Below are 86,992 nucleotides of genomic sequence, written 5' to 3' on the forward strand. Positions count from 1 at the left end.
GGAAAACTGATGCCACGCCATGAGCTCACCCGCGGGCTTGAAAACCCAGAGGGCTAACGGGCTGTGGCATCAGGTCAAACGCATTGACAGTTTACCCGTCTGTTGACGGGGAACTGAAGTGACTTTAAACATACAAGGGCACCAGACCGCAGCCCATCAGGCAAAATCCCATGCTATGCTGTTGGCCGAAAAAGAGACCAACACATCGCAGGGGAGAACATGGGTTCCACACGAAAAGGGATGCTAAACGTCCTGATTGCCGCCGTTTTATGGGGTAGCTCAGGGGTTTGCGCGCAGTACATCATGGAGAAAAGCCAGATCTCCTCGCCATATCTCACCATGATCCGCCTGCTGTTCACCGGCGTGATTCTGCTGACATTATCCTTCGTCCACGGCGACAAAATTTTCTCGGTCATCAAAAATCGCAAAGACGCCATCAGCCTGCTGATTTTCTCGCTTTTCGGCGCACTGGTCGTCCAGCTCACCTTCCTGGTGACGATTGAAAAATCCAACGCCGCCACCGCCACCGTGCTGCAATTTTTATCACCAACCATTATCGTGGCGTGGTTCGCGCTGGTACGTAAAAAGCGTCCTGGGATATTTGTCTTCGCGGCAATTATGACGTCGCTTATCGGCACGTTTCTGCTGGTCACGCACGGCGATCCGACATCGCTGACCATCTCTCCGGCCGCGCTCGCCTGGGGTATCGCTTCGGCCTTTGCCGCCGCGTTTTACACCACCTATCCTTCCACCCTGATTGCCCGTTACGGCACGCTGCCGATTGTTGGCTGGAGTATGCTGCTGGCGGGGCTGATGCTGACGCCGTTCTACGCCGGACGCGGAACCACATTTGTGATTGACGGTAGCTTGCTGCTGGCGTTTTTCTATCTGGTGGTGATTGGCACGGCGCTGACTTTCAGTCTGTATCTGAAAGGCGCGCAGATGATCGGCGGACCTAAAGCGAGCATTTTGAGCTGCGCCGAGCCGCTGAGCAGCGCGCTGCTTTCCGTGTTGCTATTAGGCGTGGCGTTTTCACTGCCGGACTGGCTGGGGACGTTCTTGATTGTTTCGTCGGTTGTGCTGATTTCGATGGATTCGAGACGGCGCATTAAGCACTAGTAATGGTAGCGGCACATCACGATGGTGAGAGCGCTATCCGTCACGCTATAGACCAGGCGGTCAGTATCGTTAATGCGGCGGGACCAGTAGCCTGACAGATTTCCTCGCAGAGGCTCTGGTTTGCCAAGCCCAGTAAAAGGTTGACGTTGCGCATCCTCAATCAGTTTATTGATTCTGCGTAGCGTTTTCCTGTCCTGCTCCTGCCACCACACATAATCATCCCAGCCGTTATCGGTCCAGGTGAGTAGCCTGTTCATCAATAATGTCCCGTTCCGTGGTTTGACCGCTGTTCACCTGAGCAATGGACTCCATCAGTCGCGTAGCGTTGGCTGGAGAACTCATCAGATGGATTGTTTCCATCATTGAGTTGTAGTGCTGAAGCGACATCACCACCGCGTCTCCACCGTTACGGCGGCTGATAATAGTGGTTTCAACGTTATCGTTGACGTCATCTAAGACATCTTTCAAGCGGCTTCGCGCTTCGGTAAAAGTGACAACCTGCATAATGCCTCCTGTACAAGTTACGGTACAAGTATAAGGAACTGGCGGTTATTAATCAACCAGACCTCAGATTGGGAAGGGGCTACTTCGCCTTCACTTTTCCCGCCACCAGCAGCGCGGTGAGCAACATCAGCGTGCCGGAAAGCACCAACGGTGACGTCAGCCCTAAATTATCCAACGCGTAACCTCCTACTGCCGCACCACAAGTATTCGCCAGCTGAATGACGGCCACCTGAATAGACCCGGCTTTTTCTGCCTGATCGGCAAGAGAACGGGTGATCCACGTTGACCAGCCAACTGGCACCAGCGCAAAGGCAAAACCCCAGATAATCGCAATCGCAGACGCCACCCACTTATCGCTCCCCCAGAAAATCAGCACGGCTGCGCTTATCGCCAGCACCAGCGGTGCCCCTGCCAGCGCCACTTTCAGCGAGAGTTTAAGAAACTGTGCCGACAGCGACGTACCGACAAAACTGGCGATACCAAAGCTCAACAGCACAAGGGTCAGGCCGTCGACATCAAAGCCAGAAAGCGTAGTGAAAATCGGACGGATATAGGTAAAGAACGCAAACTGCCCGGCAAAGGCCATAAAGATGGCGGTCATCCCCGCCAGCACGCCAGGGCGTTTGAGCAGGCTAAACATGTTTTCTTTATGATGCGCAGGCTCACCCGGCAGCGACGGCAACGCTTTCCACACCCAGAAAATACATAACACACCCATCACCGCAGCGCCGTTAAACACATTACGCCAACCAATAATTCCGCCGAGGAAACTGCCCAGCGGTGCGGCGATCACCAGCGCAATGGAGACCGCACCAAAGATAACGGACAGCGCTTTTGGCACTTTGCGCGCTGGCACCAGGCGCATCGTCAGCGATGCCGACATCGCCCAGAATCCGCCTAACCCTAACCCCAGGCAGGCTCGGCCCAACAGCAGCAGGGTAAAGCTATTGGCAAACGACACCAGTACGCAGGAAAGTGTTAACAACACCGCGAATAAAATGACCACTTTGCGGCGATCAATAGTCCCGATGACCTGGGTGATAAACAGGCTGGCGAACATCGCGACAAAAGCGGTGACGGTAACGGACTGACCGGCCACGCCTTCGGAAATCCCGAGATCCTGCGCCATCGGCGTGAGCAGGCTAACCGGCAAAAATTCCACGGTAATCAGGCAGGCGACGCAAAACGCCACGGAGAAAACCGCGGACCAGTTTGGGCGCGAGACCTCTTTGGCATGCGGTGTGGGCGTTGATTGGGTCTGTTCTGTCATGGCGTTACCTGGTGATAAACGTGCGGAAAAGTCGCACAGTTTACCACCAAAAGTGTGACCAATTTAACGTTTTGACAACTTTTGTGCTTTTCCTGGGCGGCGCGGCCATCCCATTTTGATGCCTGCGCATTGCCAGACAAGACGGATAGCGCTTTCGTGCAGCCGATGAAATCAGTGCAAAAAGAACACGCCCTCTTCCGGCAGGAACAATTGGTTATAGCGCAGCTGGAAAGCGTTCAGCTCATGCGCTTCAGGCTCCATGTCGCGCATAAACCCCAGCGCCAGGCGGATTTGCGCGTCGGTTATCGGCGCAGCCAGACGCGCTTTGCGCAGCAGTCGATGCCAGGTTTGCAGATTCTCATCGCTACCATCAACGATGCAAACCTGCCAGATCAGCAATACCTGCGCGGCATTTTGCAGATGGGCCTCATCCGGACGCTCAAGATAGCGGATAAACTCATTGCCTGCGGTTTTACCAAACTGATCAATCATGGATTCCAGCGGCACGGGCGTGATACCTAAACGTTCACTTAACCGTTTGATTGCGCGGCGCGAATCGGACGTCAGGATGCGAAATCCAACGATAAACACCACTGCGAGGGTGGCCAGCATTATCCAGACCATGCGTTCTCCTTAATTTTAGCTGCTCATGATATCGGGAAACGCGCGGGGTCAACAGCAGGCGAGATAATAATAGTGAACGGGAAAAAACTGGAAAGGTATCGAAAACAGATTCGGCAGGCTTGAAGCGCGGCGCTCCGGTCAAAAGGCATAAAAAAGCCCGGCGATCAGCCGGGCAAAGCATTACTGCATACTCAAGCCATTTTCAGTCGTTGGAGACGTTTCTCGCGGCGGATTTTGCGCTCTTCCAGGACGGCGACCATCGCCATCAGGCAGATACAGGCGATCGCGGCGGCGTCCAGCGCGGCAAAGGTGCCCGCCCAGCCAGTCAGACCGAAAATTGGGGTGCCGTCGGCAATCATACCGAGGCCTAATTTCGCGAAGCTGTCGCCGATCAGATAGGCGAAGGTGCCCTTAATCCCATCGGCAGCGCCGATCGCTTTTTTCGGCACAAATCCGACGGCCGCGACGCCAATCAACAGCTGCGGGCCAAACACCAGGAAGCCGAGCGCGAACAACGACGCCAGATACACATACTGATTGCTGGCGTGCTGATAAACACCGAGCGTGGCGATGATCAGTGCCAGCGCCACACACGCTACCAGCGCGCGGCGACCGTTCGCCAGATCCGACAGCCAACCCCACAGCAGCGTACCGACCAGCGCGCCCACTTCAAACAGGGTAAAGCCCTGAATCGCCACCTCTTTGGACAATTTCAGTTCCTGGAAGGCGTACACGGTGGACCACTGGTCGATACCGATGCGCACCACGTACAGGAAAATATTGGAGAAACACAGCAGCCAGATGACTTTGTTTTTCAGCACATACTCCACGAAGATCTGCCATTTGGTCATCGACTCATCTTCGGCTTCTTTGTCTTCTTCGCTCAGCTCTTCGTCAAACAGCTCTTCCGCTTTGCCCAGGCCATAGGATTCCGGGGAGTCGCTGCCGTAGCGCAGGCCGATAAAGCCGACAATCAGCGCGATAATCGACGGGAAGATAAACATACCGATGACGTGACCGTCGAACAGGACGTTTGCGCCAAACAGCGCCACGCCTGCTGCACCCGCCCCGCCCAGGTTGTGGGAGATATTCCACATGCCGAGGTAAGACCCACGCTTGCGGCGCGGCGTCCATTTAGTGATGGTCGAATAGCTGCACGACCCGCCGGTACTCTGGAAGAATCCGCTCAGGGCGTAGAAAGCGATCATCATAAACAGGCTGACTGACCCGGTGCCCATGCTGGCGCTAAAGCCGAGCATACAAATGGCAGAGAGGATCAGCATGAACGGCAGGAACTGCTTGGTATTTTTGCCGTCCGCGTAGTAGGAAACGACGGTTTTCCCCACGCCGTAGGTGATGGAAAAGCCCAGGCCGATCATCCCCAGCTGCGTCATGCTCAGCCCGTAGGTGGTGATCATGTCGTTCTGCGCGATGTTGAAGTTTTTGCGGATCAGATACATGGTCAGGTAGCCAATAAAGACCACCAGATAGGACTGCATGAACGGCTTAAACCACATCTTGCGCCGCACATCGAGCGGCAGATCCAGGGTCGGCTTGCGCACCTGGTTGAGGAAGGCCAGCATGGGTATCTCCTGAGCTGATTTTTAGTCCTGCGAATGGCTGGCATTGTAAAAATCAGCGGGGAAACTCGCCTGAGACAGCGTCCAGGCGAAACCGAGAAAATTTCTTAGTTTTGCCCCGGTTGGGGCGAAAAGGTGAGGCACATCACGCTTCGTTCAGCGCGCGCGGGGCTTGAGCATTCAAAAATGGCAACAACAGCAGGGCAGAAATCCCTGCTGCGATGGCGATAACCGCAAAGAAACCGCTCCAGTGCCAGACGTCGATCACTCGCGCCAGCGGCCAGCCGGAAAGCGACGCCCCCAAATAGGCAAACAGTCCGACGAATCCCGTTGCCGCGCCCGCCGCCTCTTTGTGCGAACACTCGGCTGCGGCCATGCCGATCAGCATTTGCGGGCCGAACACGAAGAAACCGGTGGTGAAGAAACACGCCGCCTGCATCACGTAGCTGGCGAACGGCATCAGCCATAGCGAACCAACGGAGAGCAAAATCCCGGCGGCAAAAATCAGGTTCATCGGGCCACGATTGCCGTTGAAGAGTTTGTCCGATCCCCAACCTGCCACCAGCGCGCCGATAAACCCGCCCAGCTCGAACATCGTCACTGCCGAGTTGGCCGTGACCAGGTCCACGCCCAGCGTCTCGGACATGTACAGATTGCCCCAGTCGTTGATCGCCGCACGCACCACGTAAACCAGCACATAGCACAGCGACAGCAGCCAGATGTACGGGTTTTTCAGCACGTATTTGGTGAGGATCTCTTTGCGGGTGAGTCCCGCACCTTCCTGCTGCTGAGCGATTTCCATTTCGTCGTGCCGCCAGTCGCCCACCTCCGGCAGACCGACGGTTTGCGGCCTGTCGCGCAGACGCCAGCACAAGAACAGCCCGGCGAAAATCGCCAGCCCGCCCGCAATCATCATCCCCGCGCGCCAGCCGTAGTGCAGCGCAGCGGCACCCACCACCATCGGGATCAACGCCCCGCCGACGTTATGCGCGGTGTTCCAGATCGCCCACCAGCCGCCGCGCTCGTTACGCGAATACCAGGTGGTCAGCAGACGGGCGCACACTGGCGCGCCCCATCCCTGGAAAAAGGCGTTCAGCGCCCATAGCAACGCAAACGCCCACAGCGACGTCGAAAAGCCGAACAGGATATTCACCACGCCGGTGGCAATCAGCCCAAGACCCATAAAATAGCGGGCGTTGGAGCGGTCGCTGACGATGCCGGAGAAAAACTTCGACAGCCCATAAGTGATGTAAAACAGCGTTGCCAGCAGGCCGATGTCGGTGCGCGTCATCACGCCGCTGGCAAGGATTTCCGGCGCGGCGGCGTTGAAGCTTTTACGGGTGAAGTAGAACAGCGCGTAGCCGAGCCAGATGGTCATCAAAATATGGCGTCGCCAGTAGCGATAGCGCGCGTCGATTTCCGCTTTATCGCCCATCGGCGCGGCGTTTGCAGGCGTTTTTAGGAAGGTAAACATCATCGGTCCTTAGGCAACGCGTCGCGGCAAACTGACGCTGACGCGCGTGCCGTGGGTACATGAAATCGCCAGCGTGCCGCCAAGCGCCGTGACGCGCTCGCGCATCCCCGCCAGGCCAAAGCCCTGCTGGCCGGAACCCGGCGGCAGGCCGCAGCCATCGTCTTCGATAAGCAGCATTAAGCGCTCATCCTGTTGCCAGCCCTTTAGCGTCACCGCGCTGGCGTTGGCGTGCTTGACGATATTATTCAGTCCTTCCTGACAAACGCGAAACAGCGTCACGCGCTGGCCTTCGCTCAGGGTTGATTCGTCAATGCGCCAGTCGAGATGGCTGACGATACCGCGGCTTTCCAGCTCCATCTCGCGCATCAGAGAACGCACCGCCAGCTCCAGCGACAGGTCGTCGAGCTGGCGCGGACGCAGCCGCCCAAGCAGACGCCGCACCGAATCGTACACCCCGAGCGAGAGCTGCTCGATATGCGCCCCGCTCTGGATCACGCCGCCGTTTTCCGGCGCCAGGCGCTGAACAATCCCCGCCTGAGTGCGGATGGCGGTGATCGTCTGGCCGATATCGTCGTGCAGTTCACGCGCCACTTCCTGCCGCACGCTCTCTTCGGTTTCGACCAGCCGTTCTGCCAGACGTCGGTTGCGCGCCAGCTCGTTTTGTAATGACTGATTGAGTTCACGCAGGCGCTGAATACCCGCGCCCAGCAGCAGCCCGGTCAGGCTTTGCGCCAGCAGCGAGAGCAATAAATCGACGGGATGATCGTGCCAGGTCTGGCTGGCAATCAGGGCGATCGCGTTCATCAGCGTGGCGATCAGCGCCCCCTGCCAGCCGTAGTGCCACGCCAGCGCAATAATCGGCAGCGCCAGACAAAACGGCGTAAAGCGCGAAAGTTCAGCAGGCAGCCCCAGCTGCAACCACAGGCTGACCACAAACAGCAGCAGATACCAGATCAGATGCCGAGCGCGCCAGTTCACCGGCTGGGAAACCAGCGCAGGTCCCAGCGGCTGCCAGACGGTGCTGGTGAGGTAGTGCCAGATCACGAGGCAAGTGGGCGCGAGCGTCAACCCACCGGTCAGGGTCAGCAGCAAAGCGTTGAGCATTTCTTGCTGGCCGATCCACGGCAGTGACTGTAACAGTGCGGCGGCAATCAGCGCCGCGCCCTGCCACAGCAAGGTGCGCCAGTCGCGCTGGTGGCGATAGCGTGAGATCAGCGCCACGGGCAGTAACGTCAATACGCCGCCGAGAATCAGCAAAGGCAGATGCGCAAGTGCCACTTCCTGTGCGAGCCAGAACAGCAGCAACCATTCCGCGCCCAGCAACACGGGCCAGTAGCCGCGCGGGCATTGCAGCATCAGCCCGAGGCGCAGGCCAAATGGGAAAAGCAACACTGCCAGTTCTGGCCGTTCGACCAGATGCAGGCTGATGCTCCACAGGCAAAACCAGGCAGCAGAGAAGATAAAGAAGCTGGCGACACCGGAGACCAGTCGCGAGAAAAAGGGATTCATTGCCAGCCGTCAAACATACGGCGCGCCAGCTCGACGTCGTTGCTGACGTCGAGTTTTTCCATCAGGTTGGCGCGGTGGACGTGAACCGTTTTAGGCGATAACCCCAGCTCGACGGCGATTTCTTTCACCGCCATTCCCTGCGCCAGTTTTTCTGCCACCTGTCGCTCGCGTTTCGTCAGCGGATCCTGACGCCCCGCCGCAAGCTTAATGGCGATCTCCGGTGTCAGATAACAGCCGCCCGCCGCCACGGTGCGCACCGCAGAAATCAGTTCATCCGGGCTACAGCGTTTAGACAGAAACCCGCGCGCTCCGGCGTTAAGCGCCTGTTCCACCAGCGCCGGACTGTCGTGCACCGAGAGCATAATGGTCGATAGGCCTTTCGGCAGTTGGCTGAGCAATTCCAGCCCGGAGAGATCCGGCATCGAAATATCGCAAATACACACCTGCACCCCGCGCCCCGGCAGGCCCGCCAGCGCTTCGCGGCCCGAACCAAATTCGGCGACGACCTGAAAATCCGGCTCCAGGCTCAGAAGCTGGGCAAAACCGGAGCGGACGATAAGGTGATCGTCGATAAGCGCGATGGTGGTCATGAGGTATTCCTGGCGGATAAAAAACGCGCTTACCTTAACGATAAGCGCGTGGGTGTTCAAGCTATGAGCGATTTATTCGAAGAAGACGGAAATCTTGTTAAACATCGTCGGGTCGGACTGGTTGCGCACCACTTTGGTCACATCTTCCAGTTTATCGATCTGGGCCATCATCTGTTCGAGGCGCTGATCGTCATTCACTAAGAGCCAGATGCGGCTCTGTTCGCTGCCCTGAATCGGCAAGCAGAGAATGCCTTCGACGTTAAATGCACGACGGGCAAACAGCCCGCAGACGTGGGTCATGACGCCAGGGTGGTTGCGGACGGTGAGTTCCAGAATGACGTTATCATGTTGCTTCTGCATGGTTTATTCCCCCACCATTTCAGTATTGGCCGCACCTGGTGGGACCATCGGATAGACTTTTTGCTGTGGATCGATACGCACGTGAATCAGCGCTGGTCCTGGGCGCGAAATCGCCGCCTGCAACGCCGCGTGCGGATCGGCTTCCGCGTTCAAATCGCAGGCGTGCAGACCAAAGCCTGCGGCGATCTGCATAAAGTTGATCATCCCCGGATAGGTCGCAGCAAACACGCCCTGCTTGTAGAACAGGCTCTGCTGCTGATGCACCAGACCCAGCGCTTCGTTGTTCATCAGAATGATTTTTACGTCTAACTGGTTTTCAGCCGCCGTCGCCATTTCCTGAATGTTCATCATCAGGCTACCGTCGCCGGAGAAGCAAATCACTTTGCGATCCGGATTGGCCAGCGCCGCGCCAACCGCCGCAGGCAGACCAAAGCCCATCGTCCCCAACCCGCCGGACGTCAACCACTGGCGCGGACGGTTCAGCGGATAAGCCTGCGCGGTCCACATCTGGTGCTGACCCACGTCGGTGGTGATGATGGCGCTGTCGTCAACGCAGGTGGCCACGGCGTTGATCAGCCCGTAATGGCTCAGCGGATCGCCTTCGGTCGGGATCGCGCTCGGGAACTCCCGTTGCAAATCGGCCACCAGCTGGCACCATTCTGTGTTTTCAGTGGCATGGGTTTGCGGAATTAACTGCGCCAGAACCTCGGCCACATCGCCCTGAATCGCCACGTGCGGCTGCTTAATTTTGCCCAGCTCAGAGCGATCGATGTCGACGTGAATGATTTTGGCGTTCGGGCAGAACTGCTCGGTTTTACCAATCGCCCGGTCATCAAAACGTGCACCGAGAACAATCAACAAATCAGACTCTTGCAGTATATAGTTAGTGCTGCGCGCGCCGTGCATCCCCAGCATGCCCAACGAGAGCGGGTGCGCTTTGGGCAGCATGCCCAGCGCCATTAAGGTCATGGTGGTTGGCAGATGGGCTTTTTCAGCAAATTCGCGAACGGCTTCAGACGCGTCAATGGCGCCACCACCTAAATAGAGCACCGGCCGTTTGGCCGCGTTAATCATCGCCGCCGCGTCACGTATGCTGTCGGCGCTAAATTCCGGCGCGGCCGCACGGTCACCCGGCTCCGGGAAAACGTCGATATCGATTTCAGCGGTTTGCACATCCTTAGGAATGTCTATCCACACCGGGCCTGGGCGGCCGGATTGTGCGATACGAAACGCATCGCTAATAACCTGCGGTAATTCAGCGATATCGCGAACTAAATAGTTATGTTTGGTGATGGGGATAGAGATGCCGTAGGTGTCGACTTCCTGGAACGCATCGGTGCCGATCATCGAAGAAGGGACCTGGCCGGTGATACAAATCAGCGGGATGGAGTCGAGACGCGCATCGGCGATGGCGGTGACCAGGTTGGTCGCGCCCGGCCCGCTACAGGCCATGCAGACTGCCGGTTTGCCCTGTGTGCGCGCCATACCTTGCGCGATAAAACCTGCGCCCTGTTCGTGACGTGCCAGTACATGGCGGATTTGCGTGCTTTGGCTTAACGCGTCATACAGCGGAAGAACGGTGCCGCCCGGAATGCCCGCAACGATGGTAATGCCCTGTCGTTCCAGTAAGTGAACGATTAACTGCGCGCCCGTAAAGCGCGTCTTTGAGGATGTTGTGCCCGAACTTGCCATGCTCCAGTCCTTTTCTTCTGAGCCAGCTTTCCGGGGGAGGGTCTAAACGAAAAACCCCGCCCGGTTTGCGCCGGCGGGGTTTTGGATTCGTGTGTTGATCCAGTCCCTACGGCGCATTGCCGACGACCACCACCACACGCACGACGACCACTGCGGCAGGTTGCGCAGTTTTTAGTAGGGTCGAAGTGAAGATGGATGAAGTCATTGGGGACCTGTGTTTGGAATCATTGATTGAATTTATACAAACACAGGTTTTCGGGCGTGACAATGGAAATATTTTCATCTGAGTAAAAATGCGTCAGAGATCACGTTTCAGTACGTTGCTCGCTCATTCCAGGAGTCACTATAGATGACATTGCCGTCGCAATGCTTCCAGGTGATTTTCTCGTAGCGTATGAGAACCATTTCAAGGTGTGTTCCGGTGTTTGCGCCGGGATACAGGTCTGGTGTGATTGAAGCTATTTTCACATTTTCCAGGAGGATATTAAAATATTCCTGTTCGAAACCCGCCTCATTAATCTGATACATCTTAAAGGTGGCTAACTGGAGCGTTCTTCCCGTGCTCAGCGCGCGAAAGAGAAGCGGAGTTACACGATCAAATTCTTTCTGGAACATGATGGGCATGTGTATACGCGTGCCCGTCAATTTCGCGGTATTCCCGTCGACTGGGATGTTGACATTATGAGTGAATGATTTGAGTTCAATTGCACCTTCACGCCCTAACACAACGCAAGGGCCAATCATGGGAGAACCATTTTCATCTGTTAAAAATAAATAAGCTGGGTTTGACATATAAAGTCATTTTTATAAAACTTAATCGTACTTATCAAAGCGGTCGAAAATTATCGGATGAACAATAATAAATACAATGATAGAAATGAATGTTAGTAATACCCAGTGGTTAGGCACCAACCACAGAAACAAAGAGGCGCACGCAAAAATATAAACAGGGAATAAAACATCCGCAAATAGAATTGATAACAGACTCTTAAACATGCCCCTTGTCCTTTAAGTCGTTATAAATTGCATCGAAATCCTTATAGAATCCCATTTGAACCTTATTAATGAATTCAGACAGGAAAGGCTCAAAAAAGTAGTAAAGCATCTCCAGTTGTGTGGCATACAGGGTCGCGTAATACTTAGGGTCCTGCGTTTTCAGGCGACGGGCAGCAAGAGCGCACTTCTGTTCCGTTCCAATCAATTGAAGCGCCATGACAACGTTAGGTACGCGGCGTGCAAGCCGCTCGACGACAATTTCAGACAGCAAGCCTGATTCGGAAAGGGATTTGGCCAGCCCCATGCTATCGCTAAACGCGCGGCCTTGCTGGTCGGTATGTTATTAACAAGCCCGGTTACTTTTGAATCCATCTTTCGAACGCGATTTTGTTCATTTCCATTTTCAGAATCGGTAATAACACTTTCAAAATAAAGATAGAGCATGTGTGCTATCACATCGCGATAACGGTAAAGCGAGAGAATGGAGAGATACATCCTCTTTTCTTCTGAGAGAAGCTCGTCACACACATCGTGATAGCTGGGGATTAAGCATGATGAGTACCAGCTCACACGTTCCATTCCTGAGTAAATATCAGAGCCGATCCCCTTTAATGCTCTCCATGTTCCTGCAACACCTTGCTGTCCATAAATAGCCAACTGCCTGTCGCTCTGGAACTTCATCTTTAAATAATCAGATGCTTGCATAATTTATCCACACAATGATTGCGGCTATAGAAATATACATTGAAAAGTCCAGAAATTCAAACCGGTAAAGTTGTCTTACATAAACATTCACATAAAAAAAAAGTTATCTCGATTTTATTTATTACGATTATGGGCGAAACAGGTTTATTACTTGAGGGGCATTAGCGGTTTATATTAGTTCACACATTTAGCACTGTTATCATTACAAAATGAGTCTAATATCTATTCATAAATAGAGTTGCTTAAGCGATCCTGGCTAGTTCACAGCGAAGCCAAATAGCAGAACCCTCCTTTATCCAGCAGTTTTTTATGGCCAGACCAGAAAACAAAAAACCCCGCCTAAGCGAGGTTTTTATCAGGGTTTTGCAGTTGGTCGCCGCAGAACACACTGTGTTACGTCAACGCAAAAAGTATACGCGATCGCAGACGAACGCGCAATTCAGGCACGGATTTTGACGTTTTTGAGTATGGATCGGCTTCACGTTTTTGTCCATAAAATACTGTTCATGCATACAGCATTTATCTATACTGAGGGTGTTCGCAGTGAGCGAGGGGGCCGCAGTTCTACCGGCGCAACGAAGTCCTGGCTGAAACGGGTGGTGCCGTCAGTGCCTTAACCCCCTGAAGTGAGCACACTGTGTTACGTCAATCCAGGTGCTGGCCACAGGCGGCGGAAAGGTTCGCCAGCATCGTGCTCCTTTTAACCAAAAGGAGACGCGTATGGGCGTCGTGGATATGGTCATACTTATCCTCAAACTCATTGTTGCTGTACTGCAACTGCTTGATGCTGTCCTGAAATACGTTCGGTAATTCAGGTTCAAGTCGCACCTGAGAGGGGCGGGCAACCGCCCCTCTTTAATCACGAGGGAATGCTATGTCGCGTTTGTTAATTGAACCTATTACGCCTGATGAACCGGGCTATATCGCTCTAAAGGCAGAAAGCCTCGCGCTACATTTCAACATGCTGCGCAGGCTCGAAGAGAACTGGCAGCGCGGCGAAAACCGCTTCAACGCGCCGGGTGAAAAGCTGCTGGGCGCCTTTCTTAACGGGAAGCTGGTCGGCGTGTGCGGAATTAACCGCGATCCCTTTAGCCAGCAGCCTCGGGCGGGGCGCATTCGTCATCTGTACATCAGCGAAAAGTGCCGCGGTCTGGGGATCGGCAAACAGCTGCTTGCCGTGGTGATGGCCGATGCCAGCATCTGGTTTGATTTCCTCAATACCCACGCGCCAGAGGCTGCGTACGGATTTTACCATCGTGCCGGGTTTAACCTGGTCGCCGATGAGCCGCGCATCACCCACCGCCTTTTTTGCGCGGTATAACGCGCCCGTTTACCGTAGCCTGCTGGCAACATAAGTTGCCGAGCATTGTTTATAAATCCTGCCTTTCCCCGCTCAATCATTCACCTTTGCAATGATTAATTTGTCGCGTCTGTGTGGTAGATTCCACGCGAATTTACGGCAAAATGCAGTCACTTATTCTTCATTTATCACTTTTGGCGAACGTATTGAGCGACATGAAAAAACAACGGAACGTTAATTTACTGTTGATGCTGGTGTTACTGGTGGCTGTCGGTCAGATGGCGCAAACCATTTATATTCCGGCCATTGCAGACATAGCAAAGGATCTCAGCGTGCGCGAAGGCGCGGTCCAGAGCGTGATGGCTGCCTATCTGCTCACCTATGGCGTATCGCAACTCTTCTACGGTCCGCTTTCCGACCGCGTCGGGCGTCGTCCGGTAATTCTGGTTGGGATGTCGATTTTCATGCTCGCCACAGCGATTGCCATGACGACACACAGCCTGCCCCTTCTGATTGCCGCCAGCGCGCTGCAAGGCATGGGAACCGGCGTGGGCGGCGTGATGGCCCGAACGCTGCCGCGCGATATGTATCAAGGCACGCAGCTGCGCCACGCTAACAGCCTGCTGAACATGGGCATTTTGGTCAGTCCGTTGCTGGCTCCGCTGATTGGCGGCGTGCTGGACAGCATCTGGTCATGGCGCGCCTGTTACGCTTTCCTGCTGATACTGTGCATCATCGTCACGTTCAGCATGGCGCGCTGGATGCCCGAGACGCGTCCGACTGGCGCGCCGCGCACAAAACTTATCGCCAACTATAAAACGCTTTTCGGTAACGGGGCGTTCAGCTGTTATCTGCTGATGTTAATTGGTGGTCTGGCGGGCATTGCGGTGTTCGAGGCCTGCTCCGGCGTGCTGTTGGGCGCGGGTTTGGGTCTGAGCAGTATGGTGGTAAGTATTCTGTTTATCCTGCCGATTCCGGCGGCATTTTTTGGCGCATGGTTCGCCGGTCGCCCGAATAAGCGCTTTTCGACGCTGATGTGGCAATCGGTGCTCAGCTGCTTGCTGGCCGGCGTGATGATGTGGATCCCCGGGTTGCTTGGCGTGATGACGGTCTGGACGCTGCTGATCCCCGCCGCGCTGTTCTTCTTTGGCGCAGGCATGCTGTTCCCGCTGGCCACCAGCGGCGCGATGGAGCCGTTTCCCTTCCTCGCTGGCACCGCGGGCGCGCTGGTGGGCGGCTTACAAAATATCGGTTCCGGCGCGCTGGCCTGGCTTTCAGCGATGATGCCACAGACCGGTCAGGCTAGCCTTGGCCTGCTGATGACACTGATGGGGCTACTGATTTTACTTTGCTGGCTACCGCTGGCGTCACGTGAGCCGCATCACGAGCAGATGGTTTAACCGCATGATGGTCCGGCATCTCGTCGGGCTTTTCGCAAACCGGTGTCATCATCACCTGCAATAACGGTTCTGGTGCCGACCGCCACGCCCCCTCTTCCCCGTCATAAAACTGAAAATCCGCGTTGATGGCGTAGGGAATTTTGGCCTGTTGAAGCTCGCAAGCCATAAAGCTGGCGAATGCCATCTGTTCCACCGACGGCGTCAGGCGGCTGGATTCACCCACGCCCCAACCGCCCACCCAACTGACGTGTCCGGTTTTTTGCTGCCAGCGCAGCGCCGCATTGATCCGGCTACGAATAGCCGATTTCTCTGCCGCCGTACCCGACGTCCACGGGTATTTGCCGTTATTTTTGAGCGGTCCCCACGGGAAGATATGCCATTCAGCCAGCACATAGTTTTGGCTGTGTGCGGGGAGTTTCAGGCTGGACAGGTCCTCCGGTGCCGCGCGTAAGCGCGGAGCGACAAAAATCATTCTTTGCGCATCGATGCCGTGAACGGTTTTGATCGTTTTTTCGTAGACGCGATTCAGGGAAGCCAGATTGTGATTCAGCTTATCCGCCGGCTCATAAATCAGGTCAAACCCCAGCAACGGCGAGCTTTTCTCGAAGTAGTGCGCCACGGCAATCCACCAGTTCACCACCTCTTTTTCGTTTTCCGCTTTCGGGTCATTTTTATATTCATCAGCCTGATAGGCGATAATCGGAATGACGCCGTAGTGATCGCAGGCCTCCACCAGTTTGCGAAGATGGATCAGACGCGCTTCCGTGGGTTCACCCGCCACGCGAATGCGGACATGGGTAAAACCTTTCGCACGAAAATCGCGGACCACCAGCGGATCAAACTCACGGATACCGCGCTCGGTGCGTGCCCAGTCAACGTCGATACCCACGCCGAGCTGCTGCGCATAGCGCGCAGCCGTCAGCGGGGGATCGGCAGCAAAACAGAAGCCTGCAGAGAAAATGAGCGCAGCAGCAATCAACGGTTTTAACACGGTTAACCTTGCGTAAAATCGAAAGCAATACTCTGTATTTAGCACGCTTTTTCGTGAATGGTGTAGAGTCAAAGCGAACTTATTCTGAGAAAAATGATGAATACAACTGCAATCAGCCCGCTCATCGCCCAGTTTCCTTTGGTCGACGATCTTATCGCCCTGAAAGAGACAACCTGGTTTAATCCGCGCACCGCTACGCTTGCCGAGGGTTTGCCGCATGTGGGTCTCACACAGACGGATGTTGACGATGCCCATGCGCGTCTGGCGCGTTTTGCACCGTATCTGGCAACAGCATTTCCAGAAACGGCTGAGAAAAACGGCATTATCGAATCTGACGTGGTGGCTATCCCTTCCATGCATAAGCGCCTGGAAAAGGCATCTGGTGAAAAAATCCCTGGCACGCTGCTGCTAAAAAAGGACAGCCACCTGCCCATTTCCGGCTCCATCAAAGCCCGTGGCGGGATTTACGAAGTGCTGACCCATGCCGAAAAACTGGCGCTTGGAGCCGGATTGCTGTCGTTAACCGACGATTACCGCGTTTTACTGGAACCGCGCTTTACGGGTTTTTTCAGCAACTACAGCATCGCCGTCGGGTCCACCGGTAATCTGGGCATGTCGATCGGGATCATGAGCGCGCGCATCGGCTTTAAGGTGACGGTGCATATGTCCGCCGACGCCCGCGAATGGAAAAAGGCGAAACTACGCAGCCATGGCGTAGAAGTGGTTGAGTATGAACAGGATTACGGCGTCGCCGTTGAGTAGGGGCGTAAAGCCGCCGAAAGCGATCCGAACTGTTTCTTTATCGATGACGAAAACTCGCGCACGCTGTTTTTAGGCTATGCGGTGGCGGGCGCGCGTTTGAAAGCGCAATTCGCAGCGCAGGGACGGGTCGTGGATGCGGAACATCCGCTGTTTGTCTATCTGCCGTGTGGCGTCGGCGGCGGTCCCGGTGGTGTCGCGTTCGGGCTGAAGCTGGCGTTTGGGGATAACGTTCACTGTTTCTTTGCCGAGCCAACGCATTCGCCTTGCATGCTGTTAGGCGTTTACACCGGCCTGCACGACGAAATTGCGGTGCAGGATCTGGGGATCGATAACGTAACGGCGGCGGACGGGCTGGCCGTGGGGCGTGCGTCGGGATTTGTGGGCCGCGCGATGGAGCGCCTGCTGGACGGATTCTACACCCTGTCAGATCAGAGTATGTACGACATGCTGAGCTGGCTGGCGCAGGAAGAAGGCATCCAGCTTGAGCCGTCAGCGCTGGCGGGTATGGCCGGGCCGATTCGCGTCTCAGCGAGCAAAAAATACGTGCTGGATAAAACAACACACCTGGTCTGGGCGACCGGCGGCGGCATGGTTCCGCAGGATGAGATGGCAAAATATCTTGCGAAGGGAAGATGATTTTTCTGTGGCTGGCGTATTTCTTTTCTGGAGAGCATCAGCCGCACAGGTTTAACGCCTGGGGTTTATGTTCCTAAAAACAGAAAGATTTGCTGTATGTGCGTGACCGCAAACAGTAATGCGAGAGAGAGCACTGCGAGAGCAATCAGGAATTTGTCACGCACGGCTTTCGGCTGCACGAAATCAGCGTGATTCACGTCCATCACATTGCGGCTGCGGGTGTAGCGCCACAAAATAACCCCGACCAAGGCCAGCACTACCATCGATATCCAGAACGGCAGCCCCGTACGATGCCAGTTGTGCTTGATCGCCAGCGCAATCAGCGCGCCGTAACCCAGCATTGTGCGCAGCCAGGCGAGTGAAGTGCGCTCCGGTTGCAGGCCGGGATCGGCCTCGCGCCGCGCTTTGCGGCTATCCACCATAAAACACCAGCGCCATTACCACGGCCGCTACCGACAGCAACATCACGCTGATGATAAACAGCCCGCGCGTATAGGGCAGGTCTTGCTTCAGGCGCATCGCTTTTTCATTGCGCAGCCAGCGCAGATACCCGTAGATCGCCAGGATGCCTGCGAACAGGCAGAGCAGTAACGCCAGCACTTCGCGAATCAGCGGGGTGGCGAAATCCGGGGCGAGCTGATCCAGCCCAACGCCCGCCGCCAGAAAGCCCAGCGCAGTGCGGATCCACGCCAAAAATGTACGTTCGTTTGCCAGCGAAAAGCGATAATCGGGCGCTTCGCCGAAGCGGGAAATTCTCATGAAAACTCCTTGTCGTGCCGCATGCTGGCCTCAGCATAGCGTAAATCGAGACGGACAAGGAGACCGGCATCAGGACGATGCCGGTGGTCAGGATTAATGCAGTTCTGGCCAGTAATCTTTATTAGCGTCGATCAGGTCATCAAGAATGGCTTTCGCCACAGAAGCGCTCGGCACGGTTTTCGACAGCGTAATCGCCTGCCACAGTTTGGTGTATGAGCGCTGTTCCCAGGCATCAACCACCAGTTTTTCGACGGCCACCTGCTGGCCCATCAGCCCTTTCTGGAAGTGCGGAATATCACCCACGGTTAACGGTTCCGGGCCATTTTTGCCCACCAGGCACGGAATTTCGACCATCGCGTCCGCATCAAAGTTATGGATAGCGCCGTTGTTTGGCACAATCAGCAGCATGCGTTCTTGTGTGTTGAAGGCGATAGCGGTCGCCAGATCAACGATGTACGACGCATGTTCGTCGATTTCCAGCTCACCGGCGGAGGATTTCCCGGCTTCGATAATCGCCCGGCAGGAGCTGAATACGTGCTTCTCACGGTGATCCATCACTTCATTCGCCCGGGTGCGTTCTGGATTGGAGTGTGCCACCACGTAGTCCGGGAAAAGGTAATATTTCAGATAAGTGTTTGGCATCGTGTCCGGGTCCAGCGCCTGAACGTCTTTCGCCTTGGCAAAGGTATCGTTCCAGCTCGCTTCGGTATGCACATCGTCAGACGGCGGCACATAGCCATGTTTCGCGACATATTCACGCAATTTCGGCATCAGATCGTTACCGTTTAAATCTTCAATCGACGTCCACCAGCCAAAGTGATTAAGACCGTAGTAACGCACACGCATCTCTTTGCGATCCTTCAGGCCGACAATCTGCGCCATGCGCCCTTCAATGCCGATCGGCATATCACAGATGTTGAGGATTTTGGCGTTAGGGCGCAGCCGACGGGTCGCTTCCGCCACAATCGCCGCTGGGTTGGAGTAGTTCAGCATCCACGCGTTCGGCGAGTATTGCTCCATATAATCCACCAGCTCAAGGACGCCACCAATAGAGCGCATACCGTAGGAGATCCCGCCAGGACCGCAGGTTTCCTGACCCAGCACGCCGTGACGCAGCGGGATTTTTTCGTCTTTTTCACGCATCGGATATTTGCCGACGCGGATATGCGCCATCACAAAATCAACGTCGGTAAACGCCGCTTTCGGGTCGGTGGTATAACTAAAATCGACCTCGGGTGCCTGTTCCTGAAGAATAATTTTGCACGCCTCGGCGATGGTTTCCTGACGTGCGCCGTCGTTGTCATAGAATTTCAGCGCGCGGAGCGGAAAGCGATCGCGGTTTGCTAACAGCATCAGAACGATACCCGGTGTAAACGTGCTGCCGCCGCCTGCGATAACAACTGAGAATTTTTTCATGATACAGCCTCTGTCATGGTGGAAGATTCAAGGGGGGAAGGCGTTTTCATCAGCGATTCAAGCTGATCGCGCACCTGCGGGACGTGCAGCCCGACAATCACCTGAATGCCGTTGCCGCGACGCACCACGCCGTGGGCGCCAAGGGATTTGAAGACGTCGTCACTTTGTGTGTTTGCCATATCGACCAGCGTGATACGTAGCCGGGTGGCGCAGTTATTGATGCTTTCGATGTTGCCCGCCCCGCCCAGTGCCTGCAGATAGCCCACTGCCTGGCCTGCGGAGGTATTCGCCGCAACGGTGGTTTGCTCACGTGCAGCCTTGTAGTCGGCCTTGCTGTAGAGTTTGATTTCACTCTCTTCGCGGCCCGGCGTTTTGAAGTTGAAGCGTTCAATCAGCGTTTTAAAGATGATGAAATAGAGCGCGGTGAAGCACAGGCCGATGCCTATCTGGGTGAACATCATCGAGGCATGGTTGTGGAACATCGGGATCCAGTTTTGTGGCAGGAACTGGTCAAGCAACCCGCCGCCCATGTTGCCCACCACGCCGAAGATGTACATCACCATCGCCATAGTGGCAGCCAGAACGGCGTGAACGGCAAACAGCAGCGGCGATATAAACAGGAAGGTGAATTCAAGCGGTTCGGTAATGCCCACCAGCATGGCGGTGAGCGTGGCGGGGATCAGCAGCCCGGCAACTTTGACGCGGTTTTCCTTTGCTGCGGTGTACCACAGCGCCAGCGCAATCCCGACAGAGCCAAACACCTTAGAGTTACCGTGCAAGGCAAAGCCGCCTTCCGGGAACAGGGTTTTCAGCGGTTCGGTGCTCTTGCTAAATTCCTGTAAGTGCTGCGCCCAGTACACCTGTATGCCGCCCTCTACCGCTGCCGGACCGAAAATAAACGGACCATAGACAAAGTGATGCAGTCCGGTTGGAATCAGAATGCGTTCCAGGAAGGTATAAACCCACACCCCAAGCGCCCCGGCTGAGCGTAAAAAGACCTGAAGGGATTCAATACCCATCTGAACTTTCGGCCAGCCGAGCAGCGTGAGCCACGCACACGGAATCATCACAAAGAAAGCGATGATCACCACAAACGAAGTACCCTGGAATATGCCAAGAAAGACGGGAAGCTGTTTATCGAAATAGCGGTTGTGAATCGCCGTCACCAGACCGGAAATAACAATCGCGCCAATAATGCTGGTATCGAGGGTTTTGATACCGGCGATCATCGCCAGCCCGCTTCCTGCAGTGGGTTCGGCCATAAAGTTCACGCCAAAGAAATGACCCCAGGTCATTCCCATCGCGTTAATAAAGTAGTTCCAGGTCAGGAAGCTAATCAGCACCGCCAGACAGGCTCGGCCCTGAGCCTGTTTAGCCAGACCAATCGGTAAGCCAACGGCGAAAATAAGCGGCATATTACGGAACACCGCCCAGCCGCCCTCTTCAATAATATGAATAATCTGTGCAAATAAATGATCGGGTGCAGTTAATGCCTCGCCCACAAAAAGCGGATTGCGCAGCATGATGGCAATACCGACGACAATGCCTGCGAAGGGAAATAACAGCACCGGGGTAAACATAGCGCCGCCAAAACGTTGTATTTGACTGAGCATATTAAATCCTCATTTAACAACCTGTAGGAGTAGAGGCCTTTATGGTTTTTTGCTGGCCTGAAATCAGAATAAGAATTTGCTCAGTCGTTAACATCGCGCGCCGCTGCGATTCGTGATCGTATTCATGGTTTTATTTTGCTCAGTGAGGTCTACTTTTTACTTAAAATCTGGACATGTTTGAGCGGAATGACCGGATAAATAGGGGCAGAGAGGTCTACAGGTGATCTACAAATCTATTGCTGACAGATTACGTTTGCGGCTGAATTCATCCGACTACAATATCGGCAGCCCCTTACCCGGTGAGAAAACGTTGGCGCAGGAGTTTGGCGTCGCGCGTATGACCATCCGCAAAGCCCTGGATCTGCTGGTGAGCTGGGGCCTGGTGGTACGTCGCCATGGCAGCGGCACCTTTGTGGCGCGAAAAGACGTCCATCATGAAACCACCAACCTGACGGGGTTAGTGGAGGTGCTGCGCCAGCAGGGAAAAGAGGTGCAGAGTAAGGTGTTGCAGTTTGAAGTGATGCTCGCGCCGCCTGCCATTGCCAGCCAATTGCGCATTCAGATTGATGAGCGGATCTATTTTTCGCGCCGGGTGCGTTACGTCGAGGGGAAACCGCTGATGCTGGAAGACAGTTTTATGCCCGTAAAACTGTTCCGTCATCTTTCGCTGGCGCATCTTGAAGGGTCGAAGTTTGATTATATTGAGAAAGAGTGCGGGATAACGATCAGCGGCAACATTGAGAGCCTGACACCGGTTTTAGCGGATAAACAACTTGCTAACTATATGAACTTACCTGAGCATACGCCGCTGCTGCGGATAACGTCTCTTTCCTACAGCGACAGCGGCGAGTTCCTCAATTATTCCGTGATGTTCCGCAATACCAGTGATTACCAGGTGGACTACCATCTGCGGCGCATCCATCCGGAGGCGCTATTAGCCCATCCCCCAGAACAGCACGGCCAGTAGCTGCGGGGTGATGATGCGCAGGAACATCACCAGCGGATAAACCGTGGCATAGGACAGCGCTGCCGCGCCACTGGTGGCGTGCAGGTTATTGGCAAAGGCCAGCGCAGGCGGATCGGTCATCGAACCGGCCAGCATGCCGCACAGCGTCAGGTAGTTCATGTTGGTGAAGATCCGCGCCAGAATCCCGATCGTCAGCAGTGGAACGGCGGTGATGAAAAAGCCGTAGCCAATCCAGCTGATGCCCTCGCCGTGGGCCAGCGTATCTATAAAATCACCGCCCGATTTTAGCCCGACAACGGAAAGAAACAGCACGATGCCCAGTTCGCGCAACGCCAGGTTCGCGCTCGGTGGCATAAACCAGTACAGCTTTCCGATGCAGCCGATACGCCCAAGAATCAGCGCCATGATCAGCGGCCCGCCCGCCAGGCCAAGCTTCAGCGCCACCGGAAAACCCGGCACATACAGCGGAATAGACCCGAGCAACACGCCAAGCCCAATGCCGATAAACACCGGCAGCATCTGTACCTGCTGCAATTTTTGCTGAGCGTTGCCCACCATATCCGCCACCGCGTCGATAGACGACGGACGCCCCACCAGATTAAGGATATCGCCAAACTGCAGGCTGGCATCCGGGCTGGCGACCAGTTCCACGCCCGCGCGATTTAGGCGGGAGATAACGACGTCGTAGCGCTCTTTTACCTGCAAATCGCGGATTTTCTTGCCCAAAACCTGTTCGTTCGTGACCACCACACGCTCCACACGCATGTCGGTTCCGCGGGTGGAAAGAGAGGTTTCAACCTCCTGGCCGATCACCAGCTGCGCGCTGTGTAAATCACCCGGTTGCCCGACCAGATGCAGTAAATCGCCGATTTGAATGACGGTTCCTGGCGACGGCACCATCAGCATATCGCCGCGTTTGAGGCGCGAGCAGATGATGTTGATACTGTTCAGAATCGGGACATCCTGAATCGCCATATTGCTGAGGTTAGGGTTTTCGACACGGATATTGATGGTTTTGATCAGCGCGTGGCCGTTGGTCATCGCAGATTCGTGCTTTTTGGCTTCATCGTCAACGTTGATGCGAAACAGAACGCGCACCAGCCACATGGTCAGCAGAATCCCGCAGATCCCGAACGGATAGGCCATCGCATAGCTCATCCCCATCTGGTCTACGACGTCAGGGGCGATGCCCAGATCGCGCAATATTTGTTGTCCAGCCCCCAGCGCTGGCGTGTTGGTGACCGCACCGGAGAAAATCCCCAGCACCACCGGCAGCGGTATCTCGAAGAGTTTATGCAGAATAGCGGTCACTACGCCGCCCATCACCACAATCCCGAGCGCAAAGAGGTTGAGCCGTAGGCCGGAGACGCGCAGAGAGGCGAAAAAACCCGGACCGACCTGGATGCCGATGGTGTACACAAAGAGGATCAGGCCGAATTCCTGAATGAAATGCAGCATCTCAGCACTGAGCGTGATGCCCAGTTGCTCGGCAAAATGGCCAATAAAAATCCCGCCGAACAGCACCCCGCCGATGCCAAGCCCAACACCACGAATTTTGATATTGCCAATCCACAGCCCTACCACCGCCACCAGGGCCAGCACGCTAACCGTTAATGCGATATCACTCATGATCGATTCCCTGAGCATAACCTGAGTTATTTTAAGGATTCTCTCAGAGCGTGAGGGGGTTGTATGGGCGATGGCGCACAAAAAAGCCCTGCCGAGGCAGGGCTTTATCTTTTCACCCTCTCCCTGTGGGAGAGGCCGGGGTGACGGCATCACCCCGTAGGGGATTAGCTGTTCAGTGCCGGACGGTCGCTGATGGCGATACGCTGCGGAGCCAACGCTTCGGGCACGTTACGGGTCAAATCGATATGTAACAGCCCGTTGGTAAAGGTCGCACCGGTGACTTCCATATGGTCGGCCAGCGTAAAGCTCAGGCTGAACGGCTGAATAACCAGACCCTGATGCAGCCATTTGGTCTCGGTTTCCGGTTTTTCAGGCGTCCCTTTCACCGTTAAACGCGTGCCTTCGAGCTGGATATCCAAGTCGTCCTGACGGAACCCGGCCAGCGCCAACGTGATGCGATAGTGGTTGTCATCGCTTTTTTCGATGTTGTACGGCGGGAAAGCCTGATGTTCAGCGGTGCTTTGCAGGGCGTTAGCCAGTTTGTCAAAACCGATCCACTGACGCAGAAGTGGGGATAAATCATGATTACGCATACTATTTTCTCCTTCTGAGAAGCGAGTGCAGCACTTTTTTTGTGCGCAGTTATACCTGCAAATCCGGATGGATTCGCATTTGCTCCCTTACGGCAAGCAATTCTGGGTGGGCCGCCAGCGCGACCCGCTTAATTAGTTAATCTCGATACGGCGCGGTTTTTTCTCTTCCGGAATCACACGTTCCAGATCGACAAACAGCAGACCGTTCACCAGGTTTGCACCTTTAACATGAATGTTTTCGGCGAGCTGGAATTTGCGCTCAAAGTTGCGCTCAGCGATACCCTGGTAAAGATAGGTGCGCTCTTTTTGCTCGGCCGTATGTGCGCCTTTCACCACCAGCAGGTTGTCCTGCGCGGTGATCTCCAGTTCGCTTTCAGCAAACCCGGCGACAGCAATGGCGATGCGGTAGTGGTTTTCGTCCACCAGTTCAACGTTATAAGGAGGGTAGCCGTTGCTCTGGCTTTGATTATTTTCTAAGTGGTTGAACAGACGGTCAAAACCAATAGCAGAACGGTAAAGCGGAGATAAGTCGAAATTACGCATAAATCAAAGCTCCTGAAATCAGCAAGTCATTTTTGCCTTCCACAATGGACAGGCCACTGAGCCACCAAACACCCCGCAGGCGTGTTCGTTCTTGGGCTACACACATAAAATGGGTCTGCTTGCGTTCTTTTCAAGACTCAACGTGTAAGATTTTTTTGCACTTTGCTGACACTCGCATAGACTTGGGGCTACAGCACAAAGGGTTAAACTGCGATGGCTGCCACAGAGCAGTGCTTTACAACTATTCATTTCGCACATGGCTCGCTATAAATTGATATCGCTATTCTATCGGGCCATTAACGTTGATTAACTGATGATGAAAAATGTTCTGATAAAGCTGACAGCGTGCAGCGTGATGGTTTTACTTTGCGGGTGTTCGAGCGTGATGTCTCACACCGGCGGTAAAGAAGGAACATATCCTGGCACGCGCGCCAGCGCTGCGATGATTTCGGATGACGAGACAAACTGGGGCACCAAATCCCTGGCAATCCTGGATCTGCCTTTTACGGCAGTGATGGACACGCTATTAGTCCCATGGGATCTGTTCCGCACCGACAGCTCCGTGCGCTCACGGGTCGAAGCCAGTGAGAAACAGAATCTGGCGACCAATGCTGTTATCCCGCCTGCGGCAATGCCTGCCCCGTAATTACTTTCCGGTTTCCGTTACCCAAAGTTGACGGAAACCGGCCGTCTCTTCCATCCACGCGATAAGCTGTCCGTTCGGTGAAAAAACGATGGCGTCGCCTGATGGCGGGTTGCCATGATCGGACGTCAAAAAGGTCACTTTTCCGGTGAGTGAATCCGCAAGCGCAATGCGATTTTCCAGCACAAATCCAAGCGCATAGCCCGACGGGTGCCAGTTAAACGCCGACTGAATATCGCTGGCGTTATGCGTCAGCTGGCGCGGCTCTCCGCCCTCTGGTGCGATCAGCCACAGTTGCACTACGCCGTCATCATCGCGCATCAGGAACGCAATCTCTTTGGCCTGAGGATGACTGCGCACCCAATGGCGCGGGACATTGACCAGGCCCGGAAAGCGATTCTGATGGGTAAAGGTTAAACGACGCTGCACCACGCCGGCGGGCGGCACGGGCATCTTTTCAGCCGTTCCTTCCAGCGGTTCACTGCCAGCACGTTTCCAGCCCTGTTCATCTTTTGGCAGACGGACAATAAACAGTTCGGGCACTTTTTCGCCGCTGTTACTCAGCGTATCACCGATAAACGCTATACGATCGTTACCCACCCACCCTTCTTCGTAAGCTCGATTGATCTCATCGCTGCCTGGCAGCGGCGTCGGCGTCGTGCGGCTCACCAGCACGCTCCAGAATGCGCCTGCATATTCTCGCGGATGATTGCCGCGCGGCGTCACCGGGCCAAACGGTGCGGCCACGCCCACGTTGCGTAAATCAAGTTTTGCATCGCGCTCGTGCAGCACATGGTCGTTATAGGTAAAGCTGACAAACTGTCCGTTGGGACTAAAAACATGAACATGGCTGCCGCCGCGCAACGCGCCAGGCGTGTAGGGCGCGGTGATATCCATCGCATCGAGATTTTCGACCTGCGCATTTTGCACCGTCACACCCCGGCGGTGATGAAAATCGTACTGCCAGTTCGCATCCGGATTTTCCGGGCCATGGATAAACACGTACTTATCATCGGTCGGATGAACGGTCACCACGCCCACATGCGCGCCATGACCGAAACGATAAATTACCTCGCACTCGCCCGTTTCGACATTCACACGTTCAATGGTTTCACCGGTAAACGACGCGCCGGACGGGCGCACGTCAAACACCAGCCATTGGCTGTCTGCGGTCCAGGTGTTGATATTCGTGAGTTGATGATGGCGGGGAGCGAAAGTGATTTGTTTCATGGGGATACCCTGATGCGCGGTTATCGCATCAGGGTAAAGCATCGCAAAGCATTAGCCTACACGTTTCACATCGCCAACCAGCAGGATGTAAGAGAGCGCGCCGATCAGCGCCACGGCGGCGATATACACCAGCGCCGGGCCAAAGCCGTAATCCTGCGCCAGATAGCCCACCACCAGTGGAACCGTGATCCCGCCGAGGCCGCCAACGAAGTTAAAAACGCCGCCCGTCAGGCCGATCAGGCGCATCGGTGCCAGCGACGACACCAGCGACCAGGTGATCGACGCAAAGCCGTTGCCGAAGAATGCAATCGCCATCAGGGTCATAATCCATACCGGATCGTTGGTGTAGTTTGCGCCCATAATGCAGGTCGAAATCAGCAGGCCGCAGATAATCGGCGTTTTACGCGCCACGCCCAGTGAATAGCCTTTTTTCACCAGCCTATCGGCCAGCCAGCCCGACAGCAGCACGCCGAAGAACGCGGCCAGGAACGGCACGGTGGTCATAAATCCGGCCTTCAGCGCGGTGATACCTTTTTCCTGCGTCAGATAGTTCGGGAACCAGGTCAGGAAGAACCACAGCGTTGACGTGACCGCGAACTGCCCGATGTATACGCCCACCAGCTTGCGGTTGAAGACCAGTTTCCAGTCCGCTTTGGTCATCGGCTGGCGCGCTTCTTTTTTGGCTGGCGCGTCGCCATCGATCAGACCGCCGCCGTCACGAATATAATCCAGCTCGGCTTTGGTGATGCTTTTGGTCAGGCGCGGTGGCTGATAAACCTTAATCCAGATGAACGACCAGATAATGCCGATGCCGCCGGTGATAATAAACACCCAGTGCCAGCTCAGCAGTTCCTGAATCCAGATCAGCAGCGGCGTCAGGAATGCCAGACCGACAAACTGACCCGACGTGTAAAAGCCCACGGCGGAAGCGCGTTCGTGCTCCGGGAACCAGCTGGTGACCATCCGGTTATTGGTTGGGAACGCCGGTGCTTCGAAAATCCCGGTGATGGCGCGCAGGCCGATCAGCGACATCAAACCCGTCGCAAAACCCTGGAACAGCGTCGCCACTGACCAGCCGAATATCGCAATAAAATAGGTGAGTCGTGAACCCACGCGGTCAAGGAACCAGCCGCCGGGAATTTGGCAGAGCGTATAAAGCCAGGCAAACGCGGAAAACACGTAGCCCATTTCCGATTTAGTGATGCCAAATTCTTCCTGAATATGGGCCGACGCAACGGCAAGGTTGGCGCGGTCGACGTAGCAAATCACCACGGTAATAAAGATCATAATCAGCGTCAGATAGCGACGACGCCCTGGTTTTGCAGTAATAACTGGAATATCCATCGTAATCTGTCTCCAGATTTTGGGCATAGCGAAGCCGCTCACCATGCCCTGTAGTTTCAGAGGGTGTAATTATTTTTTTATTTAAAAAAGTAGCCGGAATGCGCTAAATAATTCGTGCTGGGGGAAGGCGGCAAGCTTTTGCATCCCCGGGAGCATACAAAAGTATGTGACCGGGGTAAGAAAGTGCAGCCAACACATCACCAGCGCGAAGTATGACGCGCATTTACCACTCGGCGACGGAGCCGTCGGCGTGACGCCATAACGGATTACGCCAGTCCGGTGCATTCTTACTCAGCTCAATGACTTTGGCTTCGTCGATTTCGACGCCCAGGCCCGGCTTCGTCAACGGTTTAAAGAAACCGCCTTCCATGCTGAAGTCTTCTTTGTTTTTCACGAAATCGAGCAATTCCGCGCCCTTGTTATAGTGGATGCCCATGCTTTGTTCCTGGAACACCGCATTGCGCGAAACAAAGTCCACGTGCAGACAGGCTGCCAGAGCGATCGGCCCCAGCGGGCAGTGCGGCGCTAGCGCCACGTCGTAGGCTTCTGCCATTCCGGCGATTTTGTAGCATTCGGTGATACCGCCTGCGTGTGACAGATCCGGCTGCAGAATGGCCAGGCCTCCGGCTTCCAGCACGCGTTTGAATTCGAAGCGCGAGAACATACGTTCACCCGCGGCAATCGGGATATGGGTTTGCGCCGCCAGTTTCGGATAGTACTCGGCCTGTTCCGCCAGGACCGGTTCTTCAATAAACAGCGGGCGATATTGCTCAAGTTCTTTGATCAGCACTTTTGCCATCGGCGCGCTGACGCGGCCGTGGAAATCGAGACCAAATTCAATTTCATTGCCGAAGGCTTCGCGGATCTGCGCCACGGTATTTACCGCTTTGTCTACCGCACGCGAGTTATCAATCACGCCCATCTCTTCGCAGCCGTTCAGCTTGAAAGTATCAAAGCCGATGTTGCGCAGAGTTTTAATTCCGTCGATCACTTCCGCCGGACGGTCACCGCCGACCCAGCTGTAGGCTTTGATTTTGTCGCGAACCAACCCCCCCATCAGCTGCCACACCGGCGCGTTCAGTACTTTGCCTTTGATGTCCCACAGCGCCTGATCGATACCCGCGATAGCGCTCATCAGAATCGGGCCGCCGCGGTAAAAGCCTGCGCGGTACATGACTTGCCACAGGTCGTTAATGCGCGCCGGATCCTGACCAATTAAGTATTCTTTTAGCTCGTGTACCGCCGCTTCTACGGTGCGTGCGCGGCCTTCGATGACCGGCTCACCCCAGCCCACGACGCCTTCGTCAGTTTCGATTTTCAAAAACATCCAGCGCGGGGGTAAACGGTATGTGGTGATGTTGGTTATTTTCATTTCACTGCCTCTCGATACGCCTTAACAAATGCGGCTGCCTGCTCTGCGGTACGTTCCACGGACTGTCCGGCGCGATACAAATCGCTGCCAAGGCCTGCGCCCACACAACCGGCTTTCAACCATTGCGCCAGGTTTTCTGGCGTCACGCCGCCCACAGCGAAGACCGGGACATCCGCCGGAAGCACGGCTTTCAATGCTTTGATGTAGTCCGGGCCGAAGGCTGACGACGGGAAAATTTTCAGCGCCTGCGAGCCAGCGTCCAGCGCGGTAAACGCCTCTGTCGCTGTGGCACATCCTGGGCAGACGGTCATGCCGTAACCGACCGCGCGGCGGATCACCTCTGGATTGATATTCGGCGTAACGATGAGCTTGCAGCCCATTTTCGCAAGCTGGTCCACCTGGTCAGGTTTCAGAACCGTACCGGCGCCAATCAGCGCTTTATGGCCGTAAGCATCAACGACCGCAGGAATGCTTTTTTCCCATTGCGGAGAGTTCAGCGGAATTTCGACCGCGTCAAAACCAGCGTCGATAACCGCGCCAACGTGCGCCAGCGCCTCGTCCGGCGTGATGCCGCGTAAAATCGCGATAAGAGGAAGATTAGTTTGCCACTGCATGAGCGATGCTCCTTATGCCTGCCTGAAATGCCGTATCGCCTGCCACGGTTGCAACCTTGCGCCCAATGGCGCTGAACGCCTGCTGGTAGCGCGACGTTAACGATGAACCGGCGACGATCGTGATGGCCTGCTCGCTGGCGATGAAATCGCGCATGCTGGCGACTTCTGCGCCAATCAGCAGGCCGGACAGAAATTCGCTGACCTCTTCACGCGGGAGATTTCCCAGCACGTGCGACGCGCGAACTTCAAAAAGTTGTGGCAAAACGGCAGGCGAGGCGAGACCGCGCTCAAGCCCGGTAGTGAACGCGTCAGGAGCGTTTTTTTGTTCCGGTAAACCTGCGCCCACCAGCGAATGACGCAGCAGTAAATGGTGCAGTTCACCGGTCATCACGGTGCGGAAATCGTGGATTTGCTCGCCATCCGCCAGCACCCATTTACAGTGGGTACCGGGCATCACGTACACAGAAGAAGGAGAAAGGAAGCGCGCGCCGAGCAGTTGGGTCTCTTCGCCGCGCATCACGTTATGGTTATCGTCGCGAGACACGCATAAGCCTGGAATGATCCACATCTTGTCGCCAACGGACGTTAACTGCTCGCCAATGGCAGAGAAATGAGCAGGAACAGGCAGGTACGGGGCTACTTTCCAGCCGACGTTGCTGCCGACCATTCCGGCCATAACCACCGGTGTGGCGCTATCGCGCCAGCCTGATGTCACCTCCGCTAACACCGCTTCGGGGGATTTACCGTTCAGGCGCGTGACGCCTGCTTCGGATTGCCTGCTTTCCAGGCATCCGTCGTCCTGATAAAGCCAGGCGCGCAGATTGGTCGATCCCCAGTCAATAGCGATGTAGCGAGATGTCATGTGATTTCCTTTAGCCTTCGTGTTGAGCTGGCGATCATGGTGAGCGCCGCCTGCTCTGCCGCATCGCTGTCCTGATGTCTTATCGCATCGAACAACGCTTTATGTTCCTGGAGCGTCTTCGGCATGTTGGCCTCATCGCCCATCCAGGTTCGTTCAAATACTGCGCGCTGTAGCGAGCTGATCGCGACGCTAAGCTGCTGCAAAACCGGGTTATGAACGGACTGCAACACCGCCTCGTGATAGCGAATATCCGCTTCGTTAAAGGCATCCCGATCCTGATTATTGGCAATCATGTCGTTGAGCGCCGACTCAATTTGCGCCAGATCGCCCGAGGTCGCGCGTTCCGCCGCCCAGCGTGCGATGGCCGGTTCCACCAGATTTCGCACTTCGCTCATCGCGCCAATCAGACGCGGGTCGTAGTCGTTTTCCAGTACCCACTGCAGGACATCGGTGTCCAGGTAATTCCACTGGTTACGCGGGGCAACAAACGCGCCACGGTAACGTTTCATTTCGATCAGCCGCTTCGCCATCAGCGAACGAAATACTTCGCGAATGATATTGCGCGAGGTTTCAAACTCTTCGCAGAGTTCGGCTTCTGCGGGCAATGGCGAACCGGGTACGTATTTGCCGCTCACAATCTGGTTGCCCAGCGTAATAACGATGCGGTCGGTTTTATTCAGCGTCATGGAGAGTCCTTGTGCTCTATGTGTCCATCACTACTTTACCGCGACTGCTGATTTTCGCCTCACTTTTGCAGTACAAACGTGAGGCTGTTCGTCATTGCCATGCCGGTAATGTAGTACAACACATATAAGTTGTACTACAATCGAGATCACAAAAAGAACAATTCATTAATCTGAAGGCAAAAAAAGCCCCGGTCTATAACCGAGGCTGATAAGTCGAAACAGGCTTAATTCAGGACAAATTTCTCGATGGCGTAGGCAACGCCGTCTTCCAGGTTAGATTTAGTCACGAAATTGGCAACCTCTTTCACCGACGGGATCGCGTTTTCCATCGCCACACCCATCCCTGCGTATTCGATCATCGCGATGTCGTTTTCCTGATCGCCCAGGGTCATGATCTCTTCCGGCTTAATGCCCAGCGCGTCGGCCAGCGATTTCACGCCAGTGCCTTTATTGACGCGTTTATCGAGGATTTCGAGGAAGTACGGCGCACTTTTTAGCACGGTATATTTCTCTTTTACCTCCGCAGGAATGCGGGCAATCGCCTGATCCAGAATCGCGGGCTCGTCAATCATCATGACTTTCAGGAATTGCGTGCTCGGATCCATTTTCTCGGCTTCGCAGAACACCAGCGGAATGGTGGCGACAAAGGATTCATGCACGGTGTAGTAGCTGATATCGCGGTTGGCGGTGTACAGCGTATTGCGATCGAGTGCGTGGAAATGGGAACCGACTTCGCGGGACAATTTTTCGAGGTAAAGGTAATCGTCATAACTCAATGCCGTTTGCGCCACGGTGCTGCCATCAGCGGCTTTCTGAACCAGCGCGCCGTTATAGGTGATGCAGTAATCACCCGGTTCATTCATGTGCAGCTCTTTCAGATAGCTGTGAACGCCGGCGTAGGGACGGCCCGTGGTCAGCACCACATTCACGCCTTTTGCGCGCGCGGCGGCAATCGCCTTTTTAACAGCAGGAGAAATAGTGTGGTCCGGCAGCAGCAATGTGCCGTCCATGTCGATTGCAATGAGTTTAATGGCCATGAGATCCCCGATTTAAATGAGTCTGTCCTCATGCTAACGCGATTCCGCATGGAAAACAGTAAAAGAGTCGTGGAGAAAGGGGGATAGAGTTGAGGAAGGGGATTCCTCTTTTGTAGGGCATATTCCCCTCACCCCGAAGACGGAGTGAGGGGTTTTACAACTTAGATATCGATATTTGCGGCTTTCAAGGCGTTCTCTTCAATGAAGGCGCGGCGCGGTTCTACGGCATCGCCCATCAATGTTGTGAACAGCTGGTCGGCGGCAATCGCATCTTTCACGGTCACGCGCAGCATACGGCGGCTTTCCGGATCCATCGTCGTTTCCCACAGCTGATCCGGGTTCATTTCGCCCAGACCTTTATAACGCTGAATGTACAGACCACGACGGGACTCTTTCACCAGCCATTCCAGCGCCTGCTCAAAGCTGGTAACGGTCTGGCGGCGCTCGCCACGTTCGATGAAAGCGTCGTCTTCGATCAGACCGCGCAGCTTCTCACCCAGCGTGCAAAGACGACGGTATTCGCCACCGGTCACAAACTCGTGATCCAGCGGATAATCGGTGTCCACACCGTGAGTACGCACACGAACGATTGGCTCGAACTGATGCAACTCGGCATTTTCGCGGACATCAAACTTCCACATGCTGCCGTGCTGCTCGTTCTCGTTCAGATCGGTAATCAGCTGGTTAATCCAGCGAGTCACGGTCTGCTCATCGCTCAGATCGGCTTCGGTCAGCGTTGGCTGGTAAACCAGCGCCTTGAGAAGCGTGCGCGGGAAGCGGCGCTCCATACGGCCGATCATTTTCTGCGTCGCGTTGTACTCAGAAACCAGTTTTTCGAGAGGCTCACCCGCCAGCGCCGGAGCGAAAGCGTTGGCGTGCAGAGAAGCACCGTCCAGAGCGATAGAGATCTGGTACTGATCCATCGCTTCATCGTCTTTAATGTACTGTTCTTGTTTGCCTTTCTTCACTTTGTACAGCGGTGGCTGTGCAATGTAGATGTGGCCACGTTCAACGATTTCCGGCATCTGACGATAGAAGAAGGTCAGCAGCAGCGTACGGATGTGTGAACCATCGACGTCCGCATCGGTCATGATGATGATGCTGTGATAGCGCAGTTTATCCGGGTTGTACTCGTCACGACCGATACCACAGCCAAGCGCGGTGATAAGCGTAGCAACTTCCTGAGAGGAGAGCATTTTGTCGAAGCGCGCTTTCTCAACGTTGAGGATTTTCCCCTTCAACGGCAGAATCGCCTGGTTCTTACGGTTACGTCCCTGCTTAGCAGAGCCGCCCGCGGAGTCCCCTTCCACCAGGTACAGTTCGGAGCGAGCCGGATCGCGTTCCTGGCAATCTGCCAGTTTGCCCGGCAGACCCGCCAGATCCAGCGCACCTTTACGGCGAGTCATTTCACGGGCTTTACGCGCCGCTTCACGCGCACGAGCCGCATCGATAATTTTGCCGACCACGATTTTCGCGTCAGACGGGTTTTCCAGCAGGTATTCGCTCAGCAGTTCGTTCATCTGCTGTTCAACGGCGGTTTTCACCTCGGAAGAAACCAGTTTGTCTTTGGTCTGAGAGGAGAATTTCGGATCCGGGACTTTAACCGACACCACAGCAATCAGGCCTTCACGGGCATCATCACCGGTCGCGCTGACTTTCGCTTTTTTGCTGTAGCCTTCTTTATCCATGTAGGCGTTCAGCGTACGGGTCATCGCCGTACGGAAACCGACAAGGTGTGCACCGCCATCACGCTGCGGAATGTTGTTGGTAAAGCAGTAAATATTTTCCTGGAAACCATCGTTCCACTGCAGCGCAACTTCGACGCCGATACCGTCTTTTTCAGTGGAGAAATAGAAGATATTCGGGTGAATTGGCGTTTTGTTTTTGTTGAGATACTCAACAAATGCCTTGATGCCGCCTTCGTAGTGGAAATGGTCTTCTTTGCCATCACGCTTATCGCGCAGACGAATCGACACGCCGGAGTTCAGGAATGAGAGCTCGCGCAGGCGTTTCGCCAGAATTTCGTATTCAAATTCAACGACGTTAGAAAACGTCTCGTGGCTCGGCCAGAAACGTACGGTGGTTCCGGTTTTTTCCGTGTCGCCAGTGATCGCCAGCGGAGCCTGCGGCACGCCGTGCGAATAAACCTGGTGATGCGCTTTGCCTTCGCGGTAGATAACCAGTTCCAGCTTCTGCGACAGGGCGTTCACAACGGAAACGCCAACACCGTGCAGACCACCGGACACTTTGTACGAGTTATCATCGAACTTACCGCCCGCGTGCAGAACGGTCATGATGACTTCTGCAGCAGACACGCCCTCTTCCGGGTGAATACCGGTCGGGATACCACGGCCATCATCCTGTACGGAAACGGAGTTATCGCCGTGAATGGTGACGATAATATCTTTACAGTGACCCGCGAGTGCTTCGTCGATAGCGTTATCCACAACCTCGAATACCATGTGGTGCAGACCGGTGCCGTCATCGGTATCGCCGATATACATACCTGGGCGCTTACGCACCGCATCCAGCCCTTTCAGGACTTTGATACTGGAGGAGTCATAAGAATTCGACATCAACGTTTCTCGCTCATTTATTCTTGGGTTAATCCGTTATTTTACCCTTTTCCACGGTGAACATCTTCGAATTTTTGTCCGACATGTCCAGAACGTGTTCAGCGCTAATGGCGCTGACGAAAACCTGCGACTGCGTGGCTTTTAAGCGGCTGGCAAGCAGTCCGCGCCGTGCGTCGTCAAGTTCCGAGGCAAAATCATCTATCAGATACAGACAGCGCCGCCCGCTTTCACGGGTGAGGAACTCCCCTTGCGCCAAACGCAGCGCGCACATCAGGAGTTTGAGCTGCCCGCGCGACAAGGTATCTTCGACCGGTGCGCCGTCGGCACGAATGCGGAAGTCCGCTTTGTGTGGGCCGTGCGCGGTATAGGTCAGCATGCGGTCGCGTTCGAAGCTTCTCTCCAGCACTTCGGCATAATCCGTCTCTTTCTCCCAGCCACGCTGGAAGGAGAAGGTGAGAGAAAACTCGGGTAGAAATTGTTTGCAGGTATCCGCCATATCTTCGGCAATACCTGCGCTGTATTCGGCGCGCCAGCGGCTAATTTGCTCCGCAAGGGGGACCAGTTCCATATCCCACGGGCGCACCTGCGCGTAACGAGTGACCTGTCGCAGCGCGGCATTGCGCTGTTTGAGCAGTCGCTTGAGATTGCTCCAGGCGTTAAAGAAACCCGCTTCGTTGTGAAAACATCCCCAATCAAGGAATGCTCTTCTGTATTTGGGGCCGCCGTTGAGTAATGTAAATCCCTCAGGCGTAATCAACTGCATTGGCATCAATAAGGCCAGTTCAGCGACTTTGTGCCCGTCAGTGCCGTCGATGCGCACTTTGCTGTCGCCCTGCTTATCTTTCGTCAGACCAATCGAGGTTTCACGCTCGCTGCCCTGTAATCGCCCGTGCAGAATAAACGATTCCTGTTCATGACGGATGACGCGACCCACCTGCAAGCTGCGAAAGGCGCGGCCATGACCCAGCGTGTAAATAGCTTCCAGCACGCTGGTTTTACCGCTGCCGTTAGCGCCGACCAGAAAATTAAAGCCGGGAGATAAAGCGAGATCCGCATTTTCGATATTGCGGAAATCTTTGATGAGAAGGCGCGTCAGTGACATATATCAGTACATTGATCCAGAGATCCAGGGCGTAATCGGCGCAGCCAGTTTCAACGCGGACTGCGTGCAGACCCTGCAGCGTACACGGAGTACGTGACAGGGGCGAGCACAGCCCAGGTTGAAAATGGCAAGTAAGATAGCCCGATATTTTCCACTAGAGACGCATTGGCATGACGACGTAGGCTGCGCTTTGCGAGGCCGCATCTTCAATCTGCACGCTTGAAACAGAATCGGTCAGCAAAATGCGAACGTTCTCGCATTTCAGCGCATTCAGCACATCCAGCACATAACTGACGTTAAAGCCGATTTCCATTTCAGTCCCAGCGTAGGTGACGTCCAGAATCTCTTCTGCCTCTTCCTGCTCCGGGTTATTCGCGGTGATTTTGATCTGGTTTTCACTCACGTACAGACGCACGCCGCGGAATTTCTCGTTGGAGAGAATCGCCGCACGGGCAAAGGCCTGTTTGAGGATATCGCAGCCTGCTTCCAGCATTTTGTCCGGATTCTTCGGCAATACGCGTCGATAATCAGGGAAACGACCATCAACCAGCTTGGAGGTAAAGATAAAGTCGCCAACGTGCGCGCGAATATTATTGCTACCAATTTGCACGCGCAGTGGGTTTTCGCCGCCGTCGAGCATACGCATTAGTTCAATCACGCCTTTACGCGGGACGATGACGGAATGGTTGGGCAATGTCACGCCGATGGGCATCGAGCAGACCGCCAGACGGTGGCCGTCAGTCGCTACGGTACGCAGTTCTTCACCTTCGGTTTCGAACAGCATGCCGTTTAAATAGTAACGAACGTCCTGATGCGCCATCGAAAACTGGGTGGCTTCAATCAGACGTTTCATCGTTGCCTGCGGCAGGGTGAATTCAACTTCACTTTGCCAGTCGTCCAGATTCGGGAAATCAATCGCTGGCAGCGTTGAGAGCGAAAAACGACTGCGGCCAGAACGAACCAGAATACGGTCGCCTTCCAGCTGCACCGCGATTTCCGCACCCTCTGGCAATCCACGGCAAATATCAAAGAATTTACGCGCGGGGACAGTCGTTGCGCCTGCATCATGTGGCTGAGACAGCGTCACACGAGCAACCATTTCCATTTCAAGATCGGTACCCGTCAGCGACAGCGTACCATCAGCGACCTGCAACAGCAGATTGCCAAGAATAGGAAGCGTCGGGCGGCCACCTAATGGGCCACTCACCTGTTGCAGCGGTTTTAATAAATGTTCACGTTCAACGGTAAATTTCATAGCGTCACGATGATAGGGTTCTGATTAAATTGGAAAAATCTTCTTTTATGTCGTGGCTTTCTTCACGTAACTGCTCAATCTTGCGGCAGGCATGAAGGACGGTCGTATGGTCACGGCCACCAAACGCGTCGCCAATTTCCGGCAGACTGTGGTTGGTCAGCTCTTTTGCCAGTGCCATCGCCATCTGACGCGGACGCGCTACCGAGCGAGAACGACGCTTGGACAGCAAGTCTGCAATTTTGATTTTGTAATACTCGGCCACTGTCTTCTGGATATTGTCGATGGTGACCAGCTTTTCCTGAAGCGCCAGCAGATCGCGTAGCGCTTCACGCACGAAATCAATGGTAATCGCCCGGCCCGTAAAATTGGCGTTGGCGATCACACGGTTCAGTGCACCTTCCAGCTCACGAACGTTGGAGCGAAGTCGTTTAGCAATAAAGAACGCCACTTCACCCGGCAGGCGAATGTCATTTTCATCCGCTTTTTTCATCAGGATCGCAACGCGGGTTTCCAGCTCCGGTGGCTCGATCGCCACGGTCAGTCCCCAGCCAAAACGAGATTTTAGACGATCTTCAACGCCATTGATCTCTTTTGGATAACGATCCGAGGTCAAAATGATCTGCTGGTTGCCTTCAAGCAATGCGTTGAAGGTGTGGAAAAACTCTTCCTGGGATCGTTCTTTATTAGCAAAGAATTGGATGTCATCAATCAACAGGGCATCGACGGAACGGTAGTAGCGTTTAAACTCTTCGATCGCGTTGTTTTGCAGGGCTTTTACCATGTCCTGAACGAAGCGCTCGGAGTGCATATACACCACTTTCGCATTGGGCTTACGTGCCACAATGCCGTTACCCACCGCATGCAGCAAGTGCGTTTTACCTAAGCCAGTGCCGCCATAAAGGAACAGTGGGTTATAGGCACCGCCAGGGTTGTCCGCAACCTGTCGAGCCGCTGCACGCGCCAGCTGGTTTGATTTACCTTCTACAAAGTTATCAAACGTATGTTTGACGTTAACGTTGGAGCGGTAGGTCGGTTCAGCGGGGGCTGGAACGTTGTCCCAACCCGAACGTGCGGGCTGGATGATGCGTGGCGTGGGCACATGAATCTGCGCGGGAGCCGCAACATTCACGGTCTCTCTGACGGTCTGGGTGACGGGTTTCGTCCCCACCTCAAAACGCAGCTGCGGGGCATCTGCACCGCAAAAATCGTTAAGCAATCCATTGATGTTATTAAGGTATTTATCCCTTACCCAATCGAGCACGAAACGGTTTGGCGCATACAAAGCCAGCGTGTTATCGCTCAGTTCCGCCTGCAACGGGCGGATCCACATACTGAATTCTGTGGCTGGTAACTCATCCTGCAATCGGGCAAGACATTGCTGCCAAAGCGAAAGTGACACGGCGGACTCCACTCGAACAATAAAAGAAAGACACTGAATAATCGTGATTGTTGGCACACGTCGACAAGACCCTGTGCAAAAGGGTGACGTGCGAATTGCTATCTGCAATTTTACCTGACCAGACCCACTGGGATCCCGATCAGGACCGCGGATCATAGCCTAAACTGAGCCAGAGATCTTCTGTTTCTCACAGATTCTTCCCGATTTATCCACAGGAAGATCCGAAACCGGGTAAGTGTAATCGATCCTGGCTGGAGCACCCACGATTTGGTCCGCATATTGGAAAATTTAATGAGCAAAGACAATTTTCTGCTTAAATGATCTCATGAAGATCCAGGACGATCCTTGCGATTTGGTTGGGAGGTCGTATAATCCTCCACCCGGCGCGTGATGCTCAACTTCCTGCGTCGGACCGTTGTTCATTTTCCACACGAAAAGGTGCGGAAATACGCGGGAAATAAGGAAAGAGAATTGACTCCGGAGTGTACAATTATTACAATCCGGCCTCTTTAATCACCCACGCTGAGGCGTTAGTCGTTCGTTAATCGTTCGGGTATACGCGAAAGTCAGTGAATTTATTCAAGTTTAGGTAGAAATCGCCATGAAACGCACTTTTCAACCGTCTGTACTGAAGCGCAACCGTTCTCACGGCTTCCGTGCTCGTATGGCTACTAAAAATGGTCGTCAGGTTCTGGCACGTCGTCGTGCTAAAAGCCGTTCTCGTCTGACCGTTTCCAAGTAATAAAGCTAACCCCTGAGTGGTTAAGCTAGCATTTCCCAGGGAGTTACGTTTGTTAACTCCCACTCATTTCACATTCGTCTTCCAGCAGCCATATCGGGCTGGCACGCCGCAAATCACCATCCTCGGCCGCCAAAATTCGCTGGGGCATCCCCGCATCGGTCTCACAGTCGCCAAGAAAAACGTTAAGCGTGCGCATGAACGCAATCGGATTAAACGTCTGACGCGTGAAAGCTTCCGTTTACGTCAACACGAACTTCCGTCAATGGATTTCGTTGTGGTGGCGAAAAAGGGGGTTGCTGACCTCGATAACCGTGCTCTCTCGGAAGCGTTGGAAAAACTATGGCGCCGCCACTGTCGCCTGGCTCACGGGTCCTGATAGGCCTTATCAGGGTCTATCAGCGCCTGATCAGTCCGCTGTTGGGGCCGCATTGTCGTTTCACGCCAACGTGCTCTAGCTACGGAATTGAGGCATTGCGCAGGTTTGGAGTGATAAAAGGCAGTTGGTTGACGGTGAAACGCGTATTAAAATGCCACCCTTTACACCCTGGTGGTGACGACCCCGTCCCGCCCGGACCATTTGATACCAGAGAACACTAACGATGGATTCGCAACGCAATCTTTTAGTCATCGCTTTGTTGTTCGTGTCTTTCATGATCTGGCAAGCATGGGAACAGGATAAAAATCCTCAACCCCAGCAACAGCAGACCACGCAGACAACGACCACCGCAGCGGGTAGCGCCGCCGACCAGGGCGTACCGGCCAGTGGCCAGGGAAAACAGATTACGGTTAAAACCGATGTGCTTGAGCTGACAATCAACACCCGTGGTGGTGATATTGAGCAGGCGCTGCTGTTGACCTACCCGAAAGAGCTGAAGTCAAACGAACCGTTCCAGTTACTGGAAACGACGCCAGAGTTCCTCTATCAGGCACAGAGCGGCCTGACAGGTCGTGATGGCCCGGACAACCCGGCTAACGGTGCTCGTCCGCTGTATAACGTCGATAAAGATACGTTTGTGATGGCTGATGGCCAGAACGAACTCGCGATCCCGATGACTTACACTGACGCGGCTGGCAACACTTTCACCAAAACCTTCACCCTGAAACGTGGTGAGTATGCGGTGAGCGTGGGCTATAACGTGCAGAACACCAGTGCGAAACCACTGGAAGTCTCAACGTTTGGTCAGCTGAAGCAGTCCATCAATCTGCCGTCTCACCGTGACACCGGAAGCAGCAACTTTGCGCTGCATACCTTCCGTGGTGCGGCATACTCCACGCCAGATACCAAGTACGAGAAATACAAATTCGACACCATCGCGGATAACGAAAACCTGAACGTCAGTGCTAAAGGCGGCTGGGTTGCGATGTTGCAGCAGTATTTTGCGACAGCGTGGGTGCCGAACAACGACGGTGTGAACAACTTCTACACTGCGAATCTGGGCAATGGCATCGCCGCTATCGGCTATAAGTCACAGCCGGTTCTGGTTCAGCCGGGTCAAACCGGTACGCTGGGCAGCACCCTGTGGGTCGGTCCGGAAATCCAGAATAAGATGGCAGCCGTTGCACCGCACCTGGATCTGACCGTAGATTACGGTTGGTTGTGGTTCATCTCTCAGCCGCTGTTCAAACTGCTGAAATGGATTCATAGCTTCCTGGGCAACTGGGGCTTCTCCATCATCGTTATCACCTTTATCGTTCGTGGCATCATGTACCCGCTGACCAAAGCGCAGTACACCTCCATGGCGAAGATGCGTATGCTGCAGCCGAAGATTGCGGCGATGCGTGAGCGTCTGGGCGATGACAAACAGCGTCAAAGCCAGGAAATGATGGCCCTGTACAAAGCAGAGAAGGTAAACCCTCTGGGTGGTTGCTTCCCGCTGCTGATTCAGATGCCAATCTTCCTTGCGCTGTACTACATGCTGATGGGTTCCGTTGAATTGCGCCACGCGCCGTTCGCACTGTGGATCCATGACTTGTCTGCACAGGACCCGTACTACATCCTGCCGATCCTGATGGGTATCACGATGTTCTTCATTCAGAAGATGTCGCCGACCACTGTGACCGACCCGATGCAGCAGAAGATCATGACCTTTATGCCGGTCATCTTCACCGTGTTCTTCCTGTGGTTCCCGTCAGGTCTGGTGCTGTACTACATCGTCAGCAACCTGGTGACGATCCTGCAGCAACAGCTGATTTACCGTGGTCTGGAAAAACGTGGTTTACACAGCCGCGAAAAGAAAAAATCCTAATACGGTAAGATAACGCTAAAATAAGGGCGGTCATTTGACCGCCTTTTTTATTTGTATTTGACGAGAAAAAACCATGAGCCATAACGACACTATCGTCGCCCAGGCAACTCCACCGGGACGCGGTGGTGTAGGTATTTTGCGTATCTCCGGCCTGAAGGCGCGCGAGGTGGCTGAAGCCGTGCTGGGCAAACTGCCAAAGCCGCGCTACGCCGATTACCTCCCTTTTAAAGATGCTGACGGCACCGCGCTGGATCAGGGCATCGCGCTATGGTTCCCCGGCCCCAACTCCTTTACTGGTGAGGACGTGCTGGAGCTGCAGGGTCACGGCGGCCCCGTTATCCTCGACCTGCTTTTAAAACGCATTCTGACGCTACCGGGACTGCGCATCGCTAAACCGGGTGAGTTCTCCGAGCGTGCATTCCTGAACGATAAACTTGATCTGGCCCAGGCAGAAGCCATTGCCGACCTGATTGACGCCAGTTCAGAACAAGCAGCGCGTTCCGCTTTGAACTCGTTGCAGGGTGCGTTTTCCGCACGCGTGAATCACTTAGTGGAAGCACTTACTCACCTGCGAATCTACGTCGAAGCGGCTATCGACTTCCCGGACGAGGAGATTGACTTCCTTTCTGACGGTAAAATCGAAGCGCAGCTGAACACCGTGATGGCCGATCTGGATGCAGTCCGTGCCGAAGCCCGTCAGGGAAGTTTGCTCCGCGAAGGGATGAAAGTCGTGATTGCCGGGCGTCCAAACGCCGGCAAATCGAGCCTGCTGAACGCCCTTGCAGGCCGCGAAGCGGCGATCGTGACCGATATCGCGGGTACGACCCGCGACGTATTGCGCGAACACATTCATATCGACGGCATGCCGCTGCATATCATTGATACTGCTGGCCTGCGCGATGCCAGCGACGAAGTTGAACGTATCGGCATCGAACGTGCCTGGCAGGAAATTGAACAAGCCGACCGCGTGCTGTTTATGGTAGATGGCACCACCACCAGCGCAGTGGATCCGGCGGATATCTGGCCTGACTTTATTGCTCGCCTGCCCGCAAAACTACCGATTACCGTCGTGCGTAACAAAGCCGATATGACCGGTGAAACGCTGGGCCTGAGCGATGTGAACGGTCACTCACTGATTCGCCTGTCGGCTCGAACGGGTGAAGGCGTTGAAGACCTGCGCAACCATCTCAAGCAGAGCATGGGCTTTGAAACCAATATGGAGGGCGGCTTCCTGGCGCGACGTCGTCACCTTCAGGCGCTTGAAGCGGCGGCAAATCACCTCGATCAGGGCAAAGCACAACTGCTCGGCGCGTGGGCGGGTGAACTGCTGGCAGAAGAGCTGCGTCTGGCGCAGCAGAGTCTGAGCGAGATCACCGGCGAATTTACCTCAGACGATTTGCTGGGCCGCATTTTCTCCAGCTTCTGTATCGGTAAATAACCCTCATGATCCCCTGGTGATTTCCTGACAGGAAATCACCAGTGTCCAAATGGCAACTCGCGCTTTCACCGTAATCCCCCTATGCTTTGCGCCTGCCTGACATGGGGGATTTATGGCGCGTTTTCTGTTTTGTAGTTTTGCTTTAGTTCTACTTTATCCATCAGGCATCGATATGTATCTGGTTGGCCTTCCGCATATCGCGCAAGACCTGGGGGCCAGCGAAGCGCAACTGCATATCGCGTTTTCAGCCTATCTGGCGGGTATGGCATCGTCGATGCTATTTGCCGGGAAGATCGCCGACAAGGCCGGACGACAACCTGTCGCCATTACCGGTGCAGTGATCTTTGCCTTGGCTTCCGTACTCTGCTCAATGGCGCAGGACAGCACGCTGTTCCTCTCTGGCCGTTTTATCCAGGGCATCGGCGCGGGCGGTTGCTACGTGGTGGCATTTGCGATTTTACGCGATACCCTCAGCGCTCAGCGTCGCGCCAAAGTGCTTTCCATGCTGAACGGCATCACCTGTATTATTCCAGTGCTTGCGCCGGTTGTCGGCTATCTGATTATGCTCAAGCTGCCGTGGCAGAGCCTGTTCTGGACGATGGCCGCCATGGGCGCGTTGGTTTTTATTCTGTCGATCACCGTGCTGAAAGAGACGCACCCCGGCTCGCATCATTCCGGGCACTCCGCGACAGTTCAACCTGCTGAAAAACTGCTTAACCGCTTTTTCATCAGCCGTCTGTTAGTCACGACGATGAGCGTGGCCGTCATTCTCACCTTTGTAAACGTTTCCCCGGTGTTGCTAATGGAAACGATGGGTTTTGATCGCGGAGAATATTCCACGGTGATGGCGCTGACGGCGATGGTCAGCATGGCGGTGTCGTTTTCCACACCCTTTGCACTCAACGTCTTCAGCCAGCGTACGCTGATGCTTACTTCTCAGGTGTTGTTCCTTGCCGCAGGCGTGATCCTGGCCACCGCAAGCTCGCATGCCATCATGCTGGGAGGCATTACGCTGATTTGCGCCGGTTTCTCCGTGGGGTTTGGCGTGGCGATGAGCCAGGCGTTAGGGCCGTTCTCACTGCGGGCGGGCGTCGCCAGTTCCGCGCTGGGTATAGCGCAGGTGTGCGGGTCATCCCTGTGGATATGGCTCGCTGCGGTGATCGGCCTTAATGCCCTGAATATGCTGATCGGGATTCTGATTGGCTGTAGCATGCTGTGTATCCTGTTACTTTTGGCGATACAGCCCGCGGCGCATTATGAAGAAGCCCCTCAGCAGTCTCGATCTTAACCTGTTACTGTGCCTGCAGCTGTTGCTGCAGGAGCGCAGCGTCACCAAAGCGGCAAAGCGCATGAACGTCACGCCGTCGGCGGTCAGTAAATCGCTGGCGAAACTGCGCGACTGGTTTGACGACCCGCTATTTGTCAAAACGCCGCTGGGCCTGCTTCCTACACCGCTGACGGTCAGTCTCGAACAAGACCTCACGGACTGGATGCAGATTGGCAATCAGATCCTCGATAAATTCCATCACGACTCGCCGGGTGGACTGAAATTCGAACTGGCGGCGGAAACGCCGCTGATGCTCATCCGTTTTAATACCCTGCTGGAACAGGTGAATGAGCGCTATCCGCAGGCGACCGTGCGCATGCGGCACTGGGATTACGATTCGCTGGATGCCATTACGCGGGGGGAAGTCGATCTCGGCTTTACCGGACGCGAAACGCACCCACGCTCGCGCGAGCTCCTGAAACTGATGCCGTGGTTTATCGACTACGAAATCCTGTTTAGCGACCGTCCCTGCGTCTATTTGCGCGAAGATCACCCTGCGCTCCAGGAAGAGTGGAATCTGGAGACGTTTCTGCGCTACCCGCACATCAGCATCTTCTGGGAACGCAGCGACACCTGGGCACTGGACGAAGTGCTCAGAGAGATGGGACACGAGCGCAACATTGCTCTCAGTCTGCCGGGTTTTGAGCAGTCGATGTTTATGGCCGCACAACCTCACCACAACTACATTGCGACCGCACCGCACTATTGCCATCACTATAATCAGATCCACCAGCGCAATCTGGTCAGCCGTCCAATCCCCATTGACGAAGCGCTGTCTGAAAAACTCACCGTCCCCTTCACGCTGATCTGGCATAAACGGAACAGTCACAATCCCAAAATTGTCTGGTTAAAAGAGACGATCAAGGCGTTGTACTGCGATTCACTGCGCTAAGGATCTCTTTTTTGCCCCTGCAAATGTAAAGTTCGGTTCATTGGCTTCTCTTACCTCCATTTACCGATTAAAACAGATGCAAAGTTAAGCGATAATGGTGTAACCGTTTAACCTGTCACTGACCATTATCATGGAGCGAAAAATGGCAACGCATTTTGCAAGAGGGATACTGACAGAAGGACGACTTGCCTCCGTCAGGCTCTCTTCGGCCTGCCACAATCAGGCACGTACGCTACCGGAACATCGACGCACGAGATTCCTGGCCTCCCGTGCGCTACTCGCCGAGCTGATGTTTATGCTTTATGGCACGAGCGAACTCCCGGAAATGCTTACGCAGCCCGAAGGCCGCCCCGTTTTTGCGGATCCCGAACTCCCGAGTTTTTCGGTGGCGTATACAGGGAATATCGTGGGTGTGGCGCTGACGACGGAGGGAGATTGCGGGTTGGATATGGAACTTCAGCGCGTCACACATAGCTTCCACGGTCCCCACGCGCACGACGATTACCCGCTCTCCAGCAATGAAAAGCTGTGGGTGCGCAATCAAAACGAACCCAACGAAGCCAAAGCGCAGCTGATTACTCTCCGTCAGAGCATCCAAAAACTCTCCGGTTGCGCGGTCGATGATGCGAACTTGTTGCAGCTCCTGCCGGGCTCAGGGCGCCTGCGTTCCGCCAAAGCGGCACGCGTTGAAGCGCTTAGCGACGCGGAAGACGTTTTGATCTGGTCCATTGCCGTGACTCCTGCCATTGAGCGCCTGAGAATCTGGGAATTTGACAGTCGATACGGATGGCGTAGCCTGCCTGATGTTCCGGCTCGCGCTAACAAACCCGCAGCACGCCTGATAAGATTAATCAGCTTACCGACAGAAAAAGCGTTAACCCTCAATTGACCCGTCCTGGGCCATCATGGTGTAAAGGAGTAGTCATGTCTGATACGTTGAAAGTTGTTACGTTACTGGGAAGCCTGCGTAAAGGCTCATTTAATGGGATGGTTGCCCGCACGCTACCCAAACTTGCCCCTGCGGGAATGGACGTGTCGGCATTACCCTCCATTGGTGATATTCCACTGTATGACGCCGATATTCAGCAGGAAGAGGGTTTCCCGCACAGTGTGGAAGCGCTTGCAGAGCAAATCCGCCAGGCGGACGGCGTAGTGATTGTCACACCGGAATATAACTACTCGGTGCCAGGTGGGTTGAAGAATGCGATCGACTGGCTGTCACGCTTACCCAATCAGCCGCTTGCCGGTAAACCGGTGCTGATCCAGACCAGCTCAATGGGCGCGATTGGCGGCGCACGCTGTCAGTATCACCTGCGCCAAATCCTGGTGTTCCTGGATGCGATGGTGATGAACAAGCCGGAATTTATGGGCGGTGTGATTCAGAATAAAGTGGATACGCAAACGGGCGAAGTGGTCGATCAAAGCACGCTGGATCATCTGACCGGTCAGTTGACCGCGTTTGGGGATTATATTCAGCGGGTTAAAGCATAAGAGAAGTGCGAACCCTCTCCCACAGGGAGAGGGAACTTAGATCGTAGGTCAGGAAAGCAAAGCGCCACCTGACACCACTGGCAACTTAGTGTGCATCGATAAACACAATCTTCAGTACAAACAGCAACGCCACGACAACAACGCATGGGCTGAGCTCGCGCAAACGTCCTGTACCGATTTTCATCACGCAGTAAGAGATAAAGCCCAGCGCGATACCTTCGGTGATCGAGAAGCTGAACGGCATCATCACGGCGGTAATAAACGCCGGAACCGCTTCGGTTAAATCGTCCCACTTCACGCGCGACAGGCTAGAGGTCATCAGCACGCCCACGTAAATCAGCGCGCCTGCGGCTGCATACGGTGGCACCATGCCCGCCAGTGGCGAAAGGAAGATCACCAGCAGGAACAGAAGACCCACCACAACGGCCGTCAAACCGGTACGGCCACCGACGGAAACGCCGGACGACGACTCAATGTAAGCGGTAACGGACGAGGTACCGATAAATGAGCCCGCGACAGACGACACGCTATCCACAAACAGCGCCTGTTTCATGCGCGGGAATTTGCCGTTCTCATCTGCCAGACCGGCTTTGTCGGTCACGCCAATCAGCGTCCCGGAGGAGTCGAACAGGTTGACCAGCATGAAGGAGAAAATCACGCCCGCCAGGCCGAGGTTAAACGACCCCGCCAGATCAACGTGGCCAATCACGCTAGACACACTCGGTGGTGCAGAGACGATGCCATGATATTGCACGTCGCCCATCATCCAGCCCAGCAGCGTGGTCACCACGATAGACACCAGTACTGCCGCATGAATATTGCGGGAGGCCAGAATCGCGATGATAAAGAAGCCCAGCACGCCCAGCAGAACGCTGTGAGACGCCAGATTACCAATGCTCACCAGCGTTTCTGGGTTCGCGACGATAACGCCCGCGTTTTTCAGACCCATCATGCCGATGAATAAACCGATACCGCTGGTAATCCCCACGCGCAGGCTCACCGGGATATTGGCAATCATCCAGTAACGTACACGGAAAATGGTCAGCAGCAACAGGCCGACAGCGCCCCAGAAGATGGCGCCCATCCCCACTTGCCACGGCAGACCCATCGCCTGTACGACGACAAATGCGAAGAAGGCGTTAAGACCCATCGCCGGCGCCAACGCTACCGGGAGGTTAGCAAACACGCCCATCAGAATACTGCCGAGAGCAGCAATCAGACAGGTGGTGACGAAGACGGCGCTGGTATCCATGCCAGCAACGCCCAAAATTTGCGGGTTAACAAAAACGATATACACCATCGTCAGGAAGGTGGTGAAACCAGCGATCACTTCGGTGCGTGCCGTCGTGCCGTGCTCGCGCAATTTGAACACGCGCTCAAGCAAACCCTGACCAGACGTCTGGGTAGTGTGTTGTTGACTCATCATCAATTTCCGAACATAGGAGGGAAAATTCGTCGCTATCCTATACCAAAATGCGACAATAGGGGCGGTTACGGGATACTTTTTTTCATTGATTTTGCTTATACGGCAACGATTGCGTCTCGTGATTCTGCATTACGTAAACGTTAAACTTGTTAAAAGGGAAAAGCATGTCTGAGATTGAAGCGGTATTTTTCGACTGCGACGGTACGCTGGTCGACAGTGAGGTCATTTGTTCCCGCGCGTATGTCAGCATGTTCCAGGAATTTGGCATTACGCTCGATCTCGAAGAGATTTTTAAGCGCTTTAAGGGCGTGAAGCTTTACGAGATTATTGACATCATCAACGCCGAGCACGGCGTCAGTCTTGCGAAAGCGGACTTAGAGCCTGTTTACCGCGCCGAGGTCGCACGCCTCTTCGACTCGGAACTGGACGTCATCGCGGGCGCAAACGCGCTGCTGGATTCCATGGCGGTACCGATGTGCGTAGTGTCTAACGGCCCGGTCACCAAAATGCAGCACTCTCTCGGCAAACTGAAGATGTTGCATCACTTCCCGGAAAAACTGTTCAGCGGTTACGATATCCAGCGCTGGAAGCCCGATCCTGCGTTGATGTTCCATGCGGCGAAAGCGATGAATGTGAACGTGGAGAACTGTATTCTGGTGGACGATTCCAGCGCGGGCGCGCAGTCGGGGATTGATGCGGGAATGGAGGTGTTTTACTTCTGCGCCGATCCGCATAACAAGCCGATTGACCATCCGAAAGTCACGACGTTTACCGATTTAGCGCAACTGCCTGAATTGTGGAAAGCGCGTGGATGGAAGATTACCCGCTAAGTTTCCCTGACCCCAACCCTCTCCCAAAGGAGAGGGAGAAAAGCGAAACGCGCAGTGATTGAGGGAACGTCGCGAAACCTTCCCTCTCCCGGTGGGAGAGGGTTAGGTCAACATCACTCTTTCGGATCGCTACCTGCCAGCAGTTTGTCCAGCTCATCGCCGCCGACATGACGGAAATCTTGTCCCTTCACGAAGTAGAAGATGTATTCGCAAATGTTCTGACAACGATCGCCGATACGCTCGATAGAGCGGGCGCAGAACAGCGCGGTCAGGACGCTTGGAATGGTGCGCGGATCTTCCATCATGTAGGTCATCAACTGACGCACAATGCCTTCATATTCCTGGTCGACTTTCTTGTCTTCACGGTAGATACGCACCGCTTCATCCAGATCCATACGCGCAAAGGCATCCAGCACATCATGCAGCATTTGCACGGTGTGGCGGCCCAGCGACTCCAGACTGACCAGCAGCGGTTGGTGCTGGTGAGAGAATTTCTCCAGCGCCGTGCGGCAGATTTTATCGGCCACGTCGCCAATACGTTCCAGTTCAGCGATGGTTTTGATGATCGCCATCACCAGACGCAGGTCGCTCGCCGTCGGCTGACGTTTCGCAATAATGCGCACGCAGGCTTCGTCGATCGCGACTTCCATCATGTTGACGTTTTTGTCGCCTTCGACCACGCGCTTCGCCAGCTCGCTGTCCTGATTGTGCATCGCGGTAATCGCATCAGAAAGCTGCTGCTCCACCATGCCACCCATGGTCATGACCTGAGTGCGAATGCTTTCCAGCTCGGCGTTAAACTGACCGGAAATGTGTTTATTAAGGTTGAGATTGTCCATCATTCCTCCAGATGCCCAAAATATTTCTGGCTGCAACAGGGCGGCAACTGAGCAAACCCCCGAAAGCGTAGTTCTCTACGTGACCGGGGTAAGCAAAGGCCGCCAACGCGGGTACAGCCTAAAAGATGAAGGACATATCAGCCGTAACGACCGGTAATGTAGTCTTCTGTTTGTTTTTTGGCGGGCTTGGTGAACAGATCGTCCGTGTTGCTGAACTCAATCAATTCGCCCAGGTACATAAATGCCGTATGGTCTGAACACCGCGCAGCCTGCTGCATGTTATGGGTGACAATTACCACGGTGTAATCTTGCTTCAGCTCGGTGATCAACTCTTCAATACGACCCGTGGAGATAGGATCCAGTGCTGAACATGGCTCATCGAGCAGTAGCACTTCCGGGCGGATCGCGATACCGCGCGCGATACATAAACGCTGCTGCTGACCCCCTGAGAGAGAATATCCGCTCTGGTGTAACTTATCTTTGGTTTCGTTCCAGAGTGCGGCCTTGGTCAACGCCCACTGCACGCGCTCGTCCATATCGGCGCGAGACAGCTTTTCGAACAGGCGCACGCCAAAGGCAATGTTGTCGTAAATGGACATCGGGAACGGCGTCGGTTTCTGGAATACCATGCCCACTTTGGCACGCAGCAGCGCGATATCCTGGGTATTGGTCAGAATGTTGTCGCCATCCAGCAGAATTTCGCCTTCCGCACGCTGCTCCGGATAGAGTGAGTACATTTTGTTAAAGGTACGCAGCAGGGTGGATTTGCCACAGCCTGATGGACCGATAAATGCCGTCACCTGGTTTTTGGCAATATCCAGGTTGATGTTTTTCAGTGCATGGAATTTACCGTAGTAGAAGTTCAAATCACGAACCTGAATCTTACCCGGTGCAGTATCAACCATACTCATTGACTCATTTCCTCATTCGGCGCCGCGTGATGCCGCGCCGTAAAAATTAACCGTGTTTCTGTTTCGCGAAAATGACGCGCGCCAGAATGTTCAGCAACAGTACGCACAGGGTGATAATTAACACCCCTGCCCAGGCCAGTTGTTGCCACTCGGCAAACGGGCTCATCGCAAATTTAAAGATGGTGACCGGCAGGTTAGCGATGGGCTGCATCATGTCGGTGCTCCAGAACTGGTTCGAAAGCGCGGTAAACAGCAGCGGCGCGGTTTCGCCTGCGATACGCGCAATCGCCAGCAGGATACCGGTCATGATCCCGGAGACTGATGCTTTCAGCGTAATCGCGGAGATCATCTTCCATTTCGGTGTACCCAGCGCATAAGCCGCTTCACGCAGGCTGTCCGGCACCAGTTTCAGCATGTTCTCGGTCGTACGGATAACGATAGGCACTTGCAGCAGCGCCAGCGCAATCACGCCCGCCCAGCCAGAGAAATGCTCCATCTGCGCGACCACAATGGTGTAGACGAACAGGCCGACCACAATAGACGGCGCGGAAAGCAGAATATCGTTGATGAAACGAATCACCTCAGCGACCCAGGATTTACGGCCATATTCCGCCAGATAAATCCCCGCCATGATACCGAGAGGCGTTCCGACAACGGTCGCCCAGAAGATCAGCATGCCACTGCCTGCCAGGGCGTTTGCCAGCCCACCACCCGCAGTATTTGGCGGCGGCGTCATCTCGGTGAACAGCGCAATCGACATCCCGTCGATGCCGCGCGTGATCGTCGAGAACAGGATCCACACTAACCAGAACAGGCCAAACGCCATCGTCGCCATGGAAAGCGTCAGCGCAAGGCGATTTTTGAAGCGACGGCGCGCCTGCATTTTGCGGCGAGATTCTGCCAGCGCAGTAGTGCTTTGCATTTCGAGCGTAGCCATTAGCGTACCCCCTCATTTTTCGCCAGGCGCATGATCATCAGCTTGGAAATCGCCAGAACGATGAAGGTGATTACAAACAGAATCAGACCCAGTTCCATCAACGCCGCCACATGCAGACCTGATTCCGCTTCGGCAAATTCATTTGCCAGCGCGGAGGTAATGCTGTTACCCGGCATAAACAGCGAGGCGCTGTCGAGTTGGTAGGTGTTACCGATGATAAAGGTCACCGCCATGGTTTCACCCAGCGCACGACCCAGACCCAGCATGACGCCGCCGATGACACCATTTTTGGTGAACGGCAGGACGATACGCCAGATAACTTCCCAGGTGGTGCAGCCGATACCGTAGGCCGACTCTTTCATCATCACCGGCGTTTGTTCAAACACATCGCGCATCACCGCCGCAATGTACGGAATGATCATGATGGCGAGAATCACGCCCGCGGCCAGAATACCGATCCCGAACGCTGGGCCGGAGAACAGCGCGCCGACAAAAGGAATATTCGACAGGACATTGCCCACCGGTTCCTGGAAGTATTTCGCAAACAGCGGAGCAAAGATAAACAGGCCCCACATGCCGTAAACGATACTCGGAATCGCCGCCAGCAGTTCAATCGCGATGCCCAGCGGCCGCCTTAGCCAGTTAGGAGCCAGCTCCGTCAGGAACAGCGCGATACCAAAGCTCACCGGAACGGCAATCAACAGGGCGATAAACGAGGTGACCAGCGTGCCGTAAATCGGCACCAGCGCACCGTAAATATCGTTCGGCGCATCCCACTCTTTGGTCCACAGGAAGGCGAACCCGAATTTCTGGATGCTCGGCCAGGAGGAGAAAATCAGTGACACGATAATGCCGCCCAGCAGCAATAGCACAATCAGCGCAGCCAGTTTTACCAGCGCGCTGAAAATCTTGTCACCATTTTTACCCGGAGGGTTAAAAGCAGGCTTGGTTGCAGCCATAAATTACTCTTCTGTTAAATACGTTTTACGAAGTAAAGCGGGTGAAATTCACCCGCCATTTTCGTCAGTATGCCAAATCAATACAATGCTTTACCGCTGCTGTCTTTCACGTTTGTTTTCCATGCAGCACGAATCTGCTCAACCACGCTGTCCGGCAGGCTTGCGTAATCCAGGTCGTTAGCCTGTTTGCCACCGTTTTTGTACGCCCAGTCGAAGAACTTCAACACTTCAGCGCCCTGCTCAGGTTTCTTCTGATCTTTATGCACCAGGATGAACGTGGTGGACGTGATTGGCCACGCGCCGTCACCTTTCTGGTTAGTCAGATCCTGTGCGAAGGATTTGCTCCAGTCAGCGCCTTTCGCAGCGTTAGCGAAGTTTTCTTCGGTCGGGCTAACCGGTTTACCGTCAGCTGAGATCAGCTTGGTGTAAGCCAGGTTGTTTTGCTTGGCGTAAGCGTATTCAACGTAACCGATTGAACCCGGCAGACGCTGTACGAACGCGGCGATACCGTCGTTCCCTTTACCGCCCAGACCGGTCGGCCAGTTAACAGTAGAGCCAGAACCGATTTTGGATTTCCACTCTTCGTTCACTTTCGCCAGGTAGCTGGTGAAGACGAAGGACGTACCGGAACCGTCAGCACGACGAACCACAGCGATGTTCTGCGAAGGCAGTTTCACGCCTGGGTTCAGTTTGGTGATGGCTTCATCATCCCATTTTTTGATGTTGCCGAGGTAGATATCGCCAAGGGTTTTGCCATCCAGCACCAGTTCGCCAGATTTCAGACCCGGGATATTCACGGCCAGCACAACACCACCGATAACGGTTGGGAACTGGAACAGACCTTCCTGAGCCAGTTTGTCATCAGACAATGGCGCGTCAGATGCACCGAAATCGACGGTATTGGCCGTAATTTGTTTAACGCCACCGGAGGAGCCGATACCCTGATAGTTTACCTTGTTACCGGTCTCTTTCTGGTAGGTATCTGCCCATTTGGCATACACCGGCGCAGGGAAAGTTGCACCAGCGCCAGTCAGGCTTGCTTCTGCGAATACAGAGAACGCGCTCATAGATAAGGTCGCGGCGACAACAGTTGCGACAGTGGTACGCATAACTTTCATAATGTCTCCTGCAAGGATTTCGTAAATCGTTGTTTAGTGGCTACGATGAGCAAAATAGGACAATCAGGTGACAGATAAATGTACGAAATATGACAGTTTTATGACATGAAAAGTTTGACTTAAAATTCCACGAAATAATTTTTAATAAACAGTAAGTTAAATATCTTTATGACACTCTGTTTTCAGAAAAATTTTATTTGTGTGACACTGAAAAAGTAGCTGAAAATGACAGATTGTCATCAATATAAAGAGAGGAGAATTGATTAAAAACAAACCAGCAGGAAAGAGAAAAGCTCCACCCGAAGATGGAGCCTGAAGGGATTATTCTACGGTGACTGACTTCGCCAGGTTACGCGGTTGGTCAACGTCGGTGCCTTTAATCAGCGCGACGTGATAAGCCAACAGTTGCAGCGGAACGGTATAGAAGATAGGCGCAATCACCTCTTCGACATGCGGCATCTCGATGATGTGCATGTTGTCGTTGCTGACAAAACCGGCATCCTGATCGGCGAAGACGTACAGCTGGCCGCCACGGGCGCGCACTTCTTCGATGTTAGATTTCAGTTTTTCCAGCAGTTCGTTGTTCGGTGCAACGACGATAACCGGCATATCCGCGTCAATCAGCGCCAGTGGGCCATGTTTCAGCTCACCTGCCGCGTAGGCTTCGGCGTGAATATAGGAGATTTCTTTCAGCTTCAGTGCGCCTTCCAGCGCAATCGGATACTGATCGCCACGGCCCAGGAACAGCGCGTGGTGTTTGTCAGAGAAATCTTCCGCCAGTGCTTCAATGCGTTTGTCCTGAGACAGCATCTGCTCGATACGGCTCGGCAGCGCCTGCAAACCATGCACGATATCGTGCTCAATCGCCGCATCCTGGCCTTTCAGACGTGCCAGTTTCGCCACCAGCATCAGCAGAACGGTCAGCTGCGTGGTGAACGCTTTGGTTGACGCCACACCGATTTCCGTACCCGCTTTGGTCATCAGGGCCAGATCGGATTCACGCACCAGCGACGAGCCCGGCACGTTACAGATTGCCAGAGAACCGAGATATCCCAGCTCTTTAGACAAACGCAGTGCCGCCAGGGTATCCGCCGTTTCACCAGACTGGGAAAGGGTGATCATCAGGCTGTTGCGACGCACCGCTGATTTGCGGTAGCGGAATTCAGAGGCGATTTCCACATCGCACGGCACGCCAGCCAGCGCTTCAAACCAGTAACGCGAAACCATACCGGAGTTGTAAGACGTTCCGCAGGCAACAATCTGAATGTGCTCAACTTTCGCCAGCATCTCATTTGCGTTTGCACCCAGCTCGCTCAAATCTACTTCGCCGTGATTGATGCGCCCGATCAACGTGTTTTTGATCGCGTTCGGCTGCTCGTAAATCTCTTTCTGCATGTAGTGACGATAAGTACCTTTGTCACCCGCGTCGTACTGCAGATTGGATTCGATCTCCTGACGCTTCACCTGCGCGCCAGACTTATCGAAGACCGTGACGCTACGACGCGTCACTTCGGCGATATCACCCTCTTCGAGGAAGATAAAGCGACGAGTAACCGGCAGCAAAGCCAGCTGATCGGAGGCAATAAAGTTTTCGCCCATACCCATGCCGATAACCATCGGGCTACCGGAACGGGCAGCCAGCAGGGTGCTCGGATCGCGAGAATCCATGATCACCGTACCGTATGCACCGCGCAGCTGAGGGATCGCACGCAGCACCGCCTCACGCAGCGTACCGCCTTGCGCCAGTTCCCAGTGAACCAGGTGCGCAATAACTTCGGTATCAGTTTCAGAAACAAAAGTGTAACCCCGCGCTTTGAGTTCGTCGCGCAGCGGTTCGTGGTTTTCGATAATGCCGTTATGCACCACAACGATGTGTTCAGACACATGCGGGTGCGCGTTGCCTTCTGAAGGTTCGCCGTGGGTCGCCCAGCGCGTATGCGCAATACCGGTGCCGCCATGCAGCGGCTTTTCTTCCGCGGCTTGCGCCAGCATTTGCACTTTACCGAGGCGGCGCAGGCGGGTCATGTGCCCTTCTGCGTCGACCACTGCCAGACCGGCAGAGTCGTAACCACGGTATTCCAGACGACGTAATCCTTCGATAAGGATTTCAGCAATATCACGCTGCGCAACTGCGCCAACAATTCCACACATAGTTAGATTTCCTGATAATGGCGTTATGCCATGCGTTGCCGCTGATCTGTATTTACCCTTTTGGGTAATGCCCTTCCGGGCGCCCCGAGCCTTGTAGAGAGTGGGGCTATATTTTGGTTACTGCATTTGGGCGGGGGATTATGTTATCCCCTCATCCCGACCCTCTCCCCAAAGGGGCGAGGGAGAAAACACAGCACCGAACGATCCTCTTTGCGAGGACGGTTCAGGTGAGGTCAGTTACTTTTTCTTCACCGGACGTTGCCAGCCTTGCTTGTTAACTTGCGGCACGCGGCTAAGCACGAGCTCATTTTCCGCCACATCACGTGTCACGGTTGTTCCCGCCGCAATCGTAACGCCTTTGCCGATCGTGACCGGAGCCACCAGTTGGCTGTCAGAACCGACGAAGACATCATCGCCGATGATGGTTTTGAATTTATTGGCACCATCGTAGTTACAGGTAATCGTGCCCGCACCGATATTCACGTTATCGCCAATTTCCGCATCGCCGAGATAGGTCAGATGACCGGCTTTCGAGCCTTTACCCAGACGGGCTTTTTTCATCTCGACAAAGTTGCCAACGTGGGCACCTTCCAGCAGTTCAGCGCCTGGACGCAGACGTGCGAAAGGACCAATGGTACAGGCCGCTTCCAGACGTGCGTCCTCCACCACGCTGTACGGGCTAATCTCACAATCGTCACCAATGACGCTGTTTTTGATCACACACCCGGTACCGATTTTAACGCGATGGCCCAGCGTCACCTGACCTTCAATAATAACGTTAGTGTCAATTTCAACATCACGCCCGTGAGCAAGCGTACCGCGCAGGTCGAAACGCGCCGGATCGCGCAGCATCAGGCCCGCCAGTAGCAGTTTTTCCGCCTGCTCAGCCTGATAAATACGCTCCAGACGGGAAAGCTGAAGACGGTTGTTTACGCCGTCTGTTTCGCTGATGCGCGTCGGATGAACGGCTGTAATTTCATGACCTTCGTGATGCGCCATCGCGATGATATCGGTGATGTAGTATTCACCCTGCGCGTTGTTGTTGTTCAGTTTTGACAGCCAGCGCTTCAGATCCGCGCCGTTGGCAATCAGAATGCCGGTGTTAATTTCCTGAATCTGGCGCTGCTCGTCGGAAGCGTCTTTATGCTCGACAATGCCCGTCACCTTGCCGTTTTCACGGGTGATACGGCCATAGCCCGTCGGGTCGTCCAGTTTTACAGTCAGTAAACCGATGCCACCCTGCGGTTTGGCTTCACGCAGGCGCGTTAAGGTTTCAACAGCAATCAGCGGTACGTCGCCGTAAAGCATCAGGATGTCTTCATCGTTTGCAAAGAACGGCGCGGCCTGCTGCATGGCATGGCCGGTACCCAACTGTTCAGCCTGAAGCACCCAGTTGAGTTTGTCATCGCCCAGCGTCTTTTTAAGCAAATCGCCACCGTGGCCATAGACCAGATGAACATTGCTCGCGCCCAATTCATTTGCAGCATCAATGACATGCTGCACCATCGGCTTTCCTGCCAACGTGTGCAACACCTTAGGAAGATCGGAATACATGCGGGTGCCTTTGCCTGCGGCAAGGATGACCACGCTCATTGTATTGTTCAACATACGCGTCCTGACTGTAATTTGAGTGAGAAGTAGAACCCTTTGACGTTGAAAATTCTACATATTTTGCAGCATAAAATGGGCTGCTGGTAAAACGCTCAACATCCGGCATTAATGGCTATTGGAAGATACTTTTAAGGGCAGAGTAAATCACTTTTCCTCTGGAAAATAGCTTTCTTACGGGAAGTCGCGAGCGCCAACAACAGCTTAGTTATTTTTTCGCCTCATGAATAAAGATCGCCTCAAAGCAAAACAACGTTTTAATTATCCAATATTGTGACAACCAAAAAAGAAACGACGTTTCATCTTGATGATAATGGCGCTCAAATATCAATCAGGAGAATAAGATGAATTATAAAATACCTCTGGCCCTAATGATGTGTAGCTCCTTTGTCGTCAACGCAGCAGAACAGCCGCATGTCTGGAAAGCCATCGCGTTTGGCCAATCGACAGACGTGAATTTCTCGTCAAACGTGTTGCCCGAGAAAATCGGTGTTAATGACGTCACAATTGATGGAAAAAAACTGACGCCGCAAGATGCGGTCGATCTCTCAATACCCATCACGATTGAAAGCCGGGGAGGCAAAATCGCCAATTCGCACGACGGATTGACGTTCTTCTATACCGAGCTTCCAACCCGCGAGAATTTTATTTTAGAAGCGACCGTCAGAGTTGATCAGTTCGGTCCGGAGAATGGGGCGAAGCCAGCGGCTCAGGAAGGCGCAGGTTTGTTAGTGCGTGATGTGATAGGCGTGCCGCGTCAGCAACCGCTGAAAGAGGGCTACGAAGAGTTTCCTGCAGCGTCGAATCTGGTGATGAACGCCATTATGACGCAGGATAAAAAGGACCATCAGCGGGTAAAAATGCAGGCTATCACGCGTGAGGGCATTTCCCGTCCGTGGGGCAACGCAGGCGCGGCGATAAAAAAACAGAGCTATAAAGAAGAAGTGGATTTAAGTCAGATGCCTGAATTTCGACTTAAGCTGCAAAGAACGAACGAGGGGTTTGTCACCGCGTGGGCGCCCGCAGGGAGTGAGGCGTGGGTCAGCCAAAGCGTTCCCCGTGCCAATTTGATTTCAGTACAAAATCAGGATCACTATTACGTGGGTTTCTTTGCTTCCCGTAACGCAAAAATCACCGTGACCAATGCGGCTCTGACAACATCTGCGGCAGAAACGGTTGCCAGCAAGCCCTGGCAGCCAAAAGCATTACCGCCCGTTGTCCAGATAGCCTCGCCTGGCAAGAGCGCCTCTGAGCATTACCTGGTACAAGCCCGCGCCAATTACGATGGCGTGTTCCGTCTTCGCCAAAACGAAGTGGTGATCGGCAATGATAAATCCGTTAAAGCGGGTGAAATGTATTCTGTGCCTGCGAAACTGAATGATAACAACGCCTTTGACTTAACCTTTACGCCTGTCAGCGGTGAACCTGTTCAGCAGAAATTTACCGTCGAAAAAGTGGCAGGTATCACAGCAACAACACTGCACGTTTCACCTGAAGGGAAAACGGAGGGTCAGGGAACGGTCGCTTCACCGATGGATTTCACGACTGCCATTGGCCTGCTGGCGCCTGGCGGGAAAATTATTATGGCGAAAGGCGATTATCCACGCAGCGAAATCCCGGTTTCGGCCAGCGGTAGCGCGGACAAAATCAAAACGCTGCAAGCCGATGGGAAAGTGGTGATTCAGGGGTTATTGGTTGATGCCAGCTATTGGCACATCAACGGAATCGACGTTACCGGGAAAAGCCTGCGTATTCAGGGTAGCCATAATCTGATTGAGGGTGTGACGGCTTATCGTAATGACGATACCGGCATTCAGATTTCATCTCCGGATAATGTGGGCCGACCTCTGTGGGCAAGCTATAACCAGGTGATCAATTCCGAATCCTATGCCAATGAAGATCCTGGAAAAATTAACGCCGATGGATTTGCGGTGAAGATGCGCGTCGGTGAGGGTAATCGCCTGGAGAACTGCAATTCTCATGACAATATCGACGACGGCTTTGATCTGTTCAATAAGATTGAAGACGGTGCTAATGGCGTTGTGGTGATTGAGAATTCCATTGCACGTAACAACACCAGCAACGGTTTTAAACTCGGCGGTGAAGGGCAACCCGTAGCGCATGAGGTGCGTAACAGTAAGGCGGTGGGCAATCATCTGGATGGGTTTACCGATAACTTCAACCCAGGCCAACTGATTGTCGAAAATAATATGGCGGTGGACAACCAGCGCTTTAACTTTCTCTTCCGACCAAGCCCATACGGCGATCCCTCTACACAGGGCATTTTCTCCGGTAATAAGTCAGTACGTACGCAACCTGGACGCTATGACGACGCCGTCGCAGGCAATGTTGATGAGACGAATTACTTTATGCAGAAAGGGAAAAGCGTGAATAGTGAAGGGAAGATATTGGACGAGAAAGCCACGGTGGCTGAGCTGAAAATGTAGCAGATGGCGCTTGCTTATCGAACCACTGTAAGCACAGCGCCACATTGCATATCAGCGGTATTACAGATTGAAAGTCCCGAAAGAGATATTCATGCTGCTGAAAAGGGCGATGATTTTGTTGATCAGTTTCATGTTGGCATCCTGTTTTTAATCTGAATTAATTATGTGATACACATCACAAAAACAAGTCTACACTTCAAAATTTTACCGATCAACATTTTTGTGAGTTATATCACAAAATAATAAAACGCCTTTTCAGTTTTAATTATCCTGAAACGCAAACATAAAAAAGCCAGTCTGGAACCAGACTGGCTTTTGTACTTTTTCAAGCCGGTGTTACATCGCTTTTTTAGTCAACTCGATAACGCGTAATTTCGCGATCGCTTTGGCCAGTTCAGCAGACGCCTGTGCGTAATCCACGTCGCCATGAGAGCTTTTAATATGCTCTTCTGCTTTACGCTTCGCTTCCAGAGCTCGCGCTTCGTCGAGATCCTGGCCACGAATAGCGGTATCAGCAAGAACGGTCACACTGCCAGGCTGCACTTCAAGAATGCCGCCGGACAGATAGATAAACTCTTCATGACCGAACTGTTTTACGATGCGGATCATACCAGGCTTAATGGCGGTGAGCAGCGGCGCGTGTCCTGGGAAAATACCCAGTTCACCTTCACTACCCGTTACCTGGATTTTCTCGACCAGACCAGAGAACATTTGTTGCTCTGCGCTGACGACGTCCAGGTGGTAAGTCATTGCCATATCACCCTCCGATTAAGGCGTTAAAGTTTTTTGGCTTTTTCCACGGCTTCGTCGATGGAACCAACCATGTAGAACGCCTGCTCCGGCAGGTGATCGTATTCGCCTTCCATGATGCCTTTAAAGCCACGGATGGTGTCTTTCAGGGAAACGTATTTACCCGGAGAACCGGTGAATACTTCCGCAACGAAGAACGGCTGGGACAGGAAGCGCTGGATCTTACGTGCGCGAGCTACCACCAGTTTATCTTCTTCAGACAGCTCATCCATACCCAGGATGGCGATGATGTCTTTTAGTTCCTGGTAACGTTGCAGCAGGGACTGTACGCCACGCGCGGTGTCGTAATGTTCCTGACCAACGACCAGTGGATCCAGCTGACGGCTGGTGGAGTCCAGCGGGTCAACGGCTGGGTAGATACCCAGAGACGCGATCTGACGGCTCAGTACCACGGTCGCATCTAAGTGAGCAAAGGTGGTGGCTGGAGATGGGTCAGTCAGGTCATCCGCAGGTACGTATACCGCCTGAACGGAGGTGATCGAACCGGTTTTGGTAGAAGTGATACGCTCCTGCAGAACGCCCATCTCTTCCGCCAGCGTCGGCTGGTAACCTACTGCTGAAGGCATACGACCCAGCAGTGCAGATACTTCAGTACCGGCCAGGGTGTAACGGTAGATGTTATCTACGAACAGCAGCACGTCACGACCTTCATCACGGAACTTCTCAGCCATAGTCAGACCGGTCAGCGCAACGCGCAGACGGTTTCCTGGTGGCTCGTTCATCTGGCCATAAACCAGGGATACTTTATCCAGAACGTTGGAGTCGGTCATTTCGTGGTAGAAGTCGTTACCCTCACGAGTACGCTCACCCACGCCTGCAAACACGGAGTAACCGGAGTGCTCGATCGCGATGTTACGGATCAGCTCCATCATGTTTACGGTTTTACCCACGCCCGCACCACCAAACAGACCGACTTTACCGCCCTTAGCGAACGGACACATCAGGTCGATAACTTTGATGCCGGTTTCCAGCAGTTCCTGAGAGCTAGACAGCTCTTCATAGGAAGGTGCTGCACGGTGGATTGCCCAACGGTCTTCTTCACCGATGTCGCCTTTCATGTCGATTGGTTGACCCAATACGTTCATGATACGACCCAGTGTTGCTTTACCTACTGGGACTTCGATTGGGTGCTCGAGATCTTTAACGGCCAGACCACGACGCAGACCGTCGGAAGAACCCATTGCGATGGTACGCACGATACCACCACCGAGCTGCTGCTGAACTTCCAGCACCAGACTCTCGTTACCATTCTGTACCTCAAGAGCATCGTACACGCGCGGTACGGCATCCTGAGGGAATTCGACGTCAACCACGGCGCCGATTACCTGGACAATTTTTCCAGTAGCCATCTTGAATCCTCTACGAATTAACCTGGTTATACCGCGGATGCACCACCGACGATTTCGGTGAGTTCCTGAGTAATGCTGGCCTGACGAGCTTTGTTGTATACCAACTGCAGCTCTTTAATCAGGCTGCCGCCATTGTCGGTCGCGGCTTTCATCGCCACCATACGTGCGGCCTGCTCGCTGGCCAGGTTTTCTACCACACCCTGATAAACCTGAGATTCAACGTAACGACGCAGCAGGGTATCCAGCAGCGGTTTCGGATCGGGTTCATACAGGTAATCCCAGGCTTTCTGCTTCAGCTCTTGATCTTCTGATGCCGGTAAAGGCAGCAGTTGAGTGAGGGTCGGAACCTGAGACATGGTGTTAATAAATTTGTTGCTGACAACGTAAAGTCTGTCCAGACGGCCTTCATCATAGGCCTGCAACATCACTTTTACCGGGCCAATCAGCTCGGACAGGGATGGGTTATCACCCATGCCCGTCACCTGAGCGACGATATTGCCGCCTACGGAATTAAAGAAAGAGACGCCCTTAGAGCCGATCATCGCGATATCGCTTTGAACGCCTTTATCGGACCAGACTTTCATATCCGCCAGCAGTTTTTTGAACAGGTTAATGTTCAAGCCACCGCACAGACCACGGTCGGTAGACACCACCAGGTAGCCCACGCGTTTAACGTCGCGTTCTTCCAGGTAAGGATGCTTATATTCCAGATTACCGTTTGCAAGGTGACCAATCACTTTGCGCATGGTATCTGCATAAGGACGGCTGGACGCCATGCGATCCTGCGATTTACGCATTTTGGAAGCGGCGACCATCTCCATCGCTTTAGTGATCTTCTGCGTGTTCTGGACGCTTGCGATCTTACTACGTATCTCTTTTGCGCCGGCCATGAGCTTCTCCTCAATGCCTTGCGGTCTGTCCTAAGACAGACCGCCGGACGTTACCAGGACTGGGTTGCTTTGAAGGAATCGAGGATGCTTTTCAGCTTGCCTTCGATTTCGTCGTTATAGCCACCGGACTGGTTGATCTCTTGCATCAGCGGAGCGTGATCACGGTCAACGTAAGCCAACAGAGCGGCTTCGAAGCTACCGATTTTCGCCAGTTCCACATCTTCGAGGTAACCGCGTTCAGCCGCGAACAGCACCAGACCCTGTTGTGCAACAGACATTGGGGCATACTGTTTCTGCTTCAGGAGTTCGGTCACTTTCTGACCGTGGCTCAGCTGTTTACGGGTTGCTTCATCCAGATCGGAAGCGAACTGCGAGAACGCCGCCAGTTCACGATACTGAGCCAGCGCGGTACGAATACCACCGGACAGTTTCTTGATGATCTTGGTCTGAGCAGCACCACCAACACGGGATACGGAGATACCTGGGTTAACTGCAGGACGAATACCGGAGTTAAACAGGTTGGTTTCCAGGAAGATCTGACCATCGGTAATCGAAATTACGTTGGTTGGAACGAACGCAGAAACGTCACCCGCCTGGGTTTCGATAATCGGCAGAGCAGTCAGAGAACCGGTTTTACCTTTCACTTCACCTTTGGTGAAGTTCTCAACGTATTCCGCGTTTACGCGGGATGCGCGCTCAAGCAGACGGGAGTGGAGATAAAACACGTCACCCGGGAATGCTTCACGTCCTGGTGGACGGCGCAGCAGCAGGGAAACCTGACGGTAAGCAACAGCCTGTTTAGACAGGTCATCGTATACGATCAACGCATCTTCACCGCGGTCACGGAAGTATTCGCCCATTGCGCAACCCGCATAAGGTGCCAGGTATTGCAGTGCAGCGGATTCAGAAGCGGTCGCAACCACAACGATGGTGTTAGACAGCGCGCCGTGCTCTTCCAGTTTACGAACCACGTTAGAAATGGTGGACGCTTTCTGGCCGATGGCCACATACACACATTTGATACCGGAGTCGCGCTGGTTGATGATCGCATCGATTGCCATCGCGGTTTTACCGGTCTGACGGTCACCGATGATCAATTCACGCTGACCACGACCGATTGGGATCATGGCATCAACGGATTTATAACCAGTCTGCACTGGCTGATCAACGGACTGACGTTCGATAACGCCTGGTGCGATAACTTCGATTGGCGAGAAGCCATCGTTATCAACCGGGCCTTTACCGTCGATTGGTGCACCCAGGGTGTTCACCACGCGACCCAGCAGGCCACGGCCGACTGGTACTTCCAGAATACGACCAGTACATTTGACTTTCATGCCTTCGGCAAGGTCAGCGTACGGGCCCATCACAACTGCACCTACAGAGTCGCGCTCCAGGTTCAGTGCGATTGCGTAACGGTTACCCGGAAGGGAAATCATCTCACCCTGCATACAATCGGCCAAGCCGTGGATGCGGATAACACCGTCACTTACAGAAACAATAGTACCTTCGTTATGAGCTTCACTCACAACACTAAACTGAGCAATGCGCTGCTTGATCAGTTCGCTGATTTCGGTGGAATTCAGTTGCATGCTCCAGTCCCCTTAAGACTGCAAGACGTCTGCAAGGCGTTCAAGACGGCCGCGTACGCTGCCGTCAATGACCATATCACCCGCTCGGATGATTACGCCCGCCATAACAGACTTATCGATTTTGCAATTCAGCTTAACTTTGCGTGACAGACGTTTTTCCATTGCGGCGGTGATCTTCGCAAGCTGTTCATCACTCAGTTCGTTCGCCGAGGTCACTTCAACTTCGGCGGTAGCTTCACTGAGAGCACGTAAGTGCTCGAACTGCTCAAGAACATCCGGGAGCACGCGTAAACGACCATTTTCAGCCATAACCTTAATCAGGTTCTGGCCGCTGGCGTCCAGCTGCTCGCCACAAACGGCGATAAACGACGCAGCAAGCGTTTCTGGTGCTAACGCACCTGAAAGCATCTCAGCCATTTGCTCGTTTTTCGTTACCTCAGCGGCAAACGCCAGCATATCCTGCCAGCGGTCGACATTTTGGTGTTCGACAGCAAAGTCAAAAGCTGCTTTGGCGTAGGGGCGAGCTACCGTAACAAATTCAGACATCAGCCCCTCCCTCCTTACAGTTCAGCGACAAGTTTGTCCACGATGTCGCTGTTAGCAGCTTCATCCACGGAACGTTCGATGATCTTCTCGGCGCCAGCAACAGCCAGAATCGCAACCTGCTTACGCAGTTCTTCACGTGCACGTTTACGCTCAGCATCAATTTCAGCCTGCGCCTGTGCAACGATCTTAGTGCGTTCCTGTTCTGCTTCAGCTTTTGCTTCGTCCAGGATCTGTGAACGGCGTTTGTTAGCCTGTTCAATGATGACCTGAGCTTCAGCTTTCGCTTTTTTCAGCTGGTCTGTCGCGTTGGCCTGTGCAAGGTCCAAATCTTTCTTAGCGCGCTCTGCAGAAGCCAAACCGTCAGCAATTTCTTTTTGACGTTTTTCGATGGCAGCCATTAAAGGCGGCCATACGTACTTCATACAGAACCAGACAAAGAGAATAAACGCGATGGCCTGGCCGAGGATTGTTGCGTTCATGTTCACAGCACAATACCTCTTAAATTTCTGTGGCTTAGGTTTTTAGAACTACTACTACGCGACAGCAAACATCACGTACAGACCCAGACCTACAGCGATCATTGGGATTGCATCCACCAGACCCATAACGATAAAGAACTGAGTACGCAGCAGAGGAATCAGATCCGGTTGACGCGCTGCGCCTTCCAGGAATTTGCCCCCGAGGATGCCGATACCGATCGCAGCACCGATAGCCGCCAGACCCATCATCACAGCGGCAGCCATGTACAGCAGATCCATATTCAGGTTTTCCATGACAGTCTCCAGTTTGTTTCAAATAAAAACGTAGTAGTGTTGGTAAAAAATCAGTGCTCTTCAGACGCCATCGACAGATAGACGATCGTCAGAACCATGAAGATAAAGGCTTGCAGCGTAATGATCAGGATGTGGAAAATGGCCCATGGCACATTCAGAATCCACTGTGACCACCACGGCAGAAGACCCGCGATCAGAATGAAAATCAGCTCACCCGCATACATGTTGCCGAACAGTCGCAGACCGAGAGAAACCGGTTTGGACAGCAGGCTCACGCCTTCCAGGATCAGGTTGACCGGAATAAACGCCCAGTGGTTGAACGGCTGCAAGGTAAGCTCTTTCACGAAGCCGCTTACGCCTTTCATTTTGATGCTGTAGAAAAGAATCAGGATGAATACGCCCAGCGCCATGGACAGGGTAATGTTCACGTCAGCAGACGGAACCACACGCAGTGCAGGCAGGCCGAAGACATGCTCACCGATGTATGGCAGCAAGTCGATAGGCAGAAGGTCCATCAGGTTCATCAGGAAGACCCAGACGAAGACAGTCAACGCCAGTGGAGCAATCAGCTTGCTCTTACCGTGATACATGTCTTTAACGCTGCCATGAACAAAGCCGATGACTAATTCAATTGCCGTCTGGAATTTCCCTGGAACGCCGCTGGTCGCTTTTTTAGCAACGCTACGGAACATGGCCAGGAACAACAGACCCAACACCACCGAGAAGAACATGGAGTCAATGTTGAGCGTCCAGAAGGTGGCCGGGGGGTTATGCGGATCCACCAGCGAGAATGTACGCAGATCCATCTGAAGGTTCGTCAGATGGTGACCTATGTAATCCTGCGGCGTCATATTTTCTGAAGCCATGATGCCTTTTACCCTTTGTTGTTGATTACAGCTGGCGCCAGAACTTGTACCACCAGCACCAAAACCCACGTCACGATCAGCGGCAAAAATACCACTTTGAAAACAGCCAGCGCCATCACCAGTAAGGCAAAGGTCAGCAACACCTTACACACTTCGCCAAGAGCGAAGGACCAGGCCACGCGGCCTTTGGCGGGTGTATGCGCCTGATGACGCCAGGCAAAAATCATAAAGAACATGTTTGGCAAAATAACTGCCAGGCCTCCACAAACAGCGGAGATGCCCCAGAAGGGGTCTTTCAGGCTGAACAGCAGTCCACTTGCTATCACGGCCAAAAACTGTATGAACAGAAGTTTACGTGCAACGTTTCTACTCAAGAGCGACACAGACATCACGTTAAACTCCTGCTCCCTTCGAGGTACGTCGCGTGTCGTATAAAACGTTCTTTAAGGCTCAGAGTCAAGCAGCAAAAAGCGGACAAATTATACGGTGCGCCCCCGTGAATTCAAACAATAAGTAGCGAAAAGGTGAATAAATGTTTAAAAATTTTTCACTACCGCTATTTTTCAACTTTTCATCAAAGAGTGAGCCGGGATACAAAACAGCAAACTGCTCTGAAACGTTGATGATAAAGCGTGCACGAGATCACAAAACACACATTTACGATAAGATCATATTAATCAAATCCATAAATCGAATTATTTCATCTTTATGATATTAAAGGTTAATTAACGCAACTTTTCTCAAAACAACCCTATCTACAATAAAAACCATTCATTGACATTTTTAATAAAAATTTAACATGAATGTGTTGTTACCGATTCCGACTTTTAGCAGGCTGATATTTTCATGCTTGACTATCTTTTGGGTGAACAACGCTGCTGAAGTTAACCTCAAGAAAATCACTGGTAACAATCACGTTAAATCAGCCTCTAAGGAAATCTTTTTTCCATGCTGTTTTTTAACACACTAAGAACAGCACAAATTCCACATTTTTATACATCTTTTAAAAATGATTTGGTTTAATCACCACCAAATGACGTTCACCCTCGAGTTGCGGAACCTGAAGTTTAGCAATGGACTCGACGCTATAACCCTCAGGTAACTGGGCGATTTCATCTTCAGGCACCAGACCTTTGAGCGCATAAAAACGGCCGTCCTGCGCCGGTAAATGCTTGCACCAACTCACCATATCGTTGAGGGAAGCGAATGCACGGCTGATCACGCCATCAAATGGCGGTTCGGAGGGAAACGCTTCTACCCTGCTCTGCACCGGCTCGATGTTTTCAAGCTTCAGCTCATGCTGCACTTGACGCAGGAAACGTACTCGCTTGCCAAGGCTGTCTAACAACGTGAAGTGGCATTCAGGGCGCACAATTGACAGCGGAATACCGGGTAATCCCGGGCCCGTACCGACGTCAATAAAGCGCTCGCCGCGCAGATGAGGCGCAACCACAATGCTATCGAGAATATGACGAATCAGCATCTCGTTAGGATCGCGAACTGACGTAAGGTTATACGCTTTATTCCATTTGTTCAGCATATCGACATACGCCACCAGCTGGTTTTTCTGGTGATCGGTGAGCGAAATGCCGGCCTGTTCCAGCAGACGAGAAAGTTTGTTGAGCACGGTGAATACCTGTAGAGAGGATTGTTGGCCCGGCCAACGCAATGTGGCCGGGCAACGATTATCATAGACTTAAGCGCTGCGGCGCAGCATACCTTGTTTTTTCAGCCAGACCAGCAGAATGGAAATGGCTGCAGGTGTTACACCAGAAATACGCGATGCCTGACCGATCGAGACGGGTTTGTGATCGTTTAGTTTGGCGATAACTTCGTTAGACAACCCCGTCACCTGACGGTAATCCAACATTTCTGGCAGCAGCGTGTTTTCGTTGCGCTGCTGTTTTTCGATCTCATCCTGCTGACGTGCGATATAACCTTCGTATTTGACCTGAATTTCCACCTGCTCAGCCGCTTCAGCATCGTCAAGGCCCGGTGCAAATGGCGTCATCTGCACCAGCTGTTCGTAAGTCATGCCGGGGCGACGTAACAGATCTTCACCGCTGGCTTCACGCGACAGCGGCGCTGTTAAGTGAGCATTCACTTCGGCAGCGGAATCGGCTAACGGATTCACCCAGGTAGATCTCAGGCGCTGACGTTCGGTTTCGATACGTTCCAGCTTTTCGTTGAAACGAGCCCAACGTTCGTCATCAACAAGACCCAACTCACGCCCCATTTCGGTGAGACGCAAATCGGCATTATCTTCGCGAAGCATCAAACGATATTCCGCACGCGAGGTAAACATGCGGTACGGTTCTTTTGTGCCCATGGTGCTGAGATCGTCAACAAGAACACCAAGGTAAGCCTGATCGCGACGCGGCGCCCAGCCCTCTTTTTCATCTGATAACCGTGCGGCGTTCAAGCCCGCCAGCAGCCCTTGGGCAGCGGCTTCTTCGTAACCCGTGGTGCCGTTAATTTGACCGGCAAAGAACAGACCCTGAATAAATTTGCTTTCCAGCGTCGGTTTCAGATCGCGAGGGTCGAAGAAATCGTACTCGATCGCGTAGCCAGGGCGCACAATTTTTGCGTTTTCCATACCCTGCATCGAACGAACGATTTGGATCTGCACATCAAACGGCAGGCTGGTGGAGATGCCGTTCGGATAAATTTCATTGGATGTCAGGCCTTCTGGCTCCAGGAAAATCTGGTGCTGGTTACGATCTGCAAAGCGCATCACCTTGTCTTCGATCGACGGGCAATAACGTGGGCCGATCCCCTCGATCACCCCGGCATACATCGGGCTGCGATCGAGGTTATTGCGGATCACATCATGGGTTTTCTCGTTGGTATGCGTGATGTAACACGGTACCTGTTGAGGATGCTGAGCAGCATTGCCCATGAACGAGAAGACAGGAATAGGCGTGTCACCATGCTGTTGAGCCAGCACGCTGAAATCGATAGTACGCGCGTCGATGCGCGGCGGTGTACCGGTCTTCAGGCGATTAACGCGCAGCGGCAGCTCACGCAAACGACGGGACAGTGAAATGGATGGCGGATCGCCAGCACGGCCACCGCTGTAATTATCCAGACCGATATGAATTTTACCGTCGAGGAAAGTCCCCACCGTTAACACAACCGCTTTGGCGCGGAATTTGAGTCCCATTTGGGTCACTGCGCCGACAACGCGATCGTTTTCGACGATCAGATCTTCAACCGCCTGCTGGAAGATCATCAGGTTAGGTTGATTCTCCAGCGCAGTACGTACTGCCTGCCGGTACAATACACGGTCTGCCTGAGCACGGGTGGCGCGGACTGCCGGGCCTTTACTCGCGTTTAGTATCCTAAACTGGATACCAGCATGATCGATCGCCTTCGCCATCAAGCCGCCGAGGGCATCGACTTCTTTTACCAGGTGTCCTTTCCCAATGCCGCCAATCGCCGGATTGCAGGACATTTGTCCCAGCGTGTCGATATTGTGTGTCAAAAGCAGGGTCTGTTGACCCATACGCGCTGCGGCCATGGCGGCCTCAGTGCCTGCATGACCCCCGCCAATGATGATGACGTCAAAAGGATCCTGATAAAACATGCTTTCCTGCCTTGCGTAAAGCGGTTTGAAAATGGATTTAAGCCCGGGCCGTGGATTCTACTCAAGTTTAGTCTTTCGAGAAAGCATTGGGATCTTGGCTATTAAAAAGAAGATCTTCTTATTTAGAGATCTGTTTTACTATGATCTCTTATTAGGATCGCACGTTTCTGTGGATAAGCGGGATCTCATTAGGAAGATCATCACGTTAGAAAGGATCGTTTGCTGTGAATGATCGGTGATCCTGGACAGTATAAGCTGGGGTTAGATCGTGACCTTATCCACAGCTCAAAAAGGAAGCAATAGTTATACTTTGGATAACTACCGCTTAATCCAAGCTTTTAACCAGACTTATCCACATCTGATCGCGTGATCTTTAATCATTTTTGAGTAAATTTTTCCATTCACTCAACCATTCTTCGGCTGGATCCTCTGGAATATCGTGATCGAGGACGTTGATCTTCAGTGTTTCGCCGATCTGTTTTGCACCGCAGGACGTGATCGCGGCTTCAACTTTCTCTATTGCACCGCAAAAAGTGTCATATTCGCGGCTGCCGATACCCACTGCACCAAAACGCACGGCGGTCAGGCTCGGTTGCTGCTCAAGTAGCTCATCATAGAGAGGTTGGAGATTGTCCGGGATGTCGCCAGCGCCATGCGTTGACGTGATCAGCAACCAAATTCCATCAGTAGGAAGATCTTCCAGTAACGGGCCGTGCAGTGTTTCGGTCGAAAACCCAGCATCTTCAAGCTTTTCGGCCAAATGTTCTGCAACGTATTCCGCGCCGCCAAGAGTACTGCCACTGATAAGAGTTATATCTGCCATGATCGCTCGCTCATATAAAGAGGGGATCATTGTACGCTGTGAGTGAGCTGGGATCTACCTGTGGAAAATGTGGTGATTAAAACGCCCTGTTACGGGCGGATGGTGCGCATGATCGGGTTCTGCAGGGAGATCAGTGTCTCGGTGGACTGAATTTCATCAATTGTTTGGATCTTGTTGATAAGTACCTGTTGCAGGGCGTCAATCGATCGGCACATGACCTTAATAAAGATGCTGTAGTGCCCTGTGGTGTAATAGGCTTCTGTCACCTCTTCCAGGCTCTCAAGTCTTGCCAGCGCTGACGGATAATCTTTCGCACTTTTCAGAATAATGCCAATGAAGCAGCACACGTCATATCCCAACTGCTTAGGGCTGACGTCAATTCGCGCTCCGGTAATGATCCCGGCCTGCTTCATCTTCTCTACCCGAACGTGAATTGTGCCCGGGCTCACGCCAAATTGTTTTGCCAGTTCGGCGTAAGCGGTACGTGCATTCGCCATTAATGCTTCAAGGATGCCGCGGTCCAGATTATCGATCTGATAATTTTCCATCATTTTTTCTTATGAAGAATGAGTAATCACTCTATTCTAGCCTTTTATTTTATCGAATCAAAAGTGAACGTGGCTTTTTGTTGTTGGATTATTGAATTGAGGCCCTGTTTTGTTGCTTAATCAATATCAACAGGACGCAGGAGTATAAAAATGAAAACCGCTTACATCGTAAAACAACGCCAGATCAGCTTCGTTAAATCCCATTTTTCACGTCAGCTTGAAGAGAAGTTGGGCCTGATTGAAGTTCAGGCACCGATCCTCAGCCGCGTAGGTGATGGGACGCAAGATAACCTGTCTGGTTGCGAAAAAGCGGTACAGGTCAAAGTGAAAACATTGCCAGACGCCCAGTTCGAAGTGGTTCACTCACTGGCGAAATGGAAGCGTCAAACGTTAGGACAACACGACTTCAGCGCGGGCGAAGGGCTTTACACGCACATGAAAGCCCTGCGCCCCGATGAAGACCGTCTAACAGCCATTCATTCTGTCTACGTTGACCAGTGGGACTGGGAGCGCGTCATGGGTGATGGCGAACGCCATATCGGTACGCTGAAATCTACCGTAGAAGCGATTTATGCGGGGATCAAAACGACGGAAACGGCCGTCAGTAAAGAATTCGGTCTGGCACCGTTCCTGCCAGACACGATCCACTTTATTCACAGTCAGGATCTGCTGAGCCGTTTCCCGGATCTGGATGCAAAAGGCCGTGAGCGTGCGATCGCTAAAGAGCTGGGCGCGGTATTCCTGATTGGTATTGGGGGGAAACTGTCTGACGGCAAACGTCATGACGTGCGTGCGCCGGATTATGATGACTGGAGCACCGCCGGTGAAAGCGAACGCGCGGGGTTGAACGGTGACATTCTGGTCTGGAACCCGATTCTGGAAGACGCGTTTGAGCTTTCTTCAATGGGGATCCGCGTGGATGCTGACGCGCTTAAACGCCAGCTTGCGGTGACGGGTGATGAAGATCGCCTGAAACTCGAGTGGCACCAGGCGCTGCTGCGCGGCGAGATGCCGCAGACTATCGGCGGCGGGATTGGTCAGTCTCGTTTAACGATGCTGCTGCTGCAACTTTCCCATATCGGCCAGGTTCAGTGCGGTGTATGGCCACAGCAGGTTCGTGCGAGCGTGGATTCTCTTCTTTAATTAGCGTTTCCAGCGTCGGATAAGACGGCTGCGTAACCCGGTATCAAAGCGCCAGATATGATCGAAAATGCGCATGATGCCGGGTTTTCCATGTGCAGACATCGCCACGGCATGAAAGCGATGTTGTTGATCCCGCTGCAAAGACTTCACTTTTGCCACCACGTCGTCCGGTAATCGCTGGGCAATAAAATCAGAAATCACTACCGCATCGGCGTCATACCAGTCCCCACCCTGCATCCGTTCGATGATGGAACGAAAACAGCTGGCGATATCCGTCCCGCCGCGAAAGCGCTGACTCAAAAAGCGGATCGCCTGTTCGATGCCCTGTTCAGCCGTTAACTCATAGCCCACGACCTCACTGGAAAACAGCATAATAAAGCAGCGACGTCGGTCTGCGAGGGCAACGCGCATCAGTGCCAGACAAAACGCTTTGGCGCATTGCTCGTTGAAACCGCCCATTGAGCCCGAGGTATCAACGCAGACAATAAAGGGGCCGCGTGGCTGTTCGTCAAAATCCTGATGAATGACCGGGCGCTGGCTGATTTTCTCATGCCAGGATTCACCCTGCAGGCGATAGGTGAGCAGCTGTTTCTCCACCAGCCGACGGTAAAATTCATATTCCAGTTCGGTGATGCCCAGCGTCGCCAGTTCGGTCGGCAACAGGCGTAAAATATCATCACTTTGCTGTAACCCGTCCACCTGCTCCGGTACGGTGGCGGGCTCGCGCACCAGCGTGCGGAAGGTTTCCATTGGGGCGTCTTTTTTCGGCACTGACTTGGCTTCTCGCGAACGACCAAGCTGCTCTGCGATCTGCATCAATTCGGGTTGTTGCGCCAGAAAATCGCCGTATTTCACAATCAACTGATAATCACCGCGTTTGATTTGTCCGGCGCTCATATCCCACAGACGTCCGGCAGAATTTTCATTTTCCACCAGCACCTGTTCCAGTTGCCCGGTCAGCGTCATGCGTTCCTGAACTTCACTAAGCAGTTGTTCACGTTCCTCTTCCAGAAGCTGCTGGTTGAGTGACGTGGTTTGTACCACCAGGCTCAGCCGCCAACGCTGCAGAAACAGGGTATGCAACGCCGGGGTGAATGTCGCGTTGTCCGTAACCAGCTTGCGGGCCTGAGCCGCATAAGGAGAGTGCACCTTATCGAGTAGCGTCAAAATTTGCGGCAGTTGAACCATGAACTGGGGTGTCGATAACCGCTGGCATTGCTGATAGCACTCCACCTCTTTCGTCAGTTCAGGCGGGACTTCAGTCTCTTTGAGACGTCTGCGTAGGCTATCGCGCCAGCGCGGCAGGTCGTCGGTAACGGCCTTTTTGATACGGGGAAATTTTTCAAAGAAAGCGGCCAGCTGCGGAGAAGCGAGTAGGGTGAGCACGACCTCTTCGATCAACCCCTCTTCTCCGACGGCCAGCATCACATTCAGCGTATCCAGCGTTAGCATTGACGCGCCTGTTTAATCTGCGCGCTGACATCCTGCAGGCTGGCTTCGATACGGCCCAACCAGTCGCTGTGCACAAAGAGGCATTTTTGCTGCTCACTGAAGCGCGTATGTTGCTGGTGCCACTCGGTATCCAGCGCTTCCAACTGCTGTTTGATCTCTTCCGGCACGTTCTCGGCAACGTTGCCAGGCAGGGCAAGGCGTGATCCTTGCAGACTGACATCGCGGATCACCAGATGCTGGCTGGTATCCACTTCCAGATTCAGGATCTGCGCAAAGCCGATCCCGTTTAGCTTTCCGCGGATCTCGCCGCTTTTGTCCAGCCACTGCGCCAGCGCTTCGCGCTCCAGGGTGATGTGCACCACCTGCATATCGTGGAGCTTCAGCGGCTGCTGGAGCAGAAGCGTCAGCGAGGTTTCAGTCAGTTCCGTGGGGAGTTCATAGTGAGGTTTACGCGAGAACATCCCGCCGAGGCGACTGACTTTAAGTGCAGTTTTATCACTTTGCTGCTGCTGAAGCTGGATGCGTCGCTGAGTGATGGCTCCCAGCTGGTTAAGCATGGTCTGCTGTCCCCATGCGTGCCCGGTCATCAAAACATCCAACTGCTGTTGCATGAGATTCATGCCTTCTGCATCGTGCCACAGGCAGTCTTTTAGCAGGATTAGGTCGATCGGGGCGACGGCGTCTCTCCCACTGAATAATGCGCTCGACTGCAACAGGCGAATGGCTTTTTTCCAACGACGGTCTGACACATAGGGTGCTGACGGCAGTAAATCCAGCTGCTGGCGCAGCATGAAGATCAGCTCAAACACCGAATCGGGCAGCTTTATCTTGCCGATATCCTGCTGCCACTGCTGATACTCTTCGTCAGTCACCTGTAGCGAAGGCGAAACCGGATTTTCATTTTCATCCTGCTGACTCACGAGCATCGAGCGGAAATTGGATTTGTCCTGCACTTTGTCCAGCCACAGGCGAATCAACATGCGGTCATACAATGCCTCAAGGCTGTTATCTGCTTCCGGCAGTTCATTAGATGCGGCCACCAGCAAACGCATCGGGATTTTTTCTTCGTACGCGCCGTTGCGAAAGCGGCGTTCGTTGATGGCGGTGAGCAGCGTATTCAGGATGGCGGGACCAGCTTTCCAGATCTCATCCAGAAAAACGATTTCTGCTTCGGGGAGATAGCCAGCCGTTAAACGCTGATAGCGCCCTTCATCTTTGAGAGCCTGAATCGACAGCGGGCCAAACACCTCTTCTGGCGTGGAGAAACGGGTCATCAAATATTCAAAGGCGCGTGCATTTTGAAAGGCGAACTTCAGGCGGCGGGCGATCAGACTTTTTGCTATGCCGGGGGGGCCGAGTAAAAAGACGCTTTCACCGCTCAGCGCAGCCAACAAACACAAGCGAATCGCATGGCTACGCTCGAAAAGGCCTTTTTCCAGTGCGCTGCTGAGGCGGGAAATTCTTTCTGCTAATAAATGTGAGTGAGCCATAATAGTTTTGCGTCCTTTCGCTGTCGTTGCAGCTATTTGATGCGAGTATAGACGTTTCGGCATGGGCTGGTAATAGACTGAAGTACGGCGCTATTTTCTTTGCGCTAAATTAAAGCGGTTGCATTTAGGGATACGATCTTGCGATTAATCGTGCATACTGTGCGCCTTTTTGTGGGCCAAGGGACTCAGCACACATTTGTTCTACAACGAAAAGACTAGTCTATGAGCACTGATAATAAGCAATCATTACGCGCTATAACGCTTGCGGCTATTGGGGTTGTCTATGGTGACATTGGCACCAGCCCGCTTTACACGCTTCGCGAATGTCTGTCCGGGCAGTTTGGTTTTGGTGTCGAACGTGACGCCGTGTTTGGCTTTTTGTCACTCATCTTCTGGCTGCTGATTCTGGTAGTCTCGCTTAAATATCTCTCGTTTGTCATGCGCGCGGATAACGCCGGTGAAGGCGGGATCCTGACGTTGATGTCCCTGGCGGGGCGTAACACGTCGGCAGGAATGACCTCTTTCCTGGTGATCATCGGATTGATTGGTGGCAGCTTCTTCTATGGGGAAGTGGTGATCACCCCTGCGATTTCGGTGCTTTCGGCGATCGAGGGGCTGGAGATTATCGCGCCGCAGCTCGATACCTGGGTGGTTCCGCTCGCCATTATTGTCCTGACCCTGCTTTTTGCGATTCAGAAACATGGCACAGGGCTGGTGGGTAAGCTGTTTGCCCCGATTATGCTGGCCTGGTTCCTGATCCTGGCGGCACTGGGTTTGCGCGGAATTATGGGCAACCCAGAAGTGCTACAGGCCCTTAACCCTATCTGGGCGGTCCATTTCTTCCTGGAATACAAAACCGTTTCGTTTGTTGCCCTTGGCGCGGTCGTGCTTTCTATTACCGGCGTCGAAGCGCTGTATGCGGATATGGGTCACTTTGGGAAGCTGCCGATTCGCCTCGCATGGTTTACCGTCGTCTTGCCGTCTCTGGTGTTGAATTATTTCGGTCAGGGGGCGCTGTTGCTGAAAAACCCTGAGGCAATAAAAAACCCGTTCTTCCTGCTGGCACCGGACTGGGCGCTGGTGCCGATGTTGATTATCGCCACGTTGGCGACCGTTATCGCGTCCCAGGCTGTGATCTCTGGCGTGTTCTCGTTGACGCGTCAGGCGGTTCGCCTCGGGTATTTGTCGCCGATGCGCATTATTCATACCTCTGAGATGGAATCCGGTCAGATCTACATCCCGTTCATTAACTGGCTGCTTTACGTTGCCGTGGTGATTGTGATTGTCAGCTTTGAACACTCCAGCAATCTGGCGGCGGCGTACGGTATTGCCGTCACGGGGACGATGGTGCTTACGTCGATTCTATCGACCACCGTAGCGTATCGGAACTGGCACTGGAATAAGTTCCTGGTGGCGCTGATTCTTGTGGGGCTGTTGTTTATTGATTTGCCACTGTTCTCGGCAAACCTGGATAAAATCGTCTCGGGTGGCTGGCTGCCGTTGACGCTGGGTCTGGTGATGTTCATCGTGATGACAACGTGGAAAAGCGAGCGATTCCGCCTGCTGCGTCGCATGCACGAGCACGGTAATTCTCTTGAGGCGATGATCGCCTCGCTGGAGAAATCACCGCCGGTACGCGTGCCTGGCACCGCGGTATACATGTCACGAGCGCAAAAAGTTATTCCGTTTGCGCTGATGCATAACCTCAAGCACAACAAAGTGCTGCACGAACGCGTGATTTTGCTGACGCTGCGTACTGAAGATGCGCCGTACGTGCATAACGTTCGTCGCGTACAGATAGAACAATTATCCCCGACGTTCTGGCGCGTGGTAGCAAGCTACGGTTGGCGCGAAACGCCGAACGTGGAAGAGGTCTTCCACCGCTGCGGTCTCGAAGGGCTGAGCTGTCGCATGATGGAAACCTCGTTCTTTATGTCGCACGAGTCGCTGATTGTCGGCAAACGTCCGTGGTATCTGCGCCTGCGGGGCAAGCTGTATCTTATTCTGCAACGTAACGCCCTGCGTGCGCCGGATCAGTTTGAGATTCCGCCTAACCGTGTGATTGAATTAGGAACGCAGGTCGAAATTTAAATCGCCGCATGAATGCCGGGAAGCGCAACGCTCACCCGGCATTTTTCTTTATGTTTTTCCCTTCAGATTTTACTTAGCGAAACGTTTCGACGTCGATCACAATTCTGTTACGTCATGATGGTTTTCTGAACACTCTTACGGCTACACTTATTTCAGCGAAACGTTTCGCTAGTGGAGCAAGAAAATGAAGAAAGGCACGGTACTCAATTCTGAAATCTCATCGGTTATTTCCCGTCTTGGGCATACCGATACGCTGGTGGTTTGCGATGCAGGCTTACCGGTTCCGCACGGCACAACACGTATTGATATGGCATTAACGCAGGGTGTTCCCTCGTTTATGCAGGTACTTGATGTGGTGACGGCGGAGATGCAGGTTGAGACAGCCATTCTCGCGACGGAAATTAAACAACATAATCCGCAACTCCACGAAACGTTGCTCGGCCACATAGAGCAACTGCAACAACACCAGGGAAACACCATTGAAATTCGTTACACAACGCATGAACAGTTCAAACAACAAACCGCAGACAGTCAGGCGGTGATTCGCAGCGGGGAGTGTTCCCCGTATGCGAATATCATTCTCTGTGCTGGCGTCACGTTCTGAGGCCATCATGGACGCATTATTGCAACTCAAAGGGATCGATAAATCGTTCCCGGGCGTAAAAGCCCTCTCTGGCGCGGCGTTGAACGTTTACGCCGGTCGCGTGATGGCGCTGGTAGGTGAAAACGGCGCTGGCAAATCCACCATGATGAAAGTGCTGACCGGCATCTATCAACGCGATGCGGGTTCGCTGGTGTGGCTGGGAAAAGAAACCACCTTCACCGGACCGAAATCCTCACAGGAAGCCGGAATCGGTATTATCCACCAGGAATTAAACCTGATCCCGCAGCTCACCATTGCCGAAAATATCTTCCTTGGCCGTGAATTCGTGGGCCGCTTTGGCAACATCGACTGGAAGCTGATGTACGCTGAAGCCGACAAACTGCTGGCGAAACTGAATCTGCGCTTCAAGAGCGACCGTCTGGTGGGCGATCTTTCGATCGGCGACCAGCAGATGGTGGAAATCGCGAAAGTCCTGAGCTTCGAGTCAAAAGTCATCGTCATGGATGAACCGACCGATGCACTTACTGATACCGAAACCGAATCCTTATTCCGCGTCATCCGCGAGTTGAAATCGCAGGGACGTGGCATTGTTTATATCTCTCACCGCATGAAAGAGATTTTCGAGATTTGCGATGACGTCACCGTGTTCCGCGACGGGCAGTTTATTGCCGAGCGCGAGGTGGACTCTCTGACCGAAGATTCGCTGATCGAAATGATGGTGGGGCGCAAGCTCGAAGATCAGTATCCGCGACTGGATAAAGCGCCGGGTGACGTCCGCCTGAAGGTGGATAATCTGTGCGGTCCAGGCGTCGACAATGTCTCCTTTACGCTGCGCCAGGGTGAAATCCTGGGTGTGGCGGGCCTGATGGGCGCGGGTCGTACCGAATTAATGAAAGTGCTGTACGGCGCGCTGCCGCGTACCAGTGGTTACGTCACGCTCAACGGTCATGAAGTCGTCACCCGTTCTCCGCAGGATGGGCTCGCAAACGGCATCGTTTATATCTCTGAAGACCGTAAACGCGATGGCCTGGTGCTGGGCATGTCGGTTAAAGAGAACATGTCTCTGACCGCGCTGCGCTATTTCAGCCGTAACGGCGGTGGCTTAAAACATAAAGACGAACAGCAGGCGGTGAGCGATTTTATCCGCCTGTTCAATGTGAAAACGCCTTCGATGGAACAGGCTATCGGCCTGCTTTCCGGCGGTAATCAGCAGAAAGTGGCGATTGCACGAGGTCTGATGACGCGTCCAAAAGTGCTGATCCTCGATGAGCCCACTCGCGGCGTGGACGTCGGCGCCAAGAAAGAGATTTATCAGCTGATCAACCAGTTTAAGGCTGACGGGCTGAGCATCATTCTGGTCTCTTCCGAGATGCCAGAAGTATTAGGCATGAGCGATCGCATTATCGTCATGCATGAAGGGCATCTCGGCGGTGAATTCACTCGCGAGCAGGCCACCCAGGAAGTTCTGATGGCTGCCGCTGTGGGCAAGCTTAATCGCGTGAATCAGGAGTAACAAGATGACTACCCAGGCTGTTTCTGGTCGCCGCTATTTCACTAAGGCATGGCTGTTGGAACAAAAATCGCTGATTGCCCTGCTGGTGCTGATCGCGGTGGTTTCGACCATGAGCCCAAACTTTTTTACCGTTAATAACCTGTTCAATATTCTTCAGCAGACGTCTGTAAACGCCATTATGGCCGTCGGGATGACGCTGGTGATTTTGACGTCGGGTATCGACCTGTCCGTCGGTTCTCTGCTGGCGCTCACCGGCGCGGTCGCGGCTTCAATTGTAGGGATTGAAGTGAATGCGCTGGTGGCGATTGCGGCTGCTCTGGCATTGGGCGCAGCAATTGGTGCTGTCACCGGGATGATTGTGGCAAAAGGCCGGGTGCAGGCATTTATTGCGACTTTGGTGATGATGCTGCTGCTGCGTGGCGTCACGATGGTCTATACCAACGGCAGTCCCGTGAATACCGGATTTACTGACAATGCCGATCTGTTTGGCTGGTTTGGTATTGGTCGCCCGCTGGGGGTTCCAACGCCGGTATGGATCATGGGCATCGTCTTCCTGGCCGCATGGTACATGCTGCATCACACTCGTCTCGGTCGTTATATTTATGCACTCGGCGGTAACGAAGCGGCAACGCGCCTGTCAGGCATCAGCGTTAACAAAGTGAAGATTATCGTTTATTCCCTTTGCGGCTTGCTGGCGTCGCTGGCGGGCATCATCGAAGTGGCTCGTCTCTCCTCGGCACAACCAACGGCGGGTACGGGTTATGAGCTGGATGCGATTGCGGCGGTTGTGCTGGGCGGTACCAGCCTTGCAGGCGGTAAAGGTCGCATTGTTGGGACATTGATCGGCGCGCTGATCCTTGGTTTCCTGAATAATGGTTTGAATTTGTTAGGTGTTTCTTCCTATTACCAGATGATCGTTAAAGCAGTGGTGATTTTGCTGGCGGTTCTGGTAGACAACAAAAAACAGTAACTGACGACACACTACAGGACATCACTGATATGAATATGAAAAAACTGGCTATTCTGGTTTCTGCTGTGGCGCTGAGCGCTACCGTAAGTGCTAACGCAATGGCGAAAGACACCATCGCGCTGGTGGTCTCTACGCTCAACAACCCGTTCTTCGTTTCGCTGAAGGATGGTGCACAGAAAGAAGCCGATAAGCTGGGCTACAACCTGGTTGTGCTGGATTCTCAGAACAACCCGGCGAAAGAGTTGGCTAACGTTCAGGACTTAACCGTTCGCGGCACCAAAATTCTGTTGATCAACCCAACGGATTCCGACGCAGTAGGTAACGCCGTTAAGATGGCAAACCAGGCGAACATCCCGGTTATCACCCTTGACCGCGTTGCTGCTAAAGGCGAAGTGGTAAGCCACATTGCTTCTGATAACGTGCTGGGCGGCAAAATCGCCGGTAACTACATCGCGAAGAAAGCCGGTGAAGGCGCAAAAGTTATCGAGCTGCAGGGTATCGCAGGGACTTCCGCAGCGCGTGAGCGTGGCGAAGGCTTCCAGCAGGCCGTTGCTGCACACAAATTTAACGTACTGGCGAGCCAGCCTGCTGACTTCGACCGTACGAAGGGTCTGAACGTAATGCAGAACCTGCTGACCGCGCATCCTGACGTGCAGGCCGTATTCGCACAGAACGATGAAATGGCACTGGGCGCGCTGCGTGCACTGCAAACTGCCGGTAAAACAGATGTGATGGTGGTCGGTTTTGACGGCACGCCAGACGGCGAAAAAGCAGTAAACGATGGCAAACTGGCGGCGACCATTGCGCAGTTACCTGAGCAGATTGGCGCAACGGGCGTTGATATTGCAGATAAAGTGCTGAAAGGTGAAAAGGTTCAGGCTAAATATCCAGTTGACCTGAAGCTGGTCATCAAGCAGTAATAGGCGATTCAGGTCGTCGATAACGGCCTGAGGGACTCAAAATAAAGAAAAGTGTGGCACACGCCACCGGGTCAAACCGGTGGCGCTTTTAGATGGACACCTCATACATGAAAACCGCAGGCAATCTCGTCGTCCTTGGCAGTATCAATGCCGATCACATTCTTAACCTTGAATCTTTCCCCACTCCGGGTGAAACCGTCACGGGTAATCAGTATCAGGTGGCTTTCGGTGGTAAGGGTGCAAACCAGGCCGTAGCGGCCGGTCGCAGTGGTGCGAATATTGCCTTTATTGCCTGTACCGGTGATGACGATACTGGCGAACGTGTTCGCAAGCAGCTGGAAAGCGACAACATCGATATTGCGCCAGTGAGCGTAGTGGCTGGGGAATCAACCGGTGTGGCGTTAATTTTCGTCAACGCAGAAGGTGAGAATGTTATCGGTATTCACGCGGGGGCAAACGCGGCGCTAAACATTGAACGCGTTGAAGCGCAGCGTGAAATTATTGCCCGTGCTGAAGCCTTGCTGATGCAGTTGGAGTCTCCGGTAGAAAGCGTGCTGGCGGCTGCAAAAATTGCGCATGAAAATCATACCACTGTCGTACTTAACCCCGCGCCAGCGCGTGTATTATCAGACGAACTGTTGGCGCTGGTGGACATCATTACGCCAAACGAAACCGAAGCTGAAAAGCTGACGGGTATTCGTGTGGAAAACGATGACGACGCCGCGCGAGCCGCTAAGGCATTGCATGAGAAAGGCATCGACACCGTGATTATCACGCTCGGTAGCCGTGGCGTGTGGGCTAGCGTTAACGGTAAAGGCCGTCGCGTGCCCGGCTTTAAGGTTAAAGCCGTTGACACTATTGCGGCGGGAGACACCTTTAATGGTGCGCTGGTCACGGCGTTGCTGGAAGGTAAGCCGATGGATGATGCCATTCGCTTCGCCCATGCCGCGGCCGCGATTGCGGTGACGCGTAAAGGTGCTCAGCCTTCCGTTCCATGGCGCAAAGAGATTGATGAATTTTTGATTCAGCAGAGGTAACGCTTGGCCACAATGAAAGATGTCGCCCGCATGGCGGGCGTTTCTACCTCGACGGTCTCCCACGTAATCAATAACGATCGCTTCGTCAGCGACGCGATTAAGGCGAAAGTCGAAGCCGCGGTTAAAGATCTCAATTATGCGCCTTCAGCGTTAGCGCGTAGTCTTAAGCTCAATCAGACCCACACGATCGGCATGCTTATCACTGCCAGTACCAACCCTTTCTATTCTGAGTTGGTGCGCGGCGTGGAGCGTAGCTGCTTTGAACGCGGTTACAGCCTGGTGCTGTGTAACACGGAAGGCGATGAGCAACGCATGAACCGTAACCTTGAAACGCTCATGCAAAAACGCGTTGATGGGTTGCTGTTGCTGTGTACCGAAACGCACCAGCCCTCGAAAGAGATTATGCAGCGCTATCCTTCAGTCCCAACCGTGATGATGGACTGGGCACCGTTCGACGGAACCAGCGATCTCATCCAGGACAACTCGCTCCTCGGTGGCGACATGGCGACACAACATTTGATTGATAAAGGGTATCGTCGCATCGCCTGTATCACGGGACCACTTGATAAGACGCCAGCACGTTTACGTCTCGAAGGGTATCTGACCGCCATGGAGCGTGCCAGTTTATCCGTACCTGAAGGGTATCGCATCACGGGCGATTTTGAGTTCAATGGTGGTTTCGAAGCGATGCAAAAATTGCTGGCGCAGGAACAGCGTCCGCAAGCGGTATTTATTGGTAACGATGCGATGGCATTTGGTGCCTATCAGGCGTTATATCAGGTGGGATTAAGCGTTCCCCATGATATGGCAATCATTGGCTACGATGATATTGAACTGGCGCGTTATATGACTCCCCCGCTGACCACTATTCATCAACCGAAAGATGAACTGGGGGAGCTGGCCATTGATGTGTTGATTCATCGAATGGCACAGCCCACATTGCAGCAGCAGCGCTTGCAGCTTACTCCTGTTCTGATGGAACGCGGTTCGGTTTCGTCGGGTGGCGATCTTTAATCAGGTTGCGGCCATCTTTCGGTTTCAATAATAAAAACACCAGAGCGGAAACCACGGTAATGACGCCCATCGTAATAAAGGTGTAGTGGAACTGTTCGACGGTGTTTGTGCCTTCTATACCTTCATAAACGCGAAGTACCGCTGCGCTCACGGCCACGCCTAAACTGATCGACAGCTGTTGAGTAACGGCCAGGACACTGTTACCGCCGCTGGCATTTTCATCGGTCAGGTCAGCAAGACTGATGGTGTTCATTGAGGTGAACTGAATAGACATCGCCATTCCCAATATAAAGAGCGGCAGGATCAGCATCCATGCAGGCAGTGCCGATGACTGTAACGAGAACTGCGCAATCATCGCGCCGATAAAGACCGTAATTCCAACCAGCGTTTTCCGATAACCCAGCCCACGTAATATTTTCGTCACCATCGATTTCGCCAGAATAGATCCGACGGCGGTCGGTGCCATCATTATCCCCGCAATCAGCGCCGGATAGCCAAACCCAACCTGTAACATCAACGGCATTAAAAAGGGTACACAGCCTGTGCCAAGACGTGAGGCGATATTCCCCGCGATTCCGACGGAGAAAGTACGCGTTTTAAAAAGCTGTAATGAGATTAGTGGCGTTGGATGGCGGCGCGCATGACGTATATAAAGAAGGAAAAGCAGAACGCTGCCGACGATAATCGACAATGCTATCCAGGTCGCGACGATTTTCTCGCCGAATAACTCCATTCCAATGGAGAACAATACCAGGCTCACACCGAATAGGAAAAAACCGCCCATGTCGAAACTGCGCTTGGGCGTGGTGAAATTTGGCATGTATTTGCGGGCATAGCACAGCCCGGCGATACCAATCGGAATGTTGATCAGGAAAATCCAGTGCCAGCTCGCCCATGTCACCAGTACGCCACCCAACACCGGGCCGAGAATCGGGCCGACCAGACCGGGCATGGTAACGAAATTCAGTACGGGCAAGAGTTCGCTGCGCGGATACGCGCGTAATAACGCGAGTCGTGCGACCGGCATCATCATCGCGCCGCCTATACCCTGAAGCACACGAAAGCTTACTAGCTCCGTTAATGAGGTTGAAAGTGCGCACGCCAGTGAGCCGAGCGTAAATAGCGTGACGGCGAACATAAATATCCGACGTGTACCAAAACGGTCGGCCAGCCAGCCGCTGACAGGGATCAGCATCGCGACGGTCAACGTGTAGCTAATGATGGCGGACTGCATGGCCAGCGGAGAGCGGTTGAGACTTTGGGCGATGGCCGGCAGGGCCGTATTCAGAATGGTGGCATCCAGTGCCTGCATAAAGAAAGCCATTGCGGCAATCCATGGCAATCCCGCCATGCTGCGTGATTTTTTCTCGTTCATCTATTACCTGCTACTGATTTGGGGCAGCCAACAAAGCCTGGCAAGCATGTAATGCGCGTTGTCCATCGCTATCCTGGATAGCATCAACAATGGCCTGGTGCAGATCGAGCTTCACCACTTCATCCTGGGTAATAGAAGCAAAGTAGGTGTGGTACACAGAATGGAACAGGGACGCAAATGAGGTCAGGAAGGGATTTCCACTCATTAAATAGATATGCTCATGCCACGTCATGTCGACTTCAATCCAACGCTGGCGGTTAAAATACTGCTTCAGGAAGGTCATCTCTTCCATTAAGGTGTTCAACTGCGCTTTTTGTTCGGCGCTTCCCAACAGTGCGGCGAGTAAACACGCCTGAGGCTCAAGACTGCTGCGCATCACCAGGAAATGGTCAACAACCTGATGGAAGTTATCCTCAGTCATCCACCAGGAAAGCAACTCCTGATCGAGGAAGTTCCAGTTACTTTGGGGCATAACCCGAGTACCAATACGAGGACGTGGAAGCACCATTCCTTTTGCCGTTAATGTTTTTACTGCTTCACGAACGGCGGTGCGGCTCACCCCAAACTGTTCACCAAGTTCCATTTCTCCGGGCAGAATGCTTCCTGGAGCGTATTTTCCCGCCAGAATTCGTTGCGCTAGCTTTTCTGCCAACACATAAGATAGGTTTTTTTGTGCCGCCAGCTGTTGTGCGCTTAAGGGCATAGCTCTTATTCCTTAATTGTTCTTGCTAGTAAGTATGCCACCTGGAGTGTGATTGTGGCTGCAAAAACAACAAATAGAACAATTTATGGCTTGTTATTAACGGTTTTGGTGAAAAAAAACACGGTTGGAAATTAATTTTAAATTTCCTCTTGTCACCTCAGAATAACTCCCTATAATGCGCCTCCACTGACACGGAACAACGGAACACAAGCCGCCGGGTCAGCGGGGTTCAGCGATGAACACCGGCAGAGAAAAGCGAAAATAAACGCTTGACTCTGAATGAGGAAAACGTATTATACGGGACCTCGCAACGGTGAGCGAAAGCCGCGTTGCACTGCTCTTTAACAATTTATCAGACAATCTGTGTGGGCACTCAAAGTGAC

83 protein-coding genes, 1 pseudogene and 1 other annotated feature are annotated in these 86,992 nt (G+C 53.5%); of the genes and pseudogenes, 26 read left to right on the forward strand and 58 right to left on the reverse strand.

Going from position 1 to position 86,992, the window contains the following annotated elements; translation table 11 throughout:
- Window positions 1–219 precede the first annotated feature (219 nt).
- Window positions 220–1,119: an EamA family transporter gene (locus ACKI5T_RS02050; protein ID WP_407435218.1), complete on the forward strand. Its 900-nt coding sequence runs from the start codon at window positions 220–222 to the stop codon at window positions 1,117–1,119.
- Here the strand turns inward: ACKI5T_RS02050 and ACKI5T_RS02055 are convergent.
- The 14 genes from ACKI5T_RS02055 to ACKI5T_RS02120 form a co-directional block, all read right to left on the reverse strand.
- Entirely contained in the window at window positions 1,116–1,379 is a 264-nt protein-coding gene (locus ACKI5T_RS02055; RefSeq protein ID WP_407435220.1) for a Txe/YoeB family addiction module toxin, read from the reverse strand. The genes ACKI5T_RS02050 and ACKI5T_RS02055 overlap by 4 nt on opposite strands.
- Window positions 1,348–1,623 carry a type II toxin-antitoxin system Phd/YefM family antitoxin gene (locus ACKI5T_RS02060; RefSeq protein WP_407435222.1) on the reverse strand — a complete coding sequence of 92 codons (276 nt, stop codon included), beginning with the start codon at window positions 1,621–1,623 and terminating at the stop codon, window positions 1,348–1,350. Before ACKI5T_RS02060 ends, ACKI5T_RS02055 begins: the two co-directional genes overlap by 32 nt.
- Window positions 1,624–1,702: 79 nt before the next feature.
- Entirely contained in the window at window positions 1,703–2,893 is a 1,191-nt protein-coding gene (gene nepI, locus ACKI5T_RS02065) for a purine ribonucleoside efflux pump NepI (protein WP_407435224.1), read from the reverse strand.
- A gap of 171 nt (window positions 2,894–3,064) precedes the next feature.
- Window positions 3,065–3,517, reverse strand: coding sequence for a DUF1198 domain-containing protein (locus ACKI5T_RS02070; RefSeq protein WP_407435226.1), 453 nt, complete (start codon window positions 3,515–3,517; stop codon window positions 3,065–3,067).
- 191 nt (window positions 3,518–3,708) lie between these two features.
- Window positions 3,709–5,100, reverse strand: a complete 1,392-nt coding sequence (gene uhpT, locus ACKI5T_RS02075; protein WP_407435227.1) for a hexose-6-phosphate:phosphate antiporter — start codon at window positions 5,098–5,100, stop codon at window positions 3,709–3,711.
- Between the two features lie 142 nt (window positions 5,101–5,242).
- Window positions 5,243–6,571 carry an MFS transporter gene (locus tag ACKI5T_RS02080; RefSeq protein WP_407435308.1) on the reverse strand — a complete coding sequence of 443 codons (1,329 nt, stop codon included), beginning with the start codon at window positions 6,569–6,571 and terminating at the stop codon, window positions 5,243–5,245.
- A 9-nt stretch (window positions 6,572–6,580) separates the two neighbouring features.
- Window positions 6,581–8,080, reverse strand: coding sequence for a signal transduction histidine-protein kinase/phosphatase UhpB (gene uhpB / locus ACKI5T_RS02085; RefSeq protein ID WP_407435229.1), 1,500 nt, complete (start codon window positions 8,078–8,080; stop codon window positions 6,581–6,583).
- Entirely contained in the window at window positions 8,077–8,670 is a 594-nt protein-coding gene (uhpA, locus tag ACKI5T_RS02090) for a transcriptional regulator UhpA (RefSeq protein WP_011915295.1), read from the reverse strand. Before uhpA ends, uhpB begins: the two co-directional genes overlap by 4 nt.
- 72 nt (window positions 8,671–8,742) lie before the next feature.
- Complete coding sequence (gene ilvN / locus ACKI5T_RS02095) at window positions 8,743–9,030, reverse strand: acetolactate synthase small subunit (RefSeq protein ID WP_011915294.1); 288 nt, start codon at window positions 9,028–9,030, stop codon at window positions 8,743–8,745.
- Between the two features lie 3 nt (window positions 9,031–9,033).
- Window positions 9,034–10,722, reverse strand: coding sequence for an acetolactate synthase large subunit (gene ilvB, locus ACKI5T_RS02100; protein WP_407435231.1), 1,689 nt, complete (start codon window positions 10,720–10,722; stop codon window positions 9,034–9,036).
- A gap of 106 nt (window positions 10,723–10,828) precedes the next feature.
- Window positions 10,829–10,927: an ilvB operon leader peptide IvbL gene (gene ivbL / locus ACKI5T_RS02105; RefSeq protein ID WP_057979964.1), complete on the reverse strand. Its 99-nt coding sequence runs from the start codon at window positions 10,925–10,927 to the stop codon at window positions 10,829–10,831.
- A 107-nt stretch (window positions 10,928–11,034) separates the two neighbouring features.
- Window positions 11,035–11,514: an Hcp family type VI secretion system effector gene (locus ACKI5T_RS02110; protein ID WP_407435232.1), complete on the reverse strand. Its 480-nt coding sequence runs from the start codon at window positions 11,512–11,514 to the stop codon at window positions 11,035–11,037.
- A 196-nt stretch (window positions 11,515–11,710) separates the two neighbouring features.
- Entirely contained in the window at window positions 11,711–11,935 is a 225-nt protein-coding gene (locus ACKI5T_RS02115; RefSeq protein WP_407435234.1) for a hypothetical protein, read from the reverse strand.
- Complete coding sequence (locus ACKI5T_RS02120) at window positions 11,920–12,423, reverse strand: hypothetical protein (RefSeq protein WP_407435236.1); 504 nt, start codon at window positions 12,421–12,423, stop codon at window positions 11,920–11,922. The genes ACKI5T_RS02115 and ACKI5T_RS02120 overlap by 16 nt, the downstream gene beginning before the upstream one ends.
- 720 nt (window positions 12,424–13,143) lie before the next feature.
- Between ACKI5T_RS02120 and tisB the strand changes: the two genes are divergently transcribed.
- From tisB to emrD, 3 genes are all read left to right on the forward strand, one after another.
- Window positions 13,144–13,233, forward strand: a complete 90-nt coding sequence (gene tisB, locus ACKI5T_RS02125) for a type I toxin-antitoxin system toxin TisB (protein ID WP_119936442.1) — start codon at window positions 13,144–13,146, stop codon at window positions 13,231–13,233.
- 64 nt (window positions 13,234–13,297) lie between these two features.
- Window positions 13,298–13,744: a GNAT family N-acetyltransferase gene (locus ACKI5T_RS02130; RefSeq protein WP_011915292.1), complete on the forward strand. Its 447-nt coding sequence runs from the start codon at window positions 13,298–13,300 to the stop codon at window positions 13,742–13,744.
- A 194-nt stretch (window positions 13,745–13,938) separates the two neighbouring features.
- Window positions 13,939–15,123 carry a multidrug efflux MFS transporter EmrD gene (gene emrD, locus ACKI5T_RS02135; RefSeq protein ID WP_407435238.1) on the forward strand — a complete coding sequence of 395 codons (1,185 nt, stop codon included), beginning with the start codon at window positions 13,939–13,941 and terminating at the stop codon, window positions 15,121–15,123.
- Here emrD and ACKI5T_RS02140 read toward each other — a convergent pair.
- Entirely contained in the window at window positions 15,026–16,114 is a 1,089-nt protein-coding gene (locus tag ACKI5T_RS02140; RefSeq protein WP_407435240.1) for a cellulase family glycosylhydrolase, read from the reverse strand. The two genes, emrD and ACKI5T_RS02140, sit on opposite strands and share 98 nt — an antisense overlap.
- A gap of 93 nt (window positions 16,115–16,207) precedes the next feature.
- Here ACKI5T_RS02140 and dsdA point away from each other — a divergent pair.
- Window positions 16,208–17,512: pseudogene (gene dsdA / locus ACKI5T_RS02145) on the forward strand (D-serine ammonia-lyase).
- Between the two features lie 65 nt (window positions 17,513–17,577).
- Here the strand turns inward: dsdA and ACKI5T_RS02150 are convergent.
- The 4 genes from ACKI5T_RS02150 to ACKI5T_RS02165 all read right to left on the reverse strand — a co-directional run bounded on the left by ACKI5T_RS02150 (window position 17,578) and on the right by ACKI5T_RS02165 (window position 21,300).
- On the reverse strand, window positions 17,578–17,934 hold the full coding sequence (locus ACKI5T_RS02150; RefSeq protein ID WP_407435241.1) for a DUF202 domain-containing protein: 357 nt from the start codon (window positions 17,932–17,934) through the stop codon (window positions 17,578–17,580).
- Window positions 17,924–18,271, reverse strand: coding sequence for a YidH family protein (locus ACKI5T_RS02155; protein WP_011915287.1), 348 nt, complete (start codon window positions 18,269–18,271; stop codon window positions 17,924–17,926). Before ACKI5T_RS02155 ends, ACKI5T_RS02150 begins: the two co-directional genes overlap by 11 nt.
- A gap of 93 nt (window positions 18,272–18,364) precedes the next feature.
- Window positions 18,365–19,687, reverse strand: coding sequence for a 6-phospho-alpha-glucosidase (locus ACKI5T_RS02160; protein WP_059180650.1), 1,323 nt, complete (start codon window positions 19,685–19,687; stop codon window positions 18,365–18,367).
- Window positions 19,684–21,300: an alpha-glucoside-specific PTS transporter subunit IIBC gene (locus ACKI5T_RS02165; protein ID WP_407435244.1), complete on the reverse strand. Its 1,617-nt coding sequence runs from the start codon at window positions 21,298–21,300 to the stop codon at window positions 19,684–19,686. Before ACKI5T_RS02165 ends, ACKI5T_RS02160 begins: the two co-directional genes overlap by 4 nt.
- 220 nt (window positions 21,301–21,520) lie before the next feature.
- On the opposite strand from ACKI5T_RS02165, the gene ACKI5T_RS02170 reads away from it, so the two are divergent.
- Window positions 21,521–22,267: a GntR family transcriptional regulator gene (locus ACKI5T_RS02170; protein ID WP_407435246.1), complete on the forward strand. Its 747-nt coding sequence runs from the start codon at window positions 21,521–21,523 to the stop codon at window positions 22,265–22,267.
- On the opposite strand, the gene ACKI5T_RS02175 is transcribed toward ACKI5T_RS02170, so the two are convergent.
- From ACKI5T_RS02175 to ibpA, 3 genes are all read right to left on the reverse strand, one after another.
- Window positions 22,235–23,896 (reverse strand): putative transporter, encoded by a 1,662-nt coding sequence (locus ACKI5T_RS02175; protein ID WP_407435247.1) that lies wholly within the window; start codon window positions 23,894–23,896, stop codon window positions 22,235–22,237. The two genes, ACKI5T_RS02170 and ACKI5T_RS02175, sit on opposite strands and share 33 nt — an antisense overlap.
- 164 nt (window positions 23,897–24,060) lie before the next feature.
- Entirely contained in the window at window positions 24,061–24,489 is a 429-nt protein-coding gene (ibpB, locus tag ACKI5T_RS02180) for a small heat shock chaperone IbpB (protein ID WP_011915282.1), read from the reverse strand.
- Between the two features lie 132 nt (window positions 24,490–24,621).
- A complete protein-coding gene (ibpA, locus tag ACKI5T_RS02185) occupies window positions 24,622–25,032 on the reverse strand; it encodes a small heat shock chaperone IbpA (RefSeq protein WP_059180655.1) in 411 nt (136 codons plus the stop codon).
- Window positions 25,026–25,098: a sequence feature (ROSE (Repression Of Heat Shock gene Expression) occurs in the 5'-region of heat shock genes and acts as an RNA thermometer to modulate expression.), on the reverse strand. It overlaps the preceding gene by 7 nt.
- A gap of 247 nt (window positions 25,099–25,345) precedes the next feature.
- On the opposite strand from ibpA, the gene ACKI5T_RS02190 reads away from it, so the two are divergent.
- The gene (locus tag ACKI5T_RS02190; RefSeq protein ID WP_186753229.1) at window positions 25,346–25,678 is read left to right on the forward strand and encodes a YceK/YidQ family lipoprotein; all 333 of its coding nucleotides are present in this window, start codon (window positions 25,346–25,348) and stop codon (window positions 25,676–25,678) included.
- Here ACKI5T_RS02190 and ACKI5T_RS02195 read toward each other — a convergent pair whose 3' ends face one another.
- The 11 genes from ACKI5T_RS02195 to dnaA form a co-directional block, all read right to left on the reverse strand.
- Window positions 25,679–26,905 (reverse strand): DUF3748 domain-containing protein, encoded by a 1,227-nt coding sequence (locus ACKI5T_RS02195; protein WP_407435250.1) that lies wholly within the window; start codon window positions 26,903–26,905, stop codon window positions 25,679–25,681.
- A 51-nt stretch (window positions 26,906–26,956) separates the two neighbouring features.
- Window positions 26,957–28,294, reverse strand: coding sequence for an MFS transporter (locus ACKI5T_RS02200; RefSeq protein WP_407435251.1), 1,338 nt, complete (start codon window positions 28,292–28,294; stop codon window positions 26,957–26,959).
- A 178-nt stretch (window positions 28,295–28,472) separates the two neighbouring features.
- Window positions 28,473–29,621 carry a galactonate dehydratase gene (gene dgoD, locus ACKI5T_RS02205; RefSeq protein WP_407435253.1) on the reverse strand — a complete coding sequence of 383 codons (1,149 nt, stop codon included), beginning with the start codon at window positions 29,619–29,621 and terminating at the stop codon, window positions 28,473–28,475.
- Window positions 29,618–30,235 (reverse strand): 2-dehydro-3-deoxy-6-phosphogalactonate aldolase, encoded by a 618-nt coding sequence (locus ACKI5T_RS02210; protein WP_011915276.1) that lies wholly within the window; start codon window positions 30,233–30,235, stop codon window positions 29,618–29,620. The genes dgoD and ACKI5T_RS02210 overlap by 4 nt, the downstream gene beginning before the upstream one ends.
- The gene (locus ACKI5T_RS02215) at window positions 30,219–31,097 is read right to left on the reverse strand and encodes a 2-dehydro-3-deoxygalactonokinase (RefSeq protein ID WP_407435255.1); all 879 of its coding nucleotides are present in this window, start codon (window positions 31,095–31,097) and stop codon (window positions 30,219–30,221) included. The genes ACKI5T_RS02210 and ACKI5T_RS02215 overlap by 17 nt, the downstream gene beginning before the upstream one ends.
- Window positions 31,094–31,783, reverse strand: a complete 690-nt coding sequence (gene dgoR / locus ACKI5T_RS02220) for a D-galactonate utilization transcriptional regulator DgoR (RefSeq protein ID WP_011915274.1) — start codon at window positions 31,781–31,783, stop codon at window positions 31,094–31,096. The genes ACKI5T_RS02215 and dgoR overlap by 4 nt, the downstream gene beginning before the upstream one ends.
- A gap of 224 nt (window positions 31,784–32,007) precedes the next feature.
- Complete coding sequence (gene yidA / locus ACKI5T_RS02225) at window positions 32,008–32,820, reverse strand: sugar-phosphatase (protein WP_011915273.1); 813 nt, start codon at window positions 32,818–32,820, stop codon at window positions 32,008–32,010.
- Window positions 32,821–32,981: 161 nt separating this feature from the next.
- Window positions 32,982–35,396: a DNA topoisomerase (ATP-hydrolyzing) subunit B gene (gyrB, locus tag ACKI5T_RS02230; RefSeq protein WP_407435257.1), complete on the reverse strand. Its 2,415-nt coding sequence runs from the start codon at window positions 35,394–35,396 to the stop codon at window positions 32,982–32,984.
- 28 nt (window positions 35,397–35,424) lie between these two features.
- Window positions 35,425–36,498 (reverse strand): DNA replication/repair protein RecF, encoded by a 1,074-nt coding sequence (gene recF / locus ACKI5T_RS02235; protein ID WP_011915271.1) that lies wholly within the window; start codon window positions 36,496–36,498, stop codon window positions 35,425–35,427.
- 154 nt (window positions 36,499–36,652) lie between these two features.
- On the reverse strand, window positions 36,653–37,753 hold the full coding sequence (gene dnaN, locus ACKI5T_RS02240; protein WP_407435259.1) for a DNA polymerase III subunit beta: 1,101 nt from the start codon (window positions 37,751–37,753) through the stop codon (window positions 36,653–36,655).
- A 4-nt stretch (window positions 37,754–37,757) separates the two neighbouring features.
- The gene (dnaA, locus tag ACKI5T_RS02245; protein ID WP_041689172.1) at window positions 37,758–39,152 is read right to left on the reverse strand and encodes a chromosomal replication initiator protein DnaA; all 1,395 of its coding nucleotides are present in this window, start codon (window positions 39,150–39,152) and stop codon (window positions 37,758–37,760) included.
- Between the two features lie 601 nt (window positions 39,153–39,753).
- Between dnaA and rpmH the strand changes: the two genes are divergently transcribed.
- The 9 genes from rpmH to ACKI5T_RS02290 all read left to right on the forward strand — a co-directional run bounded on the left by rpmH (window position 39,754) and on the right by ACKI5T_RS02290 (window position 47,288).
- Window positions 39,754–39,894, forward strand: a complete 141-nt coding sequence (gene rpmH / locus ACKI5T_RS02250; RefSeq protein WP_002220736.1) for a 50S ribosomal protein L34 — start codon at window positions 39,754–39,756, stop codon at window positions 39,892–39,894.
- A 16-nt stretch (window positions 39,895–39,910) separates the two neighbouring features.
- The gene (gene rnpA / locus ACKI5T_RS02255) at window positions 39,911–40,270 is read left to right on the forward strand and encodes a ribonuclease P protein component (RefSeq protein WP_041689569.1); all 360 of its coding nucleotides are present in this window, start codon (window positions 39,911–39,913) and stop codon (window positions 40,268–40,270) included.
- Window positions 40,234–40,491 carry a membrane protein insertion efficiency factor YidD gene (gene yidD, locus ACKI5T_RS02260; protein WP_015585463.1) on the forward strand — a complete coding sequence of 86 codons (258 nt, stop codon included), beginning with the start codon at window positions 40,234–40,236 and terminating at the stop codon, window positions 40,489–40,491. The genes rnpA and yidD overlap by 37 nt, the downstream gene beginning before the upstream one ends.
- 2 nt (window positions 40,492–40,493) lie before the next feature.
- Window positions 40,494–42,140, forward strand: a complete 1,647-nt coding sequence (yidC, locus tag ACKI5T_RS02265) for a membrane protein insertase YidC (protein WP_015961104.1) — start codon at window positions 40,494–40,496, stop codon at window positions 42,138–42,140.
- A 73-nt stretch (window positions 42,141–42,213) separates the two neighbouring features.
- A complete protein-coding gene (mnmE, locus tag ACKI5T_RS02270) occupies window positions 42,214–43,578 on the forward strand; it encodes a tRNA uridine-5-carboxymethylaminomethyl(34) synthesis GTPase MnmE (protein ID WP_407435262.1) in 1,365 nt (454 codons plus the stop codon).
- Between the two features lie 112 nt (window positions 43,579–43,690).
- Window positions 43,691–44,866 carry an MFS transporter gene (locus ACKI5T_RS02275; RefSeq protein WP_407435264.1) on the forward strand — a complete coding sequence of 392 codons (1,176 nt, stop codon included), beginning with the start codon at window positions 43,691–43,693 and terminating at the stop codon, window positions 44,864–44,866.
- Window positions 44,835–45,797 (forward strand): HTH-type transcriptional regulator YidZ, encoded by a 963-nt coding sequence (gene yidZ / locus ACKI5T_RS02280; RefSeq protein ID WP_407435266.1) that lies wholly within the window; start codon window positions 44,835–44,837, stop codon window positions 45,795–45,797. Before ACKI5T_RS02275 ends, yidZ begins: the two co-directional genes overlap by 32 nt.
- A gap of 142 nt (window positions 45,798–45,939) precedes the next feature.
- Window positions 45,940–46,686, forward strand: a complete 747-nt coding sequence (locus ACKI5T_RS02285) for a 4'-phosphopantetheinyl transferase family protein (RefSeq protein ID WP_407435268.1) — start codon at window positions 45,940–45,942, stop codon at window positions 46,684–46,686.
- Between the two features lie 35 nt (window positions 46,687–46,721).
- A complete protein-coding gene (locus ACKI5T_RS02290) occupies window positions 46,722–47,288 on the forward strand; it encodes an NADPH-dependent FMN reductase (RefSeq protein WP_407435270.1) in 567 nt (188 codons plus the stop codon).
- Window positions 47,289–47,373: 85 nt separating this feature from the next.
- Here ACKI5T_RS02290 and ACKI5T_RS02295 read toward each other — a convergent pair whose 3' ends face one another.
- Window positions 47,374–48,711: an NCS2 family permease gene (locus tag ACKI5T_RS02295; protein ID WP_150099632.1), complete on the reverse strand. Its 1,338-nt coding sequence runs from the start codon at window positions 48,709–48,711 to the stop codon at window positions 47,374–47,376.
- Between the two features lie 167 nt (window positions 48,712–48,878).
- Here ACKI5T_RS02295 and yieH point away from each other — a divergent pair, with 167 nt between their 5' ends.
- Window positions 48,879–49,544, forward strand: a complete 666-nt coding sequence (gene yieH, locus ACKI5T_RS02300; RefSeq protein ID WP_015961097.1) for a 6-phosphogluconate phosphatase — start codon at window positions 48,879–48,881, stop codon at window positions 49,542–49,544.
- A 113-nt stretch (window positions 49,545–49,657) separates the two neighbouring features.
- Here the strand turns inward: yieH and phoU are convergent, their stop codons facing one another.
- From phoU to glmU, 7 genes are all read right to left on the reverse strand, one after another.
- Entirely contained in the window at window positions 49,658–50,383 is a 726-nt protein-coding gene (gene phoU, locus ACKI5T_RS02305) for a phosphate signaling complex protein PhoU (RefSeq protein ID WP_015961096.1), read from the reverse strand.
- A gap of 137 nt (window positions 50,384–50,520) precedes the next feature.
- A complete protein-coding gene (gene pstB / locus ACKI5T_RS02310) occupies window positions 50,521–51,294 on the reverse strand; it encodes a phosphate ABC transporter ATP-binding protein PstB (protein WP_015961095.1) in 774 nt (257 codons plus the stop codon).
- A 46-nt stretch (window positions 51,295–51,340) separates the two neighbouring features.
- On the reverse strand, window positions 51,341–52,231 hold the full coding sequence (pstA, locus tag ACKI5T_RS02315; protein ID WP_407435273.1) for a phosphate ABC transporter permease PstA: 891 nt from the start codon (window positions 52,229–52,231) through the stop codon (window positions 51,341–51,343).
- Window positions 52,231–53,190: a phosphate ABC transporter permease PstC gene (gene pstC, locus ACKI5T_RS02320; protein WP_015961093.1), complete on the reverse strand. Its 960-nt coding sequence runs from the start codon at window positions 53,188–53,190 to the stop codon at window positions 52,231–52,233. Before pstC ends, pstA begins: the two co-directional genes overlap by 1 nt.
- A gap of 77 nt (window positions 53,191–53,267) precedes the next feature.
- Window positions 53,268–54,308 carry a phosphate ABC transporter substrate-binding protein PstS gene (gene pstS, locus ACKI5T_RS02325; RefSeq protein ID WP_407435275.1) on the reverse strand — a complete coding sequence of 347 codons (1,041 nt, stop codon included), beginning with the start codon at window positions 54,306–54,308 and terminating at the stop codon, window positions 53,268–53,270.
- Window positions 54,309–54,629: 321 nt separating this feature from the next.
- Window positions 54,630–56,459, reverse strand: coding sequence for a glutamine--fructose-6-phosphate transaminase (isomerizing) (glmS, locus tag ACKI5T_RS02330; protein WP_407435277.1), 1,830 nt, complete (start codon window positions 56,457–56,459; stop codon window positions 54,630–54,632).
- Window positions 56,460–56,696: 237 nt separating this feature from the next.
- The gene (gene glmU, locus ACKI5T_RS02335) at window positions 56,697–58,067 is read right to left on the reverse strand and encodes a bifunctional UDP-N-acetylglucosamine diphosphorylase/glucosamine-1-phosphate N-acetyltransferase GlmU (RefSeq protein WP_407435279.1); all 1,371 of its coding nucleotides are present in this window, start codon (window positions 58,065–58,067) and stop codon (window positions 56,697–56,699) included.
- A gap of 344 nt (window positions 58,068–58,411) precedes the next feature.
- Between glmU and ACKI5T_RS02340 the strand changes: the two genes are divergently transcribed.
- A complete protein-coding gene (locus ACKI5T_RS02340; protein ID WP_407435281.1) occupies window positions 58,412–60,514 on the forward strand; it encodes a right-handed parallel beta-helix repeat-containing protein in 2,103 nt (700 codons plus the stop codon).
- Between the two features lie 336 nt (window positions 60,515–60,850).
- Here the strand turns inward: ACKI5T_RS02340 and ACKI5T_RS02345 are convergent, their stop codons facing one another.
- From ACKI5T_RS02345 to asnC, 13 genes are all read right to left on the reverse strand, one after another.
- Window positions 60,851–61,270: a F0F1 ATP synthase subunit epsilon gene (locus tag ACKI5T_RS02345; RefSeq protein WP_003023809.1), complete on the reverse strand. Its 420-nt coding sequence runs from the start codon at window positions 61,268–61,270 to the stop codon at window positions 60,851–60,853.
- Between the two features lie 20 nt (window positions 61,271–61,290).
- Entirely contained in the window at window positions 61,291–62,673 is a 1,383-nt protein-coding gene (gene atpD / locus ACKI5T_RS02350; RefSeq protein ID WP_015961088.1) for a F0F1 ATP synthase subunit beta, read from the reverse strand.
- 26 nt (window positions 62,674–62,699) lie between these two features.
- Window positions 62,700–63,563 (reverse strand): F0F1 ATP synthase subunit gamma, encoded by an 864-nt coding sequence (atpG, locus tag ACKI5T_RS02355; RefSeq protein ID WP_015961087.1) that lies wholly within the window; start codon window positions 63,561–63,563, stop codon window positions 62,700–62,702.
- A 50-nt stretch (window positions 63,564–63,613) separates the two neighbouring features.
- A complete protein-coding gene (atpA, locus tag ACKI5T_RS02360; RefSeq protein ID WP_015961086.1) occupies window positions 63,614–65,155 on the reverse strand; it encodes a F0F1 ATP synthase subunit alpha in 1,542 nt (513 codons plus the stop codon).
- Window positions 65,156–65,167: 12 nt separating this feature from the next.
- Window positions 65,168–65,701 (reverse strand): F0F1 ATP synthase subunit delta, encoded by a 534-nt coding sequence (gene atpH / locus ACKI5T_RS02365; RefSeq protein ID WP_407435284.1) that lies wholly within the window; start codon window positions 65,699–65,701, stop codon window positions 65,168–65,170.
- Between the two features lie 14 nt (window positions 65,702–65,715).
- Window positions 65,716–66,186, reverse strand: coding sequence for a F0F1 ATP synthase subunit B (gene atpF / locus ACKI5T_RS02370; RefSeq protein ID WP_015961084.1), 471 nt, complete (start codon window positions 66,184–66,186; stop codon window positions 65,716–65,718).
- Between the two features lie 48 nt (window positions 66,187–66,234).
- Window positions 66,235–66,474 (reverse strand): F0F1 ATP synthase subunit C, encoded by a 240-nt coding sequence (gene atpE, locus ACKI5T_RS02375; protein ID WP_000429386.1) that lies wholly within the window; start codon window positions 66,472–66,474, stop codon window positions 66,235–66,237.
- A 50-nt stretch (window positions 66,475–66,524) separates the two neighbouring features.
- Entirely contained in the window at window positions 66,525–67,340 is an 816-nt protein-coding gene (gene atpB / locus ACKI5T_RS02380) for a F0F1 ATP synthase subunit A (protein ID WP_015961083.1), read from the reverse strand.
- A gap of 8 nt (window positions 67,341–67,348) precedes the next feature.
- Window positions 67,349–67,729: a F0F1 ATP synthase subunit I gene (gene atpI, locus ACKI5T_RS02385; RefSeq protein WP_407435287.1), complete on the reverse strand. Its 381-nt coding sequence runs from the start codon at window positions 67,727–67,729 to the stop codon at window positions 67,349–67,351.
- A 614-nt stretch (window positions 67,730–68,343) separates the two neighbouring features.
- Window positions 68,344–68,967, reverse strand: a complete 624-nt coding sequence (rsmG, locus tag ACKI5T_RS02390; protein ID WP_407435289.1) for a 16S rRNA (guanine(527)-N(7))-methyltransferase RsmG — start codon at window positions 68,965–68,967, stop codon at window positions 68,344–68,346.
- A gap of 69 nt (window positions 68,968–69,036) precedes the next feature.
- A complete protein-coding gene (mnmG, locus tag ACKI5T_RS02395) occupies window positions 69,037–70,926 on the reverse strand; it encodes a tRNA uridine-5-carboxymethylaminomethyl(34) synthesis enzyme MnmG (protein ID WP_407435291.1) in 1,890 nt (629 codons plus the stop codon).
- Window positions 70,927–71,299: 373 nt separating this feature from the next.
- On the reverse strand, window positions 71,300–71,749 hold the full coding sequence (gene mioC, locus ACKI5T_RS02400; protein WP_133632206.1) for an FMN-binding protein MioC: 450 nt from the start codon (window positions 71,747–71,749) through the stop codon (window positions 71,300–71,302).
- A gap of 89 nt (window positions 71,750–71,838) precedes the next feature.
- Complete coding sequence (gene asnC / locus ACKI5T_RS02405; protein ID WP_041689565.1) at window positions 71,839–72,297, reverse strand: transcriptional regulator AsnC; 459 nt, start codon at window positions 72,295–72,297, stop codon at window positions 71,839–71,841.
- 150 nt (window positions 72,298–72,447) lie between these two features.
- Here asnC and asnA point away from each other — a divergent pair, with 150 nt between their 5' ends.
- Window positions 72,448–73,440 (forward strand): aspartate--ammonia ligase, encoded by a 993-nt coding sequence (asnA, locus tag ACKI5T_RS02410; RefSeq protein ID WP_407435293.1) that lies wholly within the window; start codon window positions 72,448–72,450, stop codon window positions 73,438–73,440.
- Here asnA and viaA read toward each other — a convergent pair whose 3' ends face one another.
- Complete coding sequence (gene viaA, locus ACKI5T_RS02415; protein ID WP_407435295.1) at window positions 73,441–74,892, reverse strand: ATPase RavA stimulator ViaA; 1,452 nt, start codon at window positions 74,890–74,892, stop codon at window positions 73,441–73,443. It lies immediately after the preceding gene.
- Window positions 74,886–76,382, reverse strand: a complete 1,497-nt coding sequence (gene ravA, locus ACKI5T_RS02420; RefSeq protein WP_407435297.1) for an ATPase RavA — start codon at window positions 76,380–76,382, stop codon at window positions 74,886–74,888. The genes viaA and ravA overlap by 7 nt, the downstream gene beginning before the upstream one ends.
- 222 nt (window positions 76,383–76,604) lie before the next feature.
- On the opposite strand from ravA, the gene kup reads away from it, so the two are divergent.
- The 7 genes from kup to rbsR all read left to right on the forward strand — a co-directional run bounded on the left by kup (window position 76,605) and on the right by rbsR (window position 84,531).
- Complete coding sequence (gene kup, locus ACKI5T_RS02425) at window positions 76,605–78,473, forward strand: low affinity potassium transporter Kup (protein ID WP_407435299.1); 1,869 nt, start codon at window positions 76,605–76,607, stop codon at window positions 78,471–78,473.
- Between the two features lie 184 nt (window positions 78,474–78,657).
- Window positions 78,658–79,077, forward strand: coding sequence for a D-ribose pyranase (rbsD, locus tag ACKI5T_RS02430; RefSeq protein WP_407435301.1), 420 nt, complete (start codon window positions 78,658–78,660; stop codon window positions 79,075–79,077).
- A gap of 7 nt (window positions 79,078–79,084) precedes the next feature.
- Window positions 79,085–80,590, forward strand: coding sequence for a ribose ABC transporter ATP-binding protein RbsA (gene rbsA / locus ACKI5T_RS02435; protein WP_407435311.1), 1,506 nt, complete (start codon window positions 79,085–79,087; stop codon window positions 80,588–80,590).
- 4 nt (window positions 80,591–80,594) lie between these two features.
- Complete coding sequence (rbsC, locus tag ACKI5T_RS02440) at window positions 80,595–81,560, forward strand: ribose ABC transporter permease (protein ID WP_015961071.1); 966 nt, start codon at window positions 80,595–80,597, stop codon at window positions 81,558–81,560.
- A gap of 29 nt (window positions 81,561–81,589) precedes the next feature.
- Window positions 81,590–82,480 (forward strand): ribose ABC transporter substrate-binding protein RbsB, encoded by an 891-nt coding sequence (gene rbsB / locus ACKI5T_RS02445; protein WP_015961070.1) that lies wholly within the window; start codon window positions 81,590–81,592, stop codon window positions 82,478–82,480.
- Window positions 82,481–82,587: 107 nt separating this feature from the next.
- Complete coding sequence (gene rbsK / locus ACKI5T_RS02450) at window positions 82,588–83,517, forward strand: ribokinase (RefSeq protein WP_407435313.1); 930 nt, start codon at window positions 82,588–82,590, stop codon at window positions 83,515–83,517.
- 3 nt (window positions 83,518–83,520) lie between these two features.
- Entirely contained in the window at window positions 83,521–84,531 is a 1,011-nt protein-coding gene (gene rbsR, locus ACKI5T_RS02455; protein ID WP_407435304.1) for a ribose operon transcriptional repressor RbsR, read from the forward strand.
- Here rbsR and mdtD read toward each other — a convergent pair.
- Both mdtD and ACKI5T_RS02465 read right to left on the reverse strand, forming a co-directional pair.
- Window positions 84,479–85,906: a multidrug transporter subunit MdtD gene (gene mdtD, locus ACKI5T_RS02460; RefSeq protein ID WP_133632214.1), complete on the reverse strand. Its 1,428-nt coding sequence runs from the start codon at window positions 85,904–85,906 to the stop codon at window positions 84,479–84,481. The two genes, rbsR and mdtD, sit on opposite strands and share 53 nt — an antisense overlap.
- A 10-nt stretch (window positions 85,907–85,916) precedes the next feature.
- A complete protein-coding gene (locus ACKI5T_RS02465) occupies window positions 85,917–86,609 on the reverse strand; it encodes a FadR/GntR family transcriptional regulator (RefSeq protein ID WP_407435306.1) in 693 nt (230 codons plus the stop codon).
- Window positions 86,610–86,992: the final 383 nt, after the last annotated feature.

It is taken from the genome of Lelliottia sp., assembly GCF_045627565.1.
GTDB lineage: Bacteria > Pseudomonadota > Gammaproteobacteria > Enterobacterales > Enterobacteriaceae > Enterobacter.

Coding starts and splice junctions, on each gene's coding strand:
- ACKI5T_RS02050 (WP_407435218.1), top strand. CDS start 220: ATGGGTTCCACACGAAAAGGGATGCTAAACGTCCTGATTGCCGCCGTT.
- ACKI5T_RS02060 (WP_407435222.1), bottom strand. CDS start 1,623: ATGCAGGTTGTCACTTTTACCGAAGCGCGAAGCCGCTTGAAAGATGTC.
- nepI (WP_407435224.1), bottom strand. CDS start 2,893: ATGACAGAACAGACCCAATCAACGCCCACACCGCATGCCAAAGAGGTC.
- ACKI5T_RS02070 (WP_407435226.1), bottom strand. CDS start 3,517: ATGGTCTGGATAATGCTGGCCACCCTCGCAGTGGTGTTTATCGTTGGA.
- uhpT (WP_407435227.1), bottom strand. CDS start 5,100: ATGCTGGCCTTCCTCAACCAGGTGCGCAAGCCGACCCTGGATCTGCCG.
- ACKI5T_RS02080 (WP_407435308.1), bottom strand. CDS start 6,571: ATGTTTACCTTCCTAAAAACGCCTGCAAACGCCGCGCCGATGGGCGAT.
- uhpB (WP_407435229.1), bottom strand. CDS start 8,080: ATGAATCCCTTTTTCTCGCGACTGGTCTCCGGTGTCGCCAGCTTCTTT.
- uhpA (WP_011915295.1), bottom strand. CDS start 8,670: ATGACCACCATCGCGCTTATCGACGATCACCTTATCGTCCGCTCCGGT.
- ilvN (WP_011915294.1), bottom strand. CDS start 9,030: ATGCAGAAGCAACATGATAACGTCATTCTGGAACTCACCGTCCGCAAC.
- ilvB (WP_407435231.1), bottom strand. CDS start 10,722: ATGGCAAGTTCGGGCACAACATCCTCAAAGACGCGCTTTACGGGCGCG.
- ivbL (WP_057979964.1), bottom strand. CDS start 10,927: ATGACTTCATCCATCTTCACTTCGACCCTACTAAAAACTGCGCAACCT.
- ACKI5T_RS02110 (WP_407435232.1), bottom strand. CDS start 11,514: ATGTCAAACCCAGCTTATTTATTTTTAACAGATGAAAATGGTTCTCCC.
- ACKI5T_RS02115 (WP_407435234.1), bottom strand. CDS start 11,935: ATGGCGCTTCAATTGATTGGAACGGAACAGAAGTGCGCTCTTGCTGCC.
- ACKI5T_RS02120 (WP_407435236.1), bottom strand. CDS start 12,423: ATGCAAGCATCTGATTATTTAAAGATGAAGTTCCAGAGCGACAGGCAG.
- tisB (WP_119936442.1), top strand. CDS start 13,144: ATGGGCGTCGTGGATATGGTCATACTTATCCTCAAACTCATTGTTGCT.
- ACKI5T_RS02130 (WP_011915292.1), top strand. CDS start 13,298: ATGTCGCGTTTGTTAATTGAACCTATTACGCCTGATGAACCGGGCTAT.
- emrD (WP_407435238.1), top strand. CDS start 13,939: ATGAAAAAACAACGGAACGTTAATTTACTGTTGATGCTGGTGTTACTG.
- ACKI5T_RS02150 (WP_407435241.1), bottom strand. CDS start 17,934: ATGGTGGATAGCCGCAAAGCGCGGCGCGAGGCCGATCCCGGCCTGCAA.
- ACKI5T_RS02155 (WP_011915287.1), bottom strand. CDS start 18,271: ATGAGAATTTCCCGCTTCGGCGAAGCGCCCGATTATCGCTTTTCGCTG.
- ACKI5T_RS02160 (WP_059180650.1), bottom strand. CDS start 19,687: ATGAAAAAATTCTCAGTTGTTATCGCAGGCGGCGGCAGCACGTTTACA.
- ACKI5T_RS02165 (WP_407435244.1), bottom strand. CDS start 21,300: ATGCTCAGTCAAATACAACGTTTTGGCGGCGCTATGTTTACCCCGGTG.
- ACKI5T_RS02175 (WP_407435247.1), bottom strand. CDS start 23,896: ATGAGTGATATCGCATTAACGGTTAGCGTGCTGGCCCTGGTGGCGGTG.
- ibpB (WP_011915282.1), bottom strand. CDS start 24,489: ATGCGTAATCATGATTTATCCCCACTTCTGCGTCAGTGGATCGGTTTT.
- ibpA (WP_059180655.1), bottom strand. CDS start 25,032: ATGCGTAATTTCGACTTATCTCCGCTTTACCGTTCTGCTATTGGTTTT.
- ACKI5T_RS02190 (WP_186753229.1), top strand. CDS start 25,346: ATGATGAAAAATGTTCTGATAAAGCTGACAGCGTGCAGCGTGATGGTT.
- ACKI5T_RS02195 (WP_407435250.1), bottom strand. CDS start 26,905: ATGAAACAAATCACTTTCGCTCCCCGCCATCATCAACTCACGAATATC.
- ACKI5T_RS02200 (WP_407435251.1), bottom strand. CDS start 28,294: ATGGTGAGCGGCTTCGCTATGCCCAAAATCTGGAGACAGATTACGATG.
- dgoD (WP_407435253.1), bottom strand. CDS start 29,621: ATGAAAATAACCAACATCACCACATACCGTTTACCCCCGCGCTGGATG.
- ACKI5T_RS02210 (WP_011915276.1), bottom strand. CDS start 30,235: ATGCAGTGGCAAACTAATCTTCCTCTTATCGCGATTTTACGCGGCATC.
- ACKI5T_RS02215 (WP_407435255.1), bottom strand. CDS start 31,097: ATGACATCTCGCTACATCGCTATTGACTGGGGATCGACCAATCTGCGC.
- dgoR (WP_011915274.1), bottom strand. CDS start 31,783: ATGACGCTGAATAAAACCGACCGCATCGTTATTACGCTGGGCAACCAG.
- yidA (WP_011915273.1), bottom strand. CDS start 32,820: ATGGCCATTAAACTCATTGCAATCGACATGGACGGCACATTGCTGCTG.
- gyrB (WP_407435257.1), bottom strand. CDS start 35,396: ATGTCGAATTCTTATGACTCCTCCAGTATCAAAGTCCTGAAAGGGCTG.
- recF (WP_011915271.1), bottom strand. CDS start 36,498: ATGTCACTGACGCGCCTTCTCATCAAAGATTTCCGCAATATCGAAAAT.
- dnaN (WP_407435259.1), bottom strand. CDS start 37,753: ATGAAATTTACCGTTGAACGTGAACATTTATTAAAACCGCTGCAACAG.
- rpmH (WP_002220736.1), top strand. CDS start 39,754: ATGAAACGCACTTTTCAACCGTCTGTACTGAAGCGCAACCGTTCTCAC.
- yidD (WP_015585463.1), top strand. CDS start 40,234: ATGGCGCCGCCACTGTCGCCTGGCTCACGGGTCCTGATAGGCCTTATC.
- yidC (WP_015961104.1), top strand. CDS start 40,494: ATGGATTCGCAACGCAATCTTTTAGTCATCGCTTTGTTGTTCGTGTCT.
- mnmE (WP_407435262.1), top strand. CDS start 42,214: ATGAGCCATAACGACACTATCGTCGCCCAGGCAACTCCACCGGGACGC.
- ACKI5T_RS02275 (WP_407435264.1), top strand. CDS start 43,691: ATGGCGCGTTTTCTGTTTTGTAGTTTTGCTTTAGTTCTACTTTATCCA.
- yidZ (WP_407435266.1), top strand. CDS start 44,835: ATGAAGAAGCCCCTCAGCAGTCTCGATCTTAACCTGTTACTGTGCCTG.
- ACKI5T_RS02285 (WP_407435268.1), top strand. CDS start 45,940: ATGGCAACGCATTTTGCAAGAGGGATACTGACAGAAGGACGACTTGCC.
- ACKI5T_RS02290 (WP_407435270.1), top strand. CDS start 46,722: ATGTCTGATACGTTGAAAGTTGTTACGTTACTGGGAAGCCTGCGTAAA.
- ACKI5T_RS02295 (WP_150099632.1), bottom strand. CDS start 48,711: ATGAGTCAACAACACACTACCCAGACGTCTGGTCAGGGTTTGCTTGAG.
- yieH (WP_015961097.1), top strand. CDS start 48,879: ATGTCTGAGATTGAAGCGGTATTTTTCGACTGCGACGGTACGCTGGTC.
- phoU (WP_015961096.1), bottom strand. CDS start 50,383: ATGGACAATCTCAACCTTAATAAACACATTTCCGGTCAGTTTAACGCC.
- pstB (WP_015961095.1), bottom strand. CDS start 51,294: ATGAGTATGGTTGATACTGCACCGGGTAAGATTCAGGTTCGTGATTTG.
- pstA (WP_407435273.1), bottom strand. CDS start 52,231: ATGGCTACGCTCGAAATGCAAAGCACTACTGCGCTGGCAGAATCTCGC.
- pstC (WP_015961093.1), bottom strand. CDS start 53,190: ATGGCTGCAACCAAGCCTGCTTTTAACCCTCCGGGTAAAAATGGTGAC.
- pstS (WP_407435275.1), bottom strand. CDS start 54,308: ATGAAAGTTATGCGTACCACTGTCGCAACTGTTGTCGCCGCGACCTTA.
- glmS (WP_407435277.1), bottom strand. CDS start 56,459: ATGTGTGGAATTGTTGGCGCAGTTGCGCAGCGTGATATTGCTGAAATC.
- glmU (WP_407435279.1), bottom strand. CDS start 58,067: ATGTTGAACAATACAATGAGCGTGGTCATCCTTGCCGCAGGCAAAGGC.
- ACKI5T_RS02340 (WP_407435281.1), top strand. CDS start 58,412: ATGAATTATAAAATACCTCTGGCCCTAATGATGTGTAGCTCCTTTGTC.
- ACKI5T_RS02345 (WP_003023809.1), bottom strand. CDS start 61,270: ATGGCAATGACTTACCACCTGGACGTCGTCAGCGCAGAGCAACAAATG.
- atpD (WP_015961088.1), bottom strand. CDS start 62,673: ATGGCTACTGGAAAAATTGTCCAGGTAATCGGCGCCGTGGTTGACGTC.
- atpG (WP_015961087.1), bottom strand. CDS start 63,563: ATGGCCGGCGCAAAAGAGATACGTAGTAAGATCGCAAGCGTCCAGAAC.
- atpA (WP_015961086.1), bottom strand. CDS start 65,155: ATGCAACTGAATTCCACCGAAATCAGCGAACTGATCAAGCAGCGCATT.
- atpH (WP_407435284.1), bottom strand. CDS start 65,701: ATGTCTGAATTTGTTACGGTAGCTCGCCCCTACGCCAAAGCAGCTTTT.
- atpE (WP_000429386.1), bottom strand. CDS start 66,474: ATGGAAAACCTGAATATGGATCTGCTGTACATGGCTGCCGCTGTGATG.
- atpB (WP_015961083.1), bottom strand. CDS start 67,340: ATGGCTTCAGAAAATATGACGCCGCAGGATTACATAGGTCACCATCTG.
- atpI (WP_407435287.1), bottom strand. CDS start 67,729: ATGTCTGTGTCGCTCTTGAGTAGAAACGTTGCACGTAAACTTCTGTTC.
- mnmG (WP_407435291.1), bottom strand. CDS start 70,926: ATGTTTTATCAGGATCCTTTTGACGTCATCATCATTGGCGGGGGTCAT.
- mioC (WP_133632206.1), bottom strand. CDS start 71,749: ATGGCAGATATAACTCTTATCAGTGGCAGTACTCTTGGCGGCGCGGAA.
- asnC (WP_041689565.1), bottom strand. CDS start 72,297: ATGGAAAATTATCAGATCGATAATCTGGACCGCGGCATCCTTGAAGCA.
- asnA (WP_407435293.1), top strand. CDS start 72,448: ATGAAAACCGCTTACATCGTAAAACAACGCCAGATCAGCTTCGTTAAA.
- viaA (WP_407435295.1), bottom strand. CDS start 74,892: ATGCTAACGCTGGATACGCTGAATGTGATGCTGGCCGTCGGAGAAGAG.
- ravA (WP_407435297.1), bottom strand. CDS start 76,382: ATGGCTCACTCACATTTATTAGCAGAAAGAATTTCCCGCCTCAGCAGC.
- kup (WP_407435299.1), top strand. CDS start 76,605: ATGAGCACTGATAATAAGCAATCATTACGCGCTATAACGCTTGCGGCT.
- rbsD (WP_407435301.1), top strand. CDS start 78,658: ATGAAGAAAGGCACGGTACTCAATTCTGAAATCTCATCGGTTATTTCC.
- rbsA (WP_407435311.1), top strand. CDS start 79,085: ATGGACGCATTATTGCAACTCAAAGGGATCGATAAATCGTTCCCGGGC.
- rbsC (WP_015961071.1), top strand. CDS start 80,595: ATGACTACCCAGGCTGTTTCTGGTCGCCGCTATTTCACTAAGGCATGG.
- rbsB (WP_015961070.1), top strand. CDS start 81,590: ATGAATATGAAAAAACTGGCTATTCTGGTTTCTGCTGTGGCGCTGAGC.
- rbsK (WP_407435313.1), top strand. CDS start 82,588: ATGAAAACCGCAGGCAATCTCGTCGTCCTTGGCAGTATCAATGCCGAT.
- mdtD (WP_133632214.1), bottom strand. CDS start 85,906: ATGAACGAGAAAAAATCACGCAGCATGGCGGGATTGCCATGGATTGCC.
- ACKI5T_RS02465 (WP_407435306.1), bottom strand. CDS start 86,609: ATGCCCTTAAGCGCACAACAGCTGGCGGCACAAAAAAACCTATCTTAT.